Genomic DNA, 114,906 nt, shown 5'->3' on the forward strand with positions numbered 1-114,906 from the left:
GTGCGGCTGCGCCCGGCGCTTTCCCGCGCCGACGTGTTCGGCCTTCTCGCGCCGCGTCGTCCCACGTCGCGCCTTCTCGCGCCGCGCCGTCCCACGTCGCGCCTTCTCGCGCCGCGCCGTCCCACGTCGGCGCCTCCGGTGGCTCCTTCTGGTGGGGCGCCGTGCCGGGGGTGCGCTTTCCGGTGTGCGAAGGGCTCGCGGGTACCCGCGACGCGTGCAGCGCGAGGCCGGCAGGTCCACTTCCTCTTCCTGACCGGCCGGGTGCCGGACGACGGTCGGCCGCGTACGGACGGGACCGAGGCGCGGGAGCGCGCTCGCGGGCCGGCCGGTCGTCCTCCGGATGTCCTGCCGGACGACACTCGGCTCGCCGACTCAGCCCGCGAACTCCAGCGTGGCGCACACCCGCTTGCCCACCGGAACCCGTTCCACGGCGAGCTGCCGGGTCAGCGCGTGGACGATCTCCAGGCCGTGCATGCCGATCCGCTCGGGGTCGCGCGGGAACCGCCGCGGCAGGGCGGCGCTGCTGTCGTAGACGAGGACCGTCACCGCGGCGTCGGTGCCCTCCAGTTCCAGGATGTACGGGCCGTTGCTGTGCCGGTCGGCGTTGGTGACGAGTTCGCTCACCACGAGGAGCACCTCGTCCTCGCTCCGTTTGTCGACGGTGGCGCACCACTCGGTCCTGAGCTGGTCGAGGAACTGCGCCGCGAAGGCGCGCGCCTCGGCGATGCTCCCGGGCTCCCCGGTGTAGTGCGCCGCGCGCCGAAGCGGTTCCACGGGCACGTCGAAACCAGTCGGTATCACTGTCCCGCCCACGTGCTGGGTCATACGGTTCTCTCTCGGAAGCCGGCCTGGCCGGACACTGCTGCACTTCTGCTCGTACCCCGTGAGGGCCCGGGCAGTCTCCACCTTGCGGACGAGCCTGCCCCCGGGGGCATCTTCGCATCCGCGCGGGGCACCCGGAAAGCACCAGGACCGGCCCCGGACCTGCGTCGTCGTGGCGGGACACGGGCGCGCCGGCCCGGTGGGAAGGGCCTGCGATGGACGAGCTCATGGCCGCGCGAAGCCTGCCGACCCGCCCGGCGGTCACCCTTGCCGGGGACGCCGTCGCGCACATCAGGGAGGCCGTGTTCGACGGCCGCGCCGAGCGGATCGCGGGGTTCACGCTGAGCGGCCTCGGCCTGCTGTCCGGCTCGCTCGAGCACGGACTGCCGTGGTCGGCGGTGCACTCACTGGGCCACGACGCGGTCATGATCGGCGACCTCCGGCAGCTGGTGCGCCCGGACGTCGTCGCCGCGTACGGCGGGCCGCTGCGGGGCCGGATCGTCGGCGCGCGGGTGCGTACGCACGACGGCGACGAGGTCGGCACGGTGCTCGACGTGATCGTGGCGGGCGGCACGAGCGGCCGGGTCGTGGGATTCCGTGTGGCGGTGCGCGGACAGCGGCTGTTCGCGGCGCTGTCCGGGCACCGGCGGCGTGCGGTCTACCTGCCGCGCGGCGGGGCGGTCGCCATGTCCGGGCGGACTCTGCTGGTGGAGTCCGGCGTGCGCCGTTTCACGGCGGACGACCTGGCGTCCTTCGCCGTGCGGGTTGCCGCGTTCCACCAGTCGCGGAAGGACTCGCCGTCGTGATGCTGTTCTCGCAGGTGGGCGGCCTGCCCGTGCGGGGGCCGGACGGGCAGGCCGAGCTGACCGAGGTGGGTGTGCTGCGGGCGCTGACCGTCGACGCGGCCTCCGCACGGGTGACGCATCTGCGGGTCCGCGCGGGCGTGTTCGGGAAGCTGGTCCTGCCCTGGCCGGTGCTGCGGTCCTTCGGTCCCGAGGGTGTGGTCGTGGGCTCCCTTCACTTCCCCGGCCCGGCGCCGCCGCACCACGACATCCTTCACCGGCGGATCCTCACCGACGCGGGTGACCGGTACGGCACGGTTCTGGACGTGGCGTTCGACCAGGTCACCGGTCGTGTCGAGGCGGTCTTCACGACCCTCGGCGAGGTGTCGCCGCGCCGGCTCCTCGGACTCGGCGACTACGCCCTGGTCGTCCTCAAGGGCTGAGGCGGCGCCCGTCGCGGCGGACCGGTCCCGGCGCACACGGCCCCCGGCCGCCGAACCGGACCGTCATGCCGCCGGGGAGGAGGTGTCGGGCTGCTGCTCGCCGGAGACGGGTGCCGACTACGGGGGCGTGCCGGGCGCGGGTCCGGAACCGGGCGGCGAGTCCTGAGGCGGAGGTGGCTCGGACGTCGGCGCGCCGGGCGACTCGGGCCGGGAAGCGGGCGGCTCCGGGGTGGCAGTTCGGTCGGCCGGCGGGGAGGTCCCGTCGTCCCGGGTGGCCGGCGAGGACGGTGGGGTGACACCCGCCGACGGGGTGGGCCGGGCGGGGGGCACGGTCTCTCGGTCCCTGTGTCCGGTGTCGCTCCGGTGCCGGGTGAACCAGGCGCCGTGCTCGGCGTCGTACACGACGAAGGACTCCACGGGCTGCTTCGCCGGGGAGACGGCGACGACGTTCGACGGGTCGTACGACGGCCAGGAGTCGCCGGTCCGGCGCGGGGTGCCCTGCTGGGCGACGGGCGGGGTCAGCGGATTGCCGCAGGCGCAGCGCACCCGGGGCTCGCCGTGGTCGTCGATGAGCACGGCGGTGCCCGCCTGGAGGACGGCCTGGTAGCCGGTGGCGGCACCGTCGCGGTATCCGTGATTGGTGACGCGGGTGTCCACGCGCAGTCGCACGGGGGTGAGGGAACGCAGATGGGCCGGTACGCCGGAGGGCGCGACACGGGCGACGGAGGCGAACGCCTCGTTCTTCGCCGGGGTGGCGCGCAGGGCCCTGATCTGCTTCTCGACGTCGCAACTGGCCACGTCGCGCGTGCCGCCGTAGAGGCCGGGGGTTGCGCCGTCCACGCCGCGCACCGCGTTCGCGGAGGGCGACGTGGCCGTCGGGGGCGGGGTGGCGGGCGGCGCCGAGGCGTTCTTGGCCGTCGATGCGGTGAACGGGTCGGGGCCGGACTTGCCCGCCGGCTGGAGGAAGATCTCACCGCCGGTCTCCGGGCCGCCGCCGGGGCGGCTGAGCACCAGGGCGACGACGACGGCCGTGACGACGGCTGCGACGACGGCCGCCACCCGGGGCACGGACCGCCACCACGGCGGGCCGGACCCGGACGGCCCGCGCCGGGCCCCGCCCGACGACGGCGGCGGCCCGGAAGGCGGTGGCCCGGAGGGGGGCGGGGGCGACGGCGGTCCGGACGACGAGGGGGGCGGGGGCGACGGCGTCTCGGACGACGGCCTCCCGGGGCCACGGGAAGGACCGGACAGCGGGCCGGAGGGCGGCCCCGTGGGGCTGCCGGATGACGGCGGTTCGTCGCTCATCGAGCTCTTCTTCCCGCGTGGGTCCGTGCGGCTCCTCGCGTGTTCTCATCCGATCCGGGCAGATGCGCACAGATCCAGCCGCCTCGTGCGCAACAGTGTCATTGTGTGCCCGCGTCCCGTGCCGCCCGCAAGCCGACGCGGACGGCGGAGCCCGGCGGGCACGCCTCGCGGCCGCTGCCTAGCGTGGCAGCGTGAGCTCGCCCTCCCCCTCCCGGCCGGCCGTCGACGCCCGTCACGGCTGGCCGCAGGCCGTCGCCACCGTGCTGGCCGGACTGGTCGCCATGGCCGCGGTCGCGGCGCTGGGGCTGTGGGCCGCCGGCGCCGGCGGGCTCCCGGGCAACGCGTTCTGGCGGGTGGTCGCCGCGACTCTCGTGACGGCGGTGGGCGGCGGCGTGAAGATGTCGGGGGACGTCGGCGGGCTCGCCGGCACGTCGGCCGGGCTGACCGTGATCCCGCTGTCGGTCACCCTGACGGGGGCTCTCGTGGTCGCGGCGGGTTTCCTGCGCCCACTGCGGCACCGTGCGGTCGCGGGCGCGCGGGAGCTGGCGGGCTGGGCGGGGCGGATCGCCGCCCTGTGGGTCCTGGTCCTCCTGGCGACGGCCCTGGCCGCGCGCCACACGTTCGAGGTGTCCTTGGGCGAGGGCGCCGCGGCCGACGTGGGCGAGTTGTTCGGAGGGTCGCCGAGGGTCGGGTTCCGCGCCGACGTGCCGCCGACGCTGCTGTTCGGGCTGCTGTGGCTGGCGGGTGTCCTGGTGCTGGCCATGCTGGTGGCCCACGGCGCCCCGCTGCCCGGCCGGCTGCTGCGCTTCGCGGCGGCGGTGCGGCCGGCGGCGTACGCGATGGTCGTCCTGCTGCTGACGTACGTGGCGCTGGGTGTCGTCGTCGGCCTGGTCGTCGCGGCGACGCGGGGGCACCCGGCGGAGACCTTCGCGGTGCTGCTGCTCGGCGTGCCGAACCTGGTGTGGCTCGCGCTCACGCTCGGCCTGGGCGCCACCTGGGACGGCAGGGTGGAGGGCCCGTTCGGGCTGCCGATGCCGAGGGTGCTGGACGAGGTGCTGCGCGTGCCCGACGTCGGGACTCTGAACGTCGGCACGCTCGCCGAGCAGGACGGCCGCGCGTGGTGGCTCGTGGTCGTCGCCGGGGTGCTGGTGCCGGCCGCCGGGTTCCTGATGGCGACGCGGTCTCCGGCCCGTACGCGCCCGTGGCAGCACGCGGTGCACCTGGCCGCCGCGCTCGCCCTCACCGTGCTGACGGTCTGCCTCATGGCCCGGATCACCGCGCACTTCGGCCTGTCCGTGCTCGGCATCGGCGACCTCGGCGGCGGGACGGCCGGCGACCTGTTCCTGCGGCCCCGCCTGTGGACGGCCGTCGGCGTCGCCCTCCTGTGGGGCCTGGCCGCCGGCTTCCTGGGCGGTCTGCTGGCGCGCCCGGTACGCCGCCGCGGCGAGGTGGCCGCCGAACCGGACGGCTGAGCCGCCGCACGGCACGGCACGGCACGGCACGGCACGGCACCGAGTGACCTACGCCCCGGAACGGAACACCGGCCCCGCCCAGCGGGGTGGACGCGCCGGGCGGTCGGGCGGCGCCGTGGCCCTCAGGTCGGCGCGCGTCCGGGGATGGTCCGTCGCGGCGGCGCCGGTCAGGGCTGTGCGCAGGGCGGCGACGAAGGCCAGGCAGGAGTCGTGGCGGTCGTCGGGGCTCTTGGCGAGTGCCCGGCCGAAGACGGCGTCGACCTGCCGGGCCAGCCCGGGCCGGGCAGCCGTCAGCGGTGGCGGCTCGTCGTACTGGTGTGCCCACAGCAGGGCCATGTCGTCGTCACGGCGGAACGGCGGGTGCCCGGCGAGGGTTTCGTACACGACGCACGCGAAGGCGTAGACGTCGCAGCGGGCGTCGACCGGGCGGCCGGAGATCTGCTCGGGCGCCACGTAGTCGAGCGTGCCGACGAACTGCCCGGCCGTGGTGAACCCGGTCAGTGACAGGGACTTCTTCGTCAGGCCGAAGTCGGTGAGGTAGACGTGCTCGGGGTGGTCGCTGTCGGTGCCGCGCGACACGAGGATGTTGCCCGGTTTCACGTCCCGGTGGACCAGCCCGTGGGCGTGCGCGGCGTCGAGGGCGGAGGCGACCTGGGTGGCGATGCGTACGACCGCGGCGGGCGGCAGCGGGCCCTGCCGGTCGAGGAGATGACGCAGGTCGCTGCCCGCGACGTAGCGCATCGCGATGTACAGGAGGCCGTCCGTCTCGCCCGCCTCGAAGACGGGCACGATGTGCGGGTGGTCGATGGCGGCGGCGACCCGGGACTCGTGGGTGAAGCGGCGCCGGAAGGTGTCGTTGCGGGCGAGCTCGGGGGCGAGCAGCTTGAGGGCGACCGTCCGGTCCAGCCGGAGGTCGCGGGCCCGGTAGACGACGGCCATGCCGCCGCGGCCGATCTCGGCCTCGACGCGGTATTCCGCGATCTGCCGCCCCACCAGTTCGGAGGGCCGGCCGGCGAAACCACCGGTGTCGTCGGGCATCAGCGGTCGCCGCCACCGTCACGGTCACCGCCGGGCGTCACGACCCGGGTGGGGACGTGCCCCTGACCGGCCGGCGGCGGGGGCGTCCCGTCCGGGGTCTCGGCGCGGAATCCGCCGTCGGCGGCGTGCGAGGTCTCGGCCCGGGGCCCGTCGTCCGTGGCGTACGGAAGAAGGCGGGTGCCGTCCGTGTACACCCAGCGGGCGTGGTCGCTGTCGTACAGCCAGACGGACTCCCCGTCGGCGACGACGCCGATGCGCAGGCCGCGGGTACGGGCACGGAAGGCCTCCCCGTCGAGGGCGCCGGAGGCGAGTTCCCCGACGGCGGCGGCGTAGCGGGTCAGGGCCTGTTCGGCGCGGGCCAGCAGCGGGCGCGGGTCGGCGGTGCGGGCGAGCGGGGCATCGGCGGCGGGCGGGTCCTGCGGAACGGCGAGCAGCAGGCGGCCGTCGACCCACGCCGACCAGCCGTTGGAGCACAGGACATGTCCCCAGTCGCCCTGGCGTTCCAGGAGCTCGACGGGCAGCAGCGGGTCGAGCGGCACGGTGGAGCGGGCCGGGTCGGGCGCGTCCCAGGCGGGCATGCCGTCGGGCGGGACGACGTGCGTGGGCCGGAAGCCGGGGGTCGTCATGCGCGCCTACTTCCGCATCACCGCGGGTTCGTGCCGCCGCAGCAGCCGCGAGACCAGGAAGGCGAGGAGGGCCGACAGCACGACCAGCATGCCCACGTTCAGCAGCCACACCCCCGCCGTGTGCCGGAACAACGGGTCGGCGGTCAGTTCGCCGGGCACGGTCCGCGCCAGACCCACCGTGCCGGCCATCGCGCCGAGCGCCCACCGCGACGGCACCAGCCACGACAGCTGTTCCAGGCCGGGCACGCCGTCCAGCTTCAGCAGGGCGCCGCAGAACACCACCTGGACGATGGCGAGGAGCACGAGCAGCGGCATCGTGACCTCCTCCTTGCGCACCAGCGCGGACACCAGCAGGCCGAGCATCATCGCCGTGAACGCGAGCAGCGCGACGGCGACGGTGATCTCCACGAGCGGTGGCAGCAGTACGCCGCTGTCATCTGGGGCGTTGAGATCCACTCCGAGCAGGGCGACCAGGGTGAGCACCACGGCCTGGAGCACGGTGATCGCGCCGAGCACGACCACCTTGGACAGCAGGTACGCGGATCTGGACAGGCCGACGGCCCTCTCCCGCTGGTAGATCACCCGTTCCTTGACGAGTTCCCGTACGGCGTTGGCCGCGCCCGTGAGTACGCCGCCGACGCAGAGGATCAGCAGCGCGTTCATCGCCGTCTCCCGCGTCAGGGCGCCGCCGGCCAGGGCGCGGGCCATGGCGCCCATCACGAACGGCAGCGCGACCATGATGGCGAGGAAGGTGCGGTCGGCGCCGAGCGCGGTGGTGTACCGGCGCACCAGCGTGCCGAGTTGGGCGGCGCGGCTGCGGGGCCGGGGCGGCGGGGCGACGACGACGGGTCCGGGGGACGGCAGGTCGGGCTGCGCCGAGGCGTCGGCCACGTACCGGCGGTGCTGCGGCGACTGGGCGTAGTCGCCCGCCCAGTCGCGGGCGGCGTCCCGCTCGAACGCCTCGAACGCCTCCGGCCACTGCTCGAAGGCGAAGAACTCGAGGGCCTCCGCGGGCGGGCCGTAGTAGGCGACCTGGCCGCCGGGTGCCAGGACGAGCAGCCGGTCGCACACGTCGAGGCTGAGGACGCTGTGGGTGACGACGATGACGGTGCGGGCGTCGTCGGCGAGGCCGCGCAGCATGTGCATCACCGAGCGGTCCATGCCGGGGTCGAGGCCGGAGGTCGGCTCGTCCAGGAACAGCAGCGACGGCTTGGTGAGCAGTTCCAGTGCGACGCTGACCCGTTTGCGCTGCCCGCCGGACAGACTGTGCACGGGCTGTGCGGCGCGCTGTTCCAGGCCGAGTTCGCGGATCACCTCGTCGACGCGGGCGCGGCGCTCGGTCTTGGCGGTGTCCTGCGGGAAGCGCAGTTCGGCGGCGTAGGTGAGGGCGGCGCGGACGGTGAGCTGGGCGTGCAGGATGTCGTCCTGCGGGACGAGTCCGATGCGCTGGCGCAGCTCGGCGTAGTCGCGGTAGAGGTCGCGGCCGTCGTAGACGACGGTGCCGTGGCCGGCGGGACGCTGGCCGGTGAGTGCGCCGAGCAGGGTGGACTTGCCGGCGCCGCTCGGGCCGACGACGGCGAGCAGGCACCTCTCCCCCACGGGGAACGACACGTGGTCGAGCAGCGTCTTGCGCCCGCGGTCCACGGCGACGGTGAGGTCCTGTACGTCGAGGGAGATCTCGCCGGTGTCGACGTACTGCTGGAGGGTGTCGCCGACGAGGCAGAACGCGGAGTGGCCGATGCCGACGATGTCGCCGGGGCCGATGGGGGCGGCGGTGACGGGCCGGCCGTTGAGGTAGGTGCCGTTGTGGCTGCCGAGGTCGGCGATCTCGTACGTGCCGTCCGCCAGGGCGCGCAGTGCGGCGTGGCGGCGGGAGACGACCAGGTCGTCCACGACGAGGTCGTTGTCGGGGGCGCGGCCGATGCGGACGGTGCGGGTGGGCAGCGGCCGTACGGTGGTGGGCTGCCGGTAGGTGCCGGTGCCCGCCGGGTTCGCCACGGCGGACGGGCGTTTTGGTGGTGGGCGCGTCCGGGTGAGGAGTTCGGCGCGGGGGCCGTCGGCGGGGCTGCCGAAGCGGATGACGCTGCCGGCGCCCACGTCCCGGTGCTCCACGCGGCGGCCGTCCGCATAGGTGCCGTTGGTGCTGTGTTCGTCCTCGATCGTCCAGTGCCCGTCCGCGGGGCGCAGCACGGCGTGGTGCCAGCTGACCCGGGCGTCGTCGATGACGATGTCGCTCAGCGGGTCGCGGCCCACGTGGTAGTCGCGGCCCGGGGCCATCACCGTCGAGCCCGTGGCGGTCTCCAGGACGAGTTCGGGCGCGCTCGGCGCGAACGGCCGCTCAGCCATGACTGGATTCTACCGATTCGCCCAGATGTACGCCCGATGAGCGGGACGCGACAGGCGACAGAAGGGGTGACGGCCGGCGGGCGACGCTCGATGATCAGCGGGGGTTCAGCCCACGGGCACGATCAGCGCCGGTATGGTCCGCTGCATGCGCAGGGCGTCCACGGACTCGGCGAGCAGTTCGTACTCGGTGGTGTCGTCGCCGGTGGCGATGCGGATCAGCCGCCCGGCGGCCAACTCGTCGGCGATCAGTTCCTGTTGTGCGACGTCGCCGCACCAGGCCCGCAGCACGGCGGGTACGTCCGGCACCGTGGGGGCGACGGGGACGAGCGCCCCCGACGGTAAGTGCTCCGTGTCGGGACGGGGGTCGAGGCGGTCGGCGATCCAGCAGGCCCGGTCCCGCAGCCACCACAGGGCCAGTGCCAGTGTGGGTGCGCGGTAGGTGCCCAACGGGACACCGATGCGCCTGCCGTCGCAGACTCCGTACGCGGTGACATGGCACAGGAACTCGTTGTGCACGTACCCTCCCCCGTCGCAGCGCTCACCTGCCGGGTCGGGCCCGCTGTCCGTGGGGCCGGTGTGCTGCGCGTCCTCTTGCCGTGGGCTCGTGTGCTGTGCGTGAGGGCGCTGTCGCGGGGTGTGAAGCGCTCTCACAACCGAGTATGTTCACTGCTGAACCACTGTCACCACACCTTTCCGGCCAGTCTGGGCACATATTCACCCACGATCCTGACCGAAACCACACGTCGGGGTCGCCATACCCCAAATCGCTCACGGGGAGTGAGGCTCAGGGGGGAGCAACTCGGTCAGGAGCCGCTCCCCCGGCCCACGTCAGGCGCGTACCAGCGCGTCGATGCGAGCGAGCTCGTCCGCGTCGAACTCCAGGTTGCGGATCGCGGCGACACTGTCCTCCAGTTGCCCCGCGCTGCTCGCGCCGACCAGGGCGGAGGTGACCCGGCCGCCGCGCAGCACCCACGCCAGCGCCATCTGCGCCAGGGACTGGCCGCGGGAGCGCGCGAGGTCGTTCAGCGCACGCAGCCGCTCCACCAGTTCCCCGGTGACCGCGTCGGAGTTCAGGAAGGGGCTGTCGCTCGCGGCACGGGAGTCCTCGGGGATGCCGTCCAGGTAGCGGCCGGTGAGCAGGCCCTGCTCCAGCGGCGAGTAGGCGATGGAGCCGACCTGGAGTTCGTCCAGCGCGTCGAGCAGGCCCTCACCCTCGGGGCGCCGGTCGAGCATCGAGTAGCGCGGCTGGTGGATGAGGAGCGGGGTGCCCAGTTCGCCGAGGATGCGGGCGGCCTCACGGGTCTGCTCGGCGGAGTAGTTGGAGACGCCGACGTAGAGGGCCTTGCCCTGCTGCACCGCGGTGTGCAGGGCGCCCATCGTCTCCTCCAGGGGAGTGTCCGGGTCGGGGCGGTGCGAGTAGAAGATGTCGACATGATCCAGGCCCATGCGCGTCAGGCTCTGGTCGAGCGACGACAGCAGGTACTTGCGCGAGCCCCATTCGCCGTACGGGCCCGGCCACATCAGGTAGCCGGCCTTGGTGGAGATCACCAGTTCGTCGCGGTACGACGCGAAGTCGTCGCGCAGGGCCTCGCCGAAGGCGGACTCGGCGGCACCGGGCGGCGGGCCGTAGTTGTTGGCCAGATCGAAGTGCGTGACACCCAGGTCGAAGGCGCGGCGCAGGATGGCGCGCTGGGTCCGGACCGGCCGGTCGGGGCCGAAGTTGTGCCACAGGCCGAGCGAGAGCGCGGGGAGTTTGAGGCCGCTGCGTCCGGTGCGCCGGTAGGGCATGTCCGCGTAGCGGTCGGGGTGTGCGGTGTACAACGCGACTCCAGGGGGGTTGGCACAGGCGTGCCGGGGCTTGTCGGACCAAGTCCCACTCTCGCGCGACCTGCGGGCAGTGGTCCAACAGAAGAATCCGATGAGATTCAGCGGTTACGCTTCTCAATCGTGGAACTGCGCCATCTCCAGCACTTCGTGGCCGTCGCCGAGGACCAGCATTTCACCCGGGCGGCGGAGCGGCTGCTGGTCTCCCAGTCCGGCCTGTCGGCGTCCATCCGGGCCCTGGAGCGGGAGCTTCAGACACCGCTCTTCGTGCGGACGACCCGCCGGGTGACCCTGACGGAGGCCGGGCGGGCGCTGCTGGGCGAGGCGCAGCGCATCCTCGCGCAGGTGCGGGCGGCGCACGAGGCGGTCGCCGCGGTGCAGGGCGTGCTGCGCGGCACGCTGTCGCTGGGCACCGAGCAGTGCATCGCCGGTGTCGACGTGGCGGGCCTGCTGGCCGCGTTCCGGCGCCGCCACCCGGACGTGGAGATCCGGCTGCGGCAGGCGGGTTCGGGGGAACTCGCCGAGGAGGTCACGGCCGGCCGGCTGGACCTCGCCTTCGCCTACCGCACCCGGGCCGACACCGACCAGTTGCGCTCCGCGCCGCTGACCAGCGAACCGATGACCGTGCTGTGCCACCCGGGGCACCGCCTGGCGGCCGACGGGGCGGCGCTGACCCCGCACGACCTGGCCGGCGAGGTCTTCGTCGACTTCCACCCCGACTGGGGGCCGCGCCGCGTCACCGACACCGCGTTCGCGGCGGCCGGGGTCCGGCGGACGGTCGCACTGGAGGTGAACGACGTGCACGGCCTGCTGGATCTGATCGGCGAGGACCTCGGCATCGCCGTCGTACCCCGGCACTTCCGGCACAAGCGCACCGCCCTCGCCTCGCTGCCGCTGAGGGCCGCAGGCGACGCCGGGTACGAGACGATCGCGCTGCTCCCGCCGCCCCAGGCCACCAGCCCGGCGGCCAGGGCGCTGATGGCCCTGCTGGCGGCCGACGGCTCCGCGGGAGCCGATGGCCCCGCGGGAAAGGTGAGCGCCTGAGCGCGGGCTGAGCGATGGTGGACGGTATGCATGCCAAGGACATCCTCATCGAGGCGCACGGCCGCATCCGGGACGAGGTCCACGCCGCCGTCGAGGACCTCGGGTCCGACGCCCTCAACGCCCGCCCCGCCGACGGGGCGAACCCGATCGCCTGGCTGATCTGGCATCTCACCCGCGTCCAGGACGACCACGTCGCCGATGCCTTCGGGCTCGACCAGGTGTGGCTGAGCGGGGACTGGACCGGGCGCTTCGGCCTCGGTCTGCCCCGCCGCGACACCGGGTACGGGCACAGCGCCGCGAAGGTGGCGAAGGTGCGGGTGGACTCCGCCGGCCTCCTGACCGGGTACTACGACGCCGTGCACGACCAGACCGTCGGGGCGCTGCGCGAGCTGACCGCCAAGGATCTGGAGCGCGTGGTGGACGAGGGCTGGGACCCGCCGGTCACCCTCGGGGTCCGGCTGGTGAGCGTCCTGTCCGACGATCTCCAGCACGCCGGACAGGCCGCCTACCTGCGGGGACTGCTTCAGACCAGGTCGGCGTAGCCCGGCAGGACCACGTCGGTGATGAGGGCGTTGCGCTCGTCGAACGGGATGAAGGCGCTCTTGAGGGCGTTCACCGTGACCGTGCGCAGGTCCTCGGCCGTCCAGCCCGCCTGCTCGACGAGCAGGGACATCTCACGGGTCATGGTCGTGCCGGACACCAGCCGGTTGTCCGTGTTGAGGGTGACGCGGAAGCCGAGGTTTTTCAGCGCGGTGATGGGGTGCTCGGCGACGGAGGTCGCGGCGCCCGTCTGCAGGTTGGACGTCGGGCACATCTCCAGCGCGACACGGCGGTCGCGGATCCAGCCGGCGAGGCGGCCGAGCTTGTTCCCCGCGAGGTCGGGGATGTCGTCGGTGATGCGCACGCCGTGCCCGATGCGCTGGGCGCCGCACACCTGAAGGGCCTGGTGGATGCTGGGCAGGCCGTGGGCCTCCCCGGCGTGGATGGTGAACGGCACGTTCTCGCGGCGCAGGTACTCGAAGGCGTCGAGGTGGTCGGCGGGCGGGAACCCGTCCTCGGCGCCGGCGATGTCGAAGCCGACGACCCCCGCGTCCCGGAAGGCGACGGCCAGGTCGGCCGCCTCGCGCACCCGGTCGAACATGCGCATGCCGCACAGCAGCGTGCCGACCCGGACGGGCGTGCCCGCGGCCGCCGCCTTGACCATGCCCGCGGCCAGGCCCTCCTGCACGGTCTCCACGACCTCGGGGAGGCTCAGCCCGCCCCGCAGCATCAGCTCGGGGGCGTAGCGCACCTCCCCGTAGACGACGCCGTCGGCGGCCAGGTCGAGGACGTACTCCTCGGCGGTGCGCAGCAGGCCCTCGCGGGTCTGCATGACGGCGAGGGTGTGCTCGAAGGTGGCGATGTAGCGGACCAGGTCGCCGGAGTTCGCGGCCTCGACGTACCAGGCGGCCAGCTCGTCCGGATCGGTGGTGGGCAGGGTGTGGCCGACCGGTTCCGCGAGCTCGACGAGGGTGGCGGGGCGCAGGCCGCCGTCGAGGTGGTCGTGCAGGACCGCCTTGGGCAGGCGGCGGAGGACGTCGGCGTCTATGCGCGTAGCGTTCATGTGCGGTGTTTCCTCGGGGATGGTGCGGGGCGGGGCGGTGGTGTTACGCGGCGGCGGGCTGGAGCAGGTCCCAGCGGTTGCCGTACAGGTCCTGGAAGACGGCCACCGTGCCGTACGGCTCGTGGCGCGGCTCTTCGAGGAAGCTCACGCCGGCGGCGAGCATACGGGCGTGGTCGCGGGCGAAGTCGTCGGTGTGCAGGAAGAAGCCGACCCGCCCGCCGGTCTGGTCGCCGACCCTGTCCCGCTGCGCCTCGCCCCGGGCGCGGGCGAGCAGCAGGTCGGTGCCGGACCCGTCGCCGGATCCGGCCCGCACGACGACCCAGCGGGAGCCGTCGGGGCGCGGCGCGTCCTCGACGAGCCGGAACCCGAGGGCCCCGGTGTAGAAACGGATCGCCTCGTCGTAGTCGCCGACGACGAGGGTGACCAGGGCGATACGACGCATGGGGACCTTTCGGGCAGTGCGGTTGACGGGTGAGGTTATACGTAAAACTCGTCGCACGCCAGTCCGAATCTCGTGACCGTCGGTGGTTCGGGGCCGCAGCACCGGGCGGGCCGGAACCTGAGGGCGAGCGCCGGCCCGGCTGCGCGCACACCTGCCCGCAACAGGGGAAGGCGGCGCCTCCCGTCCTGCGCGGGAGGCGCCGCCTGGGCGTGCGGGGGGGTCAGCAGTAGAGGCTGCCGCCCGGGTCGACGCCGAGGATCTGCGCGAACCGCCGGTAGCTGTCCACGCGGCTCTGCACCTGCGCCGGGTTCTTGCCGTCGCACTCCAGCGAGCCGTTGATGGAGCGGATGGTCTGACCGAAGCCCGCTCCGTTGACCATGGCGTTGTGCGGGGTCATGGTGCCGGGGCCGGTCTGGGTGTTCCAGTACCACAGGCCGGTCTTCCAGGCGACGGCCGAGTCGCGCTCGACGAGCCAGGGGTTGTTCAGCAGGTCGATGCCGAGCGCGTCGCCCGCGGCCTTGTAGTTGAAGTTCCAGCTGAGCTGGATCGGGCCGCGGCCGTAGTAGGCGGCCTGTCCTGCCGGGCAGCCGTAGGGCTGGCTCCAGTCGCAGTAGTGCGGGTAGTTGGCCTGGTTCTGCTCGACCACGTACACCAGGCCGCCGGTCTCGTGGCTGACGTTGGCGAGGAAGGCGGCGGCCTCCTGCTTCTTGGTGGTGTCGCTGCCGGTGTTCGCGAAGCCGGGGTAGGCGCTCAGCGCGGCGGTGAGCCCGCTGTAGGTGTAGAAGCCGTTCCGGCCCGGGAACATCTGGTTGAACTGCGCCTCGCTGACCACGAAGTCGCCGACCGGGGTCTGGCCGCCGTCGCAGGCGTACGGCTCCCAGTACCAGGTGCTGATGGTCGGGTCGTAGCCCGGGTTGTCGTGCTCGGCGATGTACGCCTTGCCGTCGGTGTAGCGGACGACGTCACCGGTGGCGTAGGACTTGCCGGCCACCCAGTTCGGGTAGCTCGAACAGGCCGCGGCCGATGCCGGGGTGGCCGGCAGGAGCACCGGAGCGGCGCTCGAGATGATCAGAGCGGCCAGAAGAGCGGATGTGCGGCGCCTCGACACAGGGTCAACTCCTTCGCGGAGCAGGGCCGTTCCCGGCACGGGGCGGCCCGCGGCGGAGCCTGGCGCGGCTCACACCGGCGGGCTGCCCCGGCGTGGGGGCGGCCGGGTGGGGGGTGTGGAGCCACACTCAACCGCGTTGGTCTGTACCAGTCAAGGGTGTAGACCAGTCAGAGACCGGCCAGATACCCGACCCCTCTGCCCGTGACGGCTGTTGACCAGCCGGTTCGACGCTCCGCGGCGTGGAACTCATCCCGCGAGGAGCACGCCCCTCTGCCGCGCACCCTCAGTCGCCGGGCACCGACCAGGGTTCCTGCGGCAGCGGGCTGCCGGTCTCCAGCAGCGACGTGAGGTGGGACAGCACGGGCGCCCAGCCCGTCGCGGCGTCGGCGCGGTCGCGCTCGTCGGCGAGGTTCTCGTGGGTGACGGTCAGGCGGACGATGTCGCCGTGCGGCCGGATGCCGAAGGTGACGCGGGAGTGCCGGTCCTTGTCCGCCTCGCGCGCCGGTTCGGCCCAGGTCGTGACGAGCCGGGTGGGCCGTTCGCTCACCTCGACCGTGCCGGTCACGTCGGCGGTCCCGGAGCCGTCCGTCCGGACGTGCGCCCAGCGGGAGCCCGCCGGTCGGGCGACTCGTTGCGGTGGCCCCAGCGAATCCCTGCATGTCAAGCTGATGACGGGTGCCACCTGCCGATTCACACAGGTGCGCCGGACCGACGACGAGCCTGCGGCTACGGTGCGTACACGTACGGCGTAGTCGTGGTCAGTGACGCGAAGCCGAGGCGGTGGAGGATCGGGCGGGACTCGTCGGACGCGTCGACCTGGAGGTAGCGGTGACCGCGGCGCGAAGCGGCCCGGGCCCGGTGGGCGACCAGGGCGCGGTAGATGCCGCGCCCGCGCCAGGCCGGTACGGTGCCGCCGCCCCACAGGCCCGCGAAGGGGGTGCCCGGCACGAGTTCCATGCGGGCCGCGCTCACCGGCACCCCGCCGGCCAGCGCCACGACGGCCACGACGGTGCCCGGGTCGGCCGCCAGCCGGGCGAGCAGCTGGTCGCGCAGCCACGCACTGTCGGTACCGAACGCCTCGTGATGCACCTCGGCCACCAGACCGGCGCCCGCCGCGTCGGTGACGGGCAGGACACGGACCCCGTCGGGCAACTCCGGGCCGGGGTGCAGGCGGGCGGCCTCGCCGACCATGAGGGTCTCCACCGGGCCGGGGACGAAGCCGGCGCGGGTCAGGCGCCGTCCGAGGCCGGCGGGGCGGTCGTGGCCGTACACCTTCCACTCGAACTCGCGGCGGAGCCGGGTGAAGTGCGCGATCTGCCCGGCGATCGCCGCGTCGGCGCCCGCCGCGTCCAGGCGGGACCACAGCACGCCGTTCCAGCCGTGCGCGGGAGCGGTCTGGCGCACCACGTTCCCGCACCGCTCCACGTGGGCGCCGGGAGCGTCGGGCCGCGCCTGTTCACGCAGGTCACGGTCGACGAGGGCGAGCAGCTCGGTGGGATCCATCGGCCCAGTGCAGCAGGCGGGTGCGGTGCGCCGCAACGGGATTCGCAGGTGGTGACCGCGGGCTCGGCCCACCGCGAGGAACCGGCGCCGCGGCACGGCGACCGGATGCGGCGATTGGCCACGGCGACCGGATGCGGCGGGCGGCGACCACAGTCCGGCGCGGGGCCGCCCCGCGGGGCGGCCCCGCCCGCCCCGGCGTCCGGAGGCGGCCCTCCCCGCGCCCGTTTATGGTGATCGAGGGCGCCGCACACCCCGTCCTCGGGGCGCCCGCTGGAGGCATCCATGCCGGCAAAGCTGTCATCGCGGGCCTCGGTCCGGCGCTGCGCGGTCACCGGGGTGGCCGGTCTGGCCCTGCTGGGCGCGGGGCTGCCGGCCGCCGTGGCGGGAGACACCGGGCCCGGCCTGTCCCGCTTCTACCGCCAGAAGGTCAAGTGGGCGGCGTGCCAGGGGCAGGAGGCCCCGCTGGATCTGCAGTGCGGGAAGGTCACCGTCCCGCTGGACTACGCCCGGCCGGCGGGCGGCACGCTCGATTTGGCCGTCGCCCGCTACCGGGCCACCGGCGCACCACGGGGCTCGGTGGTGCTGAACTTCGGCGGCCCCGGAGGCCCCGGCGTCGGTGAACTCGCCGCCGGCGGCAAGGTCTTCATGGAGCTGACGGACAACTACGACGTGGTGTCGTTCGACCCGCGCGGCGTCGGCCGGTCCTCTCCCGTGAGCTGCGGCGCCGGCTTCGAGGACCTCGCGGAGGCGACCGACGGGGACGGCGACGTCGACGATCCGCAGCCCGAACTCGCCCAGCTGCGCAGGGCGGCCCAGGAGTGCGAGAAGAACTCGGGCCCGGTTCTGCGGCACATGGGCACGGTCGACACCGCCCGGGACCTGGACGTGATCCGTGCGGCGCTCGGCGACGACAAGCTCAACTACCTGGGCTTCTCGTACGGGACGCGGCTGGGCGCGGTGTACGCGGCCCGGTTCCCCGGGACGGTGGGCCGGCTGGCGCTGGACGGCGTGGACACGCTGACGGAACCGCTGGCCGAGCAGGGCCGGGTGGGCGCGCTCAGCCAGCAGACCGCGCTGGAGAACTTCATCAAGTGGTGCGCCGAGGACCTCGCCTGCCCGTTCGGCCAGGACGCGCGCGGCGCCCGCGAACAGGTCGTACGGCTCGTCGCGTCGCTGGACGAGAACCCGGTACCGACGGACTTCGGGGTCCCGTTCTCCGGCCAGGACCTGGTGGGCGCCCTCGGCCAGGGGCTCTACAGCAAGGAGATGTGGCCCCTGCTGGAGCGGGCCCTCGCACAGCTCGTCGAGGACGGCGACACGCACGGCGTGGAGGACTTCATCTCGGGCGGTTTCGCCATCCCCCTGCGGACCGGGACGCATCGGGGAGCGAAGGACAGGGGGGTGAAGGGAAAGGGCCAGGACCGGGACCGGCGTCCGCACTACGGTCTCGTGGACGAGGGGGAGGTCCCGCTCGACAACCTGCCGGCGGCACTGATGGCGATCAACTGCGCGGACGATCCCGACCGCCCCGCACCCCGTGAGGTCGCGGCGAACCTGCGCAGGCTGCGCGGCCGGTACGAGCAGGCGTCACCCGTGTTCGGCCGCCACCGGCTCACGCAGGTGCTGATGTGCCACGGCCGCCCCAGGGGCACCGACTTCATCCGCGAGAAGGTCAGGGACGTCGACACGCCGAAGATGCTGCTGGTCGGCACGCGCGGCGACCCGGCCACGCCGTACCGCTGGACGGAGCAGACGGCGCGGCGGCTCGGCCCGTCGGCGGTGGTGCTGGACAACAAGGGCGAGGGGCACACCGGTTACGCGTCCTCCCGGTGCGTGCACCACACAGTGGACGCGTTCCTGCTGTACGGCACGCTCCCGCCGGACGGCAGCTCCTGCGGCCCGGACGAGGACGACGACTGAGGCACGGCCGGGACCCTGGCCGCCACGACGGTCTTGACGACCATGAAACCCTGGTCGGCGTCAGCGGGCCACCGCCCCGCGCGGCGGACCGGGAGAGGAGTCGACGGAGCATGGCCGATCTGCTGGGCGTGGCGGTCCTGGGCACCGGGCACATGGGCGCCGACCACGTACGCCGTCTGGACCGGGTGGTGAGCGGCGTCAGGGTCGCCGCCGTGGCCGACCCCGACACCGAACGCGCCCGGGACGCCGTGACGGGCCTGGACGATGTCGTCGTGCACAGGGACGTCGAGGCCGCCCTCGACGCGCCGGGTGTCGACGCCGTACTGATCGCCTCGCCCGGCCCGGCGCACGAGGAGGCACTGCTGGCGGCGTTCGCCCGCGGGCTGCCGGTGCTGTGCGAGAAGCCGATGACGCCCGACTCGGCGAGCGCGCTGCGGGTGATGGAGGCGGAAGCACGGCTGGGCGGGCGACTGCTGCAGATCGGGTTCATGCGGCGCTACGACGCCGAGTACCGGGATCTCAAGTCACTGCTGGACAGCGGACGTCTGGGCCGGCCCCTGATGCTGCACTGCACCCACCGCAATGTGTCGTCCCCGCCCGGTTTCACCAGCGACATGCTGATCAACAGCTCCGTCTCGCACGAGATCGACGCGGCCCGCTGGCTGCTCGGGCAGGAGCTCACCGCCGTGACCGTGCTGCGTCCGGCGTCCTCCTCCGGCGCGCCCTCGGGCCTGCTCGACCCGCAGTTCGTGCTGCTGGAGGCGGCGGGCGGCGCGCTGGTCGACGTGGAGGTCTTCGTCAACTGCGGGTTCGGCTACCAGGTGCGCTGCGAGGCCGTCTGCGAGCGGGGCAGCGCGCGGATCGGTGAGGAACGGGCCATGACGGTGACGGCCGGGGGCGGCTCCCGCGCCGAGGTGCCGCAGGACTACCTCGTCCGGTTCGCGGACGCCTACGACCGCGAGGTGCAGTCCTGGGTGGACGCCGTCCGGCGGGGCACGGTCACCGGCCCGGGCGCGTGGGACGGCTACGCGGCTGCCGCCGTCGCCGAGGCGGGCATCGCGTCCCTGGCGACCGGGGCCCGCACCCCCGTCGATCTCGCCCCGCGCCCGGAGCTGTACGCGTAACTCTCCGTGAGGCACCCGGACGGGAACGCGCGACCGCCGAACATGTGCGCCAGAGCTGTCATTTTCTTCGAGTTCGTGGGTCAAGTGCCGTATATTCTCTACGCCTTGGGGCCGCGTCGGCATACCGCGACGAGTGGCCCGGGAGCAGCCGTGAAGACTGTGGCATATGCCAAAAGCATCGCCGTATCGGGTCTTGCCGAATCTCTTACAGACCGTCGCGGGCTGTGCCACAGTCGTTGGGTTCCCCCCACGTCGGACCTGGTCATACCGTCCCCCATCGGAGTGCGTCATGCCGTCCCATCAGTCTGCGGGCCGTTCAGCCGCCCGGCCGCCCGGCCACGGTCCGGTGGACGCGCTGATCTCGCAGACGCGACGCCTCAAGGGCGACGTGGACGCCGTACGACGTGACACCCCGGCCGACGGATCGGACCCGCGGGGACGGTGGCAGCGCGCCCTGTGCGACCTGGCGCTGTACCAGCTCGACGACCTCGACGACCACCTGGCGCAACTGCGGGACGGCCCGACGCCCGGCCCCGCCGACCCCGACGCGCCGTCACCGGGGTCGCTGCTGAGCCGGGTCGGCAGCGCCGAATGGAATCTGCGGACGGACGAGGCCCGCTGGTCCGCCGAGCTCTACGACATCCTGGGCCGGGACCCCGCCGCCGCCCCGCTCACCCTGGACGAACTGCCCTCCGTCGTACCGGCCGCCGACCGGCCGAAGCTGACGGCGATGGTCACGGACTGCCTCATCGACGCCCGGCCCATCGACGGGGAGTTCCGCATCGCGCGGCCGGACGGCGACGTCCGGACCGTGCACATGATGGGCGAGCCCGTACTCGCCGCCAACGGCAGCACCGTCTCCATGTGGGCCGTGCTGCGGGACGTCAGCGAACTGCGCCGCCACCGACGGGCGGTGAGCGAGACCCGTGACTCGCTCCCGCCCCGCCGGGGCGGCGCGGACACCGGACACGGTTCCCCGGCCGGGCCGCGGGAAGCCCTGCCCGCGCGGCACGGCTCCCTGCGGCTCCCGCACCGCGACACGCCCGGACTGGAACTGGCGGCGCACCGCCTGCCGGCGACCACGAGCCGGTTCACCGGCGGCGACTGGTACGACGCGCTGGGCCTGCCCGACGGCGAGACCGTGCTCGGCCTCGGCGACCTGACCGGGCACGGCGCCGCCGTCACGTCGGGCGTGGCGATGCTGCTGGGCGCCGTACGCGGCATGGCGCTGGCCGGCACCCGGCCCGGCCGGCTGCTCGAACTTGCCGCGGAGTTACTGCGGGCCTCGGCGCAGCCCGCCCTGACCGGCGCCGTGACCTGCCGCTATCGGCCCCGGACCCGCACCCTGCTGTGGGCGACCACCGGACGTCCCGCCCCGCTGCTGTTCCGCGCCGGGACGGGACGCGTCCTGGCCGCGCCCGACGGCACCCCGGCCCGCCCTCCGGCCGAAGAGGCCTTGCAGACGGGCGACCTGCTGCTGCTGCGCACCGACGGACTGCTGCCGCCGGACGGCACAGCGGCGGCGCAGGACCGTCTGCTCGCCCTCGCCCCCCGGCTGGACCGGGCGGACGACGCGCAGGAGTGCGTACGCCTGGTCGCGGAGGAGTTCGGCGACACCGCACGCGAGACCAGCGCCTGCGTGCTCGTCGCCAGGGTGACGGCATGACACCGACGGCATGGCGGGCAGCCGTACGGCTCCACCGCCCTACGCCCGGGCGCTGTCGCCGCTCTGCCTGCCCTTCTGCTTCGGCAGGGCCAGCTTGATCTCGTCCCGCAGCTCCTGGATCTTCGGGTAGCCGGCGTACTGGGCGGTGAGCCGGTACATCTCGCGCAGCCGGTCCCAGGTGCGGCGCGAGGAGTTCGAACTCATCGACACCAGCGCCAGCCGCGCGTATCCGGCGGCCTGTTCGGGGTCGTCCGCGATGAAGCAGGCGGATGCCATGGAGAGGTTGTCGAAGATCTTCGACCGCTCCTGGGCGTCGACCCGCAGCGCCAGCGCCTTGTCCGCGTAGTGCTGGGCGTGCACGGCGGCATCCGGTTCGAACTCGGCCAGGGTGCGGTACGCCAGAGCCTGCATGCCGTACAGGTCCGCCTCGTTGAACAACTGCATCCAGCTGGGCGGCGGCACGTCGGACTTGTCGGAGGCGAACAGGTCCTCGGCCCGCCCCAGGGTGCGGCGCATGGCCTGCCCCTTGCCCATCGACGCCTGTGCCCAGGCCTCGATGGTGTGGAACATCGCCAGGGTGCGGGGCAGTACCCGCTCACCGGAACCGGACTGGGCGAGGCTCATCAGGTCCAGGGCCTCGTCGGGCCTGCCCAGGTGCACCATCTGCCGGGCGGCCCGGGACAGTGCCTCCCCGGCGCGCGGCCGGTCGCCGCCCTCCCGGGCCGCGTGGGCGGCGATCATGAAGTACTTCTGAGCGGTGGGCTCCAGGCCGACGTCGTGCGACATCCAGCCGGCGAGAACGGCGAGGTTGGCGGCGACGCCCCACAGGCGCCGCTGGAGATGGGGTGGGTGGTGGTAGGCGAGCATGCCGCCCACCTCGTTGAGTTGTCCTACGACGGCCTTGCGCTGGAGTCCGCCGCCGCGGGCGGCGTCCCAGGCCCGGAACACCTCGACCGAGCGTTCCAGTTCCTCGATCTCCTGCGACCCGATGGGGGCGGCCTCGTAACGGTCGAGCCCAGCGGGGTCGGCGTGCAGGGACTGATCGAGTCGGGGAGCGTCGGCGGTCGGTGCCGGGTCGGTGTGCAGCCAGTGGTGCATGGCGCTGCTGAGTGCGGATCCCGTGGCGAGCACGGCACCCGCGCCCACCAAACCGCGTCGGTTGAGCATGAGGTCCATTCCCGTGAATTCGGTGAGGATCTCGGCTGTCCGTTCGGGCGCCCACGGCATTCCGTCGGGGCGTTCCTCTTTCCCGCCGCCCTGCCGTTTGCCCGCACGCCCGTGCCGGACCAGACCGAGGTCCTCCATGGTCACGACACGGCCGAGACGCTCGGTGAACAGGGCCGCCAGCACCCGCGGCACCGGATCGCGCGGGATCTCTCCCATGTCGATCCACCGCCGCACCCGGGAGGTGTCGGTCGCCAGCTGCGGGTGGCCCATGGCCGCCGCCTGCCGGTTGACCAGCCTCGCGAGTTCGCCCTTGGACCAGCCGGCCAGGCCGAACAGATCCGCGAGCCGGGTGTTGGGTTGTCCGCTCACATCAAGCCCCCAGGTTCTCGGCTGAGTTGACAGTAGCCCCGCGGGACATGCCCGTGGAGTATTCGCCAGGGGTTCGCCAGGGTGCGCCACATGGTGTGCCAGTGCCACTCGGGTGTCAGGTAGGAGTGCGCCACCCCGGCCCGGCCCCGCCGGGCACTCCCCAGGGTGCATCCGTGGGACCGGGCCGGGACGGCGTTCACACAAGGCAGGTGCAGCAGGCACACGAAGGGATCTGTATCGCCCATGTACGCAGCGTCGTCCTCCGTGTCCGCCCCGCCCCGGCCGCTGCACGCCCGTCCGACGGGGAGCGGCCCTTACCTGGCCCCCGCGCGGACGGCGGCACCGGTCACCGCGGCGAGCAGGACACGGCGCCCCACGGGGCCCGGCAGCCAGCCCCTCAGCGGCAGGCTCGACCTGTCCGGCGCGCAGGGCGCGCAGCTGCGCACCGCGCTCGCGTCGGTGCACCGCATCTGCCCGGAGTTCGTCCCGGTGCAGGTGCTGCGCCGCACCGGCCGTTCCGTGCTCCTGGTCGGCACGACCGGGCGCAGCACGGCCGTCGCCAAGTGTCTGCTGGACCACTCCCCGGCCTGGGCCGAGCGCATCAGGCACGAAATAATGGCGTACCGCACGTTCGTCCGGCACCGCCCGCCTGTGCGGGCGCCCCGGCTGATCGCGGCGGACCCGGACAACGGCGTCCTCGTCATCGAGCGGATGCCGGGACGGGTGGCGGCACTGCAGCGCCACCCCCTGGAGGCGCCGCCGCGGGCCGACATCAGGGCGGTGCTCGGCGCGATCTGCCGGCTCAACGCCTGGCGCCCCCCGGCGGGCATGTTCGACGCGCCGCTGGACTACGCGGCCCGTATCTCCCGCTACCACGAGCTGGGGCTGCTCACCGACCGTGACCTCGGTGACCTGCAGAAACTGCTGCACGGCATCGCGCATTCGACGGGCCGCCAGGGCATGGGGCAGTTCTGCCACGGCGACGCGCTGCTCTCCAACGTCCTGCTGTCGCCCACCGGTCCGGTGCTCGTGGACTGGGAGCACGCGGGCTGGTACCTGCCGGGCTACGACCTGGCGACGCTGTGGTCGGTGCTCGGCAGCGCGTCCGCGGAGCGGCGGCAGATCAGCCAGATCGCGCAGTCGGCGGGACCGGCGTCGCGCGACGCGTTCCTGGTGAACCTGATGCTGGTGCTGACCCGCGAAATCCGTACGTACGAGACGGCCGTGCAGCGTTCGATGCACGACCCGGCCCCGACGGCCCTCGGGGCGGCCCCCCCGGGTGCCGTGCCGACCGGCGAGGAGCAGCGGCTGCTGCTGCGGCGGCTGCACGACGACGTCCAGATGGCCCGGCGGGCCGTACGGGCGGCGGTCGGAACACGCTGACCGGAACATCAGGGCCCGCGGCGCGTCCCTGGGGATGACTCCCAGGGACGCGCCGCGGGCCCTTTCGCGTGCACAGGCCCGCCCGAGTTTCGCCGCGGGTCCCCCACGGGTTTCACGATCCCCGCCGCCACCACCAGTGGTGTATTCCACTGACGCCGCGCAGGCCCGGGGCGGGTCGGCGCGAAACTCCCGGGCGTAGCGATTGACATGGGTAAACGTCCGCCTCCGGGCATGATTGACGGATCATCGACCAGCCGGTACCACTGACGCACGCCCGGCCGCGTACGGCTCATCGCGCTCATCTGTCCCAGGAGGCTGCATTGCGAGGATCCACCGACCCCAATCGAACAGCCGGGCGCAGGCGCACCCGTGGCGCGGCGGGCGTTGTCGCCGCCGCGGCGCTGCTGCTGCCACTGCTCGGCGCCGCGCCGTCCGGCGCCGAACCGTCCCCGCAGAACCTGCAGGAGGCGTTCGCGTCCGCCGCGGCCGAGTACCGGGTGCCGCAGAGCGTGCTGCTGGGCGTCTCCTACCTCCAGTCCCGCTGGGACACCCACGCCGGCGCCCCGAGTGTGACCGGCGGCTACGGCCCCATGCACCTCACCGACGCGAGCACCGCGCTGGCCACCGCCACCCCGCACCACAGTGAGGGCACCGAGGACCCGCGCGGCGACGACGCCCGCCCGGCGCTGCGCACCGAGGGGAAGCTGCCGGACCCGGAGAAACTCCCGGCGCGGCTGCGGACCCTGCCCAAGGCGGCCGAGCTGACCGGGCTCAGCCCGGAGCGGCTGCGCTCCGACCCGGCGGCCAATGTGGCCGGTGGTGCCGCGTTGCTGGCCGCCGCGCAGAAGAAGCTGGGTGAGCCGCTCAGCGACGACCCGGCGGACTGGTACGGGGCGGTGGCCCGTTTCTCGGGGACCGACAACACCGCGACGGCGAAGGCCTACGCGAACGATGTCTTCGACGTGATCCGCACGGGTGAGGCACGCGTCACCGACAGCGGCCAGCGGATCGCCCTGGCGGCCCGCCCGGGCCTGGCACCCGACACCGGGCAGCTCGCCCGCACGGGTCTGCGCCACGTGTCCGCCGCCGGGACCGAGTGCCCGACGACGGTGTCGTGCGAGTGGATCCCGGCGCCGTACGAGCAGTTCGGGGACGGCGACTACGGCAACCACGACCTGGGGAACCGGCCGGCGGCGCAGTCCATCGACTACATCGTCGTGCACGACACGGAGGGCGCCTGGGAGGGCGTGCTCAACCTGGTGCAGGACCCCACCTACGTGTCCTGGAACTACTCGCTGCGCTCCACCGACGGTCACATCGCCCAGCACGTGAAGGCGAAGGACGTGGCCTGGCACGCGGGCAACTGGTTCATCAACGCCAAGTCGATCGGTCTCGAGCACGAGGGCTTCCTGACGAACCCGGACGCCTGGTACACGGAGGCGATGTACCTGTCGTCGTCCCGCCTGGTGCGATACCTCGCGGAGAAGTACGACATCCCGCTGAACCGGCAGCACATCCTCGGTCACGACACCGTGCCGGGCACGACCACCGCGACCATTCCGGGCATGCACACCGACCCCGGCCCGTACTGGGACTGGGCGCACTACTTCACCCTGCTCGGGGCCCCGTTCAAGTCGGCGCGCGCCAAGAGCGGCGGGCTGGTGACGATCCGCCCGGACTACGCCAAGCACCAGCCGGTGTTCACGGGCTGCACCACCGCCGGTGAACCGTGCAAGGCGCACGGCTCCAGCGCGGTGCGGCTGTACACCGACCACGACGAGAACGCCCCGCTGATCACGGACATCGGCCTGAACCGGGCCCCGACCAAGGGCGTGAACGACCTGTCCTCGCGGGTGTCGACGGGCCAGCAGTACGCGGTCGCGGACCGCTGGGGCGACTGGACGGCGATCTGGTACCTGGGTCAGAAGGCCTGGTTCCACAACCCGTCCGCGCAGCCCACGGCGGTCCCCGCCGCGGGGGCGGTCGTGACGCCCAAGGCGGGCAAGGAGAGCGTGCCGGTGTACGGGCGGGCCTATCCGGAGGCGTCGGCCTATCCGGAGGGCGTGCCCGCGCAGGCGGTGTCGCCCCTGCCGTACAAGCTGCTCGCGGGGCAGCGGTACGTCGTGGGTGACAAGGTGCCCGGCCAGTACTACTACGCGGTGACGTTCGACGGGTCGAACCACAAGGTCGTCACCGGCACGGACCAGTACTACGAGATCCAGTTCGGCCACCGGGTGGCGTTCGTCCGGGCGGTGGACGTGGACCTGCTGCCGTCGGTGCGGAAGTCCCGGTAACGGCCCAGCGGGCCGTAGCCAGGGCCGTAGAGGAAATGGCCTGCGGGCCGGGACCCTTTCGGGGTCCCGGCCCGCGGTGCGCCGTCCGGCGGTGTTCAGCCCTGCTGGAAGAGTTCCGCGGGCAGCGGCTTGAGCAGCGCGTACAGGTCGTCGGTGATGGGGCGGTCCCAGGCGGCGATGGTCACCAGGACGTTGTCGCTGCGGTCGAACTGGACGCAGGAGATCCGGCTCTCGGAGAGCTTCACGCGCCGCACGATGAGGAGGTTGTCGCCCTGCATCACCGGGACGTCCTCGGTGCCGGCGACGGTGATCTCCTCGTCGTTCTCCAGGGCGAGCAGCAGTTGGGCCACCTCGAACGGGACCTGACCGTCGGGGACCTCGCGGGCCGGGGAGCCCTCCGGCAGGTTGCCGATGATCATCGCGGGGCCGCGGCCGCCGAACAGGTCGTAGCGCAGGAAGACGCCCTGGCAGGTGCCGTCGGGGGCGGGCAGCAGCCCGGCGCCGAGGTTGCCGGGCCAGTCGCCGGGGTCCATGGCCAGTACGTCGAAGTCGGGCCCGGCGGGCGTTGCGCTGCGGCGGCGGAGGAACGACATGCCGACATGGTACGTGCACGAGGCGGCCGGATGTCGTGCGGGCGGACCATGGGCGCCTGGTCCGCTCCCCTGTCCGACCTGGTGTTCATGGTCCGCCCGCCGCCGTCCGGCACGGGCGGTGGCGGTGGGGTCTCAGGGCCGCGCGGGTCACTCCCCGGGCGGTGCCGGCGGCCCGACGGCGACGGGGCAGGGTGCGCGGCGGGACGGCGTGGGCGAGCGGGCCCGTCAGGCGGGCGGGGGCCGGCAGTGGCACGTGGTGGCGTGACGGGGGCGTCCGGGCGGTCCGCGAGCCGGACGCGGGCCCTGCCGGGGACCGGGCCGGTGCCGGGGCGGCGGTGGTCTGCGGAGGGTGCCGGTCTGCACCCGGGTGTGTACCGCCGGACGCGCACCCCGCGCGGCGGGCGTCCCGCCTGCGGGCGGGACGCCGCCCGGTCCAGGGCGCGGGCCGGTCCAGGGCGCGGGCCGTCGGCGCGGGATGATCCGGACGGCGGGCCCGCCCTGGGCGTGCCGGATCAGGTGAGGTCGAATTCGCCTCCCCGTGCGTCCGACACGAAGGCGCCCCACTCCGCCGGGGTGAAGACCAGGGAGGGGCTGTCCGGCCGGGCGCTGTTGCGCATGGCGATGAAGCCCTCGACGAAGGCGATCTGGACGTCCCCCCGGCCCCGGCTGCTCGACCGCCACTGCGCGTTGCTGAGGTCGAGCTCCGGCTTGTCCCAGCCCGTGGGCGGGCGCTGCTCAGTGATGCTCTCCGCCACGTCCGTGCTCCTCCCGATGTCGTCCTGTGCGTCAGCCTATCGAGCGGTTCGTGACGCCAACAGGCCATGCGAGGCGTACCTTTCCGAACCCTTTGTGAAGATCTGACCCGGGTGGGGCGGGCAGGGGCGGTCGGCGGCGAGCGGGTGAACCGGCGGGCGAGGTGAGTGAAACGGGAGGCGGCATGCCGACGTACTGGTACGGGTGGGGGCGGGTCCGGACGGCCGGGCCGCTTCGTCGTGCCGTCGCCGGGCAGGGAAGGACTTCGGGTGTCACGTGTGGAGACCGATTCTGCCGATCGGACGGCGGACGATCCCGCTGTGTCCCCCGTGGCGGACGGGGAGCGGGCGGGCCGGTTCGATCCGCATCGCAGGTGGCCCCGGGTGGCGCGGGGCGCCGGGACCGCGACGACGGTCCTGGCCGGGGCGCTCGTGCTGGTCGCGCTCCTGCTGCCCAACCGCCTGGAGCGGATCGGCGTCGTCGCGTTCCTGCGCATTCCCGCCGAGGGCGTGCTGCTCGCGGGCCTGCTGCTGGTGCTGCCGCCCAGACCCCGGCGGGTCGCGGCCGTGCTGTCGGGGGTGTTCCTCGGCCTGCTCACCGTCCTGAAGTTCGTGGACATGGGCTTCTACCAGGTGCTGGCGCGACCCTTCGACCTGGTCCTTGACTGGATCCTGCTGGACGACGCGACCGAGTTCCTGCGCGAGTCGTTCGGGCGCACGGGCCAGGTGCTGGCCGTGAGCGGGGTGCTCGTGCTCTTCGTCGCGCTGCTCGTGCTCACGACGCTCGCCATGGTGCGGCTGACGCATCTGATAGCCCGTCACCGCGCCGTGGCGTGCCGTACGACGCTGGTCCTGGGGACCGCGTGGATCACCTGCGTCACGCTGGGCGTGCAGGTCACGGGCGTGCCGGTGGCGACCAGGGGCAACGCCGAGTTCCTCGGCAACCGTGTGGAGCAGGTCCGTGCGGGTCTGAGGGACGGACGGATCTTCGAGCGGCAGGCGGCGGTGGACGCGTTCGCGGACACGCCGCCCGACCGGCTGCTGACGGGGTTGCGCGGCAAGGACGTCCTGCTCACGTTCATCGAGTCCTACGGCCGTACGGCGATCGACGACCCGGCGATGGCGCCGCAGACGGACGCGGTGCTGCGGGAAGGCACCGCGTCGCTGAAGGCGGCCGGTTTCGCCTCGCGCAGCGGCTGGCTCACGTCCCCGGTGACGGGGGCCGGGAGCTGGCTGGCGCACTCGACGTTCCTGTCCGGCCTGTGGATCAAGAACCAGCAGCGGTACCGGACACTGACCACCAGCGACCGCATGACGCTGACGAACTACTTCCGCAGGACGGGGGCGTGGCGCACGGTCGGCATCGTCCCGGGCGTCCGGCGTGCCTGGCCCGAGGGCCGGTACTTCGGTCTGCAGCACATCTACGACTCCGGGCACCTCGGCTACCACGGGCCGTACTTCAGCTGGACGCCGGTGCCCGACCAGTTCAGCCTGGAGGCCTTCGAGCGCCTCGAGCACGGAAGGAAGGACCGCGACCCGATCATGGCGGAGATCATCCTCGCGTCCAGCCACAACCCGTGGGCGCCGGTGGCCCGGATGGTCGACTGGGGGGACCTGGGTGACGGTTCGGTGTTCCACGGGATCAAGAAGCAGGGCAAGGACCCGAAGGAGGTCTGGAAGGACTCCGGGAGCGTGCGCACGGAGTACCGGAAGGCCATCGAGTACTCGCTGCGCAGCGTGATCGAGTGGCTGGAACGCTACGGCGACAAGGACACCGTGCTGGTCCTGCTCGGCGACCACCAGCCGGTGCCGACGGTCACCGCCGGCAGCACCAGCCGGGACGTGCCGGTGACGATCGTCGCCGAGGACCCGAAGGTGCTGGACCGGGTCGCGCACTGGGGCTGGACGGACGGCCTCGAACCGGCACCGGACGCGCCGCGCTGGGGCATGGACCGTTTCCGGGACCGGTTCATGAGGGCGTACGGGCCCGCTGCGTGACGGCGGACGGGCCCGGGAGGGGCCTTCAGTCCTCGGTGTAGCGGTCCCGCAGTTCTCGCTTGAGGATCTTGCCGCTGGCGTTGCGGGGCAGTTCCGCGACGAACAGGACGCGCTTGGGGGCCTTGAAGGAGGGCAGTTTCTCGCGGGCGTGGGCGATCAGCTCGGCCTCGGTGACCTCGCCGCGGGGCACCACGACGGCGGTGATCGCCTCGATCCAGCGGTCGTCGGGCAGGCCGACGACGGCGGCCTCGGCCACGGAGTCGTGGGTGTAGAGGGCGTCCTCGACCTGGCGGGAGGCGACCAGGACGCCACCGGAGTTGATGACGTCCTTCACCCGGTCGACGATGGTGAAGTAGCCGTCGGCGTCGCGCACCGCGAGGTCGCCGGAGTGGAACCAGCCGTCACGGAAGGCCGCCGCGGTCTCCTCGGGCTTGTCCCAGTAGCCCTCGCACACCTGCGGTGAGCGGTAGACGACTTCGCCCGGTGTGCCGTCGGGCACGTCCTTGCCGTCCTCGTCGACCACGCGGGCGTCCACGAACAGGACAGGGCGGCCGCAGGAGTCCATGCGGCCCTCGTGCTCACCGGGTCCGAGGACCGTGGCCAGGGGGCCGATCTCGCTCTGCCCGAAGCAGTTGTAGAACGCGAGGTGCGGGAGGCGGTCCCGCAGCCTCTCCAGCACGGGCACCGGCATGATCGACGCGCCGTAGTACGCCTTGCGCAGGCCGTCGAGGTCGCGGGTGGCGAAGTCGGGCCGGTTGGCGAGGGCGATCCACACGGTGGGCGGCGCGAACAGGCTGTCCACGCGCCCCTGTTCCACCAGGTCGAGGATGCGGTCGCCGTCGGGCGCGTCGAGGAGGACGCTGGTCGCGCCGATCGCGAGGTACGGCAGCAGGAACACATGCATCTGCGCGGAGTGGTACAGCGGCAGCGCGTGCACGGGCCGGTCGCCGGCGCCGAGGTCGAGGGCGGTGATGGCGCTCAGGTACTCGTGCACCAGCGCGCGGTGCGTCATCATCGCGCCCTTGGGCAGGGCGGTCGTACCGGAGGTGTAGAGCAGCTGCACCAGGTCCTCGGCCGCCGGCTCGGGCCCGTCGTACGGCGTCGCCGTCGGGAGCCGGGTGAGCAGGGCGTCGTCGGTGTCGCGCAGCGGCACGACCGGCACGCCGCCCGGGAGCCGGCCCGCGAGGTCGGGATCGGCCAGGACGAGCGAGCTGCCGGACTGGTTGACGATGTAGGCGAGGTCGTCGCCGGTGAGGTTCTGGTTGACCGGCACGTGCACGAGTCCGGCGCGGGCGCAGGCGAGGAAGGCGATGAGGTAGGCGTCGGAGTTGTGGCCGTAGGCGCCAACCCGGTCGCCCGGCGCGAGTCCCCCTGCCCGGAGCAGGCCCGCCGCGCGGGAGACGGCGGTGTCCAGTTCGCCATAGGTCCAGGTGCGCTCGCCGTACTCCAGTGCCACGCGGGTGGGAGTGCGCCGGGCGCTGCGGCGCAGCACCCCGTCGACCGTGCTGCCATGTCCGGACGTCATGCCGCCGATCCTGCGTGGGCCGCCGGGGGGAGGTCAAGACAGCGCGCGTGGCCGGTGCGCGGTGTCCTCCGGTCATGGCGCCGACGCGCCGTGCGCCCGCCGGTGCGCCCGGCCGGCTCCCTCCCCCCGGTCTCCTGAAGCCGCGGCTCGGCCGGTCGCGTGATCGCGCAGGCGGAAACTCCGAAGAGCCGGACACGCCCGGACCATTGACAGCACCTCACCGCTGACACGAAAGTTTCATCCCGCGGCACGCAACGGAAAGATACTTTCAGCCAGGTGTGACGGGAGGCTCTCGATGACCGAGGACACGGTGGGCGGCAGAGCGGGTGGCGGCGGGCTGACCCGCCGCCAACTGGGCGGCGCGGCCGTGGCCCTGGGCGGTGCCGTGGCTCTCGCCGCGCTCCCGGCCGGGCCGGCAGCGGCGGCGGAGTCGACCGGCCGCCGGTCCACCGAGCTGCGGCGCGGCTCCGCCGAGGAGGCCGGGCTGCTGCCGGAACACCTGCGGCAACTGGTCACCGACGCCGAGACCTTCCTCGGCCCCTCCCCCAAGCATCCCTGGTACGCGGGTGCCGTCCTGCTCGCCGGGCGGGGCGGCACCGTCGCGCTGCACGAGCCGATCGGCAAGGCGGTGCGCTACAAGGCGTACGACGAGAAGACCGACACGGGCGTCGAGTTCCCGGCCGACGAGCAGATCCCGATGGCCGAGGACACGGTGTTCGACCTGGCGTCGGTGTCGAAGCTGTTCACGTCGATCCTCGCCGTCCAGCAGATGGAGCGCGGCAGGCTCGCCCTGGAGGAGCCGGTCGCCACCTATGTGCCGGAGTTCGGCCGGGCAGGCAAGCAGGACGTCACGATCCGTCAGCTTCTCACGCACACGTCGGGTTTCCGGGCGTGGATCCCGCTGTACGGCGCGCCGACGCACGAGGAGCGCATCGAGCGCGTCTACGACGAGACGCTGCTGAACCCGCCGGGCACCGCGTACCTGTACTCGGACCTGAACCTGATCTCCCTGCAGTTGGTCCTGGAGCGCATCACCGGCCGCACCCTGGACACGCTGCTGCGCGACGAGATCACCGGCCCGCTCGGCATGCGCGGCACCCGTTACAACCCGCCCGCGTCCTGGAAGCCGCGCATCGCCGCGACCGAGGACTCGCGCAAGCCGTGGTCCGGTCTGGACCGGGGCCTGGTGTGGGGCGAGGTGCACGACGAGAACGCCTTCAGCCTGGGCGGTGTCGCGGGCCACGCCGGGGTGTTCTCCCGGGCGTGGGACCTCGCGGTGCTGGGCCGGACGCTGCTCAACGGCGGCTCCTACGGCCGGGCTCGCATCCTGCGGCCGGAGTCGGTGGAGCTGATGTTCACCGACTTCAACACCGCTTTCCCCGGTGACGAGCACGGCCTCGGTTTCGAGCTCTACCAGCACTGGTACATGGGCGCGATGGCGACGCCGCGCACCGCCGGTCACACCGGTTTCACCGGAACCGTGCTGATCCTCGACCCCACGACCGACACGTTCCTGGTGGTGCTCGGCAACTCCGTGCACCCGGTGCGCAACTGGCGTTCCGGGTCGGCGCCCCGGGTGGCGGCGGCGACGAACCTCGCGCGGGCGGTTCCGGTCCGTCCGGCCCACGGGCGGTCTGCCTGGTACTCCGGCATGGCGAGCGCCACGGCCGCGACGCTCACACTGCCCGCCCTCGACACCTCGGCGGGCGACGCGCGGCTGAAGTGCGCCCTGTGGTGGGACACCGAGCCGAGCGCCGACACGCTCGTGCTGGAGGCCGCCGGGGACGGCGACGACGCCTGGCAGCCGGTGCCGTTCACGACGAGGCGCCACGGCGAGGAGCCGCAGGAGCAGCCGTCGGGCTCGGTCACCGGCTGGTCGGGCCGCGTCTGGCACCGGCTCACCGCCGACCTGCCCGCCTCCCGCCGGCTCAGGCTGCGCTGGCGGTACACGACGGACCGGCTGTACGTGGGCCGCGGGGTCTACGTAGACGGAGTGCGCGTCGAGACCGCCGACGACGTCCTGTTCGCCGACGCACGCCCGGCGGACGCGGCGCGCGTCGAGACCGCGGGATGGACGGCGTCGGGGGACTGACGCTGCCGGTCGGCCGGCGGTTCCTGCCGGGCCAGCGGTTCGGTGGCTGCCGGCGGTTCGGTGGCCGACGGCTCTGGTCGGCCCGTCTGTTCGGTCGAATTGCAGCTCTGGCCCGCGGTTTCGGGCGGCCGACCGCTCCGGTGCCCCGGGCGGCCGACCGGCTCGGGCCGACCGTGTCGGTCGGCCGACGGTGTCGGCACGCCGACGGGTTCGCCGGAGCGGGGCCGGGGGGCGAGTTCCCCGGGGAGGAGCAGTGACGGGCTTCCCCCGGGGGTGCGGGAGAGGGTTCCCGGGGCGGGTGAGGAGGGGATCCTCACCCGCCCACTGTCGTCCCTGCCGCCTCCAGGACCGCCATGGCCGCGTTGTGCCCGGGGACACCGCTGACGCCGCCGCCGCGTACGGCGCCCGCGCCGCACAGCAGCACGTTCGGGTGCCGGGTCTCGACGCCCCAGCGGCCGGTGCCGTCCTGAGCGTGCGGCCAGGACAGCTCCCGGTGGAAGATGTTGCCGCCGGGCAGTCCGAGGTCGCGCTCCAGGTCCAGCGGGGTCTTCGCCTCGATGCAGGGCCGGCCCTCGGCGTCGGTCGCCAGGCAGTCGGCGAGGGGTTCGGCCAAGTGGGCGTCGAGCTGGGCGAGCGTCGACTCCAGCAGTTCCCGGCGCGTGGTGTCGTTGTCATGGTCGAACAGCCGGGCCGGGGTGTGCAGCCCGAACAGGGTGAGGGTGTGGTAGCCCTGCTCGGCCAGGCCGGGGCCGAGGATGGTCGGGTCGGTGAGCGAGTGGCAGTAGATCTCGGAGGGCGGCGCGTCGGGCAGCCGGCCGGCCGAGGCCTGGGAGTGCGCGACGGCGAGCTGCTCGTAGCCCTCGGCGATGTGGAACGTACCGGCGAACGCCTCACGCGGGTCCACGGACTCGTCGCGCAGCCGGGGCAGCCGCTTGAGCAACATGTTCACCTTGAGCTGGGCGCCCTCGGCGGGCGGCGGGGGTGTGTCGTCGGTGAGGACGGCCAGCTCGCGGGGCGAGGCGTTGACCAGGACGTGCCGAGCGGTGACCGTGCCCTCCGTGCCGGCGGTCCGGTAGGTGACCTCGGCCGAGTGGCCGTCGGTGTCGATCCGTACGGCCTCGTGGCCGGTCGCGATCTCGGCGCCCGCAGTGCGGGCCGCGGCGGCGAGCGCGTCGGTGAGGGCGCCCATGCCGCCGACCGGTACGTCCCAGTCGCCCGTGCCACCACCGACCACGTGGTAGAGGAAGCACCGGTTCTGCGCGAGTGACGGGTCGTGCGCGTCGGCGAACGTGCCGATGAGGGCGTCGGTGAGGACCACGCCCCGGACCAGGTCGTCGGCGAAGCGCTCCTCGATCACGGCGCCGATCGGTTCCTCGAAGAGGGCCCGCCAGGCATCCCCGTCGTCGATGCGGCGGCGCAGTTCGTCCCGGGTGGGCAGCGGTTCGGTGAGGGTCGGGAAGACCCGCCGGGCGACGTGGCCGGTCATGGCGTAGAAACGCTGCCAGGCCTCGAACTCGCGGTCCGAGCCGGTGAGCCGGGCGAACGCCTCCCGGGTCCGCCGCTCGCCGCCCCCGACGAGGAGCCCGGTCGGCCGCCCGTCGCGTTCGGCGGGGGTGTACGAGGAGACGGTGCGGGTGCGCAGCCGGAAGTCCAGGCCCAGATCGCGCACGATCTTGGTGGGCAGCAGGCTGACCAGGTACGAGTAGCGGGACAGGCGGGCGTCGACGCCGGCGAACGGCTGCGTGGAGACGGCGGCGCCGCCGGTGCGGTCCAGCCGCTCCAGCACCAGCACCGACCGTCCGGCGCGGGCCAGGTAGGCGGCGGCGACGAGTCCGTTGTGGCCGCCGCCGACGATCACGGCGTCGTAGGTGCGGTGCGCTGCGAGTGCGGTCATGGCTCTTGCTAACACGTGATGATCCACGTCTGCCAGGGGTGGGCGCGCGGACGCCGCGATTCCGTGGAGCGATGCAGGCGGGACGGGGCCGCTGTTTTCGCCGTTCGGCGGTCTCCCCCGCCGCTCTCCCAGACCAACTCCACAGAGGGAGACGGTCGGCAGGGCCTCGCGGCCCGGGCCGTGATCACCGCGTTGTCAGTGGTCGGCGTTAGGTTCTTCTCAGTCCCGCCGCTCTGGCGTGGGCCTTCCTTCGTGCTGTGGTTGATGAGGAGATGGTGCGTTGTCCGGCTGGGAGAGGTCGAGCACGGCGCGGGTGGTATCGCCCGCGAGGCCGAGGAAGCTCGCCAAGGTCCCGTTCGTCGAGCTCGCCGACGGACGCCTGCAGGGGGTGGTGTCCAGCGGCTCGGACATCGAGCGGGTCTACGTCTCGTCGGTCGCGGCGGGGACGTACGCGTTCGCGTGCAGCACCAACAACAACCGGCCGTGCGGGGGCGCCCGGGGGACGTTCTGCAATCACCTCCGGGCGCTGGTGGGTGAGGCGGTGCTGCAGTACGGCGCCGAGCGCGTCGCCCGCTACCTGCGTGTCGACGCCGGTGACGAGGAGCTCGGCGCCCCGCTGCTGACCTCGGCCATGACGAGCACGCGCCCGCCCCAGGGGGACACGACGGCGGCGGCGCCGGTGTTCAGCCGGTTCCTGCGCCACCTCGCCTATCTCGAACTGGCGTCGGCGACGGGCCCGTTGCCGGAGATGCAGTGGTTCCCGCCGACCAGGGCGGTGGCGTGATGCGTGCCGATCTGCTGACCGAGCCCGTGGACGGGCCGGCCGAGGCGCTCGCGGCCGTGGACGCCTTCGACGCGGCCCTCGCCGCAGGGCTGCTGCGGCCCCGGCCCGCGCAGGCCGCAGGCCTGATGGCGCTCGCCGACGCCGTCGCGGGGACGCCCCTGGCCACCCGGGTCGCGGAGGCGGCCGAGAAGGCGGCGGCCGGAGCCGCGGGCGAGGAGCACTTCCTCGCGTTCGCCGCCGCCCGCACCGCCCTGCTGGGCTCGGTGCACGACGCGCTGAACGTGCGGGTCGAGGAGGCGACCGGCCGGGCCCGGGGCGAAGAGTCCGTCGAGGACACCGGCACGGCGGCCGGTGAACCGTATGGGGCGAACCTGCTGGCCGCCGCCCGGTCCTGGCTGGCCGATCTGGCGCGCGCCGGATGGCGGAGCATGGACCACGACGTGGTGTCCGGGGCGGCCCAGGTCGTCTCCGCGATGCTGCCGGACCCGGTGCTGCGCCGACCGGCCACGCTCCTCGACGGGTTCGCGGCCGAGCTGGCCGCGTCCTGCCCGGGTGCCGGCCTGGACCGGGTGCCGGAGCGCCGCTGGGCCGACCTGTGGTCCCGCGCGATGCTGCTGACGGTGCCCGGCGCGGCCGGCATACCCGAGACCGGCCCGGTCTCGGGACGGCTGCTGCCGCTCGGCGTCGACCTGCACGAGCACGCCACCGCCGTACAGGCACAGGTCCACGCGGTGTTCGAGCCGGCGGACGGCGGCACGCCCCGGCTGGTCCGGGCGAGCGTGTCCGCGCCGAAGCCGGACTCGGTCGTCGGCGCCGGACTGTGGCAGCTGCTGCGCCCGCACATGTCGCTGCTGGGCGCGGTCGGCGAGGGCCGGGCCATGGAGCTGACCGGCATGCCGCTCACGGCGGAGGGTGACCTCGTGTGGAGCGACGAGCACGCGCGCCTCGGCGAGCCCGCCGACGCGTTCGCCACGGCCCGGGTGGCCCTGCCCGCCGCGGCCGCCGCGCCGGTCGCGCCACTGGACCGGCATCCGGCGCGCATCGCGGTGCCCGTCTTCCTGGAGGGCTACGCCGCCCGGCAGGACGAGGACGGTCTCACGTTCACCCTCGCCGGGCACGCGCTCGCCGTGGACACCGACCGCATACCGGTCGCCGGTCCGCTCACGCCGGAGGCCGTCGCCAAATCCGGCGCGTGCATCGGGCTGCTCCGCTGGGACGCGGGGGCGTTCGCCGTGCAGCCGCTGGCGGTGGAGACGACCGTCCGCAAGAAGCCCGTCACGGTGCACGCGGGCGCGTGGGCCGGCGGCACCACGGACAAGGCCGGCGCGAAGGCCGAGAAGGCCGCCACCGACGCGGTGGCCGTGCTGCGGGAACGGGCCGGGAGGTTGCTGCGGAAATGACGCGGACGAACGAAACGCCGGACAGTCCCGCTGCCGACGCGGGCGGCACCGCCGCCGGCCCAGGCGGTCCCCCCACCGGTCCGGGCAGCCCCGTCGCCGGCCCGGACGGTCCCGTCCCCGGCCCGGGCTCAGGCGCCCCGGTCGTCGCCGACCCGGACGCCAACCGTCGGCAGGTCCTGTACTGGCGGCTCCTCGCCCGCCTCTTCGACCAGGACGAGCAGGCCGCACTGGAATCCGCGAGCCTCGCCGTCGTCGAGGACGTCGGACTGCCCGCCGCGCTGCTCGACCCGGGGGCCTCCGTGGACTCCGTCGTACAGCGCCACCCGGAGCTGGCGGCCGAGTTCGACGGACTGATGACCCCGGACGACGACGCGGAACGGGACCGGGACGCGGAGGTGCGGCGGGCCGCCCTGGTGTCGAAGGTCCTGCTCAACGTGTTCTCGTCGGGCAGCGGGACGGTCACGGCCGGGCAGCTCGCGCGCTGGCAGTCCGACGCGGGCTGGCTGGAGCGGGCCCTGGGCTGCAAACCGGGCGAGCTGCGCGGCGGCAGGGCGGGCAACGGTGGCGGACAGGGCGCCGGCCCGGCCGGCACCGGAGGCGGCGGCAGGACGCCCGACCTCAGCCGGCTGATCCCGGCGATCGGCCCGGAGCTCGGCTCGATCGAGGCGGACCTGGTCAAGCGGATGCGGCTGCGTGAGGTGCTCGCCGACCCGAAGCTCGCCGCGCGGCTCACGCCGAGCATGTCGCTGATCGAGCAGTTGCTGCGGGACAAGAACAACCTGTCGGGTGTCGCCCTCGCCAACGCCAAGGCGCTGATCCGGCGCTTCGTGGACGAGGTCGCCCAGGTGCTGCGCACCCAGGTGGAGAAGACCTCCGTGGGCGCCCTGGACCGCTCGGTGCCGCCGAAGCGGGTGTTCCGCAACCTCGACCTCGACCGCACCATCTGGAAGAACCTCACCAACTGGGACCCCGAGGAGGAGCGGCTCTACGTCGACCGCCTCTACTACCGGCACACGGCGCGCAAGACGACACCGCAGCGGCTGATCGTCGTGGTGGACCAGTCGGGCTCGATGGTCGACTCGATGGTCAACTGCACCATCCTGGCGTCGATCTTCGCCGGGCTGCCGAAGGTGGACGTCCACCTGATCGCGTACGACACGCAGGCACTCGACCTGACGCCGTGGGTGCACGACCCGTTCGAGACGCTGCTGCGCACCAATCTGGGCGGCGGCACCGACGGCACGGTCGCGATGGCGCTGGCCCAGCCGAAGATCGCGGAGCCGCGCAACACGGTCGTGGTGTGGATCTCCGACTTCTACGAATGGCGCCGGGAGCCGCTCTTCGAGAGCATGGCGGCCATCCACCGCTCGGGCGCGAAGTTCATCCCGGTCGGCTCGGTGACCAGTTCCGGCCGCGGCAGCGTCGACCCGTGGTTCCGCGAGCGGTTCAAGGATCTCGGCACGCCGGTGCTGTCCGGACACATCCGCAAGCTCGTGCAGGAACTCAAGTCGTTCCTGACCTGACGTCCCGCCGGTCCGGCCGCACTCCTGCTTGGTCACTCACCCTCCTCCTCTCATCCTTCGTATCGAAAGGCCCGTCATGTCCGACCTGTTGCGCGCCCCCGCCGAGCTCAAGTACGCCGAGGAACTGGACTGGCTGGAGTCCGTGGACGACAGCCCCAAGCCGTTCTCGTGGCGGCTGTCGCCGAAGATGGTCCGGCTGTTCATCCTGGGCTCCGAGCGCTCCGACGGCCTGGACCGGGAGATCTCGCAGAAGTGGTTCGGCGACCGCAGTTTCGTCGAGCGTTCCATCGTGACGCTGGCCTCCGACCGCGGTCTGCTGCTGATCGGCGACCCGGGCACGGGCAAGAGCTGGCTGGCCGAGCTGCTGTCCGCGGCGATCTGCCGCAACTCCACGCTGGTCGTGCAGGGCACGGCGGGCACCACCGAGGACCACATCAAGTACTCGTGGAACGTGTCGATGGTCATCGCCAAGGGCCAGTCGCGGGAGTCGATGATCCCCTCCCCGATCATGACGGCGATGGAGGCCGGCTCGATCGGCCGGTTCGAGGAGCTGACCCGTTCCACCAGCGACGTCCAGGACGCGCTGATCTCGATCCTGTCCGAGAAGTACATCTCGGTGCCGGAGCTGGGCAGCGACCAGGACAGCGACAACATCGTCTTCGCCAAACCCGGCTTCTCCGTCATCGCCACCGCCAACAGCCGCGACCGGGGCGTCAACGACCTGTCGTCCGCGCTCAAGCGCCGCTTCAACTTCGTCCGCATCCCGGTGGTGACGAACAAGAAGAGCGAGGCGGAGATCGTCCGGTTCCGCACCGAGGAGCTGCTGCGCCGCCACCAGATCGAGCTGGACGTGCCGCCGACGCTGCTGGACGTGCTGCTGCAGAGCTTCGCCGACCTGCGGGCCTCGGCCGCCGCGGCGGGCAGCGACGACGAGAAGCTGGAGTCCGCGCTGTCCACCGCCGAGCAGATCGGTGTCCTGGAGGACGCGATCCTGCACGGCACGTTCTTCGGCGAGCAGGCGCTGACGGCTCGTACGCTCGCGTCCTCGCTGGTCGGGTCGCTGGCCCGGCGCGAACCCGAGGACCTGGCCATCCTCAACAAGTACCTGCACGGCGTCGTCGAGCCGCGCAGCAAGGACGTGGGCGGCTCCTGGCCGGAGTTCCTGGAGGGCGGCCGCGACGCGATCGCCACCCTGTCATGAGCGGCGGCGACGAGAGCGCGTTCGGGGCGCTGCGGGGCCAGCTCCGGGAGGCGGCCGCGACGTTCGCCGACGGGCCGGGTGCCCTGGAGGGGATCCTCCTCGGCATCGTCGACGACGTGGACCGGGCGGTGCGCGAGCCGCTGGAGATCTTCCCGGTCTGCCACCACTCCCCCGCTTCGGCGCTGGCCATGGCCCGCCGTCTGCGGGAGAAGCAGCCGAAGGTGGTGTACCTGGAGCTGTGCGAGGACATGGCGCCACTGCTGACGGAGCTGCGCAACTGCCGGCTGCCGGTGGCCGTGCAGGCCTTCGCGTCCGAGATCGACGGCTTCCCCGCCGACTGGGCGCCGCTGTCGGTCGTCGCCCCGATCACGGAGGCGTCCGCCGAGTACCAGGCGATCGCCTACGCGCTGGACACGCCGGGCGTGGAACTGGTGCCGGTCGACCGGTCCTCGGACCACGTGTTCCAGTGGGACGCGCGCGGCGAGCAGAGGTCCGAGCCGGACAGCCCGGACAGCCCCGACGCGTCGTCCGCCGAGGAGGAGGACGCGCTGCACGGTGACGCCGTGGGCGTGGAGATCGGCGACCTGCGCCCGCGCTTCGCCGAGTTGGAGGAGCACCTGCTGCGGCACGGCAAGGTGCGGCACTGGTCGGAATGGTGGCACCAGTACGTGGAGCTGCCGCTCGGCGACAGCGACCACGCCACCTACCGCCAGGTCATGCTGCTGATCGGCAGCCTGTTCCGGCGGCTCGCGCCGGGCGACCCGCACCGTGTCCGCGTGGACGAGGACCGCGAGCGCTACATGTGGACGCGGATGCGGGAGCATCTGGCGGCGACGGGCACCGGTCCCGAGGACTGCCTGTATGTGTGCGGCGCCTTCCACGCGGCCAGCCGGGTCGAGGAGTTCGGCATGGCAGGATCGGACACCTTCGAGATCTCCCCGCGCTCGGCGACGAAGTGGCAGCTCGGCCTGATCCCGTCGAGCCATGCCGCGATCGAGGCGCAGTTCGGTCTTGCCGGCGGTTCGGTGTCGATCGCGGCGACCCTGTGGGCGAAGAACCTCAGGCGGACACGGGTGAAGCCGTACCGCCTGGCGGGGCAGGCCGGCGCGAAGAAGCCGACGGCGAAGAAGGCCGTCGCCGCCCCCGCGGTTCCCGTGCAGGATCCGCCGGCCTCGGACAAGCTGACCGGTTTCCTGCAACTCCCGCCGGTCATCGACCAGTTGGACGAGGCGGAATTGCTCGGCTGGTCGGTGGACATCGTGCGCGCCGCGCGCCGCAACGGCTACCTCGCCTCCACCGCCGACGCCATCGCGGTGTTCGAGACGTCGATCCTGCTGGCCGGGATGCGTGACCGGGCCAAGCCGACGCCGTACGACTTCCAGGACGCGGCGGTCACCTGCATCGAGAAGGACGTCGTGCCGGGCCGGCGGGACGTGCGCAGACTCGTCGAGATCATGATGGGCGGCGACCGGATCGGCCAGGTCGGCTACGACTCGCTGCCGCCGCTCGCCCGTGACGTGCACGACCGGCTGGAGCCCCTCGGCCTGAAGCTCCAGCAGCGCGGCGTGCAGCGGGCACTGCTGGACATCGCCGGGCAGCCGCGGCTGGAGGCGTGCTCCGACGTGCTGTGGATGCTGCGGTATCTGATGCCGCACGGCGCAGCACGGCCGATCATGGGCGAGCGCACACTCGGCGAGCGGCCCATCCAGGAGTCCTGGGACCTGGCGCTCGGCACCCACCAGCGGGCCCTGATCGAGCTGGGCTACGAGGGTGTCAGCATCGAGCAGGTCCTGGAGCAGCGGCTGCGCCGCACGGCGTACGACGCGCGCGCCACGGCGGCGACCGTGCTGCAGACGGTCGAGGACGCGACGCTGTTTCTGCGCGGCCGGCGGCTCGCGGACGAGCTGGGCACGCGCGCCCTGGAGGTGCTGTCGGCGGAGCGCAGTGTCGACGGTGCGCCGGAGGTGCTGCGCCGGGTGCGGCGGCTGCTGGCGTACTACCGCACCAGCGAGCCGGTGCTGCCGCAGTGGATCGAGTCGTTCGTGAAGACCGGCTACGCGCACTACTGCACGCTGCTGCCGACGGCGTTCACCGACGAGGACGCCACCGTCGGGCAGGTGGCGGCCATGCTGGGCTTCCTGTTCAGCATGGAGGGCCTGGCGCTGTCGCTGGGCTGCGACCGTACGCAGCTGGAACTGGCGGTCGGCCAGTCGCATCCGGAGGACCCGGCGAAGTCGGCGCTGCTGTGGGCGGCGCAGACCCACCTGGGGACGCTGTCGCGGCTGAGTCTGCGCGAGCGGTGCGACGAGTTGCTCGGCAATCCGCTGGTGCTGCCCGCCTATCCGCGGTACCTGAGCGGTTTCCTGCATGCGCTGGTGCCGGTTCCGGGGCTGACGGACTTCGTCGTGGAGGCGGTGTCGAACGCGTTCGCGCGGCTGCCCGATCCGGTGCTGCTGCCGTGGCTGCCGACGCTGATCACCACCCTGCGCGGGGGCGGAGCCGAGCTGGCTCCGCTGCTGGTGCGGGAGGCCGGGCGGATCTTCCCCGGCCGGCTGGGGGCGCTGGACTCCTGGGTGCCGCCGTGGCTGGCGCAGCCGGACCCGGCCGCCACGCGCCCGCGGCGGAGCGCGAAGGCAGGCGGTGTCGCCCTGCTGACGACGCATCCCGCCGCCTGCGACGCGGTGGCCCGGCTGCTGGGCTGCGACGGGCAGTGGGCCGCGCCGGACGCCGGGCCGGGAGGGGTCGCTCTGCTCGGCCGGCATCCGGAGACGGCGGTGGCGCTGGAGGCCCTGCTGGCCGGTTCCTGACCAACCCGCATTCCTGCCGCGCGGACGGGCGGCAGGAATGCGGGGAGGGGGTCAGGATGCGGTGGGGGGCGGACGGACTGCCGTCCGCCCCTCCCCCTGCGTCACCTGAGCGTGTCCAGGAAGTCCGTGCAGGCCTGGGCGCATTCGCGGCAGGCCTTCGCGGTGTCCTGCGCGCCCGAACAGCCGTCGAGGACCTGTGCGCCGTCGAGGCAGACCTCCCGGCACCGCTCCACCTGCATGCGGATGGCGTCCTCGTCCACCTGGTTCTGCTCGGAGAGCACGCGGCACGTCGCGTCGCACATCTCCACGCACATGATCGCCTTGCGTCGTACGCGTTCCTGTTGCTCGCTTCCGTCCGGCTCCACGAGGCTCGCGCGCAGTGCGCACGACCTCGCGCACTCCGCGCACGCCTGGGCGCAGGCGAAGCGGTCCTCCAGGAACCGGAACAGCTCCTGCTGGGATGTCGTGGTCACCCCGCGCGGGTAGCCGTCACCGACCGCGTCAAACCCTGTGTTCCCAAGGGTTCCGGCCAGTTTTCCCGGTCCCCGCGCCGGGCACTCGGGCGGCGTCACGACCGACTCACGACCTACTACGGACGGAGGTGGACGCCGTGCCCGGACGACAGGAACTGCCGTCGACCCTGGAACGGTCCGCCAAGGACGCGCAGCGCACCTGGATCAAGGCGCACGACTCGGCGGTGGAGCAGTACGGGGAGGGCGAACGCGCCCACCGGGTGGCGTTCGCGGCGCTCAAGCACAAGTACGAGAAGGTCGGCGAACGCTGGCAGCGCAAGGAGGCCGGCCGCATGGGCCCCTCGGATTCTCGGGCGGCACGGCCGCGCGGGCGGGGTGGCCGCAGTGGCGAGGGCATCGACGAGCAGGCGTCGAAGCGGCATCTGTACGACCTGGCCCGTGATCTGGGCATCGACGGCCGGTCCCGGATGTCGAAGGCCGAGCTGCAGGAGGCGATCCGGAAGGCGAACCGGTCGAAGACCCGCGAGGCGCGGTCTCGTTGACGGGAGCTCCGCAGGGCCGCGGTCGAGGCCCCGTGGCCTCCGCCCGTGGTCTTCGCCCGGTGGTCTCCCCGGGCCTCCACCCGTGGTCTCCACCCGGCGGCCGAGGCCCTGCGGGCGGGCGCAGGGGTCGATGCCCGGCGGTCGGGCCCAGCGGTTACGGGCACTTCGGCCGACAGCAGTGCCCGACGGTCAAGGCCCTGCGGGTTCCGGGCCCCGGCGGGCGGGCCCAGTAGGGATGCGCGGCCGTCGAGGCCGAGCGGTCGCCGGCCCGGCGGGCGATGCCGTGCAGTCGCGACCCTGTGATGGAGCCGGGTGATCGCGACCCTGTGATCGAGGCCGGTGATCGGTTCACGCGGTGATCGGGTTCAGGCGCGGCGGCCGGGGTACCCGCCGGCCATGAAGACCGAATGGATCGACATCGCCGCAGGTCGGGGCGCGCTCGGGGGCGGACTGCTGGTGGCCGCCCTGATCGTCGTCGCGGTCCTGATCGGCGCGTTCGTGCTGGGCGTCCGGGTCATGCGCCGCGAGTCGCGACGCCCCCGGCGCGAGGAGCAGCCGCGCATGCCCGCCGACGGCCCGGTCCGCGAAGTGCGTGACAACCGGGAGCCGGAAGAGATGCCGCGTGGTGACGAGCGCCTGCTTCCGCACGACATGCCGGCGCACGGCAACTCCGCCCACCGCACGGGCCCGCAGCAGGACAGGCCGCGCTGGAACGACGGCGGCGGCTCGTTCGGCAGCGGCGGCCCAGGAGCCCACTGACCGCGTCCCGCCAACCGCGCCCGACCACGACCGTTCCGACCGCACCCGGGCGCCACTGACCGACCAACAGGAGAAAGAACTGACAAGCAGGAGAAGGGTCCGGGCAGCTCCCGGGCCCTTCTCCTGTACGCGCCCCGGCCCACCGCGCTCCCGGCCTCCCGGACCTCCAATGCGTACGCGCCCCGGGGCAACCGCGCGCCCCTGTCCCCCGGGCCTTCGATGCGTACGCGCCCCGCAGACGACCGCGCTCCCTTCCCTCGGGACCTCCCGTGCGTGCGCGTTCAGTCGGGCAGCGCGAGCGTCGTCGTCCCGCCCGGCTCGAGGCGGATGGCGCGGCCGGGCAGTCGGAGGTCGATGGGCGGCAGGTCGGCGTCCGGCACGGCGACCGACATGTACCCCGCCTCCAGTTTCAGCCGCACGCCCCAGTTGCCCTGGTAGCGGACGGAGAACCCGTACGAGGACAACTGCGGCAGTGGCACGGGGTCGAGCCAGAGGGCCCCGTCGCGGGTCTCCATCCCGGTCAGGCCGCGCTGCACCAGGTCGAGGGTGCCGGCCATGGCGCCCAGGTGGATGCCCTCCCCCGTGGTGCCGCCCTGTACGTCGGCGATGTCACCGCGCAGCGCCTCCTGGCAGAACGTCCACGCCTCGGCGCGGCGGGCCCGGACGAGGACCCAGCCGTGCACCAGTCCGCTGAGGGTGGAGCCGTGACTGGTGCGGTGCAGGTAGTGGTCGACGGTGCGCCGCCAGGTGTCCTCGTCCAGCGGCACCCCCAGACGGTGGAACAGGCCCTGCAGCTCGGCCGGTGAGAACAGGTAGCCGAGCATCAGGACATCGGCCTGCTTGGAGGCCCGGTAACGGTTGACGGTGTCGCCCTCCGCCTCCAGGATCCGGTCCAGGCGGCGGATGTCGCCGTAGCGCGCCCGGCAGGCGCCCCAGTCGAGTTCGGCGAGCTCGCCGTAGCCCTCGAACTGGCTGACCACACCCTCGTGGAAGGGCACGTGCAGGGTGCGCGACACCTCCTCCCAGTGCTCGGTCTCGGCGTCCTCCAGGCCGATGCGCTCGACGAGTTCCCGGCGGCGCGGCTCGGGCAGTCCGTCCAGCAGCTGAAGCGTCCTGGACAGCACCCAGGCGGCGGTGACGTTGGTGTACGCGTTGTCGTCGACGCCGGGCTCCGTGGCGTCGGGGTAGGCGTCGTGGTATTCGTCGGGCCCCATCACCCGCAGGATGCGATGCCGTCCGAGGGCACGGTCCCAGGTGGCCGAGTCGGCCCAGAACCGGGAGATCCGCAGCAGCATCTCGGCGCCCTTGGTGTGCAGGAACTCGATGTCTCCGCTCGCCTCGCAGTACTGCCACACGTTGTACGCGATGGCCGACCCGACGTGGTGCTGGAGGTGGGTGTGGTCGGGCAGCCAGCGCCCGGAGAGGGGGTTGAGGTGCAGTCGCTGGGCCTCCTCCCGGCCGTCGCTGCCGCTCTGCCACGGATACAGCGCGCCCCGCCGGCCGATGTCGCGTGCCGCGGTGCGGGCCCGTTCCAGGCGCCGGTGGCGGTAGCACAGCAGGGCTCGGGCGACCTCGGGGAAGTGCAGGTCGAGGAAGGGCAGCACGAACAGTTCGTCCCAGAAGACATGCCCGCGGTAGGCCTCACCGTGCAGGCCCCGGGCCGGCACGCCGACATCGAGTTCGGCGGTGTGCGGTGACAGCGTCTGCAGGACGTGGAAGAGGTGCAGCCGCAGGATGAGCCCCGCGTCACCGGGTACGTCGAGACGGGCGCGCCGCCACAACTGGTCCCAGGCCGTGCGGTGCGAGTCCAGCAGCGCCTCGAAGCCGGGCGCCCGGCCGACCCGGCCGACCGCGGCGTACAGCGGGTCGCTGATCGCCGGGTCGTGGGAGGTGTGCAGGGCGACGGTCTTGTCGACGGTGACGGTACGTCCCGGTACCAGTGCCAGTCGGACGAGCTGGCCGGCGACGGGGGGTTCGTGCCGGATGGTCAGCACCGCCCCGTCGGCGGTGACGCGGGAGGCCATGCCGATACGGATGTCGGAGGTGCGGGTACGGCAGCGCAGCCACACGCGGTCGGGGGCGGCCGTCCCGGCGTGCACATGGGTCAGGTGGCGGCCGTCCAGGTCCCGGTAGCGGGACACGCCGTCGTTGGTGACGCCGCCGTCGAGAAGGGCCTCCACCTCCAGTTCCCCAGAGAACCCCTCGGCGGTGAACTCGGTGCGCAGCGCCGCCAGATGCGGGTCCGCCATGTGGACGAGCCGCTGCTGACGCACGGCCAGGACCCGGCCCCCGCCCACGTCGAACCGGGTGCGGCGCTCCAGCACACCCGGGCCGAGGTGCAGGGTCTGGCGGTGGTCGAGGACGGGCGTGGTGTCCGGGCTCAGCCACTTGCCGCGGGTGAGGCGGAACCGCAGCGGCAGCCAGTTCGGCACGTTGACCATGTCCTCGTTCTCGACCCGGTGGCCGGACACCTCGGAGGTGAGCCGGTTGTAGCAGCCGGCCACATAGGTGCCCGGGTAGTGCACGTCGTCCGCGGTGCACTCGGGCAGGACGCCCCGGGTGCCGAAGTAACCGTTGCCGAGGGTGCACAGGGACTCCCGCAGCCGTTCCTCGGCCGGGTCGTAGCCCTCGTACTCCCAGGTCAGGTCCGCCGGTCCGGTCGGGCCGGTGGGGCCGGTGGGGCCGGTGGGTTCGGTCGGCCCGGTGGGGCCCGCCGGGCCGGTGGGCGCGGTCGGTACCGCCGGGTGGACCGGCCCCGTCGGTTCCGCCGCGCGGGCCGGTCCGGTCGGTTCCGTCCCGTCGGAGCTCCTCATCGCCTCACCCCGGGTCCCGTCCCCCGTGCGCCGGCCGTGCCCCGGCCGTCCGCCGTACCGAGCAGTTCCCCGAGGTCGCGCACGACGAGGTCGGCGCCGTGCCGCAGCAGGTCCTGCCGGGTCTCCTCGCTCGCGGCGCGGTCCACCCCGACGACGAGGGCGAACCCTCCGGCCCGGCCCGCAGCCACGCCCGCCAGCGCGTCCTCGACCACGGCGGCGCTCCCGGCCGGGACGCCGAGACGCCTCGCGGCCTCGAGGAAGAGGTCGGGGCGCGGCTTGCCCGGCAGTCCGAGGCGGGCCGCCTCACCGCCGTCGACCAGCACGTCGAAGAGATCACGGACCCCGGCGCGGGCGAGCAGTTCGCCGGCGTGCCGGGACGCGGACGCCGCCGCGCACGGAACACCGGCCGCGCGCAGGGCCCGTACCAGCCGTACCGTCCCGGGGTAGGCGTCGACGCCGTCTTCGCGCAGCCGCCGCGTGAACAGGGCCTCCTTCGCCCCGGCCACGGCGCGCACCGCCTCGTCGGGGGGATCGGACAGGCGCGAGGCGAGGAACGCGGCGGCGCCGTCGAGCCGGGACCTGCCGTCCACGTACCGCAGATAGTCGTCCCGCACGTCGAACGGGCGCCGCATCGCGGGGTCGGCGGGCGGATGGTCCCGCAGGAAGGCGTCGAAGACCTCCTTCCAGGCGGCGGCGTGCACGCGGGCCGAGTCGGTGATCACCCCGTCGGTGTCGAAGACGACACCGCGCACGCCCCGCAACGCGGCCTCGAACACGCCGTGACCGGTGGGACCAGAGGGGCCAGAGGAGACAGAGGAGACAGAGGGGCCAGAGGAGCCTGAGGAGCCTGAGGATCCAGAGGAGCCTGAGGATCCAGAGGGTGCCCCGGTGGCGCAGGTCCGGTGCACGGGCTGCTCCATGGTCCGCACCACCTTTCACCGGGTCGGGATCGGGCGCCGAGTGTCGGGAGCTCGGGCTCGGAGCTCGGCCTCGGAGGTCGGGCTCGGGAGGTCGGAAGGTCGGTAGGTGAGAAGGCCAGAAGGCGGGAAGGTCGGAGTCCGTTCACGGACTCCCTGTCGGATGTCGGAGCGCGTGCAGAATCCGGACGCAGAAGAGCACCAATGGTGCAGAACCAGCGTCCACCGTCTACGGTCCGCGCGCAGCCCGGCGGGCGTGACAGCCGCGGCAGACACCGGGGAGTGCGGATCCCCGGCCGCTGTGATGTGCTGAGAAAAGACGGGAAGGGCCCTTGGAAAGACGCGGAGAAGCGGTCTTGAGCCGCGCACCGCGCAATCAGGATCCGCGAGAAGCGGATGGGTCCTTCCCGCCGTGCCGCCACGCGTCGGCCAGGGCCGTCGTCGCCGTGTCGGCGTTTGCGTGGCCGCCTCACACGGTGGGCGCGCCCGTCGTCCTCGGTTCCCCGGTCCGGCGCGGCAGCACTCCCGTGCCCGTGTGACCACCGCCGCGGGCCAGCGCGTCCAGGTGCGCCTGGACGTACGGCACGGCGACTCTGTCCAGTTCCCCGTCGACGAACGCCGGGTGCACGTTCACCTCGAAGACGACACCGCCGTGCTCCGGCACCAGGTCGACACCGGAGAACGGCAGGCCCACGGAGGCGGTCGCGGCGACGGCGAGCTCGGCCAGTCCCGCGGGCAGTTCGGCGGGCGTGAGATGGACGGGGGTGGCGCCCCGGGAGGTGTTGCAGGGGGTGTCGGGCGCGGGCTGGACGTGTACCCGGGCGTGGATGACACGGCCGTGCAGGACGAACACCCGGTACTGGTGGCGTCCTCCGTCCCCGGTCATGTTCCCGGCGTCGCGGGACAGGAGCCAGTCGGTGTCGTTCCGGGCGTAGTAGGCGGCGGCCCGGTGGAGGGCGTCGGTGGTGGTGACGTGGAAGGCGTCGTCGCCGCCGGTTCCGACCACGGGCCGGGCCCAGGTGTCACCGCCGAGTCCGTCGAAGGCGGCCGTGGCCTCCGCCGGGGTGGGCCGGGACAGGACGACGGTGTCCATCTGGGCGATGCCGTCCCGCTGGAAGCGTTCGACGGTCAGGTTCTTCTCGGTCGCCGTCCGCCAGGCTTCCGGGCCGGCGTCGAGCGTGACCACGTCGTGCTGGTGGAGGACCTTCTGGAACGCGGCGAGTCCGGCCCGGCGGTGCGGCGGGATCTCGTAGAGCAGGACGACGTCGGGCGTGAACTCCAGCCCTTCGTCGGGCACGTGAAGCCGTAAGCGGCCCTCTTCGCCAACGGCGTGGCCGGTTCCGCCGGGGGCGAAGTGCCGGGCGGCCACGCGGACCGGCGGCGCGCCGGTGAGGAGTTCCACGGCCCGGGCGAGGTACTCCCGGCAGCCTTCGGACGAGGTGGGGTCCGCGATCAGGGCGATGCAAGGTAGGGACACAGCAGCCTCCAGCGGCGATCGACGCGCATCGGCCGCGCCCTGGGTGACGCGGCCCGAGCGACTCACGGGTGGTGCGTCTCGCGTGGGCCTGTCATGGGCCTGTCATCCGCGGGGGCCTTACCCTAGGCGCCCGGCGGGAGCCCTGCCAGGGTGCGGGGGGCGACTGCGCCCCCCGCTTCCACCTCTGCGCCGTTCCGGCCCCGCCCGTGCGCCCCGTGGCACCGCCGTGAGCTGGGCGAATTCCGGCCTTTGGCGTGGTTCAGCGGCGGGGCACCGCCGACGACCCCTGGGGCCCGGCAGTGGGCGCGGGCCCGGGTCGCGAGGGCACGGAAACCGCTCGGGCGGGCGAACCCCGGGACTTTCCGCGGAGAGGGCAATAGGGTCGGGCCGCGGGACACGGGGTCCACCCCTGCGTCCGGCGCCTCCGGCAGTCCCTTGGCGCATCCGGCGACTCCCCCTCACCCGGCGGCTTCGCCGCATCCGGCGACTCCGGCTCGTCCGGCAGCTCGACGTGCCTCACATTCCACGACGGTGGGAAATATGACAAAATCACTACACGAGCCCATAAGGGTGGACATCACAGATGAGTGACTCCGCTGGCCGTCTCGCATACGGCGATCTGCAGCTCGACCGCACGGGCCAGGCAGAGGCCTTCGACGTCATCGGCGACCGTTACGACGAGGCCTTCCCGCACAAGGAGGGACAGCTGGCGGCCACCGAGTGGCTCGTCGACTCCCTGGACGCCGGGTCCCGCGCGCTGGACCTGGGCTGCGGGACGGGGCTGCCCACGGCACACCGGCTGGCCGGGTCGGGTATGGACGTGGTGGGCGTCGACCTCTCGGCCGGGATGATCGAGCTGGCCCGGGCACACGTGCCCGACGGCACGTTCCACCAGGCGGACGTCGCGGACCTCCGGCCGGGCGGCGCACTCGACCTGGGCCGCTTCGACGCGGTCGTGGCCTTCTTCGTGCTGCTGATGCTGCCCCGTGCGGAGATCCCCCTCGCGCTGCGCACGGTCCACGACCTGCTGACGCCGGGCGGGCTGCTCGCCCTGTCGATGGTGGAGGCGGACGTGGACGACTTCGAGATTCCCTTCCTGGGGCGGCACATCCGGGTTTCCGGCTACCTGCGCGAGGACCTGCGCCAGGTGGTCGAGTCGGCGGGCTTCGAGGTGGTCGACGAGTCCTCGTACACGTACGCCCCGGCCAGCACCGACGTGCAGCCCGAGGAGCACATCTTCCTGCGCTGCAGGCGCCTCGGCTGAGCCACCCGGTTCCGTGTTCCGGGCCCGCCGGGCGGGCACCGCACAGAGGAAAGGACACGCGTGACGCGACACCGCTCGGCAGACGCGGGACCCGGCAGCGAGGCCGCCGGTGCCGGCCACCCGAACGGCCCCCCGGCACCACCCCTTCCCCCCGCGCCGCCGGCCCCGGACCGCGGACCGGACGGTCGACCGCCGGTCGCGCCGCCCGAACCGCCGGGAGGGCAGCCGACCGGACCCGACGATGCGCCGCCGCCCCGGGCGGACGACGTGACCTCCCCGCCGCGGCCCGGCGGCCCGGTCTTCCGCATCCGGTCCGCGGGCGGGCGCGCGGTACGGACGGGCGCGCACAGCCGTCACACGGCGGGCGCGCACACCACCGGCACGGCGGGCGGCAGAGCGGCGGCGCAGCGGGCCCGGACGGACCGGCTGCGCTTCCTGGACGCGTCCACGCGCCGCATCGCCCGCTCCATGGAACTAGAGGAAACGCTTCAGCAGCTGACCGCCGTGGCCGTGCCCGCGTACGCCGACCGGGCGCACGTCTTCCTGCGTCATCCCCTGCCGCTGGCCGACGGCGCCCCGGACACCCCCACCGTCCTGCGCGCACAGCACACGGCGCACCCGGGCGACGCCCTCCCCCCGGCGGTCGTCCGGCGGCTCGCCGGGGTGCTGCGCGGCAGACGGCCGGTGTTCGGGGACGACCCGGCGACCTCCGCCGTCCTCGCGGACATGCTGGGTACGGCGGCGGGCCCGCCGGGGCGTTACTCGATCGTCGCCCCGCTCCTCGGCCGCGACCAGGCCCTGGGCGTCGTCGTCCTCACCCGCGGCGCCCACCGTCCGGCCTTCACCGACGACGACCTGCTCGTCGCCTCCCAGCTCGCCACGCTCGCCGCCCTCGGCATCGACAAAGCCGTACGGTACGGGCACGAGGCGTCCGTCGCGGACGCGCTGCAGCGCACCATGCTGCCCCAGTCGCTGCCCGAGCCGACCGGCGTCCGGCTCGCCACCCGGTACCTCCCGGCGTCCCGCACGGCGCAGGTCGGCGGCGACTGGTACGACGCGATTCCGCTGCCCGGCAGCCGCGTCGCCCTCGTCATCGGCGACGTGATGGGGCACTCCGTGGCGTCTGCGGCGATCATGGGCCAGCTGCGCACCATCGTGCAGACCCTGGCCGGTCTCGATCTGCCCCCGGCCGAGATCCTGCACCACCTGGACGAACAGGCGGAGCGACTGGGCGACCAGCACATGGCGACCTGCCTGTACGTGCTGTACGACCCGGTGCGGCAGCGGATGCTGATGGCCAACGCCGGCCACCCGCCGCCGCTGCTCCTGCACCCGGACGGCACCACCGAGCTCATGGGGATCCCGACCGGCGTCCCGATCGGGGTCGGCGGCTGCGCCTTCGAGTCGACGGAGTTGCCGGCGCCGGCCGGGTCCACGCTGATGCTGTACACGGACGGTCTCGTGGAGTCCCGCGGCTCTGACCTGCAGACGGGCGTGGAGCGGCTGGTAGCCCGCCTGGCCGGCCACCACGCCGCTCACCCCGCGGGGGCGCCGCTGGAGTCGCTGTGCGACGAGGCCCTGAGCACCCTGGGCCACGGCGAGCGGCACGACGACGTGGCGCTGCTCGCCGCCCGGCTGGAGGGCGTGGAGCCGGAGACCTTCACCTACTGGTATCTCGCACCCCATCCGCGAACCGCCGGCCAGGCCCGCCGACTGGCCCGCAGAACGCTGCGCCGCTGGCAGCTCGAACCCCTCCTGGAGACCACCGAACTGCTGGTCAGCGAGGTCGTCGGCAACGCCGTACGCTTCGCCACCCGGCCCATCAGCCTGCGGATCCTGCGCACGGACGTGCTGCGCTGCGAGGTCGGCGACGACGCGCCGCAGGTGCCGCGGATGCGCCACGCCCACCTCAACGACGAGGGCGGCCGCGGCCTGTGGCTGGTGGACCAGCTGGCCGACCGCTGGGGTGCGACGCGGGTGAGCACGGGCAAGGTCGTGTGGTTCGAGCTGGACCTGCCGAAGGACTGACTGGACCTGCCGGAGGACTGAGGCCGGGCGGTGGGGCCGCGGCGGCCTCTCGCGCCGGCCGAGCGGATGCGAGGCTCCGGTCGGCGAGGCCGGAGGGCGGACGTGCCGGGGGGCAGGGGGAAGTCGACGTACGCCGCGTCAAGGGGCTGTTGATGCCCGCCTCGGGCACAACGGGCGGCCGTGGCCGGCACGCACAGCACGGGAAGTCGTGGGCCGGGGAACAGCGCGCCGACGACGCGCGCGTGCCCTGCCGCGCTGCCGGGTGACGACCGGCAGGGACAGCGTCCGGCGAACCGGCCGTGCAGGGACCCCACACAGTCCTGGTGACGACCGGCGTCGGCGCAAAGACGGTCGGGGCCGGGGCCCGTCGCCCCCGGGCTTTCCCGTAGAGCCTCACTCGGACCCTGTGCGACACCCCTCACACGCTGTCCCCTACCCTCGTGCGTGCGGACGCGGCATGCCGTCCCTGCCACTTAGAGGAGGCGATGGTGCTCGGAAGAGGCACGCGGTGGCTCGCGGGCGCCATGGCCGTGGCCTGGGTGGTGCTGGTCGGCCCCAGTACCCCCAGCGGTGACACCTCCGCCGGTTCCCTGCCCGTCGTCGCCGTCAGGGACGTCGTACCGAACCGGGTCATGACGTGGAACATCTGCAACCCCTGCGAAGTGGGCAACGTCGACCGGGCGGCGGAGATCGCCACGTTCGCGCCCCAGGTCATCGGCCTGCAAGAGGCGTGCGTGGGGGACGTCGAGGAGATCCGGGACCACCTGGAGAACCTCTACGGGCTCGCCTACCACGTCGCGCACGGGCCTGTTCTGAGGAAGTGGAGTCGCTGCGGGGGCGCGCCGTGGCGGCCGGGGGCCTACGGCCAGGCGGTGCTCTCGGCGGCGCCGGTGACGGACGTCGTCACCGTGGAATACCCTGACGGCGGTTCCGAGGACCGCGGGTACATGGCGGTGACCACGACCGTCGGCGGGCGGCCCACCCGGGTCTTCAACACCCACCTCGCCCAACGGCGGCAGGAGACGGTCCGCGCGGGCCAGACCGCTGTACTCGCCGCGGCCGTCGCCCGGTACGACAGCGTGATCGTCGTCGGGGACTTCAACGCCGTGCCGGACGCCCCCGAACTCACCGGGATGTGGGCCCTGGCCACGGACACGGACCCCCAGTGCCGCCCCTCACCCACCGCGGACTGCCGGACGACCACCGACTGGCAGAGCAAGTTCGACTACGTTTTCCTGCGCGGCTTCACCTCGCTCGACCACCAGGTGCGTCCGTCCGCGTACTCGGACCACCACCTCCTGTACACCGACCTCGTCCCGCCGCCCATGACGGGATGAAGCCAGCAAGAATTTCCCGTGCTCCCGGCGCATGGTGTGACCTGCACGCATGCGTCGTCATAGCGTGTGCTCAGGTGCCCGCCGCCCGGGCTGCTCCGTCGTGTCCGCATCGGCGGGCACGGCCGCGACCCGCTCGGTCAGTCGCCGCTTGTCCACCTTCCCCACCGTGGTGAGCGGCAGCGCGTCGACGCGTTCGAGGCGGTCGGGCAGCTTGTAGGCGGCGAGGCCGCGGGAGACGAGGAAGTCCACGGCGTCGGCGTGGCTCAGGTCGCTTCCCGGCGCGACGACGAAGACGCAGATCCGCTCGCCGAAGTCGGGATCCGGGATCGGCACCACGGCGGCATCGCGCACGGCCGGATGGGCCAGGAGTTCGTTCTCCAGTTCCTCGGCCGCCACTTTCTCCCCTCCCTTGTTGATGACCTCCCCGGTCCGGCCCAGGGCGACCACGTGTCCGTTCGGGAGCAGCCGGACCAGGTCCCCGGTGCGGTAGTAGCCGTCCGCGGTGAACGCCGTGTCGTTGTGGTCTCCGGCCAGGTAGTAGCCGCGCAGGGTGTACGGGCCGCGGGTCAGCAGCTGTCCGGCCGCGCCCGCCGCCACCTCACGACCGTCCTCGTCCACCACCTTGAGTTCGTCGGCCGGTGACAGGGGCCGGCCCTGCGTCGTCGCGACCAGCTCGTCCGGGTCGTCGAGGCGCGTGTAGTTGAGCAGGCCTTCACCCATCCCGAAGACCTGCTGCAACTGGCACCCCAGGCTCCCGCGCACCCGGCGGGCGGCCTCGACGGGCAGTTTGGCCCCGCCGACCTGGATCAGCTCCAGCGTGGAGAGGTCGTCGTCCAGCCACTCCACGGCCTGCATCCACAGCATCGCCAGCGGCGGGACGAGGGCCGTCATCGTCACGCCCTCCTCCTCGATCAGCGCGAAGGCCCGGTCCGGGCTCGCGTCACGGGCGAGCACCACCCTGCCCCCGGCGTGCAGCGTGCCGAGGACCCCCGGGCAGCCGAGCGCGAAGTTGTGCGCGACCGGCAGTGCCGCCAGGTACACGGTCCGGCGGTCCAACGCGCAGACCTCGGAACTGGCCCGGACGTTGTAGGCGTAGTCGGCGTGCGTCCTCGGGATGAGTTTCGGCTGCCCGGTGGTGCCGCCGGACAGCAGGAAGAACGCGACGTCTTCGGGGTCCGACGGTTCGGCGGCCGCGGACCGGTCGGCCGCGTCACCGATCGCGGGCTCCGCGCCGGCGGGCGTGTCCAGAGCGTCCAGGGAGACGAACTCGGCGGCGTCACCGGCCACCACGACGTGCTTCAGGGTCGGAACGCGCTGCTTCACCCGACGTGCCAGCTGCCGGTAGTCGAAGCCGAGATCCTGGTCGACGACGACATGGGCCGTCGCTTCGGTCAGTTCGGTCAGCGCACCGATCTCGTGCTCCCGGTGGGCGGGGAGCGCGAGCACGGGCAGCGCTCCGAGCCGGCAGAGCGCGAAGAACACCGGAAGGAAGGGGAGCACGTTGGGCAGTTGGACGATGACCTTGTCGCCCGGGGCGATGCCCAGCCGCCGTAGCCCGCCGGTGAGGCGGTGGGCCCAGTTGTCCAGCTCCCGGTACGTCAACCGGCGATCGCCCGCGGTCACCGCCACGCTGTCGCCGTAGGCATCCGCCCAGCACGTGAGCAACCCACCGATGGTGACATCGCGCCAGTAACCCTCCTCCCGGTACTTTTGTGCCAGTTCCTCCGGCCATGGCACGCAACCCTCAAGCATCTGATGCGGCTCCGTCTCGTCGATGGTCTGTCAGGAAGGGGGAGGCCAGGCGTCGCGGGCCGTCCACCGGGTCGCAGGCGATCACTCGCGGAGCCACACTGGACGGCTCCTCGCGGGTCTCCTCGGATTCCCGCGCCGGACGCGAGGCGGCCACCGTGCCGTCTCCCGGCGCGCGCGGTCCTGCCCGTCGTGGACACGCTTGCGCCACCGGAAGGTCGTCGCGACGGCGGCGTTCACCGGGCGCTCGGGGTGGACACCGCGGCGGGCGTCGTCCACTGGTTGTCGGCCGCGGCCAGCCGGTTGAGCAGTTCCTCGTAGGCCCGCAGCATGTCGTCGAGCAGCCCCGGGGGGAACAACTCGTCGACGGCGTCCCAGGCGAGCCGTACGGAATCGTCGGTCCGGTACACCTGGTGGTCGAGCCAGACCTGGGGCGTCTGGGAGAGCATCCAGGTCAGCTCACCCAATGCGGCACGGAATTCCCGGCTGACGAAATCGGAGTCCAGGTTGCACGCGAAGACCACCGGGGCGCCGACGCGCTTCCCGCCGTTGGCCCGCCGGAGATCCCGCAGGACGTTCAGCGTGGAGTACTGGGCGTGCGAGGCGTTCTGCTGGACCTGGTGCTGCAGTTCCCGTACCCGCTGCGCGAACGGGACGGGCCTGCGGAGGTCGACGTGCAGCAGCACCAGGTTGGTGAAGTCGGCCACCATGCCGGTGACCGCCCGGTCCAGCGGCTGCCGGTCGAAGAGCGGCACGTTGAGCAGGAAGTTCCGGTCGGTGCTCCATGCTCCCAGGACTTCCGCGTAGGCGGTCGCTAGCACCATCGCGGGGGTGAGGCCGTGCTCGCGGCCCCGGGCGGTGATCCGCTCCCACTCCTTCGCGCCCAGGTCGAAGCCGCGCCGGGAGAAGCGTGGCCTCGTGATCTCCTCCGGACGCGTCGCGAGCGGCAGGAGTGGACCACTCGTGGGGAGCTGGGGCAGCCGACTGCGCCAGTAGTCCCGGGCGACCGCGGCCGGGCTCCCGGCGACGTCGGGGCTCTTGCTCCAGGCCCGGTAGTCCTGGAGGTACTGCGCGAAGCCGTACCCGTCCCCCGGGCCCAGCCGGCCCGGCACGCGGTAGGCCCTCGCGAGATCGGTGAGCAGCACGTCGATGCTGGCCACGTCCGCGACCAGGAGATCGACGTTGACGTGGATGCGGGTCCGTCCGGCGGCCAGGAGCGACAACTGCACGTCGAACACCTCACCGGCGGCGACATCGAGACGGCGGTGCGACAGTCCCGCCCGCACGGCCTCGAGTCCCTTCCCGGCGGCCACGGCGTCGGCTGTCGTCACGTGGTGCACGGTGAGACCGGCCCAGGGACTGTGCTCGAGAATCTGCTGCCGGCCGTCCTCGAGGAAGCGCGCGCGCAGCATCTCGTGCCGGTCGACGACCTCCCGCACGGCCGATTCCAGCCGGTCCGGGTCGATGCCGCTGCCGTCGAACTCGAGGTAGGCGTGGCATCCGACGCCGCCGAGGGCCAGCTCGTCGCCACGGCCGATCCAGTACGCCCGCTGGACCGGTGTGAGTGCGAAGGGTGCGCCGGCCTCCACCCGGTGACGTACCGGCTCGACCTCGGGGGTCTGCGGTGCGGAATCCGTCGTCAAGAGCTCGTGCCAGTGCTGAACGGTGGGGTTCTCGGCCAGTTTCTGGAAAGTGACGTCCGCTCCCGCGCGGCGCCAGCCGCCCGCCAGTCTCATCATTCTGATGGAGTCCATGCCGTGCCGGATCAGGTTGTCCGCGTCGGATATCGACTCGGCGTCCACGGCGAGCAGGCCGGCCACCGCGTTCCGGATGTCCTGTCTCGACAGGTCCGCGGCGCGGGTTACAGGGCGACTTCCGGTCATGGGCTATCCCGGTGTGTGACGGCGGAGGGGTCGGTCGGTGTCGGACGGTTGTGCTCCGCGGTGCGGCGGTCCCCGTGGCCGCCGTCGTGCCGGAGGTCCGGGCCGGCCGCCGCCTCGCACCGGGCCGACGCCGGGTTGCCCGGCCGGACCGGCGGGAACGGCGGGAACGGCGGGACCGGCGGGACCGGCTCCGCGAGGGGTGGCCGGGAGCGTCGGCATCGGGCCCGGGGCTGGGATCGTTCGAGTGTCGCCCGTTCGGTTCTCGGGATTCGCATGGTCGGTGTCCCTGTCGGTCGGTGCGTCGGCTCGATCGAGCATCGAGGGATGAGCGGAAGAAGGAGCGAACCGGCTGGGGGTGTCTGACACCCCCTAGCGCGGGACGCGCGGGTCCCCCAGCCAGGCCGCGACCCGGCAGGCGATCGCCACCTGCCGGTCGGTGGCGACGATCGAGTAGTGGTTCTCCGGCCAGACCTCCACGTCGAGGCGAGCGCAGATGTCGCGCCAGGCCGGAACCGGATCGGCGTGGTCGGCCGCTCCGGCCACGAAGAGGAGCGTGGGGACCTCGGACTTGTCCGCGCGGTAGCCGCCCAGGACGCCGAGGTTGTGGGTGTGGACGCGCAGCAGCAGCTCGTACTGCCGTGTACCGGTGTCCGAAGGCAGCCAGCCGTACGTGATCGCCGTTTCCCTCGCTGTCCGGGTCAGCAGGTCGGGCGGAGCGCCGAGTACGGCGGCTCGCGCCTGCGCGGGCAACCGGCCTCCGGCGAGGTCGCCGAGGAACTGGAGGTGCCCGGCCGCCTCGGTCGTGGTCGCCCTGATCCCGGTGAGATCGCTGTCGATCAGGAAGACCCGGACCTCGTGTCCGCGCTCGGCCAGTTGCCGGCCGGCCTCGTACGCGAGGACCCCGCCCATGGACCAGCCGCCCAGGAGGTACGGCCCCTCGGCCGTCGTCCGCTGGAGCTCCTCCCGGTAGGAGGCGGCCATCGCCACCAGGTCGGGGTCGAGTGCGGTGGCCGAGCCCACGGCGAGCGCGCGGCTCTGGAAGGCGTGGACGGGGCCGGGCCAGGACCGGGCCAGTGCCGTGTAGCTGCTCACCGAGCCGCCCACCGGGTGGAAGAGGAAGAGTTCCCGCCCGGCCGTCGTGGCCGCGGTGGCGGAACCGGATCCGGCCGCGCCGCTGGACAGCGTGACGCGGCAGCTCACGACCCGGTCGTGTCCCGCGTCGTGGCGGGTGACGTGCCCGGCCAGCGCGCGTACCGTCGGCGCCTCGAAGACCTGGCCGAACTCCAGCTCGACGCCGAGTTCGGCGCGGATGCGGTTGATCAGGCGGAGTGCGAGCAGTGAGTTGCCTCCCCGCGCGAAGAAGTCGTCGCCGTCCGGGTCGACCGTGGGCAGGTCGAGCAGCTCGGCCCACAGCACGCACAGCCGCTCCACCAGCTCGGCGTGCCCGCCCTGCCCCTGTCCTCCGGTCGTGGTCCGCGTGCGGGGCGGTGCCTGCGCGGCGAGGGCGGCGAGGGCGCCGGCGGCGTCCACCTTGCCGTTGTACGTCAGCGGCAGCCGGTCCAGCACATGGATCTGCCCGGGGACGAGGTAGTGCGGAAGCCGGGATCGCAGATGTCCGAGGATCGTCCCGCCGTCGAGGTGCTCGCCCTCTGCCGGGACCACGAGGGACACCAGGCGGCGCCGGCCACCCGGGCCGTCCTCGCCACTGACGACGCAGTCCGCGACCGCGGGATGCTCCCGGATCACCGCTTCGACCTCACCGGGTTCGACCCGGAAGCCCTGGATCTTGAGCTGGCGGTCCTCGCGGCCCAGGAACTCGATGGTGCCGTCGGGCCGGTAGCAGCCGAGGTCGCCCGTCACGTACAGGCGCTCGCCGGTGTCGGGATCCCGGATGAACCGCTCTTCGGTGCGCTCGGCGTCCCGCCAGTAACCCCGGCCGAGCCCGAGTCCGCCGATGTGGATGCGGCCGACCGCCCAGGGTGGACGGAGCTCCAGCCGGTGATCGAGTACCCGCATGGTCTGGTTGCGCAGCGGGACGCCGTAGGGGATGCTCCGCCGGCCGGGGTCGACCCGGTCGATCTCGTGGATGTTCGACCAGATGGACGCCTCGGTGGCGCCGCCCATCGCGATGACCCGGGCGTCGTGCCAGTGCGTCCGCAGCCGGTCGGGCAGCTCGACCGGTATCCAGTCACCGCTCAGCAGGAAGGCCCGCACGGGGGGTACGCCGCCCTCCGGGCGCCCGTCGACGACCTCGGCCAGCATCTGGGCCAGCGCGGGCACCGAGTTCCACACGGTCGCCCCGTGCCGGACGGCGGCATCCGCCCAGCCCAGCGGGTCGGGACGGCGCGTGGCCTCCGGGAGTACCAGGGCAGCGCCTGCGGCGAGCGCGCCGAAGACGTCCCAGACGGAGAGGTCGAAGCTCAGCGAGGAGATGCCGAAGACCCGGTCGTCGGGGGTGAGCCTCACGCGTCGGTTGATGTCGTCGACGGTGTTCACCGCGGCCTGGTGCTCGATCATCACGCCTTTGGGCCGCCCGGTCGAACCGGAGGTGTGGATGAGGTACGCGAGGTCGGCCGGCTCCCCCGTGCGGGCGCGGATCCGGCCCCCGGCGGGGTCCAGCCGGTCCACGTCGAGGAGGGGGCGCGGGCCCAGGTCACCGATGCGGGACGCGTTCGGGGACTGGACCAGCGCGATCCGCGCGGCGCACTCGTCGAGCAGGAGTGAGATCCGCTCGGCGGGCAGGTCGGCGTCGACGGGACAGTAGGCCGCGCCGGCCCGCAGCACGCCGAGGACGGCGACGATCTGCTCCCACCCCTTCGTCATGACCACGGGCACGATGTCGCCACGGCCCACCCCGTGGTCACCCAGTGCGCAGGCCACCGCCCGGGAACGGGACTCCAGCTCGGCGTAGGTCAGTGCCCGGTGGCCGATCAGGACGGCGGGGGCGGCCGGGTGCGCGGCGGCCCGGCGCAGGAAGCCGTCCTCCAGACGTTCGGCCGGCGGTGCCCCTACGGGCCGGTTGAGCTCCGCGATCAGGGCTCGGTGCCGGGCGGAGACCGGGTCCGGCCGTGCCGACGCACCCGAGGGTTCGGCCACCAGGTCCAGCATCCGCCCGTACGCCTCGAACATGAGGTCGGGAAGCCCGGGTGGGAAGGCCTCGTCCACGACGTCCCACACGCAGTCGACGCCGCCGTCCGCGCCGTCGTGGAGCTGGTTGTCCACCAGGACCTGGGGTGTGCGCAGATCGCTGGTCACCTCACGGCAGGCCAGCCGGTCCTGTTCGTTCCGTGCCGGAGCGTGCCCGGTCGTCCCGCCCGCCTTCAGCATGCTGGTGAAGACGTACGGCAGCGCGGCGCGCGAGGTCCAGCCCCGGCGCGCGGCGAGCTCACGGGTGATGCGCACACCGGCGACGTCGGCGTGCTGGAGGTCCTTCCAGATCTGGCGCTGCAGCCGCCGGGCCCGCTCCCAGAAGTCCCCCGGTTGTCGCAGGTCGACCTCCAGCGGGAGCGTGGCGCCGAACTGTCCCACCACGCCCGCCATGTGCGGGCGGGTGGTCGCCCAGTTCTGGTGGAGCAGGTTCAGGCTGAAGTGGGGCACGGCCGCCCATGCGCCGAGCGTCTCGGCGAACAGGTGGCACAGGGCCGTCGTCGGCAGTACGCGGTGCCGGCGGAAGGCGCTGGACAGTCGCTGCCACTGCGGGCGGGTGAGGTGGTGGGTACGGCGGGTGAGCCGCACCGTCCCGATGGCCGCGGGCTGCACGGCCATCGGGAGCCGGGGCGCGTCCGGCAGGTGATCGAGGCGGCTCTCCCAGTAACGCCACTGGTTCCGGTACTCCGGAGTGCTCTCGTTCGCGAGCAGCTCCAGCCGGCAGTCGCGGTACGTCAGGGTCTGCTCGGGAAGCTCGGCGCCGGGATCGTGGTAGTAGGTCCGCCACTCGTCCATGACCTGGCGGATGCCCCGGCCGTCGAGCAGGAGCAGGCTCATCGCGAGGTGCACTCTGATCCGGCGTGGCCTCAGGCGGCTCACCGCGATCTCGAACAGCGGCCGGCGGGCGGGGTCGACGCCGTCGCGGCACATGCGTTCCCTGGTGCGGCGGACGGCGGCCTGTGCACGGTCCTCGCCGAGACCGCTCAGGTCCGTCACGGCCGGCCGGACCGGTGGGGTCTGCTCGAGGGTCAGTACGCGTTGGGCACCGGTGTCGTCGATCACGGTCCGCAGGTGGGCGTGCCGGCGCATCAGCCGGTCGAGTGCCTCCTCCGCGCGGACCAGGTCGACGTTCACCAGATCGAGCTCGACGTAGTAGCTGGGCCGGAAGCCGCCGAGTTCGACCAGGCGGGAGGCGCCCACCAGGTACGCCTCCTGGAGCGGGGTCAGCGGAAACGGCTCGTGCCCGGTCACCGGCCCTCCTCCGCCCGGCCGGTCAGCGCCTTGGCGAGCTCCGCGACGGTGGGCGCCTGGAACAGCATGTCGACGGCTTCGTCGCCGGTCTGCCGGACGCCGAGTTCGGCCCGGAGCCGGCCGATGATGCGCACGGCGTGCAGGGAGTCGCCGCCCAGGTCGAAGAAGTCGTCCTCGACGCCGAAGTCGTCGCGTCCCAGTACGTCGCTCCAGATCTCGAACAGCCGCTGCTGCAGGGCGGTGTGCGGCGAGGTGCTGTCCTTCAGGTCGGGCTCGGGCCATGGGGACGGCAGGGCCGAGCGGTCGACCTTGCCGTTCGCGCCCAGGGGCAGGCGGTCGAGGAGCACGTAGTGGTGGGGGACCATGTAGTCGGGCAGCAGGTCGCCGAGCGCCTGTTGCAGTGCCGCGGTGTCGAGGGCTTCCCGGCCGGACGGTGCCCGGGCGATCAGGACGTGCTGGACCAGGGCGTCCACGGCGGGTGCGCCGTCGGGGACCGAGGCGCACCGGGTGAAGCCCACGGCCTCCAGTTGCGCCCGCCATTCGGGCACCGAGAGCAGGGTGGCCTCGCGCTGGTCCTGGTAGTTCCCGAAGCCTTCGAGGAAGGCGAAGCCGATCATGTTCAGGGGCGAGTTGACCGTGCCCTCGATGAGGACCAGCAGCCCGCCGGGGGCGAGCAGGCCCCGGATGTTCCGCAGCGTCGCGCTCAGGTTCTTGGCGTCGTGGAGGACGTTCGCCGCGACGACGACATCGGCGGAGCCGGGCGCCAGTCCCTGCGGGACGGGGTCGTCGTCGATGTTGAACAGGCCGTAGGTGACGAAGGGGTACGCGTCCGCGTACCGCTGCCTGGCCGGGCCGGTGAAGGCGGTCGAGATGTCGGTGAAGTGGTACTGGACACGGCCGGCCGGGAGCGTGGGCAGAATGCGGTCGCAGGTCGAGCCGGTGCCAGCCCCGACTTCCAGGATCCTGACCTTGCGTCCGGTCGGGTGCTGGTCCACGAAGGTGCGGATCATCGACGCGGCGATCCCGTTCTGCAGGCGGGCGGCCGGGTTGCTCGCGTACAGCGCCTCGGTCACGTGCCAGTCCCCGTCGGGGAACAGCAGCTGGAGCGGACGTACCTTGCCCGCGAGCATCTCCAGTTGGTTGCCGGCGCAGGCCGTGAAGTAGTCGAGGAGTACGCGGTCGGCTCCGGTCACGGTGAACGCGGCCAGTTCGGTTCTGATCCGGGCGTCCGGTTCGTCCGCGTCGACGGCACGCTCGGCTCGGTACTGCCCGGGCTGCCCGGTGGGACTCAGCAGTCCTTCAGCGGCGAGGACGGCCATCCATACGCCGAGCAGCCCCCGGTACTGCGGACGCACCTCGCAGCGGGCGATGATGTCGTCCGCGGTGGCCGTGTCGCCGGGGGTGGTGAAGACGCCGAGCCGGGCGAAGCTGCGGGCCATGATCGACGGGGCCAGCGCCTCGAGCCGGTGCCACAGGTCGCGGAAGGCGGCGATGGTGGGGGCGAGCCCGCCCGCGGCCCGCCGCAGCTCGGACCCGCCGGCTTCGAGGACCCTCGACCAGGTGGAGGCGTCGTCCGGGGCGGGTGCCGTCTCTGCCCGGCTGTCGGCCAGGAGGTGGGCGACGAGCTGTTTGCGGCCTGTCGCGGGGTTGGTGCCGACCGTGAGGACCGCTTCGCCGACCCCCGGCCGGCGGCGCAGCACCGCGGCGATCTCGTCGAGTTCGATCCGGAAGCCGTTGAGCTTGACCTGGGTGTCCTCCCGGCCCAGGAAGTCGATGTCGCCGCCGGGCAGGTACCGGCCGAGGTCGCCGGTCCGGTACAGATATTCGCCCGTGGTGGGGTGGACGATGAAGCGCTCGGCGGTCCGGACCGGGTCCGCCCAGTAGCCCTTCGCCACGCCGGTGCCGCCGATGCATATCTCTCCGGCCGCCCACACCGGGCACGGGTCCAGCCGGTGGTCGAGCACGTGGAGGGTCTGGTTCGCCAGCGGCTTGCCGTACGGGATACGGGTCCATTCCGGCGGGACCTCGCCGATGGGGTGGACGACCGACCAGACGGACGCCTCGGTGGCGCCGCCGAGGCTGATCACCTGGGCACGCGGGTGCGCCGCGCGGACCGCGTCCGGCAGCGCGACGGGTATCCGGTCGCCGCTGAGCAGGACGAGGCGCACGGTCGATTCGGTGACCTCGGCGGCGGGGGCGTCCAGCCACACGCCCATCAGCGCGGGTACGGAGTTCCAGATGGTGACGCCGTGCTCCGCGACCAGGGCGGACCAGTGCTCGGGGTCGTGGGCCCTGCCCGGTGCGGGCATGATCAGGGCGGCGCCGGCGGCCAGGGTGCCGAAGATGTCGTAGACCGAGAGGTCGAAGCTCAGGGACGACAGCGCGAGTACCCGGTCGTCCGGGCCGACCCGGAAGCGTTGGTTGATGTCCTGGACGGTGTTGGCCGCGCCACGGTGATCGATGACCACGCCCTTGGGCCGGCCGGTGGATCCGGAGGTGAAGATCACGTACGCCAGGTCCTCGGGCGTGGGCCCGGTGGGCAGCGGTGCGGTGCTCGCGGCGCGTACCTCGGGGTCGTCCGGGGTGAGGACTCGGATGCCGCTCGGCCAGGTCGCCTCGTCACGCAGCCGCTGTGTGGTGACCACCACCCGGACGCCGCCCTGTTCCAGGACCTGTGCGCGCCGCGCGGCGGGCCATTGCGGATCGACCGGCAGGTAGGCGGCTCCGGACAGGGTCACCCCGAGCACGGCGGGCACCTGCGCGCGTCCCCTGTCGACGACGACGCCGACGAGGGTGCCCGGCGCCGCGCCGAGCGCGAGCAGGCGGTGGGCGAGGCGGCGGGCATCGGCGATCAGTTCGCCGTAGGTGAGCCGGCCGTCGGCGGCGATGACGGCGACGGCTCCGGGGTGCGCGGCGGCCCTGGTCTCGACGAGGCGGCAGAGGGTGGTGGCGGGCAGGTCGGCGGCGGTGTTGTTGGCGCTCTGCCGTTCCGCGGTCTGCCAGTCCGGGAGCCTGGTGGGGCCCGCCGCGGTGTCCCAGGCTCCGGCCTCTCCGGCCAGCCGGTCGAGGGTCGCGACGCAGACCGCGACCAGGTCGTCCGGCAGGCCGTCGGGAAAGCGCGCCTCCTGGACTTCCCAGGTGAGGGTGAGTTCGCCTGCTTCCTCGACGACGGCGTGGTGGAGGCCCCGTCGTTCCGGCTCGGGCGCCCCGGGCTCCGATCCCGCCTGCGACGCCCGGGTGAGCTGCTGCTGGAGCCGCTTCACACGGGTCGCGAAGGAGTCCTTGTGGGGGGCGTCGAAGGCGAGCTCCAGGGGGGCGGTCCGGCCGGGCGGCATCAACTCGAGCGTGAAGCCGGGTCGCCCGGACCACCGTCGTAACACGTCGGCGTACGCCGTCATCAGCACGACGGCCGGGGCGAGCCCCCTGCGCTCCGCCTCCTGACGGAGCGCCGCCCAGGTTTCCCTGCCGACCCGGCTGCGGCGGGTGGTGAAGGCGGCTTCCTGCGTGCCCTGTCCGCCGCGTGGGGCCGAGGGCAGTTCCGGGGCCGTGGGCAGGTTCGGCAATCGCAGTCCGAATCCGTTGGACGGCAGTTCCTCGAGCAGCTCAAGAATCATTGTCGAATCCCTCACTCCGGCATGTACGGAAATCCCGAATTCCCGCTCCTGACAGCATGCGAAATCCTGGTATCCGCACCTTCGAAAGCCCATGAGTGGCTCATGGCGACGTCCATCTCTTCATTTCGGAAAGAGCCTGCACTTCGTCTTCGCACGTCACAGCATGTGCTTTACCGCCGGTGGCTCCGTCCTTTTCCGCCTCGTGCGAGATGTTCCGGGGTCCGCTCCGTACCCTCGATCCGGCCGAACCGGTCCCGCGCTCGGCACAGGGGCGCGGGCGCCCACCAGGGGTCTGCTCGTGTCCGCCTCCATACGAGCAGCGGGGCGGGCGAGGCCGTTCCCGAGCAGTGCGAGCGGGGTGGGGCCGAAGGAAGCAAGGCGACGAAGGCGTTCCGATGGGCACCGCGCTTCCGGCCATCACCCGCCCGGCCCTTCCGGGCCGAGCGCGTCCGGGCGGGCAGGTTCGCCACTGCGCGCTTATTCCTCACGGCTCCTGGACGACGGGGCAACCTCACAGGCCATGGAAAGGCCGTTAGCGATGCGGAACTCCGGAAGGGCATGACCGCGTCGATCACCCCGGTCGTTCCGCATGCGCCCTCCCGCCATGTGAGGTGGCCGTCCTGAATGACGTACACCATCACGCCTCACCGCGGTCGCGGCGAGGCCCTGCTCACGCCGTGCCGGGGAGGCGCCCAGGCGACGGAGACCCTCAAGGGCCTTGTTCCGGACGATGCGTCGGGAAGTCAGGTGAAGGGAGTACAACCTGACTTACTGTCAAGTCGAACACATTGTCCAATTTAACTACTGCGCCACCGGGGGTCAAGACACCGTCACGAGCGCGCACGCCGGGCACGCCCGGGAGCCTCGGCCGAACCCCCAGAGAAGAGGCGCCAACTCAAACACCACTGTTCAGGTTATGCGGGCGGTGCGCTAACGTAACTCGTACACCTTGTACGAATTCGGAGACCCCGTATGGCTCACGCCACCCACGGCACCGCCGGGACCTGTCCCGTACCGCCGGCTCACCCCCGGCGCTGGACGCTGCTCACGCTGCTCTGCCTGTCGCAGTTCATGCTGATCCTGGACGTGACGGTGATCAACGTCGCGCTTCCCGGCATCGGCGCCGATCTCCGTCTCAGCCGCGCATCCCTCACCTGGGCGGTCACCTCCTACACGCTCTGCTTCGGCGGCCTGATGCTGCTGGGCGGCCGGCTGGCCGACGCCTTCGGCGCCCGGATCATGCTGCTGAGCGGCCTGGTCCTGTTCACCGTCGCCTCGCTCACGACCGGCCTGGCGGAGAACGCCACCGTCCTCGTCGGAGGCCGGCTCGCGCAGGGCGTCGGCGCGGCCCTGCTCTCCCCGGCCGCGCTCGCCACGATCAGCCGGACCTTCCACGGCCCCGAACGGAACAAGGCGCTGGGCATCTGGGCCATGCTCGGCGGCATCGGTTTCGCGGTGGGCGCGATGCTCGGCGGTGTGCTCACCGCCGGTCCCGGCTGGAGCTGGGTCTTCTTCGTCAACATCCCGGTCGGGCTGGTCCTCCTCGTCCTGCTCGCCCGGCTTCTCCCCGCGTCCGCACCGCACGGCGACCGCCGGATCGACCTGCCGGGCGCCGTCCTGGCCACCACGGCGACCGGGGCACTCGTCTACGGCCTCATCAAGGCGGGCGACGCGGGCTGGGGTTCGGCCGGCACGCTGATGCCGCTGCTCGGCTCCGCCGTCCTCTACGCCCTCTTCACCGTCGTCGAGCGGAAGGTCTCAGCCCCGCTGATGGACCTGCGCATCCTCGCCAAACGGCCGGTCGCCGCCGGTTCGTTCCTGATGCTGGTCGCCACCGGACTGCTGCTCGGCTACATCTTCCTCGGCTCCCTCTACCTCCAGCAGGTGCGCGGCCTGTCCGCCCTGTCCACCGGAGCCCTGCTGCTGCCCGTCGCGGTCGCCACGGCGGCCGGCGCCCACCTCGCGGCGCACCTCGTCGCCCACGCGGGCGCGCGCCCGGTCGCCGCCGTCGGACTGATCGTGTCGGGAGGCGGGGGCCTGATCCTCGCTCTGGTCGACGGCACCCCCGGTACCGTCACCGGCCTGGCCGTCGGCGCCATCGGCGTCATCCCCGTCTTCGTGTCCGCGACCACCACCGCGCTCGGATTCATCTCGCACGAAGAGGCCGGAGTCGCCTCCGGAGTGGTCAACACGTTCCACGAAGTCGGCGGAGCCGTAGGCGCCGCGGTCGTCTCGACCGTCGCCGCCACCGGAATCGCCGCGCACACCGCGACCGGCTTCCACGCCGCCTACGCGACCCTGGCCGTCGTGGCGGTGGCGGCGGCGGCCGTCGCACTGGCCGTCATCCCCCGAGGCACAGCCGAGCTCCCCGAGGGCGTCCACGTTCACTGAGAGGAACCACTCACGGTCCCTAGACTCCACCCCATGGACTCCGGACACCACGACGGCAGCGTGAACGCCCGGCGGAGCAGTTCCTCCCCACCCCGCCGGGCCGACGCCGAGCGCAACATCACCGCGATCCTCGCCGCCGCCACCACCTGCTTCGGCAAGAACCCCCACGCCAGCATGACCGAGATCGCCGCGGCGGCCGGAGTCGGCCGGGTCACCCTGTACGGCCACTTCTCCTCACGCGAGGCACTTCTCAGCGAACTGATGGAGCGCGCCCTGGCCGAGGTCGCCGCGGTTCTCGACGCCACCGATCTCGACCGGGGGCCCGCCGACGAGACACTCCGGGCCCTCGTCCGGTCCTCCTGGCACCTGCTCGACCGCAACCTGCGCATGCTGCACGCCGCCCGGCGTGCCCTGCCCGCGGAAGCGGTCCACGATCACCACGTCGGCATCCTGTCGGCGATGGAACGGCTCATCGCCCGAGGGCGGCAGGAAGGAGCCTTCCGCGACGACCTGCCCGTCCACTGGCTGGTGGGCACCGTCTACGCCCTGGTCCAGGCCGCCGGAGACCAGGTCGAAGCGGGCCGGTTCACCTCCGAGGAGGCTCTCGGCGCCCTGGAGGCGACCCTCGCCTCGGCTCTCCGTCGCCCCAGTCCCTGAGAGCGCGCCGGCCGCCGCGCAACGCCGGGGGTCGGTTCACCTCGCAGGCGGGCCTCGGCCGCCGCCGGGCGGCATGGGGCCGGCAGGACCAGCCGGCCCGGGGCTGGCGGGGTGGTCGCGGCGTGTCGCGCGGCTGACGCTCTCCCGCGTGACCTTCGCCGCCGCAAGGCCGATACTGCCGACAGCGGCACCGTGGCCCAGACCCGTCCGGACATCCGGCCGGCCCTGACGTCCCGTCGACGGCACCGGCACCGACTCGGCATCAGTACCGTCGGAACCCGCGTCGGACCGCGCCACGGACCGCCCGGACCACACATCGCCCGAACCTGCCACGACCGGCGAAGACACCGGTCAAGGACTCGCCCGCCACGCTTCCCAGGAGGTACCCATGAAGATGCTGATCAACGTTCCCGAGACGGTGGTGGCGGACGCGCTGCGTGGTATGGCCGCCGCCCATCCCCAGCTGACGGTGGATGTGGAGAACCGCGTGATCGTGCGACGGGACGCGCCCGTGGCCGGGAAGGTCGCCCTGGTGTCCGGCGGTGGATCGGGGCACGAGCCGCTGCACGGCGGTTTCGTCGGGCCCGGCATGCTGTCGGCGGCCTGTCCGGGCGAGGTGTTCACCTCTCCGGTGCCCGACCAGATGGTGCGGGCCGCGGCGGCCGTGGACAGCGGCGCCGGGGTCCTGTTCGTCGTGAAGAACTACACCGGCGACGTCCTGAACTTCGACATGGCCGCCGAACTCGCCGAGGACGAGGGCATCCGGGTCGCGAAGGTGCTCGTCAACGACGACGTGGCGGTCACCGACAGCCTCTACACGGCCGGGCGGCGCGGCACCGGCGCGACGCTGTTCGTGGAGAAGATCGCGGGCGCCGCGGCCGACGAGGGGCAGCCGCTGGAGCGGGTGGAGGCGGTGGCCCGGCAGGTCAACGAGAACTCCCGGAGCTTCGGCGTCGCGCTGAGCGCCTGCACCACGCCCGCCAAGGGCAGCCCCACCTTCGACCTGCCGCCGGGCGAGCTGGAACTGGGCATCGGCATCCACGGCGAGCCGGGCCGCGAGCGGCGGGCGATGATGACGTCCGGTGAGATCGCCGACGCCGCCCTCGACGCGATCCTCACCGACCTCGTCCCGCCCAACCCGGTCCTCGTCCTGGTCAACGGCCTGGGCGGTACGCCGCTGCTGGAGCTGTACGGCTTCAACGCCGAGGTGCAGCGCGTGCTCGCCGCCCGCGGGGTCGCCGTGGCCCGCACCCTCGTCGGCAACTACGTCACCTCCCTCGACATGGCGGGCGTCTCCGTCACCCTCTGCCAGATCGACGAGGACACGCTGCGGCTGTGGGACGCGCCGGTCAACACGCCGGGCCTGCGGTGGGGCATGTGACGGGGAGCGGGCGGCGTTCACGACGTACGTACATCCATACCGACCAGGCCAGGGAGAACCACGTGCTCGACGCCGATTTCTTCCGCCGTTGGATGACGGCGACCGCCGCGTCCGTCGACCGCGAGGCGGCATACCTCACCGATCTCGACTCGCCCATCGGCGACGCCGACCACGGCAGCAACCTGCGGCGCGGCTTCGGGGCGGTGACGGCCGTGCTGGAGAAGGAGGCCCCCGACACCCCCGGCGCGGTCCTGATGCTGGCCGGACGACAGCTCGTGTCGACGGTCGGCGGCGCCTCCGGACCGCTGTACGGGACGTTGCTGCGCCGCACCGGCAAGGCACTCGGGGACGCCGGCGAGGTCAGCCGGGAGGAACTGGCCGGGGCGCTGCGGACCGGGGTGGAGGCGGTGATGACACTCGGCGGTGCCGCGCCGGGCGACAAAACCATGATCGACGCGCTGGTGCCGGCCGTGGACGCCCTCGCCGAGTCCTACGCCGCGGCGCGCGCCGCCGCCGACGGGGGCGCCGAGGCGACGACGCCGTTGCGGGCCCGCAAGGGCAGGGCCAGTTACCTCGGGGAGCGCAGCATCGGGCACCAGGACCCGGGGGCCACCTCGGCGGCGCTGCTCGTCGCAGCCCTGTCGGAGGCGGCGGAGGGCACCGCGGAGGGGGCGCGCGGTGAGTGACGGCCAGCTGGTCGGGATCGTGCTGGTGTCGCACAGCGCGCGGGTGGCCGACTCGGTTGCCGAACTGGCCAAGGGCCTGACCGGCGGCGATGTCTCCGTGCCGGTCGCGGCGGCGGGCGGTACGGAGGACGGTGGGCTGGGCACCAGCGCCGAGCTGATCGCTGCCGCGGCCGCGTCCGTGGACCGGGGCGCCGGGGTCGCCGTACTGACCGACCTCGGCAGCGCGGTCCTCACCGTGAAGGCACTCCTCGCGGAGGGCGACGAACTCCCCCACGGCACCCGACTCGTGGACGCCCCGTTCGTGGAGGGCGCGGTCGCGGCGGTCGTCACGGCGGCCACCGGGGCCGACCTGGCGGCGGTCGAGGCCGCTGCCGGGGACGCGTACTCGTACCGGAAGGTCTGAGGCTGCGGACGCCGGCCATCCCGGCGCCCCGCGGGTGACCGCTCAGGGGTGACCGGAGAGGGGGGACGGGCCGGCGGACGGGGCTTCTGCGCGCCGCCGCGGTACCGGCACCGGGGGACGGGCGCGCCGTCCCGCATCCCGGTCGGCGGCTCGGCGGCCCGCGGGGCGTCCGCCCCGGCGGACTCCGGGCCACGCTGATGGGCCGTACGGCGCGCCCGCCCGGTCCGGGGAGGACGGCTAGGGCGGGAGAGGGTCCGAGCGGGTGTCCGGTTCCGGCGGGGGCCGGGCGACCGAACCGGTGCCGGTCCCGGCCGCCCGGCCACTCGCGTGGGCGCGGCGACAGCGACGACAGCGGTCCGCGCACACACGGGCGTGAACTTGCCGGACACACCGGCGAGTTCAGCCGTATCGGGCTTCAGCATACGTAACCGCACGGAGCGGTCGACCCGGGCCCGCCCCCTTGTCCGGGAGCGCACAGCCGGGTCATATTGGTCCGGACCATTGCCGTGACCTGACCACCCGTCCGACCCACGGACTACCCGTCGGACCACCCGTTCCGGAGGCTGAGTCGTGCGAGGCGTTCCCTCTGCCGTCGTCCTGTGCCGCCGCGCGGCGGCATGCTGCGCGGCGCTCCTGCTGGTCACGTCCTGCGGCCGGGCCGGCGCGGACGACGACGAGGGCGGCCGGCTGCCCGGCGCGCCCACCGGTGTCTCCGCCGAGGCGGGCAGCGCCACCAGCGTGCACGTCATGTGGAACGCCCTGCCCGGTGGCGACGGCATCAGCCGCTACGAGGTGTACCGCGGCGCCCGCAAAGTCCTGGAGGTGCCCGCCTCACGGCACATGGTGGACGTCACCCGGCTGCGGCCCTCCACCGCGTACGCCTTCTCGGTGCGTGCCAGGGGTACCGACGGGCGGCTCGGGCCGCCCAGCCGGAAGGTCCGCGCGAGGACTCCCGCGGCCGGCCCGGCGGACCGCTCGGCACCGACCCGGCCGGGTTCGGCGCGGGGCCGGACGGCCGGGAGCAGGGCGGTGCACCTGTCCTGGTCGGCGTCCGAGGACGACCGGGGCGTGGTGTCGTACGACATCTATCAGGGCGACACGAAGGTCCACAGTGTGGGCGGGAACCAGACGGCGGCCGTGGTGGCAGGGCTCAGGCCGGGCGCACGGTACGTGTTCACCGTGCGGGCCCGGGACGCCGCCGACAACCTCTCCCCCGCCGGCAGCGCCGTCCGGCTCACCACGCCGGGCTCCGACGACGGCCGCGCCACCGCGCCCGGTGACTTCCGGGCGACGACCCGCCGGGCGGACGGGGCGTACCACATCGAGCTGAGCTGGGTGCCGCCGCGCACGGACGGCGTCGTCACGGAGTACCAGATCCACCTCGACGGCAAGCCCGCCACCTCGCTCGTGTACGGCGGGAAGGTGCCGAGCGGGCGGGCCACGTACAGCTTCTACGCGGGGCCGGAGAAGGGGGTCACCCACCGGGTGCGGGTCCGGGCGAAGTTGCCGGACGGAACCTGGGGCGGCTTCTCGGCGGAGCGGACGGTGACGACCGGGGCGCGCTGACGACCGGGCACGCTGACGACCGCCCGAATACGCCGGGTGAAGGAACGCGTCACCTGCACGGGTGCGGTCGGAGTGCGGCCCAGGGCGGCGGCACGTTGGCTGAGGCCGAGGCAGCACGGGCGTTCCCCGACCCTCGGCGGCGCAAGGGATGTACCGCCAACCGTGCCGCTGGAGGGCAGTCCACATGCGCAACACATCGCCACACCTCCGCATCGGTTTGACCGTGGCGGCCGCCGCCGCGCTGCCGATCGCCCTGGCTGCCGGTTCCGCGCAGGCGGGCCCCGGCATCTCGGTGAGCACCGCCGGCTCCACGGTCTCGGTCACGACCAGCGCCTGCGCCCAGCTCAACGGCAGCTGGGGCACGGCCTCCCTGCTCAGCAGCGGTCAGTCCAGCTTCGCCGCGGGGCGTCAGGCCGCCCTGTCAGGAAGCAACGCGAGCCAGTCCGCGACCTGGTCGAACGTACGTCCGGGCACGTACACCGTCATCGTCATGTGTTCCAACAACAGCACGGCCGGTACCCAGTCCGTCATGGTCTCGGCCGCCTCCACGCCCACGTCGTCGCCCTCGGCCTCACCCACCGCCTCGGCGTCGCCGTCGCGCGGGGTCATGGGCGGCATCGGCGGCGCGGCCCGCGACTACGGCACGGTCACCTTCGTGGGCGGCGGGCTGCTGGTCGGGGCCGGCGTGTTCGCCACGGCCTGGTACCTGCGGCGCCGTCAGAAGCCGTACCGACTCTGACCGTTTCCGCGCCCCGTGCTTCTCCTGCGGGCCGCGCGTCCGGCAGGAAGGCGGCCGGCCGCCCGTCCGAGCACCTCGGGCGGGCGGCCGGCCGTCGTCAGGCCGGGCCCCGGCCCTCGCGCCCGCCCGGAATCCCGCGAACCCCGGGAGCCCCGGGAACCTCGGGGGTCCCCGGGCTCTCGGGGGTCTCGGGGGTCTCGGGGGTCTCGGGGGTCTCGGGGGTCTCGGGGGTCTCGGGGGTCTCGGGGGTCTCGGGGAACTCGGTCAGCGCCCGCCGCAGCCACTGCGCCCAGAAGGTCTCCAGGTCGATGCCCGCGCGCAGCACCAGGTGGCGGAGCCGGTCCTCGGCGCCGTCCTGGCCGGGCGGGAAGTCCCGCGCCTCGATCTCCCGGTACCGCGCCAACTGCCGTTCGTGCAGTTCCAGATGGCGCCGCAGGTCGTCCTCGATGCCGGCGGTGCCGACGACGGCCGCCGCCCTGAGCCGTACCGCCAGCGGGTCCCTCATGGGCCTGGGGTCCTGCGGGGCGGCGGTCCAGCGGGCCAGTTCGGCGCGGCCGGCGGGCAGGACCTCGTAGTTCTTCTTCTGCCCGCGGGCCGGCTGCTCGGACGGCAGGGCGCGGATGTGGCCCTCGGCCTCCAGCTTCCCGAGCTCGCGATAGATCTGCTGGTGCGTCGCGGGCCAGAAGAAGCCGATCGACCTGTCGAAGCGCCGGGTCAGCTCCAGTCCGGACGACGGCTTCTCCAGCAGGGCGGTGAGGATCGCGTGCGGGAGTGACATGGGCTCATCCTAGGGAGCGCCGCGCCCGCCCCTACAGCGCCGCCGCCAGCTCGGTGCCCTGCTTGACGGCGCGCTTGGCGTCCAGTTCGGCGGCCACGTCGGCGCCGCCGATGAGGTGCGCGGAGCGGCCGGCGGCGACCAGTTCGTCGTAGAGGCCCCGGCAGGGTTCCTGGCCGGTGCACAGGACGACGGTGTCGACCTCCAGGACCGTGCTCTCCTCGCCGACCGTGATGTGCAGTCCGGCGTCGTCGATGCGGTCGTAGCGGACGCCGGGGACCATGGTGACGCCGCGGTGCCTCAGCTCGGTGCGGTGGATCCAGCCCGTGGTCTTGCCGAGGCCGGCGCCGACCTTGGTGGGCTTGCGCTGGAGCAGGTGCACGGTGCGCGGCGGGGCGGGCCGCTCGGGCTCGGCGAGTCCGCCGGGCGCGCGGTAGTCCATGTCGACGCCCCAGAGCCGGAAGTACGTCTCGGGGTCCTCGTGTGCCTGGTCGCCGCCGTCGGTGAGGAACTCGGTGACGTCGAAGCCGATGCCGCCCGCGCCGAGGACGGCGACGCGGTCGCCGACGGGGGCGCCGTCGCGGAGCACGTCCAGGTAGCCGACGACGCTCGGGTGGTCGACGCCGGGGATGTCCGGGACGCGCGGGGTGACACCGGTGGCGACCACGACCTCGTCGTACCCGGAGAGGTGGTCGGCGGACACCCGGGTGTTCAGGCGTACGTCCACGTTCTCCTCCGCCAGCCGGGTGCGGAAGTAGCGCAGCGTCTCGTCGAACTCCTGCTTGCCGGGGACCTTGCGGGCCACGTTGAGCTGGCCGCCGACGGCGCCGGCGGCGTCGAACAGGGTGACGTCGTGGCCGCGTTCGGCGGCGGTCACGGCGCAGGCGAGGCCGGCGGGTCCGGCGCCGACGACAGCGACGCGCTTGCGCAGCCGGGTCGGGGACAGCACCAGCTCGGTCTCGTGGCAGGCGCGCGGGTTGACCAGGCAGGAGGTGATCCGCCCGCTGAAGGTGTGGTCGAGGCAGGCCTGGTTGCAGCCGATGCAGGTGTTGATCGCCTCGGGGCGGCCGGCGGCGGCCTTGGCGACGAAGTCGGGGTCGGCGAGCATCGGGCGGGCCATCGACACCATGTCGGCCGCGCCCTCGGCGAGCAGCCGCTCGGCGAGCTCGGGGGTGTTGATGCGGTTGGTGGTGACGAGCGGGACGGACACCTCGCCCATGAGCCGCCTGGTCACCCACGTGTACGCGCCGCGCGGCACGGATGTGGCGATGGTGGGGATGCGGGCCTCGTGCCAGCCGATGCCGGTGTTGATGATGGTCGCCCCGGCTGCCTCGACGGCCTTGGCGAGCGTCACCACCTCGTCCAGCGTGGACCCGCCGGGCACCAGGTCCAGCATGGACAGCCGGTAGACGAGGATGAAGTCCTCGCCGACCGCCTCCCGCACCCGCCGCACGACCTCGACGGGGAAGCGCATCCGGTTCTCGTAGGAGCCGCCCCAGCGGTCGGTGCGGTGATTGGTGCGCGCGGCGATGAACTCGTTGATCAGGTAGCCCTCGGATCCCATGATCTCCACGCCGTCGTAGCCGGCCCGCCGTGCGAGGCGGGCGGCGCGGGCGTAGTCGTCGACGGTCCGCTCGACCTCGGCGTCGGTCAGCTCGCGGGGCACGTGGGGGCTGATCGGTGCCTGGAGGGGGCTGGGCGCGACGAGGTCCTGGTGGTAGGCGTAGCGGCCGAAGTGCAGGAGCTGCAGGGCGATTTGGCCGCCCTCGCGGTGTACGGCGTCCGTGACGACCCGGTGCTGCTTGGCCTCGTCCTCGGTGGTGAGCCGTGCGCCGCCGGGGTACGGCCTGCCCTCGTCGTTGGGCGCGATGCCACCGGTGACGATCAGGCCCACGCCGCCCCTGGCGCGGGCGGCGTAGAACGCGGCCATGCGCTCGAAGCCCCGCTCGGCCTCCTCGAGGCCGACGTGCATGGAGCCCATCAGGACCCGGTTGGGCAGTGTGGTGAAACCCAGGTCGAGTGGGCTCAGCAGGTGCGGGAAACGGCTCATCGGACCCTCCGTGCGCGGTGTCGTGCCCTCAGTTCTAAGGCAGGGCGACACCTTTATGCAACTAGTTGCACAAGGGGTGGAGGGTGACTCCGGACACGGTGCGGTTCCGCCCCGGTCCTCGCCGGACCGGGGCGGAACCCCTCACCTGCGGTACGCGCGCGGCGCTGCCCGGGACGCGTGCGCGGCGCCGCCCGCGATACGGGCGCGCCTTTTTCCGCGACGCGGCAGCGCCGGCGGCTTCTGTGCGCATGCATGACTCCGCGGCTTCTGCGGCGGCGGCTTCTTACGGCGTCAGCGGCTCTCCAGCCGCACGTGCAGCTCCTCTTCCTGGTCGCCCGGCACCGTGCTGAGCTGGTGCACCGCGAACAGGGAGTCGAGGGTGGTGCGGAACCGGTCGATCGCCCAGTAGCCGCCGTGCGCGTCGGCGACGACGGGGGCCGACAACCGGGCCGCGGGCCGGTCACCGCCCTCGCGCGTGTCGGCCACGTCGAACGTGCCGAGCCACACGGTCGGGCGGGTGTCCGAGAGTTCCTCCGGTACGTCGTCGCCGCACCGGTCGGACGCGAAGCACGCGCACAGCGCGTCGAACACGACCCGAGCGTCGTCCTTGTCGCAGCCGCTGATCTCCACCGAGACGGTTTCCGGGTGCGGTCGCTCGCTGTCCATCGGGATCGCTCCTCTCGTGGCCGGGGATGCGGTGCCCGGGTGCCCCGGAACGCCGCCCCCACCCCCGCGGACCCTCACCGCCCGCGCGATGCGTGCGGTGCGTGGGTGGGCGCAATGCGTGCGATGCATGGGATGCATGCGGCGCGTGAGGTGCGTGCGGTGCGTCAGCCGCGGGTGAAACGGTAGGTCTTGCTGTCGGTGATGACGCAGAAGCCGGGCGAGACGACGATGACGCGCAGGGTGCCGGTCCGGCGGTCGTAGTCGATGCCCTCCGCCTCGAAGCCGCCGGAGCACGAGCTGCGCAGGGGCAGCCGGCGCAGCGCCGTGACGTGGCCGTCGACGTCGGTGCCGTTCGGCGCGGCGGACAGGTCGACCTGGAGCAGCGGCTTCGTCGTGCCGAACAGCGCGCCCTCGGGGTCGTCGGAGGAGCACAGCAGCTGGGTGGCGGTGACGAAGTCGCAGCCCTGGACGTCGCGGACGTCGTGGTCGAGGTGGACGGTGGCCGCCTGCGGAAGGTCCGCCGACGGTGAGGTGCTGCCGTTGACTCCCGGGGTGGGGAAGACCAGGAAGCGGTTCATGGTGCCCCACTCCCCCGACAGCATCCACTGGCCGTCCGGCGAGATCGCGGCCCAGGAGTTGTTCAGGGCTTCCCCGGGGCTGAGGGTGTGGACGTACTCCGCCCAGCCGCCGTCCGGCTTCTGCACGCGGAACATCTTCGCGTTGCCGGAGTCCGCCTGGTACGGCTCGATGTAGTGGCCGTCGTAGGAGGCGTCGGGGTCGCCGACGTGGTTCCAGCCGCGGCTCGAGACGTCCACGGGGATGGTGCCGACGCCGGTGTAGCGGTTGGGGCTGTTCGCCGGGACCTCCACCGACGTCAGGCCCTGGCTCTCGGTCAGCGGGTCGGCGCGGTCGGAGCCGACCTCGTTCCAGACATCGGCGGCCGAGGCCGGCTGGGCGGCGGCCAGGACGGCGGCGGTGGCGAGGGTGACGAGTCCGGCCAGGGCGGTCTGACAACGTTGCCGGGCGCGCAGGCGCATGGGGGCTCCTCGGGTGGGGGGAAAGCGTGCGGCGACAGTCTGGCCCGCGATGCAAGTCATGTACAGACCAATGGAGGCCATACGCCGTACGTTCCGGGAGAATGTGTGCGGCGGTCACCACGCGGTTGGGGGATGGTGGAGGGAGACCGTCGAGCGGGCGGAGGGAAACGCCCGCGCACGGTGGACAGAAAGGGGATCGGCAGCCGGAAGGCGTGCCGCGACGATCGGCGGAGGCGGGGCGTGCGATGAGTGCAGCCAGGTCAGCCGGGTCTTCCCCGGAACGCGCCGGGCCCTCCCCGGGCGAGGGCGACAGCGACCGCTACGGGGGCGCGTCCGGGAGGCGCGGCGTAGCGGCGCGGCCGGGGCCCGGGGCCGGGGCGGACCCCGCCCGGGCCGGGGCGGCGCCGGGCCCCGGCGGCTCCGCGCCGCCTTCCGGCACGCCTCGCGCCGAGTCCCGCGAGGCCGGGAGGGCCGGGGAGGCCGAAGCCGCCGCCCGCGCAGAAGAAGCGGACGCAGCCGGCCGACGCGAGGAAGCCGTAGCCGCCGGCCACACCGGGCGGGCCGGGAGGACCGGGGAAGCCGGGAGGACCGGTTTCGCCGCCCAGGCAAGGGAAGCCGGCAAGGGCGGGAAACGTCAGGAAGCCGAAGCCGCCGGCAGGCCCGGGGAGGTGGGGAAAGCGGGACGGACCGGAGAGGCCGCCTCGCCGCCCGGCGCTCCTCCCCCGAGCCCCGGTGAGCCTCCCGCCGTACCCGGCGAGTCCGCGTCCGGCGGCGGCACAGCGCCCGACCCGGACCTCGGTACGCCCGTCCCGGGCCGCGACTCGCCCGTACCCGCACCGGACAACCCCGGCCCCGCCCCCGACACGCCCGATCCAGCCTCCGGCACGGCCGGCGACTCACCCGGCGAGGCCGCCGGGCCCGTCGGCGACGCGTCCGCCCCGGCCCTCGACGAGGCGTCGCTGCGCGGTGCCGTGCGTCCCAGTGGGCTGCTCGATGTGCTCGGGGTGGCGTCGATCGTGCTGGACTCCGCGGGGCGGATCGTGTTGTGGAGTCCGCAGGCCGAGGACCTGTTCGGTTTCCCGGCGCGGGACGCGCTCGGGCAGTACGCCGCACGGCTCATGATCCACGAGCGGCACTTCGATCTGGTCGTCAAGCTGTTCGCCGACGTCATGGCGACCGGCGAGGGCTGGGCCGGTGCCTTCCCGATCCGGCGCGGGGACGGCACGACCCGCCTCGTGGAGTTCCGCAACATGCGGCTCCTGGACGACCGGGGCGACGTGTACGCCCTGGGGCTCGCGGCCGACCAGTCGACGGTGCTCCGGCTGGAGCAGGACGTGGCGCTGTCGACACGGATGGTGGCGCAGTCGCCGATCGGGCTGGCCGTCCTCGACCACGATCTGCGGTACGTGTCGGTCAACCCGGCGCTGGAACACATCAACGGCGTTGCCGCCGCCGACCACATAGGGCGGACGGTGGGCGACGTCCTGCCGACGCTGGACACCGGGCCCCTCGACGCGGCGGCGCGCCAGGTGCTGGACTCCGGACAGCCGCTCATCGACGACCAGTGGAGCGGCCGGACCCCCGCCCACCCGGACGAGGACCACGTCTGGACGGTGTCGCTGTACCGCCTGGACGACGCCCTGGGGAACATCCTCGGCGTCGCCTGCTCGGTCGTGGACGTCACCGAGCAGCACCGGGCGGGCGTGGAGGCCGAGGCGGCGCGGCGGCGCCTGGCTCTGATCGCGGACGCCTCCACGCGGATCGGTACGACGCTGGATCTGGAGCGCACCGCGTGGGAGCTGGCCGAGGTGGCGGTGCCGGAGCTCGCCGATGTCGCCGCCGTCGACCTGCTGGACTCGGTGGTCGAGGGCCGCAGCTCCCGCCTCGGGCCCGGGGAGCCGGCGGTGATCCGCGCCCTGGCCGTCAGGGCGGACGACGCGCCTGACCTCCTCGCGGCGGCCGACCCGCCCGGCCAGGTCACCCGGTACGAGCCGGACCGCCTGGTGACGCGGTGCGTGCGCACGGGCGAGCCCGTGGTGGTCCCGGAGGCCGGCGCCGAGGACCTGCCCCTCATCGCCCGCTCGCCGCAGGCTGCCGCGCGGCTGGCTCGCGCGGGCGTGCACTCGTATCTCGCGGTGCCGCTGATCGCGCGCGGCGAGGTACTCGGCGCACTCGACCTCAAGCGCGCCCGCGACCCGTTGCCGTTCAGCCCCGACGACCTGCTGCTGGCCCGGGAGCTGGCCGCCCGCGCGGCGATGCAGATCGACAACGCGCGCTGGTACCAGAGCGCCCGCGACACCGCCCTGACGCTGCAGCGCAGCCTGCTGCCGAGCCATCCGACGGTGACGGGCGGCCTGGAGGTCGCCTCCCGCTACCAGCCGGCGGGCGCCACCAGCGAGGTCGGCGGCGACTGGTTCGACGTGATCCCCCTGGAGGAGTCGAGGACGGCCCTCGTGGTGGGCGACGTGATGGGCAGTGGCATCACCGCGGCCGCCACCATGGGCCGGCTGCGCACCGCCACCAGCACTCTGGCTTCCCTGTCGCTGGAGCCCGAGCGGCTCCTGGACCAGCTCGACAAGATCGTCTCCGGGCTGGACCAGGCCTTCGCGACCTGCGTGTACGCCGTCCACGACCCCCATCAGCGGCAGTGCCGGATCACCAACGCGGGTCATCTGCCGCCGGTCCGGGTGCGTGTGGGCAGGCCGCCCGAACTGCTGGATCTGCCGACGGGCGTTCCGCTGGGCGTGGGCGGGGTGGCCTTCACGACCACCACCGTCGACCTGGCGCCCGGCGACCGGCTGGTGTTCTACACCGACGGCCTGGTCGAGACCCGCCGCGATTCGCTCGACGACCGTCTCGACCGGCTGCTGACGCTGCTCGGCGGCCCGCGACGCCCGCCGGAGGAAGTGTGCGACCTCCTCCTGCGGACGCTGCGGGAGCCCGACAACTCCGACGACGTGGCGCTGCTCATCGCCGGCGCCCGGGAGTTGCCGTAGCCGCGTCTCGGGTCAGGGGCGTATGCCGATCACGACGTGGGCGTACAGCTCCTCGCAGACCGCGACGCGGGTGGTGAGGCCGCTGGCGGTGAAGGCCGCGACGGCCGCCGGAACCTGCCGTTCGCCGGTCTCCACGACCAGGCAACCGCCGGGTGCGAGCCAGTGGGGCGTTTCGGCGGCGACGCGGCGCAGCACGTCGAGGCCGTCCGCGCCGCCGTCGAGCGCGACGAGCGGCTCGTGCTCGCGCGCCTCGGACGGCAGCAGGGGCACCTCGCCGGTCGGGACGTAGGGCACGTTGGCCGCGAGGATGTCCACCCGGCCGCGCAGGTCGACGGGCAGGGCCCGGAACAGGTCGCCGGTGTGCACCAGGCCGCCGAGGGCGGCGAGGTTGCGGCGGGCGCAGCGCACGGCGGCCGGGTCGACGTCGGCGGCGTGCAGTTCGACACCGTGGAGCGCGGCGGCACGGGCGCCGTCGCCACCGAGGCCGGTGGCGACGGCTGCGCCGACGGCACCCGAGCCGCAGCACAGGTCGACGACGACCGCGGCGTCCGGCACCTGCGCCAGGGCCTGCTCCACCAGGAACTCGGTACGGCGGCGCGGCACGAAGACGCCCGGTTCGACGGTGATGCGCAGGCCCCGGAAGCCGGCCCAGCCAAGGACGTGTTCCAGGGGTGCGCCCGCGACGCGGCGGGCGACGAGGGCGGTGAGTTCCTCAGGGGTGCGGGCGGCGGCGAGGAGGAGTTCCGCCTCGTCCTCCGCGAAGACGCAGCCCGCGGCGCGCAGCGCGGCGACGACGGAGGAGGGGGAGACAGTGGACATGGTGAACGGGAGCCTTTCGGAAGCCGAGGGGCGCCCTCGCGGTCACCTGCCGTCGGCGATCCGTACTGCGTGGAGGTGAGAGCACCCTGTCTGACACGGCGTCAACGGGTCTCACCTCCTTGTTCCCTGGGCGGCCGGGGCGGTTCCGGGCCGGGGTGCAGCGATAGTACCCGGGCGTCCGTGCGGGCCGGCCCCGCATCCCCCGTGCCCGTCGTGCCGTCGTGCGGTCCTGCTGTCGCGCGACGCGACGTGTCGGGCCGCGGGCGGGTTTCCTCCGCCGTGCGATCGTCACGCGATCGGGTCAGCAGTATCACCGAGCGGCACCGGCCGGTCCGCGAGGAGCGCGCCGGCGTGTTCGGGCTTGCCCTTCGGAAAGAACCGCCGCGCCCTCTCGATCACGGAGTCCGAAGGCCCCAGGGGATACCCCGTATCCGTTCTTCGTCTCGTACCCGGGGCGACGATCGCGCGCGCATGCCCCGGCGCGCGTGTGCGGGCACCACGTTCCGGCCCGTACGGTTGAATGTGTAAGCGATCTGTCCGTTCGATCATCGGCGGGCCGCGTCCGGCGGCCTGGAGGCACCACCGGCATGCACGTCACCCGAGGCTTCACCGGCCGCCCGCGCGTCCCCGACCCCGGGCTCCCGCCCGGCCAGTACGACGCGGGCGACACCTGGCCCGTCCTGTCCGCCGAGGTCACCCCGGAGTCGTCCCCCGCCGACTGGACCTTCCGCATCGACGGCCTCGTCGCGGCGCCCCGCACCTGGACCTGGCAGGAGGTCGACGAGCTGCCCGCTTCGGCGTACGAGGGCGCCATCCACTGCGTGACGAGCTGGTCGAAGTTCGGGGTGCGGTTCGGGGGCGTGTCCCTGGACGTCTTCCTGGACGCCGTACGGCCCGCGGAGTCGGCCACCCATGTGGTCGCCTACTCGCACACCGGCTACACCACGAACCTGCCGCTCGCGGACCTGACCGGCGGCCGGGCCTGGATCGCGCGGGAGTACGACGGCCGCCCGCTCGACCCGGAGCACGGCGGCCCGGCACGGCTGCTGGTGCCGCACCTGTACTTCTGGAAGAGCGCCAAGTGGATCGCGGGCATCCGCGTCCTGGACCACGACGAGCCCGGTTTCTGGGAGCAGAACGGCTACCACGACCGCGGCGACCCCTGGGAAGAACAGCGGTACGCCGGTGACTGAGACGCAGACCATGAACCCGGCCGTGACGAGGACACAGCCGGCGACGGAGGCCTTCACCCCGACCGGCGGATTCACCCCGACCGGCGGATTCGCCGTGCCCGGGGGATTCGCCGTGCCCGGGCGCATCGCGGTCGGCGGGCAGACCGCCGCCGTGTGGCGGACGGCCACGCTGACGGAGATCCGGCGCGAGACCGCCCGGGTCGCGACCTTCCGGTTCGCCGTGCCCGGCTGGCCGGGGCACCTGCCCGGCCAGCACCTGCTGCTGCGGCTGACCGCCCACGACGGCTACACCGCCCAGCGGAACTACTCGATCGCCTCCGCGCCGGACGACGGCGGGCACATCGAGCTGACGCTGGACCACGTCGAGGAGGGCGAGGTCTCCGGCTGGTTCCACACGGTGGCCCGGCCCGGCGACCGTGTCGAGGTGCGCGGCCCCGTGAGCGGCTTCTTCGCCTGGCCCGGCGACCGGCCCGCACTGCTGATCGGCGCGGGGTCCGGGGTCGTCCCGCTGATGTCGATGGTCCGCCACCACCGGGCGCGCGGCCTGGACGTGCCGCTGCGGCTGCTGGTGTCCGCGCGCAGCCCCGAGGAGCTGATCTACGCGCGGGAGCTGGGCGCGGAGACCACGCCCGTGTTCACGCGGAGCGCGCCCGAGGGCGTGCCGGTGGGCCGGCTGACGGCCGCGCATCTGGCGCCCGCCCTGTCGGAGGGGCCGCCCGGCGGCTGGGAGGCGTACGTGTGCGGTTCCCAGGCCTTCGCCGAGCACGCCTCACGCCTGCTCGTGGCGGCCGGCCGGCCCGTGGACCGCATCCGCATCGAACGCTTCGGCTGACGGCCAGGGCCGCGACCCGGACCACGGGCCGGCCCTCGACGCGTCCGCGAGAGCGGCCCCGGCCCGCCCGTCGGCTCGTCCCGATCGGCCGGCGCCGGCCGTAGAGGCGACGCCGGCCACCCGTCGGCTCGTCCGGCAGGTCTGCTCCGGGCCACAGATCGGATGGTCCGGCAGGGCGACGTTGGGCCACCCGTCAGCTCGTCCGTCAGGGCGACTCCGACCCACCCATCGGCTCGTCCGTCAGGGCGACTCCGACCCACCCGTCGGCTCGCCCGGCCGGGCCGCCCGGCGGCTCGTGCGCCGTGGGCTGTCGCGCCGCTTCGCGGCTCTGGCCGGCGGGCGTTTCGGCCTTTCGTCATCGCGCCGCGGGCGGGCGCGCGGTGCGATGAGGGAAGGCCGCGGGACGGGGTACCTGGAGCAGATGGGCGCTCGCGTGCGCGGAGCGGAGCCCGGCGCGCCGCCCCGGTCCGGCTGTCCGGCGGCCCGGCGGCTCGTCGTCCCTCCGACCGCCCGGACGGCGAGGAGGTCGACATGCGAACCCGGGTGCGCGGCCTGCACAGGCAACCCAATCCGCTGCGGCGCCGGTCGGACGTGGTCGAGGTATGGACGGCCCTGGCCGTCGCCGTGCTGCTGGTGTTGGGCGCACCCGTGGCCGGGGTGCTGACCGCCTGGTGGGCACACGGCCAGGCGCGAGCGGTGGCGGCGGAGCAGCGTGCCGACCGGCGTCAGGTCCGCGCGCAGGTGGTGGGGCGCGCCTCCTCCTCGGACCCCCTGTCCTGGCAGCAGACCGGCGTCCAGCACTCGTACCGCGCGGTCGTGCGCTGGGCCGGGCCGGGCGGGGCGCCGCACACGGCCACGGTGAGCGTCCCCCTGAGCGCGCGGGAGGGCGAGAAGACCGACGTGTGGGTCGACTCGAGGGGCCGCAGCGTGCCGCCGCCCGTGGACGACGCCGCCGTCTGGCAGCACGCGGTCTCCTTCGGCGCCTGCTCGGCGGGCGGTACCGCCGCCGTGGTCCTCGGCGCGTACTGGGCCGTACGCCGGGCGGCCCTGCGCCACCGACTGGCGGAGTGGGAGGAGGCCTGGGCCCGCACCGAGCCCCAGTGGACACGGCGCCGGGCGTGAGACGCCAGGGGTGGAAACGGTCCAGCCCGTCCACGCGGGACCGGCGAGGGCGCCGACGGCCCGCGGCCGCTCCGCCGGCCGAGGAGGGTCCGGCACGGCTTCGGAACGCCCGCGTACGGTGTGATCGTCCGCTCCCCCCGGCGCTCCGCGAAGGTGGTCCCCCATGGCCCTGTTCGACCTCCCTCTCGACGAACTCCGCGCGTATCGCGGCGCGTCCACCGAGCCGGAGGACTTCGACGCGTTCTGGGCGGCGACACTCCAGGAGGCCCGGGAGCACGACCTGGCCGCCCGCTTCGAGCCCGTGGAGACGGGTCTGACCGAGGTGCGGGTGTACGACGTGACGTTCGCCGGGTTCGGCGGTCACCCGGTCAAGGGCTGGCTGACGGTGCCCGCCCGGGCCGGGAAGCCGCTGCCGCTGGTCGTGGAGTTCGTCGGGTACGGGGGCGGCCGGGGTCTGCCGCACCAGCACCTGCTGTGGGCGGCGTCCGGGCGGGCGCACTTCGTGATGGACACCCGCGGCCAGGGCAGCGCCTGGGGCGGTGGCGGTGCCACCCCCGACCCGGTGGGCGGCGCGCCCGCCTACCCCGGTTTCCTGACGCGCGGCATCGACGCCCCGGAGAACTACTACTACCGGCGCGTGTTCACGGACGCGGTGCGCGCCGTCGAGGCGGCCCGCTCGCACCCGCTGACCGACGCCACGCGCACGGTCGCGGTCGGCGCCAGCCAGGGCGGCGGCATCACGATCGCCGTGGGCGGTCTGGTGCCGGACCTCGCCGGCGTCGCGCCCGACGTGCCGTTCCTGTGCGACTACCCGCGCGCGGTGACGCTCACGGACCGCCACCCGTACCGCGAGATCGCCCTGTACCTCAAGACGCACCGGGGCCGCACCGGCGACGTCCTGCGCACCCTCTCCTACTTCGACGGCGTGCACTTCGCGTCGCGCGGCGCGGCCCCGGCGCTGTTCTCGGCGGCGCTGGAGGACCAGACGTGCCCGCCGTCGACGGTGTTCGCGGCGTACAACGCCTGGGCGCACGACGACAAGGCGATCGAGGTGTACGACTTCAACGACCACGAGGGCGGCGGGCCCTTCCAGGAGGCGGCCCAGTTGCGCTGGGCGGCCTCGTACGTCTGACCCCGGCCGTCCCGGTGCCGCAGTCGCGTCCCGGTGCCACCGGGGTTCCCTCCAGTCCGACCAGTCGGTACGTTGCGCCCGGGCCGCCCGTTTCGGCGGCCCGGGTTTCTGCGACGAGGGAGGGTCCGTGCCCGGGCACGAGACACATGTTCACGGTCACTGCGACGCGCGGTTCGCGGCGGTGCGTACGGCGTTCGAGGAGAACTTCAGGGACCGGGACGAACTGGGCGCCGCCGTGACCGTCCTGGTGGACGGCGCGACGGTCGTGGACCTGTGGGGCGGGTGGGCCGATCCGGGGCGCAGCCGTCCGTGGGAGCGGGATACGACGGTCAATGTCTGGTCGACGACGAAGGGGCCGGTGGCGCTGTGCGCGCACATCCTGGCCGACCGGGGGCTGCTCGACCTGGACGCGCCGGTGGCCGCGTACTGGCCGGAGTTCGCGGCGGCGGGCAAGGAGCACGTCCTCGTGCGGCATCTGCTGTCGCACCGGGCCGGGCTCGCCGGTCTGCGTGAGCCGCACTCGTTCGCCGGGCTCTGCGACTGGGAGCTGACGACGCGGCGGCTGGCGGCGACGGCGCCGTGGTGGGAGCCGGGCACGGTCTCCGGCTATCACGCGCTGACGTACGGCTTCCTCGTCGGCGAGGTGGTGCGGCGGGTGTCGGGGCTGCGGCCGGGGGCGTTTCTGGAGCGGGAGGTGACCGGGCCGCTCGGTGTCGACTTCACGGTCGGGCTGCCGGAGAAGGACTGGGGGCGGGCGGCGGAACTGACGCACGCTCCGGCGCCGGCACGGGCCGAGGCGTTCGCCAAGCTGCCGCCGGTGGCCCTCGCCGCGCTGGCGAACCCGGGGGTGGGAGCGACGCAGGCCAACTCCGCCGCGTGGCGGTCGGCCGACATATCGGCGGCGAACGGCCACGGCACGGCGCGGGCCGTCGCGGCGCTGTACGGCATCTTCGCCGCTCTGGGCACCCACGCCGGCCACCGGGTCCTGTCCCGGGACGCCGCCGAGCGGGTCCGGGAGGGGCAGGGCAGCTGCCGGGACCTGGTGCTGGGCGCGGGGCTCGACCGCGACATGGAGATCGGCCTCGGCCTGTGGCTGAGCGGACCGCACGGCTCGTACGGGCCCAACCCGCGGGCCTTCGGTCACGACGGCGCCGGCGGCTCCTGCGGCCTCGCCGACCCGGAGGCCGGCGTCTCGCTGGGGTACGTGATGAACCGCATGGGCCCGCGCATCGCCGACGACCCGCGGAAGATGGCGCTCGTGGAGGCGGTGTACGGGGCGTTGTGAGCGGGCGCGCGGAACCTGACGGGCCCACCGGCCCGGACCGCGCCCCGTGGTCCGTCAGGTGCCGCGCCGGGCGACCACCAGCCGGGCGCGCGGGCTGCCGTCGGGCCGGTGTCCAAGCTCCGGAAGGTCGAGGAGTGCGACGTCGAAGCCCGCGCGGGTCATGTCCCGTACGGCGTCCGTGAACCGGAAGGCCCGGTAGTACATGACGAACGGCGGACGCCACACGGCGTTGCGGATCCGCATCGCCGCGTCGAAGCCGAGCAGCGCCCAGAACCACGGGCTGCCCGGCCGCGGCGGGGCGAGCACGGGGAACGCGAAGCTGCCGCCGGGGCGCAGCACGGAGTGGACCTGGGCGAACAGTCCGGGAAGTTCGCGCGGCAGGAAGTGCCCGAACGCGCCGAAGCTCACCACGAGATCGAAGGACGGGCCGAACGGCAGGGCGCGGGCGTCGGCCCGCACCAGGCGGGCCGGTGGCCGGAGGGAGGCGGTGTGCTCGCGCGCGACGGACAGCATGCCCGCGCTGAAGTCGACGCCGGTCACGCCGGACCTGCACACCGTGGCCAGCACGTCGAGTCCGGCGCCGGTCCCGCAGCACAGGTCGAGCCCGGTGCCGAAGGGGCCGAGGCGGGCGAGGGCGGTGGCGACGGCGTCGAGCACCGGCGCGGGGGTGCGGAAGGGGGTGTGGTCGAACTTCGGGGCGAGCAGGTCGTAGCCGTGCTCGACCGACGACAGTGCCTGGACGGCGAGTTCGCGGAGGCGGGGGCCCTCGGGGCCGAACACCGGCGTCATCCCAGCGGCGCCCGTTGCCGCAGCACCTGGAGGGCGCGTTCGCACCAGCGCAGGTTCTCCTGCTCGAAGGCGATGCCGCCCAGCAGGGTGAGGTAGGGGCCGACGCGGTCGCTCTCGCGCAGGTACTCCTCCTCGGTCCGTCCGTTCAGCAGCCGCTCGCGGACCCGCTGGTAGCGGGCGAGTTTGCCGCGCGCCCAGGACATGCGCTCCTCGACGAGGGCGTGGGTGCGTCCGGGGTCGGTGCCGTCCATGGCCTGGATCTTGATCATGAACTCGTCGCGGATGCCGACGGGCCTGCGGGGCGGTTCGACGGCGAAGGCGCGCAGGTCCGCGCGCCCGGCCCCGGTGAGCGTGAACATCCGCTTGTTGGGCCGCCGTTCCTGCTGCACCACGCGTGCCGCGATCAGCCCGTCCCGCTCCAGGCGGTCCAGTTCCCGGTAGAGCTGCTGCGGGGTCGCGGGCCAGAAGTTCGCCAGAGAGATGTCGAAGACCTTGGACAGCTCGTAGCCCGAGGCCTCGCCCTCCAGCAGGGCGGCCAGCACGGCGTACTTGAGGGACATGTGGACACGTTAACAGCGCACGATTATTGTCATCCGCACCTACTCAACAAATTGACTAGGTTCCGTCCATGAACTGTGAGGTGATCCCGTGCGCGCGTTCCGCGAGGCGGTCGAGGCCCAGGATCTCGACGCCGTCGAGGCACTGCTGGCCGAGGACGTCGTCTTCACCAGCCCGGTGGTCTTCAAGCCGTACTCCGGCAAGGCGATCACTGCGGCGATCCTGCGCACCGTCGCCCAGGTCTTCGAGGACTTCTCCTACGTGACGGAGACGAGCAGCGCGGACGGCCGCGACCACGCGCTCGTGTTCACCGCCCGGGTCGGTGACCGGCAGCTCGACGGCTGCGACGTCATCCACGTCGACGAGGACGGGCTGATCGACCGTCTGACGGTCATGGTCCGGCCGCTGTCGGGCGCGCAGGCGCTGGCCGGGGCGATGGGGGCGCGCTTCGAGCAGATCGCCCAGCGGGCCGAGCGGAACGCGAGGACGGCGGAGGCGGTGGACAGCGGCTCCGCCTGACCGCCCCCGAGGCCCGAGGGAGGGTCGTGTCCGGTGTTCCGCGCCGCCCCCGGGCCGGGCGGCGGGTGTTTGATGGCTGCATGACCTCCGACGAGCTCGCGCGCATGATGCGGGCCAACCAGGCCAACTGGGACGCCCGCACCCCCGTCCACCTCGCCAGCCGTTTCTACGGGCTCGACCGGGAAGGCGGACCGGGGCCGGATCCCGACCGCTGGTTCGCGCCCTTCGAATGGGCCGACCTGGGTGAGCTGACCGGCCGGGACGTGCTCCATCTCCAGTGCCACCTCGGCACCGAGACCCTCGCCTTCGCCCGCCGCGGCGCGCGGGCCACCGGCCTCGACTTCTCCCCCGCGTCCGTGGCCGCCGCGCGCGACATCGCGGCCCGGGCGGGCTTGGACGTGCGCTACGTCCGGGCCGACGTGTACGACGCCGTGGAGGCCCTGGACGGGCGGCGGTTCGACGTCGTCTACACCGGTAAAGGCGCGCTGTGCTACCTGCCCGACCTCGACCGCTGGGCGGACGTCGTCACCCGACTCCTGCGCCCCGGCGGCCGGTTGTACGTCGTCGAGTTCCATCCCCTGCTCAACGCCCTCGGCCCGGCACCCGCACCCGGCGAGGGCCCCGAACTGCTGCTCCGCCACGACTACCTGGGCGGCTCCGGTCCCGTACACCGGGACGCCACGCGCACGTACACCGACGGACCGGCCCTCGAGGACGCCACGGACAGTTACGAGTGGATGCACGGAATGGGTGATGTCCTGAACGCGTTGGTACACGCGGGACTCACTGTCCGGAGCCTGCGGGAGAGCGAGGAGCTTCCCTGGCAGCGCTGGCCGCAGATGCGGCGTACCGACTCCGGCTGGTGGCGGCTCCCCGAACCCCGTATCCCGCTCCTGTACGGGCTGCTCGCCAGCCGCTGACACGCGTCGCGCACCCGCACGGCGGCTCGCCTCCGAACCACTGAGGTGCGCGTCCGGTGCCGCCCCCGGGCGACGGAGAGCCACGCATGTCCCTCGCCTACGGCTGCTCTCGGCCTGCGAACCGATTCATGGTTGAAAGCGGTCGCCCGGTGGTAGATTGCAAGCGGCACCTGTTTACGCCCTGTTCGGGCGCCGGTGCCGCTCTCCTCTCCTTCAGCTCGCTGACCGAGGTCGCACATCGACCGGCTCAGCGGCTTTCCCACACCTTCGCGATCCGCGTCCGGGGTGCTGTTCCCGCCGCCCCGAGGGAGCGCTGTCAGCCTCCCGCGCGGCTTTTCCCCTTCTCTCCGTATGCCTCATGCCTTCCGTCCGTGAAAGGACCGACATCCATGACCACCACGCTCGAACCCCCTCCCGTCGAGCAGCAGGTTCCCGTCCGGGCCGTGACCGGCGTCCTCGACCTCGACGCGACCGGGAAGGGCCATCTGCGCGCGGCGAACCTCCTGCCCACCCCCGACGATCCGCAGGTCGCACCCGCCCTGATCCGACGGTACGGCCTGCGCAAGGGTGACCTCGTCGGCGGTGTACGCGGGGACCGGCGCACCGTCACCGAGGTCGCCCGGGTCAACGGACGCCCCGCCCGGGAGGCGCGCGGCCGTCGCCACTTCCACGACCTGACGCCCCTGCACCCGCACGAGCGGCTGCGCCTCGAACACCCGGCGTCCGCCCTGACCGGGCGGGTCACCGACCTGATCGCCCCGCTCGGCAAGGGCCAGCGCGGACTCGTCGTGGCCCCGCCCAAGACCGGCAAGACCGTCCTGCTGCAGCAGCTGGCCGCCGCCGTCGCGGGCAACCACCCCGGCTGCCGGCTGATGGTCGTGCTGCTCGACGAGCGGCCCGAGGAGGTCACCGACATGCGGCGCTCCGTGCGCGGCGAGGTGTACGCCTCGACGTTCGACAGGGCGCCCAAGGAGCACATCGCCCTCGCCGAGCTTGTCATCGAGCGGGCCAAGCGGCTCGTCGAGGCGGGCGAGGACGTCGTCATCCTGCTCGACTCCCTGACCCGGCTGTGCCGGGCCCACAACAACGCCGCCTCGCCCGGTGGCCGCACCCTGAGCGGTGGCGTCGACGCCACCGCGCTGCTCGGACCCAAGCGGTTCTTCGGCGCCGCCCGGCAGGCCGAGGAGGGCGGCTCACTCACCATCCTCGCCACGGCTCTCGTGGAGACCGGCTCGCGCGCCGACGACTTCTACTTCGAGGAGCTCAAGAGCACCGGCAACATGGAACTCCGGCTCAGCCGCGAGCTCGCCACCCGCCGGGTCTTCCCCGCCCTCGACATCGACGGCTCCGGCACCCGCCGCGAGGAACTCCTGCTCACCCCGGCCGAATCGGCCGCCATGCACGGGCTGCGCCGGGTGCTGCGGGGCCGCGACGGGCACACCGGCCTGGAGACGCTCCTGGACCGCATGCGCAAGACCCCCGACAACGCGGCCTTCCTGCGGCTCGTCCAGCCCACGCTGCCCGCCGCCTGACCAGCCGTACGATCCGCGGCTCGACCGGCCGTCCGCCCCTGCGCCCGACGAGCCGTGGGATCCGCCGTCCGTCCGTCCGACCGGCCGCACGTGCGGCATCCGGGTGTTCGCGGGCGCCGTCCGGCCCGGTCGTCACGGTGTTCGCCGCGCCCCTTCCTACGTTGACAGAATGACTATCGGACGTACCTCGCGGGCTGTCGTGTCGGCCTGCGCGTTCTGCGCCGCGGGACTGCTCGCGCTGACGCCCGCGGCGGCGGCCTCCCGCGCGGGCACGCCGGACCCCGCCGGCACCCGCCAGGCCGCGGCACAGCAGCCCTCCCTGCTGCACCGCCCCGGCACCCAGGTCCGGCCGGGCGCCGATACGCCGAGGGTCCCGCGGGTCTCCGCGCTGTCGTGGCTGGTGGCCGACGCCGGCACCGGCGACGTGCTCGCCGCCCACGCCGCGCACCGCAGACTCCCGCCGGCCAGCACCCTCAAGACGCTGTTCGCGCTCACGGTGCTGCCCGGCCTGCCCGCGGGAGTCCGGCACAAGGTCGAGGCGAGGGAACTGCTCGACATCGGTGCGGGCAGCAGCCTCGTCGGGGTCAGCGAGGGCACCACCTACCGGATCGCCGACCTGTGGCACGGCGTGTTCCTCAGTTCCGGCAGCGACGCCGTGCACGTCCTGGCCGAACTCAGCGGCGGCTGGCGCTCCACGGCCGCCCGGATGCAGGCCAAGGCGCGCTCCCTCGGCGCGCACGACACGCACGTGGTGTCACCCGACGGCTACGACACCCCGGGGCAGGTGTCGTCCGCCTACGACCTTGCGGTGTTCGGCCGGGCGGGCCTGCGCAACGCCGACTTCGCACGGTACTGCGCCCTCCCCCGCACCATGTTCCCGGGCGGACGCCGGAAGCCGTACGAGATCCAGAACACCAACCGGCTGCTCACCGGCGCCGACGGCGTGGACCGCTACCCCGGACTGCTCGGCATCAAGAACGGCTACACCAGCAACGCCGGACACACGCTCGTCGCCGCCGCCGAGCGGGGCGGGCGCACCCTCGTCGTGACCGTGATGAACCCCCAGAAGGGCGGTGCGCACGCCGTGTACAAGGAGACCCGTCGGCTGCTCGACTGGGGGTTCACCGCCGCGGGCCGGGTCGAACCGGTGGGCTCGCTGGAGAACCGTGGAGTCGCCCCGCGCCCGGGACCCCCCGCCGCCGTGCCCGCCGTGCCCGCCGTGCCCGCCGTGCCGGCCGCGGCGGGCGCGGCGGGCGCCGGGCCGTCCTGGATGGAGGCCGCCGCGATCACCGGCGCGGCGGCGCTGGGCGCCCTCGCGGTGTCCTTCGTCGTGCGCACCAAGGTGCCGCAGCCGGACGAAGGCTGAACGGCGACCGACCGCAGAGCCCTGAGCCCCGAGCTCCGAACCCAGAACCGGGAACCCAGCACTCAGCACTCAGCACTCAGCACTCAGACGTACGGCGGCTGAGGCGCGGCGGGGTCGAGGGCGCGTACTGGCAGGATCTCGCCGACGGGCAGGCCGCCGCCGAGCAGCGGTGCGCCCGCGAACTCGGCGAGCAGGGCCGGGTCGACCCCGGCGCGGGCCAGGGCGGCGGCGGTGACCGGGACACGGGCCCGGCTCGCGCCGTCGGCGATCTTCACGGCGACGGCCCGGCCGTCCGGCAGAGCGGCGACCTGAACACCCTCGTGGCCGTCCTTGGTGAGCAGCCCGGGCACGGACCGCATCAGCGCGGCGACGTCCCGGCCGGTGCCGGAGACCATCTCGGGGTGCGCGCGCATCGCGTCGGCCACCCGGGCCTCGGGCGTGCCGGGCGGGGCGGTGGCGATACGGGCGGCGGCGCGGGCGAGGCCCTGCAGGGAGATCGCGAAGAGGGGCGCGCCGCAGCCGTCGACGGTGGTCTGGGCGACGCGCTGCCCGGTGAGGTCCTCGACGCACTCGGCGACGGCCCGCTGGAGGGGGTGGCGGGGGTCCAGGTAGTCGTCCAGGGACCAGCCGTTGACCTCGCAGGTGTGGAGCATGGCCGCGTGCTTTCCGGAGCAGTTCTGGGCCGGGCGGGACGGCTCGCGCCCCTCGCGCACCCAGACGTCACGGACTGCCGGGTCCAACGGCAGGTCCACGACGTTGCGCAGGTGCTGCTCGCCGAGCCCGGCGGCCTCCAGGATGCGGCGGACACCCGCGAGATGACGTTCCTCCCCGGAGTGGCTGGCCGCGGCGAACGCAAGCAGCTCACCGTCCAGGGGCAGCCCGGCGCGCACCATGGCGACCGCCTGAACGGGCTTGAGCGCGGAACGCGGGTAGCAGGCGGCCTCGATGTCGCCGATGTGCAGACGGACCTGTCCGCCGGCGTCCAGGACGACGACGGAGCCGAAGTGGACGCCCTCGACCACTCCACCGCGTATCAGGTGGGCGACGGGGGCGTGGAGGGGGTCGCGGATCAGGGGGGCGTCCGCGGGGGAAGTGCTGCGCATGGCTGCTGCCTCGGGGTCGGAGGGGCAAGGAGGGCCGAAGGGGTCGTACGGCTCGTGGAGGTCGTGAACCCTGTGGGGCTCGGGGAGGTCGGAGGCACGGACGGAGACGGGAACGGGGACGGAGAACGCGGATTCACGCGCCGGTCGTGCCCGCCCTGTCCGGGGCGTGGGTGCCGGCGGGCGTACGGGCGACGGGAGCGGTGAGCTGCGGTTGGCGGGCCGGTCCGCGCGGGCCAGAACGTTTCTCCCGGTGCCCCGGCAGCACCGGCGACTCCCTCGTCCCCTCACCGCACCGCACCGCGCCCGTAAGGCTTGTCTCACGCACGCCTCGGTCCGCCCTCCGCTCCGGTGTCCGCGCGCATGCGGCGGACGATCACGGAGAGGGTGTTCTCGACGCGGTCGATGTGGTGGGCCATCGCCTGCTCGGCGTCGTACGCGCTGCCGTCGGCCAGGGCCTCGACGATCGTCCGGTGCTCGCGGTTGGACTGCTCACGCCGGCCGGCCAGTTCGTCGAGGAAGGCGGACTGGCGGGCCAGCGCGTCGCGGAGTTCCTCGATGACCCGGCGGAACACCGGGTTCTGCGCGGCCTCCGCCACGGTCAGATGGAACAGCGTGTCCATCGCGACCCACGCGGTGGTGTCGGTCTCCCGCTCCATCCGGTCCAGCAGGTGGCGGAGGTGGGCGAGGTCCTCGGTGGTGCGGCGGCGGGCCGCGTACCCGGCGACCGGGATCTCGACGTGCCGGCGCACCTCCAGCAGGTCGCCGGCCGCGTAGTCCCCGAAGGTGGGTTCCTCGACGGCGCCCGCGACGACGAAGGTGCCCTTGCCGGTCCGGGAGGCGGTCAGTCCCATGGTCTGCAGGGCGCGCAGCGCCTCGCGCAGTACGGGACGGGAGACCTCCAGGGTCCGGCACAGCTCCGCCTCGGAGGGGAGCTTGTCGCCGACGGCGTAGTCGCCGCGCTCGATGGCGCCGCGCAGGTGGCCCAGCACCGCTTCCATGGCGCTGACGCGCCGCGGCCCCACGCCACCTGTCTGGCTGTCTGACAGGTTCACAAGGACCGATGCTGCGGGCGCGGGGTGGACGCTGTCAAGATGAGCAGGACCGCCGCGTCGACCGGGGCTGTCCGCATCGTGCGTGGCGAATCGAGGCGGGCGCGCCGGTGGGTCCACCCATCCGTCGACTGCCGGTCGTCACGTCACCACAGTGCCCCGGCCAGCGACGCCCCCGCGAAGGCCGCTCCCAGTCCTGCCGTCACGCTCACGGCGACGTTGGCGGCGGCGTAGCCCAGCGCGCCGTCCTCCGCGAGTCTGAGGGTCTCGTAGGAGAAGGTGGAGTACGTCGTGAGGGCTCCGCACAGCCCGGTGCCGAGGAGCAACTGGAGTGGGGAGTCCACGGCGCCCGCGACTGCCGCGCCGGTCAGGAGGCCGAGTACCAGGCTGCCCACGACGTTCACGGTGAACGTGCCCCAGGGGAAGACCGAGTCGTGCCGGGACTGCACGGCGCGGTCGGTGAGATAGCGGAGCGGGGCGCCGATCATGGCGCCCGTGACGACCAGCAGCCAGTTCACGTCCGGGTTCCCTCCTTCGTACCCCGGTCGTCGTCCGGGCCGGCGGGGCGGGCCGTGTACCGGACGACCTCGCAGTCGTCGATCGTGACGAGGCGTCCCGTGACGAGTTCCTCCAGTTGCGGCAGGAAGGCCCGTACGCGTTCCTCGGTGTCGACGATCACGACGGCCACGGGCAGGTCCTCGCTCAGGGACAGCAGTCGCACGGTGTGGATCAGTGAGGAGGCGCCGAATCCCTCGATGCCGCGGAACACGCTGGCGCCCGCGAGGCCCGCCGCGTGCGCCCGGTGCACGATCTCCGTGTACAGGGGCCGGCGGTGCCAGGTGTCGTTCTCGCCGACGAACACGGTCAGCCGCAGGGCCCGGCCGGTCAGTGCGGTCATGACCGCCTCCGTTCCAGTGCGCGGCGGGACACCGTGACCGCGCACCACACCGCGAGGACCGCCGCGACCGGCGTCGCGGCGAGGTACGCCAGGGCCGTGGTGCCCCGGCCCGTGTCGAGCAGTCGCTGGATGTCGACGGCGTACGTGGAAAAGGTGGTGAAACCGCCGAGTACCCCGGTGCCGAGGAAGGGGCGCACCAGCCGGTGCGGGGCCCGGAGTTCGGTGACGGCCACCATGAGCACGCCGATGAGGGCGCAGCCGGCGATGTTCACGCCCATCGTCGTCCAGGGGAATGCGCCGGCCGGTACGGGCCAGGTGAGGGAGGCGGCGTAACGGACCGTCGCTCCCACTGCGCCGCCGAGGGCCACCACCGCCACGACCGGCGCCTGCTCGCCGCGCGCGCCGTGCCGCGGCGCCCTGGGCCCGAGGCCCGGGCCGCGGGTTTCCGGGACTGTCATGCGCGTACGTCTCCTACTCGCAGGGGCCGGGGCGACGCGCGGGCGTGCCCTCCACAGCAAGCAGGGACCGTTGGCGGCGGCGGTGCCGCGGTCGGGGTACGGCGGGCCCCACCGCCGTGTCGCGACGTTGATCGCGAACGTCAACAGGGTAGCGCCGGACGGTCTGGGCGGTCATCCCGCGGCGGGAGCGTCCATGGTCCGCCGCCCGCGTCCTCGCCGGCGGCCGCACGCGTCGGCACGGATGCCCGCGGGGGCGGGACGGGGTCGCCGACCGGTCAGTTCTCGAGAAGCCGTCCGCCGCTCCCCCGGCCTAACGTGAGAGCACGGCGCGAGCGCGCCGGGCACGTCACCAGGACAGGAGCACACCCATGACGGACGGCCTCAAGACGATCATCTACCCCGTCAAGGACCTCGGCCGCGCGAAGGCGCTCTTCGGCGCCCTCCTCGGGGTCGAGCCGTACGCGGACGAGCCGTACTACGTCGGGTACAGGGCCGCCGGGCAGGACGTGGGCCTCGACCCCAACGGCCACGCGAAGGGCATGACCGGCCCGGTGCCCTACTGGCACGTGTCCGACATCGGGTCGACGCTGGCCGCACTGGTGGAGGCCGGGGCGGAGCCGTTGCAGGACGTCCAGGAGGTGGGCGGCGGCAGGCGGATCGCCTTCGTGCGCGACGCGGACGGCAACCTGATCGGTCTGCTGCAGGACCCTCCGGCCTGATCCGGCCGGGGCACCGCCCACCGCGCGAAGCCGTTGGTAGTTGCACAGGAAACCAACCGCCGGGGCGGTGTTACCGTGCGGGTATGGCAGTGGAGACAGCCGGTGCGCGGCTCGAGGAACGGTGGCGCGGGATCCTGTCGGCGCACGCGCGCACGATGTGCGAGATCGACCGGGTACTGCATCCGCACGGGCTGGGCGCGAGCGACTTCGAGGTGCTCGACATCCTCTCGGCGGAGGCCCCGGCCGAGGGCGCCCAGTGCCGGGTGCAGAACATCGCCGGTCGGGTCCATCTCAGCCAGAGCGCGCTGTCCCGCCTCATCGCCCGTCTGGAGAAGGACGGCCTGGTGGTGCGCACCATGTGCGCGGAGGACCGGCGCGGCGTGTGGGTCGCCCTGACCGCCGAGGGACGCGAGCTGCACACGAAGGTGCTGCCGCTCCAGCGCGCGGCACTGGAGCGCACGCTGGGCGACGCGACGAGCTGACCCGCGGGCGGGCGACGGGCGGACGGCCCGGCCCGCTCAGGGGCGGGCCAGCAGGGTGCGTACGCCTTCCGACGTGAGGGTGAGCCGGTGCGCCGAACTGCCGTCGATGGTGAGCGACAGGTCGTCGGCGGGCCACTGGGCGGCGAGCGCGCCGAGTGGCACGAGACGGTAGCGGGAGACGAACGGCAGCAGCCCGGCCATCTCCAGTTCCGAGGTGAACACCGGCACCACCGAATCGCCGCCCGGCTCCTCCAGCACGGGCAGCGCCAGCGCGCCGGGGTCGGCGGCGTCCGCGTCACTCGCGTCGTCCGGCACGGGCACGAGTACGTCGCTGTCCGCGAGGGTGTCGAGCGCTCCGGTGTTCTCCGTGTCCAGGGCTAGCGCGTCCAGGGCCCGCTGTGCGGGCGTGGTGTTGTTGTCGTTCGCGGGTATGTCCATGGCTGGTCCCCAGGTAGCAGCGGTCGTGCGGCACCGCCCGGTGGCGTGACCACCCCGGGCCCGGTCGTGCCTCGCGTACCCGAACACGCCGCGCGCAATCCTCTGCGGAACGGCCCCTTCCGCAACTGGCGGTGCGCAACCGGGGGATCAGTCCTGCGTTCCGAGCAGCGCGGCGACGGTCGTGACGCGGATCAGCGGCCGGTACAGGTCCATGACGTGCAGCGCCTTGGCGTGGGAGTCGTCGTCGGCGCCCGCGCAGGCGTCGGCCACGACCAGCACCTCGACTCCGGCGTCGGCGGCGGCGAGCGCGGTCGACAGCACGCAGCAGTCGGTGCTCACTCCGGCCAGGACCAGGCGCCCCCCGGGGCCGGTCAGGCCGGCGAGTTCGGGGGTCCATTTGCCGAAGGTGGGCGCGTCCAGGACGTGCCGCGCGCGATCGGCGAAGTCGTCCGTCAGTCGCCACCGCGCGGCGTCCGCCGGCCCGCGGGCGAACGGCCACCGGTCGTAGTAGGCCCGCCACACGCCGACGGGTTCGTCGGGCGGCACGAACCGCGTGAACGTGACCCGGTCCCCGAAGCCCGCCAGCAGCCGCCGTACGCCCGCCGCCGCCTCGCCGTAGCGCGGGGCCGCCCACGGGCTGCCGGCGTCGGCGAAGACACGCTGCATGTCGATGACGGCGAGCCGCCCGGCAGGACTGTTCGCCGGTCGGCCGAACTGCCCGGCGCCGGCGCTCACCGGGCCGTCGGCCGACCCGGCCGACCCGCTCATACGACCGTCAGCCCCGGGTCGGCCGCCCCGGCCGGGGCACCCGACTCCTGCCGGCGGACCCGGCCGCGGCTCAAGAGCAGCGTGCCCAGGAAGCCGGTGGCGAGGGCGGCCAGGACGCCGAGGTTGGCGTAGGCCCAGTCGCCGGAGGTGCCGCCCAGGCCGAACGGGCCGAGCAGGTAGCCCTGCCAGGTCAGCCAGCTCGCGGCGGCGTTGGTGACCAGGCCCCAGCCCAGCGCGGTGGCGGCGACGGTGAGCAGCAGCGGGGTGAGCGGCACGTCGCCGTAGCGGCCCCGTGGGTCGTAGAGGTCGGCCTCGGCGTAGTCGCGGCGGCGTAGGGCGAGGTCGGCGAGCACGACGCCGCACCAGGCGGCGATGGGCACACCGAGCGTGGTGAGGAAGCCGGTGAACGGGCCGAGGAAGTCGTCGGCGACGAAGACGATGTAGACGGCGCCCGCGATCATCAGGACGCCGTCGGCCAGCGCGGCGACCGGGCGGGGCACGCGCAGGCCCGCGGACAGCAGGGCGAGCCCGGACGAGTAGATGTCGAGGACCGCGCCGCCGACCAGGCCCAGGACGGCGACCACCGCGAACGGCACCAGGAACCAGGTGGGCAGCAGCGTCGTCAGCGCGCCGATCGGGTCGGCGGCGACCGCCTCGCCGAGGGCGCCGGAGGAACCGGCCAGCAGCAGTCCGAACACCAGCAGGAGCAGCGGGGCCAGGGATGCGCCGAACGTGGTCCAGCCGGCCACGCCCGCGCTCGAGGACGTGCGCGGCAGGTAACGGGAGTAGTCGGCGGCGGCGTTGACCCAGCCCAGGCCGAAGCCCGTCATCATGAACACCAGCGCGCCGATGAACTGCTGCGCGGATCCGGCGGGCAGGGCGTCGACGGTGCTCCAGTGGATGTCGTCGGCGACGAGCCCGATGTACACGACGGTGAGGACGCCGGTGACCACGGTGATCACGGTCTGCAGCCGCATGATCAGGTCGAAGCCCATCACGCCGACGATCACGGTGAGCGCGCCGACCAGGACGAGGGCGGCCACCTTGGTGCCGGTGCCGCCGCCCCAGCCGAGCCGTCCGAAGACGGTCGCGGTGGCCATGGTGGCGAGGGCGCACAGCACCGTCTCCCAGCCGACGGTGAGCATCCAGGAGATCACCGAGGGCAGGCGGTTGCCGCGCACCCCGTAGGCGGCGCGGCCGAGCACCATCGTGGGCGCGGAGCCGCGCTTGCCGGCGACGGCGACGAGGCCGCACAGCAGGAACGAGAAGACGATGCCGATCACGCCGGCGGCGAGGGCCTGCCGGAAGGAGATGCCGAAACCGAGCGCGAAGGAGCCGTAACTCAGGCCCAGGACGGACACGTTCGCCCCGAACCAGGGCCAGAAGAGGGTGCGCGGGGTGCCCTTGCGTTCGGCGTCGCCGATGACGTCGAGGCCGTGCGTCTCCACTTGGAGTTGCCGCCCTCTGCCGTGAGGGACCGGTATGCCGTCGCTGTCCGTCATGTCCACCTGCCTGTCGGGACGGGAGAGGCGCACGTGGCCCCCGCGCCTGGCGTGCCAGGCGTGCCGTCTGTGACTACCTCATTACCCCGCGGCGGGTGGCGTGATCCCTTGCCGGGCGAGGAGACCGGCGGGCCCGCGGACAGGTGGGCGCGGCGTCCGGACCGTCACCCGGCCGGCGCGGGCGACGGCCGGCCCTCCCCGGCGGCGGGCGGACGGTTCACGGTCCGTCCATGCGCCGCCGGTCGTCCTCGTCCCACGCACGCGTGTCGCGCGGCTGCGCGTACGGTTCGCGCTCCGGCGGGTGGCCCCCGGCGACGGCCCGCTGCCGTGCGGTCTCCGCGTCGAACTCCAGGCCCAGCAGGATGGCCAGGTTGCTGATCCACAGCCAGACCAGGAAGACGATCACGCCGGCCATCGTCCCGTACGTCTTGTTGTACGAGGCGAAGTTGGCGACGTAGAACGCGAACGCGGCGGAGGCCAGCAGCCAGATCAGCAGGGCCAGGAAGCTGCCCGGCGTGATCCACCGGAAGCCGCGCACCTTGGCGTTGGGCGTCGCCCAGTACAGGATCGCGATCATGACGGTAACGAGGATCACCAGGACGGGCCACTTGGCGATCGACCAGACCGTCAGCGGCGTGTCCCCGATCCCGAGCGTGGTGCCCACCTGGCGTGCCAGGGAGCCGGTGAAGACGACGATCAGCGCGCTGAGGACGGCGAGGACCATCAGGACGACGGTGACGGCGACCCGCACCGGCAGGACCTTCCACACCGGGCGGCCCTCCGGCACGTCGTACACCGCGTTGGCCGTGCGGATGAACGCGGCGACGTAGCCGGACGCCGACCAGACCGCCAGCACCAGACCGACGATCGCCACGATCGAGCCGGTGCCGCTGCCGCCCTGGAGCTGCTCGACGGCCCGGGTGATGATGTCGCGTGCCGCGCCGGGGGCGAGCTTGTTGATGTTCTCGAGCACCTTGTCGGTGGCGGACCTGCCGATGATGCCGAGCAGTGACACGAGCACGAGCAGCGCGGGGAACAGCGACAGCACGCTGTAGTAGGTGAGGGCTGCCGCGCGATCCGTGAGCTCGTCGTCCTTGAATTCGCGCAGGCTACCCCGGAGCACCGCTTTCCAGGAGTCTTTCGGCAGGTCGGCGGGGGTGTCGGGCGCCGCGCGTTCCACCTGGTCGTCCGGGCCGTGACGCGGCTCGGCCTCGTGGTGGGTGCGTTGTCGGTGTCCTGGTTTCGGAAGTCGGCTCATGGGTGCCGAGTGACCACCCGGCCACGTCCCACTCGCACCGGCGGCGGTTCGTACCGGACCGTCACGGGGCGCGCAGAGCCGGACCCGGCGTGCTGTTCCCAGCCTGCCGGGTCCGGTCGCGGTGCCGCTGAGCCGTCGCCGGGTCAGCAGCCGCCGCAGTTGTAGTACAGGACGTCCCAGTGGTTGCCCTCGTCGGCGTAGATGTTGCCCGAGCCGGCCTTGTACATCGGGGCGCCGTCGCCACGCACACCGGCGTAGGCGAAGTTGCCCTTGATGTAGTTGGTGAGGCAGGTGCTCTTGCTGAAGTCGAGCTTGTAGCCGTTCCAGTGCGAGTACGTGCCGGAGGCGTGACCGGTCTCGGTGCCGCCGGTGATGTTCAGCGCGCAGCCGCTGGCCCGCTTCAGGGTCTGGGCACCCTGGGCGGTGGCCAGGTTGAGCTGGTCGAAGGACGTACACGTCGAGTTGTTGCGGTTGGAACAGCCTCCGGAGGACGACCAGGTGATGCCGACGCTCGAGAACATCGAGGTCGCCGTGGAGTGGCTGATCTTGGTGACCGCGAACGCGTCGCCGGCGGTCCCCATCACCACGGCACCGGGGGCGGCGACGAGGGCGAGGGTGGTGACGAGCGAACGGATCCTCGCGCGCTTCCGGGTCTTCGGAGCGGGTGAGGCCTCGAGGGCCGTCAGAGGCTTCTGAGCCTTCATGCGGAACCTTCCTGCGAAGAACCAGTTTCCTGTGGGGTGGGGTGGCTGTGCAGGTGGTGCTTGGCCGTGCAGGGAGATGGTGCCTGACTCTACGCGCGTCCACCAGAGGACAAAATGGGACATGTTTTGGGCGTTTCGCCCCGTTTAGTCAGGTGCACCCGGGACCTGTCGGACATGGAAGGAGCGACGATCCATGATCACCAGAGAACAGATCCCCTCGGTGCTCGATCACCCGGTGTACGACGCCGACGGCAACAAGATCGGGGAAGCGAAGCACGTGTTCCTCGACGATGCGACCGGCCGTCCCGAGTGGGTGACGGTGAAGACGGGCATGTTCGGGGCGAGCGAGTCGTTCGTCCCGATCCGGGAGGCAGCCCTCGTGCAGGACCATCTCGAGGTGCCCTACCCGAAGAACAAGATCAAGGATGCCCCGCACGTGGACGTCGAGGGGGGTGGTCACCTGTCCGAGGACGAGGAGCACCGCCTGTACGACTACTACGGCATCGACTGGGACCATGCGTGGCAGCAGGCCAACCAGCCGGGCGAGGGCGGCTGGGCCCGCTCCGGCGGCGACACCGGCACCGGCATGACGGGCGCGGCGGGGGCTGCCGGTGCGGCGGGAGCCGCGGGCACGGCCGGTGCCCGTACCGGGGCCGACACCGGCACGACCGGCCGTACGGACACCGGCGCGGGAGAGCGCGCCGGAATGCGCGAGGACAACGCCATGACGCGCTCGGAGGAGCGCATGAAGGTCGGCGTCGAACGCCACGAGACCGGCCACGCCCGGCTGCGGAAGTACGTGGTCACCGAGGAGGTCGAGCAGACCGTTCCGCTGCGTCACGAGGAAGTCCGCGTCGAGCGCGAACCGGTCACGGAGGCCAACCGCGACGCCGCGCTGTCCGGCGAACCCATCTCCGAGGCCGAGTACGAAGTCACGCTGCACGAGGAGCGACCGGTCGTCGAGACCGAGGTGGTCCCGATGGAGCGGGTGCGCATGACCACCCATGAACGGGTCGAACAGGAAACCGTTCACGGGAGGATCCGCAAGGAGCGGATCGACAGCGAGATCGACGAGGACGAAGGAGGCGAACGGCGTAAGAAGTGATACAGGCAACAGTCATCAAAGGATTCCGGGTCGCACACGCGACCCGGAATCGCATGAAAGTACGCAGCCACTTCCTCAAGAAAGCCTGGCAGTTGACCGGAAAGCGCTCACCCCAACGAGCGCCCGACCCCACGAAGAAACATCGACGATCCGCGAGCTGACCGACGACACCGGCGCCTCGTCCCTGGTCAGCGCTATTTTCACGGGCCCGGCATGACGACTCAATCCACTATCACAATCAACGTGGAGCGGCAGCGACTTCGGGACGGATTCGCCAGTCGGTGTGACGGTCTCCTCGGTCAGAACTCGGTACTCAGCAGGATGACTAGCATGAGCGCATACGGGCCCGGAAGACCGCTGTCGCTCTTTTGCCGGTGGTCCCCCGGACCGTTCGGCCGCCCATGCGCCGGCCGACCGTTTCTCCTGCTCTCAAGGACCGAGGAACCGCGGAATGTCAGTGCCTGCACCACCCAGTCAGCGCCGGCCGGCGAAGGCCCCCAAGCCCTCTCCGGCCGTCCCCCTGACCGTGCTGGTGGTGAGTGCCGCGGCCGCGGGGGCAGTTGCTCTTGCCGCACCCGCCGACGCCAGGCCGTGGGCTCCGGCCGCGGCCCTGGGTGGCTGGCTGTGCCTCGCCCTCACCATCGCGGTCACCACCGTGCTGATCCGGCGCGCCCGCCGGTCGGCGACACGGCAGTTCACCGAGGCCGGCCAGTTCCGGTCCCGCTCCGCGCAACTGTCGGCGGAGACCGCGCACCTGGTGAACGTGACCCTGCCCGCCGTCGTCAAGCGGCTGCGGGACGGGACGAGCGCGGGTGAGGCCCTCACGTCCGTGACGCCGCCGTCCGACCCGCAACTGCGCCAGATCGTGCACGCCTTCGCCGCCGCCCTCGACGAGTCCGTGCAGCACGCGGCGGCCCTGGACGCCGAACGCCGTCAGGCCCGCGAGGAGCTGAACGAGGCCGCGGCGGAGCTGGAGCGGCTCACCCACGACGTCCTGCCCGCCGGGGTGGCCAAGCTCCGCGACGGCCAGTCCGCCGACAGCGTGCTCGCGGAGCTGGACTGGCCGCGTCTCCCGCTGCTGCGCGTACCCGCCGAATCGTTCGTTCGCGAAGTCGCCGTCAGCGAGCGGCGCGCGGCAGCCGCACAGGCCGCCTCCGCGAAGGCGCTCAGCCGCGTGCAGGCAAAAGCCGTCAGCATGCTCGCCGACCTGCGGGACATGCAGGACCGGCACGGCGAGGAAGTCTTCGGCGACCTGCTCAGGCTGGACCACAGCACCTCGCAGCTGGGCCTCATGGCGGACCGTCTGGCGCTGCTCATGGGCGGCCGTTCCAGCCGTGCCTGGAACAAGCCGATCGTGATGGAGAGCATCCTGCGCGGCGCGGTCGGCCGGATCGCCGCCTACCAGCGGGTGCGACTGCACTGCCCGACCAGCGCCGCGATCTCCGGATTCGCCGCGGAAGGGCTGATGCACCTGCTCGCCGAGCTGATGGACAACGCCGCCAACTTCTCGCCGCCGATCGACGAGGTCCACGTGTACGTGGAGGAGCGCAGTGCCGGAGTCGTCATCACCATCGAGGACAGCGGCCTGAAGATGCCCGCCGCGGCCATGCGGCGTGCCGAGCAGGCGGTGTCCGGCCGCTTGACCGACCTCGCCTCGCTGCAGGGCACGCGGCTCGGGCTGGCGGTGGTCGGACGGCTGGCGGTCAAGTACGGCATCAGCGTCAACTACCGCCCGTCGTCGCGAGGCGGCACCGGCGTCGTCGTCCTCGTACCGCCGCAGTTGCTCGCCCAGCAGCGCGAGCCCGCCCCCGAGCACACGCCGCGCCGTCCCGCTGTCGCGGCGCCCGCGCCGGGACCCGCGCACGCCGAGCCCACCCTCCCCGAGTCCCCGCCCGCCGTACCCCCGGTGCCCGCGCCCCCCGCGCCCCGGCCCGCGGCGCGTCCGGATACCGGGGAACCCGCCGCGCCCCGGGTGGCGCTGCCCGAGCAGGGCGGGGCGCACCGCCGCCCGCGCGGCTCCACGCCGAACGGCCTGCCGGTCCGTACGCCGGGCCGCACCATGGCCGAGGCGGATCGCGTGCGCGAGCAGCGCCGGGACACCGGCCCCGGGCCCGCGCAGGACGGCACGGACGAGGGTCCCGCCCCGGCCCGCGACGCGGGCTCCCGCTTCGGCGCCTTCCACCGCGCGCGCCGGTCGGGCGGTGGCCCGGCAGGTACGGACCCCCGGCCCGAGGCCGGTCCCGAGTCGCCGACAGCGCCGTAGACGCAGGCCACACCCGTGAGGCGCCGAGGTTCTGGCGCCACTTCCCCGCTTGAGCACGTGAGATTGGAGGAACGGGCCGGTGACCGGTCATTCGGACGCCACCGTCCCATCACCCACTATGCAGACCACCGACAACAGCCTCACCTGGCTTCTGCAGAGCCTCCTGGAGCGCACCCCCGGCACGCGCCACGCCCTGGTCCTGTCGCGGGACGGTCTGAAGCTGTGCTGGACCGAACACCTGACGCTCGACCAGGCCGACCAGCTGGCGGCCATCTGCTCCGGCATCCAGGCCCTCGCGCAGGGCGCGTCCATGGAGTTCGGCGACGGGACCGGAGGCGTGCGCCATTCGATGACCGAGTTCCACGGCGGCCTGCTGTTCATCGTGGAGGCCGGACAGGGCGCCCATCTGGCGGTCCTCGCCGAGGAGAACGCCGACCCCGGTGTCGTCGGCCACCAGATGACCGCGATGGTCGACCAGATCGGCGAACACCTGCGGGCCGCGCCCCGGCAGCCCGTACCGGGGAGTGCCGGCTCGTGACACGCAGGCCCGTGGACACCGGTGATCCCGACCGGCTCTACACGGTCACGGGCGGACGCAGCCGCGCCGACGACGCGTTCGACCTGGTCACCCTCGTCGTCAGTGAGTGCGAGCCCACCGCCGGGATGCAGTCGGAGCACGCCCGGATCCTCGAGCTGTGCCGGCACCCGGCGGCCGTGGTGGAGATCGCCGCCGAGCTGAGACTGCCGATCACGGTGGTGCGCATCCTGCTCGGCGACCTGCTCGCCACGGGCCGAATCACCGCCCGCCACCCGCGCGCGGCGCAGTCCGTCGCCTCGCTCCCCGATACCGCCCTTCTCAAGGAGGTGCTCCATGGGCTCCGCAACCTCTGAGCTGCCCTCCCACCGCACACCCCTGGACGACGCCGCAGAGACCGGCCTGAAGATCGTCGTCGTGGGCGGTTTCGGAGTCGGCAAGACGACACTGGTCCGCTCGGTCAGCGAGATCCGTCCGCTGAACACCGAGGAGGTGATGACGCAGGCCGGCGTAGGCGTGGACGAGACGAACGGGGTGGCCGGGAAGACGACCACCACGGTCGCGTTCGACTTCGGGCGGATCAGCCTCAACGAGCGCATGGTGCTGTACTTGTTCGGCGCGCCGGGGCAGGAGCGCTTCTGGTTCCTGTGGGACCGGCTGTTCTCCGGCACACTGGGCGCGGTCGTCCTCGTCGACACGCGCCGGATGAACGACTCCTGGTACGCGATAGACCGGCTGGAGCACCACCGGACGCCGTTCGTGGTGGCCGTGAACCGCTTCGACAACGACGCCACCAGGTACTCCCTGGACGAGATCCGCCAGGCGCTCGCGCTGCCCGAGCACATCCCGCTGATCGACTGCGACGCGCGGGTCAGGCAGTCCGGCAAGGACGTGCTGATCACCCTCGTGGACCATCTCTACGAACTGGCCATGGCCCAGGAGACGACACCGTGACCGACACCGGAACCCCTCCCGCCGACGCTGCTCCGCCGGGCTGCCCCGCCCACGCGGGCGCGGTACGCCTGGCCGGTCTGGAGTACCAGCAGACGCCGTCACAGCTGTACCGGGCGCTGCGCCGGGAGCACGGCGCGGTCGCGCCGGTGCTGCTCGACAACGACATCCCCGCCTGGCTGGTCCTCGGCTATTCCGAGGTGGGCTATGTGACCAGCCACGACGAGCTGTTCGCGCGGGACTCCCGGCGCTGGAACCAGTGGCCGAACATCCCCCCGGACTGGCCGCTGCTGCCGTACGTCGGATACCAGCCGTCGGTGCTGTTCACCGAGGGCGAGGAGCACCAGCGGCGGGCGGGGGTGATCACCGAGGCGCTGGAGGGCGTGGACCAGTTCGAGCTGGCGCGGGACTGCCGGCGCATCGCCGACGAGCTCATCGCGTCCTTCTCGGGCAGCGGCCGGGCGGAGCTGATGAGCGCGTACGCGCACGCGGTGCCGATGCGGGCCGCGGTCCAGATGTGCGGGATGCCGCACTCCGGCACGGACACCCAGCACCTCGTGGACGACCTGCGCATGACCTTGGACGCGGCGGAGGGCGACGACCCGGTGGCCGCGTACGGGAGGGTGGGTTCACGGCTGACGCAACTGGTGAAGGACAAGCGGGAGCGGCCGGGTCCGGACGTCACCTCGCGGATGCTGTCGCATCCGGCGGGGCTGACCGACGAGGAGATCGTGCAGGACCTCGTCTCGATCATCGCGGCAGCCCAGCAGCCGACGGCGAACTGGATCTGCAACACGCTGCGGCTGCTGCTGACGGACGAGCGGTTCGCGCTGAACGTGTCGGGCGGACGGCTGAGCGTGGGCGAGGCGCTGAACGAGGTGCTGTGGCTGGACACGCCGACGCAGAACTTCATCGGCCGCTGGGCCGCGCGCGACACGCAGCTCGGCGGGCGGCAGATCCGGGCCGGTGACTGTCTGGTGCTGGGCCTGGCCGCGGCCAACACGGACCCGCAGATCTGGCCGGAGGCGCACGTCGGCGCGGAGAACTCCGCACATCTGTCGTTCAGCAACGGCGAGCACCGCTGTCCGTATCCGGCGCCGCTGCTGGCCGACGTCATCGCGCGTACGGCCGTGGAGACGCTGCTGGAGCGGCTGCCGGACCTGGTGCTGGTGGTGGACCCGGCGGAGCTGACCTGGCGTCCGTCGATCTGGATGCGCGGGCTGACGGCGCTGCCGGTGGAGTTCACGCCCGTGGCGCAGTGAGCGCGGGGAGGGCGGGGAGGGCGGGCGGGCCCCGGCATCCGGTGCCGGGGCCCGCGTCCACCGCGGTCCGGCCGGACCGTGCCGGGTCTGGCGGTGCCGGGACGGACGGTGCCAGGCGGTGCCGGACCAGACCGTGCAGTGCAGTGCGCTGCAGTGAGCCTCCGTCAACCTGAAACCGCAGGTCGAAGGGCTGGCGTGACGGTACTTCGGAGTGCTGGCGCTGGTCGAGGGCAACAGTCTGCGGAATAGGTCATCCGGCAGAGCGGCCAGCTCGCCGGTCTTCCCTGCTTGCCGTGGCCGGGTGCCTTCCACGTTCTGGTCTGCTCGGGAGGCATTCGGCATGGGCTGGCCCGGGCGGCTCCAACCGCCTGGCTGTCCGGCGCGCTGAACGAGGACGAAGCCATGAGGATCAGCGCAGTTGCTCGGCCAGTCCGCCTATGAGGCCATTCGGGGCCACGGAGGCAGCAGATCAGATAACTGTTCTCGTACCGAGCGATCTCGCCGACGAGTTCGGCGCCGTGAGGGCGCAGGCCGGTGGCTCTGTTCACGGGAGGCACTCGTGAACAACGCCAAGGCGGGCAACGGCGTCTTCGAGGGCACTCCGAGTCGCTGATCCGCGATCACGCTCATGCGCAGACGGATCTCCTGTCGGCAGTCCTGACGCAACGGACAGCCGGCTTCCCACGGATTCGATCGGGAATGGCCCTCACTCGGACGATTGCCGCCCTGGTTTCACTCGACGTCGCTAGCTTCTGGCCTTCGTGGGGGCCAAGGGGCACCTACGAGGGCGATCGGGCAGGGCGAGTGGCGCAGGGCGGCGTGGTGGGTGGGTCTGAGTCCGCGGTGGATCATGCCGTGCCGGTGTCGGACTCCGAGAACGAGGAGGTCGGCGTGTTGCGCGGCTTGGGGCAAGGCATGGTGCGCAGGGCCGTCGATGACTTGTCGGTGTACGACGACGCCGCTTTCGCGGGCTGCCCGGTCCGGGACTGCCGCGCTGAGGAGAGCGTGGGCTCCGGGTGAGCTGCCGAGGCCGGGTGGGTCTTGCCGCGTTTCCTGCCTGCTGCGGGCGTGAACCGCGACCAGGTCGCAGCCGCGGGCCTGTGCTTCGTGGAGGGCGAAGGCGACTTGGGCGTCTCCGGCTTGGGTTCCTTCTGCGACACCGAGGATGACCTGCCGGGTTCCTGAGGGGCGCCCTGGGGCGGAGTCGCCTACGACCACGATGGGGCACCACGCGCGTTCTGCCACACCAGACACGGTGGAGCCGGTGGACAGATGCCGCATGAGGGCACTGTGTCCACGACGGCCGACAACCAGCGCGAAGGAATCTCCTGCCGCGTGGCGCAGGACGTCGATGGGTTCCCCGGGCAGCACTTCGGCGTGGACCCTGACCTCGGGGCGGCGTTGGCGGGCGCGGGCTTCGGCGTCGGTGATGATCTCTTGCAGTGCGGCGGCTTCAGTGGCGCCTTCAGGAAAGTCTTCCGTAAGGGTGGCGCCTTCGAAGCGTTCCCATACGGACGCATGCACGATGCGCAGGGGCCGGCCGTGCCGGGCGGCCTCGTCTGCGGCCCAGTCGAGCGCCCTCATTCCTGAGGGGGAGCCGTCCACGCCCACCGTCACTGGTTTGTCCACCGGCCACGCTCCCCTTTCGTCACCAGTGAAACGAACGGTCTGCGGTGCCCGCAAGCTGCGCGGGCCCTCCGGGCCTCCAGATTGCTCCCGGTCAGCGCGGCGGTTCGCCGCGGCGGACGGAGCCCGGGGCACGCGGACCGTGGTGGTCGGCTCGCGCGGATGAGATGAGCTGCCAGGGCACGCTGATCACCATGACGCCGGGAGTGAAGCGCAGGCGTGCCTTGATCCGGAGTGCGGACTGGTTGTGCAGCAGGTTCTCCCACCAGTGGCCGACGACGTACTCGGGGATGTAGACGCCGAGGATGTCGCGGGGACGCTGGCGGCTGAGGGAGCCTACGTGGTCGACGACGGGCCGGGTGACCTCCCTGTAGGGGGAGTCCAGAACCTTGAGAGGGACGTCGATGCCGAGTCGCTGCCACTGCTCTTCCAGCGCGCGTGTCTCTTCGTGGTCGACGGCGACGGTGAGCGCCTCCACCCGGGCAGGCTTGGAAGCGCGGGCATAGGCCAGGGCCCGGAGTGTCGGTTTGTGAACGTTGGAGACCAGGACGATCGCCAGGACACAGGAGGGGGAGGTGAGGTCGGTGTGCGGGTCGGTGCTTGTCAGCTCGGCGGTGGTGCGGTTGTAGTGCCCGTGGATCGCGCGCATCAGCAGCCACAGCACGCCGGCGGCGAGTACGGCCAGCCAGGCGCCGTCGAGGAACTTCGTGAACAGGACCACCACGAGGACCAGGCCGGTGAACACCGCGCCGACCGCGTTGATGACTCTGGCGACGTGGTGGCGGCGCCGCAGCGAGGGGTCGCTCTCCGTGGACAGGGCCTGGTTCCAGTGCCGGACCATTCCGGTCTGTGAGAGCGTGAAGGAGGTGAAGACGCCCAGGATGTAGAGATGGATCAGGGCCGTGACGCTGGCTTTGAACCCCCACAGCAGCAGGCCGGCGGTGGCTGCCAGGGCCGCGATGCCGTTGGAGAAGGCGAGCCTGTCCCCCCGGCTGTGCAGTTGGCGGGGCAGGTAGCGGCGCTGCGCAAGGACCGACGAGAGCAGCGGGAAACCGTTGAACGCGGTGTTCGCGGCGAGGACCAGGACGAGCGCGGTGGCGGCCTGCATGTAATAGAAGCCGGCACTTCTCTCCCCGCCGAAGACCGCGGCGGCGACCTGGGCGATGACGGTGCGCTGCTGATAGGCGGAGCAGGCCTCGCTCAGTCCGGTGAGCCGGCAGGTGTCATCGGCGATGTGGACCTTGGAGACGATCGCGAGAGTGGTGACACCGACGAACATGGTGACCGCCATGAGGCCCATCGCGGCCAGGGTGATCGCCGCGTTGTGCGACTTCGGCTTACGGAAGGCGGGAACGCCGTTGGAGATCGCCTCCACGCCGGTCAAGGCGGTGCACCCGTTGGAGAACGCGCGCAGGACCAGCAGCACCAGCGCCACACCGGCAAGATGTGCGTCGCCCGGTTGCGGCCGGATGCCGTACGAGGCGCTCTCGGCGACCGGCGCGTCTCCGACCAGGTACCGGAAGAGCCCGGTGGCGATCATGATGAGGACGCCGCCGACGAACAGGTATGTCGGCGTGGCAAAGGCCCGTCCGGACTCGCGCACCCCTCGCAGGTTCACCATCGCGAGCAGCGCCACGAAGCCCAAAGCCATCGGCACTCGCTGGGCGTGCAGCTGGGGGACGGCGGAGATGATGTTGTCCACGCCGGAAGCCACCGACACCGCCACCGTCATCACGTAGTCGACCAGCAGGGCAGCTCCCACCACCAGACCGGCGTTCTCGCCCAGGTTCGCGGACACGACCTCGTACGAGCCCCCACCGCTCGGGTAGGCACGCACCACCTGCTGGTACGACAGCACCACCACCGTCATCAGAGCAACGACCGCCGCCGCGATCCACGGCGTGAAATGCACAAACGCCAGCCCGCCCAGCGTGAGCACCACCAGGATCTCCTGCGTCGCGTATGCAACCGACGACAAGGGGTCCGAGGCGAAGATCGGCAGGGCCACACGCTTGGGAAGCAGCGCCTGGCCCATATCACTGCTGCGCAGGGCACGGCCGACCACGAGCCGCTTCGCCACCTCGGAGATCCTGATCACAGTAGCGAAGGTAGAGCGGCAGCCTTCTGATCAGAAGGACCATCGCCCCGACGCACGTCAGTACTTTGTGTGTGGTCTCCGTCAGCGGTTGACTTCGAGGTTCGTCAGGACAAGCAGGGCGCGCAGGAGCTGGGTGGCGCTGGAGGGGTCGGTGCGAAGCTTGGCGAGGATCCTCCAGTTCTTCAGGTGGGCGAAGCCGCGCTCGACTGGCGCACGCCCGACGGCGAGGACTCGGTTGGCGTCCTTCTCACCGGCGGCGAGCTTGTGGGTACGGCTGGTCGGGTCGGTGCCGTGGTCCCACCACAGGGTGAGGTAGCGGCGGGTGACGGGGTCGGTGGCGCCGCCCGTGTTGATGTCCGACCAGGCTCCGGTACGGGCCTCACGCAGCGCCTTGATGTCCGCGCCGCCGGGGAAGACGTAGCCGCCGAACCCCTCGAGGTGCGCCCAGCGCGCCCCGCTGTGGCGGCCGGTCGCGCCGAGGGGCGTGCGACGGGGTCTGCCGTCCACGGTGAGGGTGTGGGTGCCGTCGGCGCCGAGGTTGCGGTTGTCGACGATCGTCTCGACACCGGTGCCGTCGCGGCCGTGGATGCCCGCGCCGAGGCAGACGATCGCGTCGTCGAGGAAGAACCAGGACTTCCTGGCCTCGAGAGTGGAGGACAAACCCGTGAGGTGCTGGCCGACGGCGGCGTAGGTGCCGTCGGTGGCGCCGCCGACCCACCGGACGTCGGGGCGCGGCTCGCCCCAGCCGCCGCCCTCCGCGTCGGCGAGCGGCTTGCGGGAGACGGTGGTGCCGGGCAGCCGCATCGGGTCGACGGTGGCCCAGAAGGCGTCGCTGTACTGGCCGTTGCCGTAGGTGTCGCCCCACCAGTAGAGCATTCCGGAACCGGAGTGCCAGCCGTGCAGATGTTCGCCGTTGCCGTTCTCGTAGTGGGCGATGCGGTGCGAGGCCATGGAGACGTTCGCGGCCCAGTGGGGGCGGCGATGGACGGCGCGGTCCGCCGCGGGGAGCAGGCGGTGACCGACGGGCTCGGGGGTCGTGGCGGTGGCCGCGCTGTCGGCGACGGCCTTGAGGCGGGCCAGCTGGGCGACCCCGAGGGCGTCGCTGTCCAGGACGGGGCGGTAGCGGTCGCGGGCGATCCAGCCCTTGATCATGCCGTCCCAGCGGGCCTTCTCGGAGGCGGAGGCACTGTGCCCGAGCAGCGCGATGCAGGCGATGAGGGTGTGGCCGCGCAGATGGTCGTCCTGGAGGACACGGCGGGTGTCCTTCTTCTGCACGCCCCGGCTGACGGCGCGTCCGGAGACGCTGTCCATGACGAGGCCGTTGTAGAGGAACGGCGCGTAGGCCTTCTCGACCGAGTCGAACACGATCTGCCGGTTCGGGTCGGTGACGTCCCAGTCGGAACCGGCGAGCAGCGTGAGCAGCAGGGACAGGCCGCCGAGCATGACGGCGCCGTACGTGCCCGTGTAGGGGACGTGGGTGTGCTGGATGAAGCTGCCGTCGGCGTAGAGGCCGTCGCCGGAGGTGACGTAGGGGAAGACCGGGGCGAGCGCGTTCCGGGCCAGGGCGATCTTCGCGGCGTCGCGGCCGATGACGCCGCGCAGGGCGAGGACCCGGCACAGGTCGACACGGTTGGCGCCGGTGGAGATGCCCGTGTACTCGGCCACGACGCTGTCGGGGACGAAGTGGTCGACGGCCGCGGTGAAGTCGGCGACGCGGCTGTCGCCGAGGTGGTCGTGGAGGTGGACGCAGATGTCGAGCAGGGCCTGCGGGATGCCGATCTGCCAGTTCCACCAGTTGCCGTAGCGCGTCCGGCCCGTGTGGTAGGCCTCGGCGTGGAGGTGGTCGAGGGCGGTGAGGATCTCGGTGAGCAGGGCGGCGTCGCCGGTGAGTCCGGTGCCGGGCTGGACGTAGGCCTCGGTGAGGGTGCGCAGCCGGTTGTAGCTGGTGCCGAGGTTCTCGGAGTAGGGGAACGAGTCCGGGTCCGTGTCGGGTTCCGGGTCGGCGTAGCCCAGCTCGGGCCACAGGGAGCCGGTGGCCGGACGCATCGTGGAGCGGAGTCGGGCCGCGGTCTCGCCGAGGGTGGCGAGCCGGCTCGCGTAGGGCTCGGCGGCCGGGTCGTAGCCGGTGCCGAGGAGGAGGTCGCGCCACTTCAGTCGCAGGGTGCCGTA

Annotated in this window: 91 protein-coding genes and 2 pseudogenes (1 of these 93 running past the window's edge); 47 read left to right on the forward strand and 46 right to left on the reverse strand. The window is 73.0% G+C overall.

Annotated elements, in window-relative coordinates; genetic code table 11:
- Nucleotides 1-372: 372 nt before the first annotated feature.
- Nucleotides 373-825: an ATP-binding protein gene (locus ABZ354_RS11675; RefSeq protein WP_358655503.1), complete on the reverse strand. Its 453-nt coding sequence runs from the start codon at nt 823-825 to the stop codon at nt 373-375.
- 212 nt (nt 826-1,037) lie between these two features.
- Between ABZ354_RS11675 and ABZ354_RS11680 the strand changes: the two genes are divergently transcribed.
- The gene (locus tag ABZ354_RS11680) at nt 1,038-1,628 is read left to right on the forward strand and encodes a PRC-barrel domain-containing protein (protein WP_358655504.1); all 591 of its coding nucleotides are present in this window, start codon (nt 1,038-1,040) and stop codon (nt 1,626-1,628) included.
- Nucleotides 1,628-2,047 (forward strand): PRC-barrel domain-containing protein, encoded by a 420-nt coding sequence (locus tag ABZ354_RS11685; RefSeq protein ID WP_358655819.1) that lies wholly within the window; start codon nt 1,628-1,630, stop codon nt 2,045-2,047. Before ABZ354_RS11680 ends, ABZ354_RS11685 begins: the two co-directional genes overlap by 1 nt.
- Before the next feature lie 117 nt (nt 2,048-2,164).
- Here the strand turns inward: ABZ354_RS11685 and ABZ354_RS11690 are convergent, their stop codons facing one another.
- Entirely contained in the window at nt 2,165-3,352 is a 1,188-nt protein-coding gene (locus tag ABZ354_RS11690) for a DUF6777 domain-containing protein (RefSeq protein WP_358655506.1), read from the reverse strand.
- 191 nt (nt 3,353-3,543) lie between these two features.
- Between ABZ354_RS11690 and ABZ354_RS11695 the strand changes: the two genes are divergently transcribed.
- A complete protein-coding gene (locus ABZ354_RS11695; RefSeq protein ID WP_358655508.1) occupies nt 3,544-4,824 on the forward strand; it encodes a streptophobe family protein in 1,281 nt (426 codons plus the stop codon).
- A gap of 48 nt (nt 4,825-4,872) precedes the next feature.
- Here the strand turns inward: ABZ354_RS11695 and ABZ354_RS11700 are convergent, their stop codons facing one another.
- From ABZ354_RS11700 to mgrA, 5 genes are all read right to left on the reverse strand, one after another.
- Nucleotides 4,873-5,862, reverse strand: coding sequence for a serine/threonine-protein kinase (locus ABZ354_RS11700; protein ID WP_358655510.1), 990 nt, complete (start codon nt 5,860-5,862; stop codon nt 4,873-4,875).
- Nucleotides 5,862-6,488, reverse strand: a complete 627-nt coding sequence (locus tag ABZ354_RS11705) for a hypothetical protein (protein WP_358655512.1) — start codon at nt 6,486-6,488, stop codon at nt 5,862-5,864. The genes ABZ354_RS11700 and ABZ354_RS11705 overlap by 1 nt, the downstream gene beginning before the upstream one ends.
- A gap of 6 nt (nt 6,489-6,494) precedes the next feature.
- Nucleotides 6,495-8,834 carry an FHA domain-containing protein gene (locus ABZ354_RS11710; RefSeq protein ID WP_358655514.1) on the reverse strand — a complete coding sequence of 780 codons (2,340 nt, stop codon included), beginning with the start codon at nt 8,832-8,834 and terminating at the stop codon, nt 6,495-6,497.
- Nucleotides 8,835-8,939: 105 nt separating this feature from the next.
- Complete coding sequence (locus ABZ354_RS11715) at nt 8,940-9,350, reverse strand: hypothetical protein (RefSeq protein WP_358655516.1); 411 nt, start codon at nt 9,348-9,350, stop codon at nt 8,940-8,942.
- Between the two features lie 312 nt (nt 9,351-9,662).
- Nucleotides 9,663-10,655, reverse strand: a complete 993-nt coding sequence (mgrA, locus tag ABZ354_RS11720; protein WP_358655517.1) for an L-glyceraldehyde 3-phosphate reductase — start codon at nt 10,653-10,655, stop codon at nt 9,663-9,665.
- Nucleotides 10,656-10,781: 126 nt separating this feature from the next.
- Between mgrA and ABZ354_RS11725 the strand changes: the two genes are divergently transcribed.
- Both ABZ354_RS11725 and ABZ354_RS11730 read left to right on the forward strand, forming a co-directional pair.
- The gene (locus ABZ354_RS11725) at nt 10,782-11,702 is read left to right on the forward strand and encodes a LysR substrate-binding domain-containing protein (protein ID WP_358655519.1); all 921 of its coding nucleotides are present in this window, start codon (nt 10,782-10,784) and stop codon (nt 11,700-11,702) included.
- A gap of 26 nt (nt 11,703-11,728) precedes the next feature.
- Complete coding sequence (locus ABZ354_RS11730) at nt 11,729-12,244, forward strand: DinB family protein (protein ID WP_358655521.1); 516 nt, start codon at nt 11,729-11,731, stop codon at nt 12,242-12,244.
- Here the strand turns inward: ABZ354_RS11730 and ABZ354_RS11735 are convergent.
- The 5 genes from ABZ354_RS11735 to ABZ354_RS11755 all read right to left on the reverse strand — a co-directional run bounded on the left by ABZ354_RS11735 (nt 12,226) and on the right by ABZ354_RS11755 (nt 16,358).
- Nucleotides 12,226-13,305, reverse strand: a complete 1,080-nt coding sequence (locus ABZ354_RS11735; protein ID WP_358655523.1) for an adenosine deaminase — start codon at nt 13,303-13,305, stop codon at nt 12,226-12,228. The two genes, ABZ354_RS11730 and ABZ354_RS11735, sit on opposite strands and share 19 nt — an antisense overlap.
- 43 nt (nt 13,306-13,348) lie before the next feature.
- The gene (locus ABZ354_RS11740) at nt 13,349-13,747 is read right to left on the reverse strand and encodes a VOC family protein (RefSeq protein ID WP_358655525.1); all 399 of its coding nucleotides are present in this window, start codon (nt 13,745-13,747) and stop codon (nt 13,349-13,351) included.
- 220 nt (nt 13,748-13,967) lie between these two features.
- Nucleotides 13,968-14,855 carry a glycoside hydrolase family 19 protein gene (locus ABZ354_RS11745; RefSeq protein WP_358655527.1) on the reverse strand — a complete coding sequence of 296 codons (888 nt, stop codon included), beginning with the start codon at nt 14,853-14,855 and terminating at the stop codon, nt 13,968-13,970.
- Between the two features lie 283 nt (nt 14,856-15,138).
- Nucleotides 15,139-15,420 (reverse strand): SRPBCC domain-containing protein, encoded by a 282-nt coding sequence (locus tag ABZ354_RS11750; RefSeq protein ID WP_358655529.1) that lies wholly within the window; start codon nt 15,418-15,420, stop codon nt 15,139-15,141.
- A gap of 161 nt (nt 15,421-15,581) precedes the next feature.
- Nucleotides 15,582-16,358 carry a GNAT family N-acetyltransferase gene (locus ABZ354_RS11755; protein WP_358655531.1) on the reverse strand — a complete coding sequence of 259 codons (777 nt, stop codon included), beginning with the start codon at nt 16,356-16,358 and terminating at the stop codon, nt 15,582-15,584.
- Between the two features lie 282 nt (nt 16,359-16,640).
- Between ABZ354_RS11755 and ABZ354_RS11760 the strand changes: the two genes are divergently transcribed.
- The 3 genes from ABZ354_RS11760 (at nt 16,641) to ABZ354_RS11770 (ending at nt 21,068) form a co-directional block, all read left to right on the forward strand.
- Nucleotides 16,641-18,278 (forward strand): alpha/beta hydrolase, encoded by a 1,638-nt coding sequence (locus ABZ354_RS11760; protein ID WP_358655533.1) that lies wholly within the window; start codon nt 16,641-16,643, stop codon nt 18,276-18,278.
- Nucleotides 18,279-18,388: 110 nt separating this feature from the next.
- Nucleotides 18,389-19,402, forward strand: a complete 1,014-nt coding sequence (locus tag ABZ354_RS11765) for a Gfo/Idh/MocA family oxidoreductase (protein WP_358655535.1) — start codon at nt 18,389-18,391, stop codon at nt 19,400-19,402.
- A gap of 289 nt (nt 19,403-19,691) precedes the next feature.
- Nucleotides 19,692-21,068 (forward strand): SpoIIE family protein phosphatase, encoded by a 1,377-nt coding sequence (locus ABZ354_RS11770; RefSeq protein WP_358655537.1) that lies wholly within the window; start codon nt 19,692-19,694, stop codon nt 21,066-21,068.
- Between the two features lie 39 nt (nt 21,069-21,107).
- Here the strand turns inward: ABZ354_RS11770 and ABZ354_RS11775 are convergent, their stop codons facing one another.
- Nucleotides 21,108-22,604 (reverse strand): hypothetical protein, encoded by a 1,497-nt coding sequence (locus ABZ354_RS11775; RefSeq protein ID WP_358655539.1) that lies wholly within the window; start codon nt 22,602-22,604, stop codon nt 21,108-21,110.
- A 243-nt stretch (nt 22,605-22,847) separates the two neighbouring features.
- On the opposite strand from ABZ354_RS11775, the gene ABZ354_RS11780 reads away from it, so the two are divergent.
- Nucleotides 22,848-23,987 carry an aminoglycoside phosphotransferase family protein gene (locus ABZ354_RS11780; RefSeq protein WP_358655541.1) on the forward strand — a complete coding sequence of 380 codons (1,140 nt, stop codon included), beginning with the start codon at nt 22,848-22,850 and terminating at the stop codon, nt 23,985-23,987.
- Between the two features lie 320 nt (nt 23,988-24,307).
- Nucleotides 24,308-26,281 carry an N-acetylmuramoyl-L-alanine amidase gene (locus ABZ354_RS11785; RefSeq protein ID WP_358655543.1) on the forward strand — a complete coding sequence of 658 codons (1,974 nt, stop codon included), beginning with the start codon at nt 24,308-24,310 and terminating at the stop codon, nt 26,279-26,281.
- Between the two features lie 95 nt (nt 26,282-26,376).
- Here ABZ354_RS11785 and ABZ354_RS11790 read toward each other — a convergent pair whose 3' ends face one another.
- Nucleotides 26,377-26,874, reverse strand: a complete 498-nt coding sequence (locus ABZ354_RS11790) for a hypothetical protein (protein WP_358655545.1) — start codon at nt 26,872-26,874, stop codon at nt 26,377-26,379.
- 512 nt (nt 26,875-27,386) lie between these two features.
- A complete protein-coding gene (locus ABZ354_RS11795; protein ID WP_358655547.1) occupies nt 27,387-27,629 on the reverse strand; it encodes a DUF397 domain-containing protein in 243 nt (80 codons plus the stop codon).
- Between the two features lie 318 nt (nt 27,630-27,947).
- On the opposite strand from ABZ354_RS11795, the gene ABZ354_RS11800 reads away from it, so the two are divergent.
- Nucleotides 27,948-29,624 carry a sulfatase gene (locus ABZ354_RS11800; protein ID WP_358655549.1) on the forward strand — a complete coding sequence of 559 codons (1,677 nt, stop codon included), beginning with the start codon at nt 27,948-27,950 and terminating at the stop codon, nt 29,622-29,624.
- Between the two features lie 25 nt (nt 29,625-29,649).
- Here ABZ354_RS11800 and ABZ354_RS11805 read toward each other — a convergent pair whose 3' ends face one another.
- The gene (locus ABZ354_RS11805; protein WP_358655551.1) at nt 29,650-31,149 is read right to left on the reverse strand and encodes an acyl-CoA synthetase; all 1,500 of its coding nucleotides are present in this window, start codon (nt 31,147-31,149) and stop codon (nt 29,650-29,652) included.
- A gap of 295 nt (nt 31,150-31,444) precedes the next feature.
- Here ABZ354_RS11805 and ABZ354_RS11810 point away from each other — a divergent pair, with 295 nt between their 5' ends.
- Nucleotides 31,445-33,241, forward strand: a complete 1,797-nt coding sequence (locus ABZ354_RS11810) for a serine hydrolase (protein WP_358655553.1) — start codon at nt 31,445-31,447, stop codon at nt 33,239-33,241.
- A 313-nt stretch (nt 33,242-33,554) separates the two neighbouring features.
- On the opposite strand, the gene ABZ354_RS11815 is transcribed toward ABZ354_RS11810, so the two are convergent.
- Nucleotides 33,555-35,135 carry an NAD(P)/FAD-dependent oxidoreductase gene (locus ABZ354_RS11815; RefSeq protein WP_358655555.1) on the reverse strand — a complete coding sequence of 527 codons (1,581 nt, stop codon included), beginning with the start codon at nt 35,133-35,135 and terminating at the stop codon, nt 33,555-33,557.
- Between the two features lie 280 nt (nt 35,136-35,415).
- Between ABZ354_RS11815 and ABZ354_RS11820 the strand changes: the two genes are divergently transcribed.
- The 5 genes from ABZ354_RS11820 to ABZ354_RS11840 all read left to right on the forward strand — a co-directional run bounded on the left by ABZ354_RS11820 (nt 35,416) and on the right by ABZ354_RS11840 (nt 42,850).
- Nucleotides 35,416-35,919 carry a hypothetical protein gene (locus ABZ354_RS11820; RefSeq protein WP_358655557.1) on the forward strand — a complete coding sequence of 168 codons (504 nt, stop codon included), beginning with the start codon at nt 35,416-35,418 and terminating at the stop codon, nt 35,917-35,919.
- Nucleotides 35,889-37,319: a hypothetical protein gene (locus tag ABZ354_RS11825; RefSeq protein ID WP_358655559.1), complete on the forward strand. Its 1,431-nt coding sequence runs from the start codon at nt 35,889-35,891 to the stop codon at nt 37,317-37,319. Before ABZ354_RS11820 ends, ABZ354_RS11825 begins: the two co-directional genes overlap by 31 nt.
- The gene (locus ABZ354_RS11830) at nt 37,316-38,842 is read left to right on the forward strand and encodes a VWA domain-containing protein (protein ID WP_358655561.1); all 1,527 of its coding nucleotides are present in this window, start codon (nt 37,316-37,318) and stop codon (nt 38,840-38,842) included. The genes ABZ354_RS11825 and ABZ354_RS11830 overlap by 4 nt, the downstream gene beginning before the upstream one ends.
- Nucleotides 38,843-38,918: 76 nt before the next feature.
- The gene (locus ABZ354_RS11835) at nt 38,919-40,043 is read left to right on the forward strand and encodes an AAA family ATPase (protein WP_358655563.1); all 1,125 of its coding nucleotides are present in this window, start codon (nt 38,919-38,921) and stop codon (nt 40,041-40,043) included.
- Complete coding sequence (locus ABZ354_RS11840; protein WP_358655565.1) at nt 40,040-42,850, forward strand: DUF5682 family protein; 2,811 nt, start codon at nt 40,040-40,042, stop codon at nt 42,848-42,850. Before ABZ354_RS11835 ends, ABZ354_RS11840 begins: the two co-directional genes overlap by 4 nt.
- 101 nt (nt 42,851-42,951) lie before the next feature.
- Here ABZ354_RS11840 and ABZ354_RS11845 read toward each other — a convergent pair whose 3' ends face one another.
- On the reverse strand, nt 42,952-43,323 hold the full coding sequence (locus ABZ354_RS11845) for a ferredoxin (protein ID WP_358655567.1): 372 nt from the start codon (nt 43,321-43,323) through the stop codon (nt 42,952-42,954).
- Nucleotides 43,324-43,460: 137 nt separating this feature from the next.
- Between ABZ354_RS11845 and ABZ354_RS11850 the strand changes: the two genes are divergently transcribed.
- Together ABZ354_RS11850 and ABZ354_RS11855 are read left to right on the forward strand one after the other, a co-directional pair.
- Complete coding sequence (locus ABZ354_RS11850) at nt 43,461-43,865, forward strand: ChaB family protein (RefSeq protein ID WP_358655569.1); 405 nt, start codon at nt 43,461-43,463, stop codon at nt 43,863-43,865.
- 396 nt (nt 43,866-44,261) lie between these two features.
- Entirely contained in the window at nt 44,262-44,624 is a 363-nt protein-coding gene (locus ABZ354_RS11855) for a DUF6479 family protein (RefSeq protein ID WP_358655571.1), read from the forward strand.
- Between the two features lie 281 nt (nt 44,625-44,905).
- On the opposite strand, the gene ABZ354_RS11860 is transcribed toward ABZ354_RS11855, so the two are convergent.
- From ABZ354_RS11860 to ABZ354_RS11870, 3 genes are all read right to left on the reverse strand, one after another.
- The gene (locus tag ABZ354_RS11860; protein WP_358655573.1) at nt 44,906-47,437 is read right to left on the reverse strand and encodes a glycosyl hydrolase family 65 protein; all 2,532 of its coding nucleotides are present in this window, start codon (nt 47,435-47,437) and stop codon (nt 44,906-44,908) included.
- Entirely contained in the window at nt 47,434-48,213 is a 780-nt protein-coding gene (locus ABZ354_RS11865) for a beta-phosphoglucomutase family hydrolase (protein WP_358655575.1), read from the reverse strand. Before ABZ354_RS11865 ends, ABZ354_RS11860 begins: the two co-directional genes overlap by 4 nt.
- A 610-nt stretch (nt 48,214-48,823) precedes the next feature.
- Nucleotides 48,824-49,831: an alpha-L-glutamate ligase gene (locus ABZ354_RS11870; RefSeq protein ID WP_358655577.1), complete on the reverse strand. Its 1,008-nt coding sequence runs from the start codon at nt 49,829-49,831 to the stop codon at nt 48,824-48,826.
- A gap of 583 nt (nt 49,832-50,414) precedes the next feature.
- On the opposite strand from ABZ354_RS11870, the gene ABZ354_RS11875 reads away from it, so the two are divergent.
- The 3 genes from ABZ354_RS11875 to ABZ354_RS11885 all read left to right on the forward strand — a co-directional run bounded on the left by ABZ354_RS11875 (nt 50,415) and on the right by ABZ354_RS11885 (nt 54,460).
- Nucleotides 50,415-51,095, forward strand: a complete 681-nt coding sequence (locus ABZ354_RS11875) for a class I SAM-dependent methyltransferase (RefSeq protein WP_358655579.1) — start codon at nt 50,415-50,417, stop codon at nt 51,093-51,095.
- Between the two features lie 267 nt (nt 51,096-51,362).
- The gene (locus ABZ354_RS11880) at nt 51,363-53,123 is read left to right on the forward strand and encodes a SpoIIE family protein phosphatase (protein WP_358655581.1); all 1,761 of its coding nucleotides are present in this window, start codon (nt 51,363-51,365) and stop codon (nt 53,121-53,123) included.
- Nucleotides 53,124-53,608: 485 nt separating this feature from the next.
- Nucleotides 53,609-54,460, forward strand: coding sequence for an endonuclease/exonuclease/phosphatase family protein (locus tag ABZ354_RS11885; protein WP_358655583.1), 852 nt, complete (start codon nt 53,609-53,611; stop codon nt 54,458-54,460).
- A gap of 57 nt (nt 54,461-54,517) precedes the next feature.
- Here the strand turns inward: ABZ354_RS11885 and ABZ354_RS11890 are convergent, their stop codons facing one another.
- The 4 genes from ABZ354_RS11890 to ABZ354_RS11905 form a co-directional block, all read right to left on the reverse strand.
- A complete protein-coding gene (locus ABZ354_RS11890; protein ID WP_358655585.1) occupies nt 54,518-56,212 on the reverse strand; it encodes an AMP-binding protein in 1,695 nt (564 codons plus the stop codon).
- A gap of 233 nt (nt 56,213-56,445) precedes the next feature.
- On the reverse strand, nt 56,446-58,092 hold the full coding sequence (locus ABZ354_RS11895) for a condensation domain-containing protein (protein WP_358655587.1): 1,647 nt from the start codon (nt 58,090-58,092) through the stop codon (nt 56,446-56,448).
- A gap of 369 nt (nt 58,093-58,461) precedes the next feature.
- Nucleotides 58,462-62,490: an amino acid adenylation domain-containing protein gene (locus tag ABZ354_RS11900; RefSeq protein ID WP_358655589.1), complete on the reverse strand. Its 4,029-nt coding sequence runs from the start codon at nt 62,488-62,490 to the stop codon at nt 58,462-58,464.
- Nucleotides 62,487-66,104 carry an amino acid adenylation domain-containing protein gene (locus ABZ354_RS11905; RefSeq protein WP_358655591.1) on the reverse strand — a complete coding sequence of 1,206 codons (3,618 nt, stop codon included), beginning with the start codon at nt 66,102-66,104 and terminating at the stop codon, nt 62,487-62,489. The genes ABZ354_RS11900 and ABZ354_RS11905 overlap by 4 nt, the downstream gene beginning before the upstream one ends.
- A 972-nt stretch (nt 66,105-67,076) precedes the next feature.
- Between ABZ354_RS11905 and ABZ354_RS11910 the strand changes: the two genes are divergently transcribed.
- The 7 genes from ABZ354_RS11910 (at nt 67,077) to ABZ354_RS11940 (ending at nt 73,927) form a co-directional block, all read left to right on the forward strand.
- Complete coding sequence (locus ABZ354_RS11910; RefSeq protein ID WP_358655593.1) at nt 67,077-68,495, forward strand: MFS transporter; 1,419 nt, start codon at nt 67,077-67,079, stop codon at nt 68,493-68,495.
- A 33-nt stretch (nt 68,496-68,528) separates the two neighbouring features.
- Complete coding sequence (locus ABZ354_RS11915; RefSeq protein ID WP_358655595.1) at nt 68,529-69,152, forward strand: TetR/AcrR family transcriptional regulator; 624 nt, start codon at nt 68,529-68,531, stop codon at nt 69,150-69,152.
- A gap of 388 nt (nt 69,153-69,540) precedes the next feature.
- Nucleotides 69,541-70,533 carry a dihydroxyacetone kinase subunit DhaK gene (gene dhaK / locus ABZ354_RS11920; RefSeq protein ID WP_358655597.1) on the forward strand — a complete coding sequence of 331 codons (993 nt, stop codon included), beginning with the start codon at nt 69,541-69,543 and terminating at the stop codon, nt 70,531-70,533.
- 62 nt (nt 70,534-70,595) lie between these two features.
- Entirely contained in the window at nt 70,596-71,219 is a 624-nt protein-coding gene (gene dhaL / locus ABZ354_RS11925) for a dihydroxyacetone kinase subunit DhaL (RefSeq protein ID WP_358655599.1), read from the forward strand.
- A complete protein-coding gene (locus ABZ354_RS11930) occupies nt 71,212-71,622 on the forward strand; it encodes a PTS fructose transporter subunit IIA (RefSeq protein WP_358655601.1) in 411 nt (136 codons plus the stop codon). The genes dhaL and ABZ354_RS11930 overlap by 8 nt, the downstream gene beginning before the upstream one ends.
- Nucleotides 71,623-72,192: 570 nt before the next feature.
- On the forward strand, nt 72,193-73,188 hold the full coding sequence (locus ABZ354_RS11935; RefSeq protein WP_358655603.1) for a fibronectin type III domain-containing protein: 996 nt from the start codon (nt 72,193-72,195) through the stop codon (nt 73,186-73,188).
- Nucleotides 73,189-73,372: 184 nt separating this feature from the next.
- Entirely contained in the window at nt 73,373-73,927 is a 555-nt protein-coding gene (locus ABZ354_RS11940) for a hypothetical protein (RefSeq protein WP_358655605.1), read from the forward strand.
- A gap of 244 nt (nt 73,928-74,171) precedes the next feature.
- Here the strand turns inward: ABZ354_RS11940 and ABZ354_RS11945 are convergent.
- The 4 genes and pseudogenes from ABZ354_RS11945 to ABZ354_RS11960 form a co-directional block, all read right to left on the reverse strand.
- A pseudogene (locus tag ABZ354_RS11945) lies at nt 74,172-74,705 on the reverse strand (PadR family transcriptional regulator); the annotation flags it as partial.
- A 31-nt stretch (nt 74,706-74,736) separates the two neighbouring features.
- The gene (locus tag ABZ354_RS11950; RefSeq protein WP_358655607.1) at nt 74,737-76,752 is read right to left on the reverse strand and encodes an NADPH-dependent 2,4-dienoyl-CoA reductase; all 2,016 of its coding nucleotides are present in this window, start codon (nt 76,750-76,752) and stop codon (nt 74,737-74,739) included.
- Between the two features lie 291 nt (nt 76,753-77,043).
- Nucleotides 77,044-77,418, reverse strand: a complete 375-nt coding sequence (locus tag ABZ354_RS11955) for a hypothetical protein (protein ID WP_358655609.1) — start codon at nt 77,416-77,418, stop codon at nt 77,044-77,046.
- 164 nt (nt 77,419-77,582) lie between these two features.
- Nucleotides 77,583-78,455, reverse strand: coding sequence for a hypothetical protein (locus tag ABZ354_RS11960; protein ID WP_358655611.1), 873 nt, complete (start codon nt 78,453-78,455; stop codon nt 77,583-77,585).
- Nucleotides 78,456-79,426: 971 nt separating this feature from the next.
- On the opposite strand from ABZ354_RS11960, the gene ABZ354_RS11965 reads away from it, so the two are divergent.
- Nucleotides 79,427-81,451, forward strand: coding sequence for a SpoIIE family protein phosphatase (locus tag ABZ354_RS11965; protein ID WP_358655821.1), 2,025 nt, complete (start codon nt 79,427-79,429; stop codon nt 81,449-81,451).
- Nucleotides 81,452-81,463: 12 nt separating this feature from the next.
- Here ABZ354_RS11965 and ABZ354_RS11970 read toward each other — a convergent pair whose 3' ends face one another.
- Nucleotides 81,464-82,270 (reverse strand): putative protein N(5)-glutamine methyltransferase, encoded by an 807-nt coding sequence (locus ABZ354_RS11970; RefSeq protein WP_358655612.1) that lies wholly within the window; start codon nt 82,268-82,270, stop codon nt 81,464-81,466.
- A gap of 587 nt (nt 82,271-82,857) precedes the next feature.
- Between ABZ354_RS11970 and ABZ354_RS11975 the strand changes: the two genes are divergently transcribed.
- The 5 genes from ABZ354_RS11975 (at nt 82,858) to ABZ354_RS11995 (ending at nt 87,834) form a co-directional block, all read left to right on the forward strand.
- On the forward strand, nt 82,858-83,463 hold the full coding sequence (locus ABZ354_RS11975) for a sulfite oxidase-like oxidoreductase (RefSeq protein ID WP_358655614.1): 606 nt from the start codon (nt 82,858-82,860) through the stop codon (nt 83,461-83,463).
- Between the two features lie 112 nt (nt 83,464-83,575).
- Nucleotides 83,576-84,295 carry a ferredoxin reductase gene (locus ABZ354_RS11980; RefSeq protein ID WP_358655823.1) on the forward strand — a complete coding sequence of 240 codons (720 nt, stop codon included), beginning with the start codon at nt 83,576-83,578 and terminating at the stop codon, nt 84,293-84,295.
- Between the two features lie 531 nt (nt 84,296-84,826).
- Nucleotides 84,827-85,417 (forward strand): hypothetical protein, encoded by a 591-nt coding sequence (locus ABZ354_RS11985; RefSeq protein ID WP_358655615.1) that lies wholly within the window; start codon nt 84,827-84,829, stop codon nt 85,415-85,417.
- Between the two features lie 163 nt (nt 85,418-85,580).
- Entirely contained in the window at nt 85,581-86,549 is a 969-nt protein-coding gene (locus ABZ354_RS11990; RefSeq protein ID WP_358655616.1) for an acetylxylan esterase, read from the forward strand.
- Between the two features lie 127 nt (nt 86,550-86,676).
- Complete coding sequence (locus ABZ354_RS11995) at nt 86,677-87,834, forward strand: serine hydrolase domain-containing protein (protein ID WP_358655617.1); 1,158 nt, start codon at nt 86,677-86,679, stop codon at nt 87,832-87,834.
- 54 nt (nt 87,835-87,888) lie between these two features.
- Here the strand turns inward: ABZ354_RS11995 and ABZ354_RS12000 are convergent, their stop codons facing one another.
- On the reverse strand, nt 87,889-88,614 hold the full coding sequence (locus ABZ354_RS12000; RefSeq protein ID WP_358655619.1) for a class I SAM-dependent methyltransferase: 726 nt from the start codon (nt 88,612-88,614) through the stop codon (nt 87,889-87,891).
- Nucleotides 88,615-88,619: 5 nt separating this feature from the next.
- A complete protein-coding gene (locus ABZ354_RS12005; RefSeq protein WP_358655621.1) occupies nt 88,620-89,183 on the reverse strand; it encodes a PadR family transcriptional regulator in 564 nt (187 codons plus the stop codon).
- Nucleotides 89,184-89,271: 88 nt separating this feature from the next.
- Here ABZ354_RS12005 and ABZ354_RS12010 point away from each other — a divergent pair, with 88 nt between their 5' ends.
- The 4 genes from ABZ354_RS12010 to ABZ354_RS12025 all read left to right on the forward strand — a co-directional run bounded on the left by ABZ354_RS12010 (nt 89,272) and on the right by ABZ354_RS12025 (nt 93,518).
- The gene (locus ABZ354_RS12010) at nt 89,272-89,700 is read left to right on the forward strand and encodes a nuclear transport factor 2 family protein (protein ID WP_358655623.1); all 429 of its coding nucleotides are present in this window, start codon (nt 89,272-89,274) and stop codon (nt 89,698-89,700) included.
- An 80-nt stretch (nt 89,701-89,780) separates the two neighbouring features.
- Nucleotides 89,781-90,620: a class I SAM-dependent methyltransferase gene (locus ABZ354_RS12015; protein ID WP_358655625.1), complete on the forward strand. Its 840-nt coding sequence runs from the start codon at nt 89,781-89,783 to the stop codon at nt 90,618-90,620.
- A 389-nt stretch (nt 90,621-91,009) separates the two neighbouring features.
- Nucleotides 91,010-92,152, forward strand: coding sequence for a transcription termination factor Rho (gene rho, locus ABZ354_RS12020; protein ID WP_358655627.1), 1,143 nt, complete (start codon nt 91,010-91,012; stop codon nt 92,150-92,152).
- Between the two features lie 169 nt (nt 92,153-92,321).
- Nucleotides 92,322-93,518, forward strand: coding sequence for a serine hydrolase (locus ABZ354_RS12025; protein WP_358655629.1), 1,197 nt, complete (start codon nt 92,322-92,324; stop codon nt 93,516-93,518).
- Between the two features lie 83 nt (nt 93,519-93,601).
- Here ABZ354_RS12025 and ABZ354_RS12030 read toward each other — a convergent pair whose 3' ends face one another.
- The 5 genes from ABZ354_RS12030 to crcB (ABZ354_RS12050) form a co-directional block, all read right to left on the reverse strand.
- Entirely contained in the window at nt 93,602-94,621 is a 1,020-nt protein-coding gene (locus tag ABZ354_RS12030; protein ID WP_358655631.1) for an asparaginase, read from the reverse strand.
- A gap of 317 nt (nt 94,622-94,938) precedes the next feature.
- Nucleotides 94,939-95,619 (reverse strand): FadR/GntR family transcriptional regulator, encoded by a 681-nt coding sequence (locus ABZ354_RS12035; RefSeq protein ID WP_358655825.1) that lies wholly within the window; start codon nt 95,617-95,619, stop codon nt 94,939-94,941.
- Between the two features lie 197 nt (nt 95,620-95,816).
- Complete coding sequence (gene crcB, locus ABZ354_RS12040; protein ID WP_358655633.1) at nt 95,817-96,188, reverse strand: fluoride efflux transporter CrcB; 372 nt, start codon at nt 96,186-96,188, stop codon at nt 95,817-95,819.
- Entirely contained in the window at nt 96,185-96,568 is a 384-nt protein-coding gene (locus tag ABZ354_RS12045) for a DUF190 domain-containing protein (RefSeq protein ID WP_358655635.1), read from the reverse strand. Before ABZ354_RS12045 ends, crcB (ABZ354_RS12040) begins: the two co-directional genes overlap by 4 nt.
- Nucleotides 96,565-97,026 (reverse strand): fluoride efflux transporter CrcB, encoded by a 462-nt coding sequence (gene crcB / locus ABZ354_RS12050; RefSeq protein ID WP_358655637.1) that lies wholly within the window; start codon nt 97,024-97,026, stop codon nt 96,565-96,567. The genes ABZ354_RS12045 and crcB (ABZ354_RS12050) overlap by 4 nt, the downstream gene beginning before the upstream one ends.
- A gap of 368 nt (nt 97,027-97,394) precedes the next feature.
- Here crcB (ABZ354_RS12050) and ABZ354_RS12055 point away from each other — a divergent pair, with 368 nt between their 5' ends.
- Both ABZ354_RS12055 and ABZ354_RS12060 read left to right on the forward strand, forming a co-directional pair.
- Entirely contained in the window at nt 97,395-97,745 is a 351-nt protein-coding gene (locus tag ABZ354_RS12055; protein WP_358655639.1) for a VOC family protein, read from the forward strand.
- Between the two features lie 83 nt (nt 97,746-97,828).
- Complete coding sequence (locus ABZ354_RS12060) at nt 97,829-98,227, forward strand: MarR family transcriptional regulator (protein ID WP_358655641.1); 399 nt, start codon at nt 97,829-97,831, stop codon at nt 98,225-98,227.
- 36 nt (nt 98,228-98,263) lie between these two features.
- Here ABZ354_RS12060 and ABZ354_RS12065 read toward each other — a convergent pair whose 3' ends face one another.
- From ABZ354_RS12065 to ABZ354_RS12085, 5 genes are all read right to left on the reverse strand, one after another.
- Nucleotides 98,264-98,665, reverse strand: coding sequence for an SseB family protein (locus tag ABZ354_RS12065; protein WP_358655643.1), 402 nt, complete (start codon nt 98,663-98,665; stop codon nt 98,264-98,266).
- Nucleotides 98,666-98,812: 147 nt separating this feature from the next.
- Nucleotides 98,813-99,331: an isochorismatase family protein gene (locus tag ABZ354_RS12070; RefSeq protein WP_358655827.1), complete on the reverse strand. Its 519-nt coding sequence runs from the start codon at nt 99,329-99,331 to the stop codon at nt 98,813-98,815.
- A 98-nt stretch (nt 99,332-99,429) separates the two neighbouring features.
- A complete protein-coding gene (locus tag ABZ354_RS12075) occupies nt 99,430-100,935 on the reverse strand; it encodes a cytosine permease (protein ID WP_358655645.1) in 1,506 nt (501 codons plus the stop codon).
- A 217-nt stretch (nt 100,936-101,152) separates the two neighbouring features.
- Complete coding sequence (locus ABZ354_RS12080) at nt 101,153-102,193, reverse strand: YihY/virulence factor BrkB family protein (protein WP_358655647.1); 1,041 nt, start codon at nt 102,191-102,193, stop codon at nt 101,153-101,155.
- A gap of 143 nt (nt 102,194-102,336) precedes the next feature.
- On the reverse strand, nt 102,337-102,774 hold the full coding sequence (locus tag ABZ354_RS12085; protein WP_358655829.1) for a hypothetical protein: 438 nt from the start codon (nt 102,772-102,774) through the stop codon (nt 102,337-102,339).
- Between the two features lie 316 nt (nt 102,775-103,090).
- Here ABZ354_RS12085 and ABZ354_RS12090 point away from each other — a divergent pair, with 316 nt between their 5' ends.
- The 6 genes from ABZ354_RS12090 to ABZ354_RS12115 all read left to right on the forward strand — a co-directional run bounded on the left by ABZ354_RS12090 (nt 103,091) and on the right by ABZ354_RS12115 (nt 109,013).
- A complete protein-coding gene (locus ABZ354_RS12090; protein ID WP_358655649.1) occupies nt 103,091-104,002 on the forward strand; it encodes a PRC and DUF2382 domain-containing protein in 912 nt (303 codons plus the stop codon).
- A gap of 451 nt (nt 104,003-104,453) precedes the next feature.
- Nucleotides 104,454-106,265: an ATP-binding protein gene (locus ABZ354_RS12095; protein WP_358655651.1), complete on the forward strand. Its 1,812-nt coding sequence runs from the start codon at nt 104,454-104,456 to the stop codon at nt 106,263-106,265.
- A gap of 118 nt (nt 106,266-106,383) precedes the next feature.
- Entirely contained in the window at nt 106,384-106,803 is a 420-nt protein-coding gene (locus ABZ354_RS12100; protein WP_358655653.1) for a roadblock/LC7 domain-containing protein, read from the forward strand.
- On the forward strand, nt 106,800-107,156 hold the full coding sequence (locus tag ABZ354_RS12105; protein WP_358655655.1) for a DUF742 domain-containing protein: 357 nt from the start codon (nt 106,800-106,802) through the stop codon (nt 107,154-107,156). The genes ABZ354_RS12100 and ABZ354_RS12105 overlap by 4 nt, the downstream gene beginning before the upstream one ends.
- On the forward strand, nt 107,137-107,754 hold the full coding sequence (locus ABZ354_RS12110) for an ATP/GTP-binding protein (protein ID WP_358655657.1): 618 nt from the start codon (nt 107,137-107,139) through the stop codon (nt 107,752-107,754). Before ABZ354_RS12105 ends, ABZ354_RS12110 begins: the two co-directional genes overlap by 20 nt.
- Nucleotides 107,751-109,013, forward strand: a complete 1,263-nt coding sequence (locus ABZ354_RS12115) for a cytochrome P450 (RefSeq protein WP_358655659.1) — start codon at nt 107,751-107,753, stop codon at nt 109,011-109,013. Before ABZ354_RS12110 ends, ABZ354_RS12115 begins: the two co-directional genes overlap by 4 nt.
- Nucleotides 109,014-109,422: 409 nt before the next feature.
- On the opposite strand, the pseudogene ABZ354_RS12120 reads toward ABZ354_RS12115, so the two are convergent.
- The 4 genes and pseudogenes from ABZ354_RS12120 to ABZ354_RS12135 form a co-directional block, all read right to left on the reverse strand.
- Nucleotides 109,423-109,543, reverse strand: a pseudogene (locus ABZ354_RS12120) (VOC family protein); the annotation flags it as partial.
- A 202-nt stretch (nt 109,544-109,745) separates the two neighbouring features.
- The gene (locus ABZ354_RS12125) at nt 109,746-110,597 is read right to left on the reverse strand and encodes a universal stress protein (RefSeq protein ID WP_358655831.1); all 852 of its coding nucleotides are present in this window, start codon (nt 110,595-110,597) and stop codon (nt 109,746-109,748) included.
- A 136-nt stretch (nt 110,598-110,733) separates the two neighbouring features.
- On the reverse strand, nt 110,734-112,737 hold the full coding sequence (locus tag ABZ354_RS12130; protein ID WP_358655661.1) for an APC family permease: 2,004 nt from the start codon (nt 112,735-112,737) through the stop codon (nt 110,734-110,736).
- A gap of 81 nt (nt 112,738-112,818) precedes the next feature.
- On the reverse strand, nt 112,819-114,906 hold the 3' portion of the coding sequence (locus ABZ354_RS12135) for a polysaccharide lyase family 8 super-sandwich domain-containing protein (RefSeq protein WP_358655663.1). Its footprint extends 117 nt past the window's final position; only the last 2,088 of its 2,205 coding nucleotides appear in the window; its start codon lies beyond the right edge, outside the window; its stop codon occupies nt 112,819-112,821.

Origin of the sequence: Streptomyces sp. NPDC005925, from assembly GCF_040638805.1 — a bacterium.
GTDB lineage: Bacteria > Actinomycetota > Actinomycetes > Streptomycetales > Streptomycetaceae > Streptomyces.

What these genes read in the sequence shown, in the direction of transcription:
- ABZ354_RS11860 (WP_358655573.1), bottom strand. Translation starts at nt 47,437, where the DNA reads ATGAGGAGCTCCGACGGGACGGAACCGACCGGACCGGCCCGCGCGGCG.
- ABZ354_RS11765 (WP_358655535.1), top strand. Translation starts at nt 18,389, where the DNA reads ATGGCCGATCTGCTGGGCGTGGCGGTCCTGGGCACCGGGCACATGGGC.
- ABZ354_RS11970 (WP_358655612.1), bottom strand. Translation starts at nt 82,270, where the DNA reads ATGTCCACTGTCTCCCCCTCCTCCGTCGTCGCCGCGCTGCGCGCCGCG.
- ABZ354_RS11760 (WP_358655533.1), top strand. Translation starts at nt 16,641, where the DNA reads ATGCCGGCAAAGCTGTCATCGCGGGCCTCGGTCCGGCGCTGCGCGGTC.
- ABZ354_RS11770 (WP_358655537.1), top strand. Translation starts at nt 19,692, where the DNA reads ATGCCGTCCCATCAGTCTGCGGGCCGTTCAGCCGCCCGGCCGCCCGGC.
- ABZ354_RS11815 (WP_358655555.1), bottom strand. Translation starts at nt 35,135, where the DNA reads ATGACCGCACTCGCAGCGCACCGCACCTACGACGCCGTGATCGTCGGC.
- ABZ354_RS12110 (WP_358655657.1), top strand. Translation starts at nt 107,137, where the DNA reads ATGGGCTCCGCAACCTCTGAGCTGCCCTCCCACCGCACACCCCTGGAC.
- ABZ354_RS12095 (WP_358655651.1), top strand. Translation starts at nt 104,454, where the DNA reads ATGTCAGTGCCTGCACCACCCAGTCAGCGCCGGCCGGCGAAGGCCCCC.
- ABZ354_RS11960 (WP_358655611.1), bottom strand. Translation starts at nt 78,455, where the DNA reads ATGCGCCTGCGCGCCCGGCAACGTTGTCAGACCGCCCTGGCCGGACTC.
- ABZ354_RS11830 (WP_358655561.1), top strand. Translation starts at nt 37,316, where the DNA reads ATGACGCGGACGAACGAAACGCCGGACAGTCCCGCTGCCGACGCGGGC.
- ABZ354_RS11910 (WP_358655593.1), top strand. Translation starts at nt 67,077, where the DNA reads ATGGCTCACGCCACCCACGGCACCGCCGGGACCTGTCCCGTACCGCCG.
- ABZ354_RS12015 (WP_358655625.1), top strand. Translation starts at nt 89,781, where the DNA reads ATGACCTCCGACGAGCTCGCGCGCATGATGCGGGCCAACCAGGCCAAC.
- ABZ354_RS11955 (WP_358655609.1), bottom strand. Translation starts at nt 77,418, where the DNA reads ATGGACAGCGAGCGACCGCACCCGGAAACCGTCTCGGTGGAGATCAGC.
- ABZ354_RS11875 (WP_358655579.1), top strand. Translation starts at nt 50,415, where the DNA reads ATGAGTGACTCCGCTGGCCGTCTCGCATACGGCGATCTGCAGCTCGAC.
- ABZ354_RS12025 (WP_358655629.1), top strand. Translation starts at nt 92,322, where the DNA reads ATGACTATCGGACGTACCTCGCGGGCTGTCGTGTCGGCCTGCGCGTTC.
- ABZ354_RS11755 (WP_358655531.1), bottom strand. Translation starts at nt 16,358, where the DNA reads ATGGATCCCACCGAGCTGCTCGCCCTCGTCGACCGTGACCTGCGTGAA.
- ABZ354_RS12065 (WP_358655643.1), bottom strand. Translation starts at nt 98,665, where the DNA reads ATGGACATACCCGCGAACGACAACAACACCACGCCCGCACAGCGGGCC.
- ABZ354_RS12090 (WP_358655649.1), top strand. Translation starts at nt 103,091, where the DNA reads ATGATCACCAGAGAACAGATCCCCTCGGTGCTCGATCACCCGGTGTAC.
- ABZ354_RS11690 (WP_358655506.1), bottom strand. Translation starts at nt 3,352, where the DNA reads ATGAGCGACGAACCGCCGTCATCCGGCAGCCCCACGGGGCCGCCCTCC.
- ABZ354_RS12005 (WP_358655621.1), bottom strand. Translation starts at nt 89,183, where the DNA reads ATGTCCCTCAAGTACGCCGTGCTGGCCGCCCTGCTGGAGGGCGAGGCC.
- ABZ354_RS12085 (WP_358655829.1), bottom strand. Translation starts at nt 102,774, where the DNA reads ATGGGGACCGCCGGCGACGCGTTCGCGGTCACCAAGATCAGCCACTCC.
- ABZ354_RS12045 (WP_358655635.1), bottom strand. Translation starts at nt 96,568, where the DNA reads ATGACCGCACTGACCGGCCGGGCCCTGCGGCTGACCGTGTTCGTCGGC.
- ABZ354_RS11940 (WP_358655605.1), top strand. Translation starts at nt 73,373, where the DNA reads ATGCGCAACACATCGCCACACCTCCGCATCGGTTTGACCGTGGCGGCC.
- ABZ354_RS11990 (WP_358655616.1), top strand. Translation starts at nt 85,581, where the DNA reads ATGGCCCTGTTCGACCTCCCTCTCGACGAACTCCGCGCGTATCGCGGC.
- ABZ354_RS11810 (WP_358655553.1), top strand. Translation starts at nt 31,445, where the DNA reads ATGACCGAGGACACGGTGGGCGGCAGAGCGGGTGGCGGCGGGCTGACC.
- ABZ354_RS11780 (WP_358655541.1), top strand. Translation starts at nt 22,848, where the DNA reads ATGTACGCAGCGTCGTCCTCCGTGTCCGCCCCGCCCCGGCCGCTGCAC.
- ABZ354_RS11840 (WP_358655565.1), top strand. Translation starts at nt 40,040, where the DNA reads ATGAGCGGCGGCGACGAGAGCGCGTTCGGGGCGCTGCGGGGCCAGCTC.
- ABZ354_RS11895 (WP_358655587.1), bottom strand. Translation starts at nt 58,092, where the DNA reads ATGACCGGAAGTCGCCCTGTAACCCGCGCCGCGGACCTGTCGAGACAG.
- ABZ354_RS11700 (WP_358655510.1), bottom strand. Translation starts at nt 5,862, where the DNA reads ATGCCCGACGACACCGGTGGTTTCGCCGGCCGGCCCTCCGAACTGGTG.
- ABZ354_RS11885 (WP_358655583.1), top strand. Translation starts at nt 53,609, where the DNA reads ATGGTGCTCGGAAGAGGCACGCGGTGGCTCGCGGGCGCCATGGCCGTG.
- rho (WP_358655627.1), top strand. Translation starts at nt 91,010, where the DNA reads ATGACCACCACGCTCGAACCCCCTCCCGTCGAGCAGCAGGTTCCCGTC.
- ABZ354_RS12060 (WP_358655641.1), top strand. Translation starts at nt 97,829, where the DNA reads ATGGCAGTGGAGACAGCCGGTGCGCGGCTCGAGGAACGGTGGCGCGGG.
- ABZ354_RS11680 (WP_358655504.1), top strand. Translation starts at nt 1,038, where the DNA reads ATGGACGAGCTCATGGCCGCGCGAAGCCTGCCGACCCGCCCGGCGGTC.
- ABZ354_RS11975 (WP_358655614.1), top strand. Translation starts at nt 82,858, where the DNA reads ATGCACGTCACCCGAGGCTTCACCGGCCGCCCGCGCGTCCCCGACCCC.
- ABZ354_RS11735 (WP_358655523.1), bottom strand. Translation starts at nt 13,305, where the DNA reads ATGAACGCTACGCGCATAGACGCCGACGTCCTCCGCCGCCTGCCCAAG.
- ABZ354_RS11855 (WP_358655571.1), top strand. Translation starts at nt 44,262, where the DNA reads ATGAAGACCGAATGGATCGACATCGCCGCAGGTCGGGGCGCGCTCGGG.
- ABZ354_RS12075 (WP_358655645.1), bottom strand. Translation starts at nt 100,935, where the DNA reads ATGACGGACAGCGACGGCATACCGGTCCCTCACGGCAGAGGGCGGCAA.
- ABZ354_RS12125 (WP_358655831.1), bottom strand. Translation starts at nt 110,597, where the DNA reads ATGAGGGCGCTCGACTGGGCCGCAGACGAGGCCGCCCGGCACGGCCGG.
- ABZ354_RS11950 (WP_358655607.1), bottom strand. Translation starts at nt 76,752, where the DNA reads ATGAGCCGTTTCCCGCACCTGCTGAGCCCACTCGACCTGGGTTTCACC.
- ABZ354_RS12030 (WP_358655631.1), bottom strand. Translation starts at nt 94,621, where the DNA reads ATGCGCAGCACTTCCCCCGCGGACGCCCCCCTGATCCGCGACCCCCTC.
- ABZ354_RS11915 (WP_358655595.1), top strand. Translation starts at nt 68,529, where the DNA reads ATGGACTCCGGACACCACGACGGCAGCGTGAACGCCCGGCGGAGCAGT.
- ABZ354_RS11805 (WP_358655551.1), bottom strand. Translation starts at nt 31,149, where the DNA reads ATGACGTCCGGACATGGCAGCACGGTCGACGGGGTGCTGCGCCGCAGC.
- ABZ354_RS12070 (WP_358655827.1), bottom strand. Translation starts at nt 99,331, where the DNA reads ATGCAGCGTGTCTTCGCCGACGCCGGCAGCCCGTGGGCGGCCCCGCGC.
- ABZ354_RS11740 (WP_358655525.1), bottom strand. Translation starts at nt 13,747, where the DNA reads ATGCGTCGTATCGCCCTGGTCACCCTCGTCGTCGGCGACTACGACGAG.
- ABZ354_RS11890 (WP_358655585.1), bottom strand. Translation starts at nt 56,212, where the DNA reads ATGCTTGAGGGTTGCGTGCCATGGCCGGAGGAACTGGCACAAAAGTAC.
- dhaK (WP_358655597.1), top strand. Translation starts at nt 69,541, where the DNA reads ATGAAGATGCTGATCAACGTTCCCGAGACGGTGGTGGCGGACGCGCTG.
- ABZ354_RS11835 (WP_358655563.1), top strand. Translation starts at nt 38,919, where the DNA reads ATGTCCGACCTGTTGCGCGCCCCCGCCGAGCTCAAGTACGCCGAGGAA.
- ABZ354_RS12055 (WP_358655639.1), top strand. Translation starts at nt 97,395, where the DNA reads ATGACGGACGGCCTCAAGACGATCATCTACCCCGTCAAGGACCTCGGC.
- ABZ354_RS11790 (WP_358655545.1), bottom strand. Translation starts at nt 26,874, where the DNA reads ATGTCGTTCCTCCGCCGCCGCAGCGCAACGCCCGCCGGGCCCGACTTC.
- ABZ354_RS11710 (WP_358655514.1), bottom strand. Translation starts at nt 8,834, where the DNA reads ATGGCTGAGCGGCCGTTCGCGCCGAGCGCGCCCGAACTCGTCCTGGAG.
- ABZ354_RS11985 (WP_358655615.1), top strand. Translation starts at nt 84,827, where the DNA reads ATGCGAACCCGGGTGCGCGGCCTGCACAGGCAACCCAATCCGCTGCGG.
- ABZ354_RS12100 (WP_358655653.1), top strand. Translation starts at nt 106,384, where the DNA reads ATGCAGACCACCGACAACAGCCTCACCTGGCTTCTGCAGAGCCTCCTG.
- ABZ354_RS11675 (WP_358655503.1), bottom strand. Translation starts at nt 825, where the DNA reads ATGACCCAGCACGTGGGCGGGACAGTGATACCGACTGGTTTCGACGTG.
- ABZ354_RS12080 (WP_358655647.1), bottom strand. Translation starts at nt 102,193, where the DNA reads ATGAGCCGACTTCCGAAACCAGGACACCGACAACGCACCCACCACGAG.
- ABZ354_RS11685 (WP_358655819.1), top strand. Translation starts at nt 1,628, where the DNA reads ATGCTGTTCTCGCAGGTGGGCGGCCTGCCCGTGCGGGGGCCGGACGGG.
- ABZ354_RS11705 (WP_358655512.1), bottom strand. Translation starts at nt 6,488, where the DNA reads ATGACGACCCCCGGCTTCCGGCCCACGCACGTCGTCCCGCCCGACGGC.
- ABZ354_RS12035 (WP_358655825.1), bottom strand. Translation starts at nt 95,619, where the DNA reads ATGGAAGCGGTGCTGGGCCACCTGCGCGGCGCCATCGAGCGCGGCGAC.
- ABZ354_RS11730 (WP_358655521.1), top strand. Translation starts at nt 11,729, where the DNA reads ATGCATGCCAAGGACATCCTCATCGAGGCGCACGGCCGCATCCGGGAC.
- crcB (WP_358655637.1), bottom strand. Translation starts at nt 97,026, where the DNA reads ATGACAGTCCCGGAAACCCGCGGCCCGGGCCTCGGGCCCAGGGCGCCG.
- ABZ354_RS11905 (WP_358655591.1), bottom strand. Translation starts at nt 66,104, where the DNA reads ATGATTCTTGAGCTGCTCGAGGAACTGCCGTCCAACGGATTCGGACTG.